Origin of the sequence: Acinetobacter sp. SWAC5, from assembly GCF_003419885.1 — a bacterium.
Taxonomy (GTDB): domain Bacteria; phylum Pseudomonadota; class Gammaproteobacteria; order Pseudomonadales; family Moraxellaceae; genus Acinetobacter; species Acinetobacter cumulans.
Genome location: NZ_QUWR01000006.1, coordinates 1 through 115,343 on the forward strand (window position 1 = coordinate 1; position 115,343 = coordinate 115,343).

The 115,343-nt window shown below is 39.3% G+C and carries 103 protein-coding genes, 5 tRNA genes and 3 pseudogenes (1 of these 111 running past the window's edge); 50 read left to right on the forward strand and 61 right to left on the reverse strand.

Translation table 11 applies throughout. The annotated features are described in order from the left end of the window. Positions 1 to 129 precede the first annotated feature (129 nt). The 3 genes and pseudogenes from DYI81_RS05645 to mnmG all read right to left on the reverse strand — a co-directional run. Positions 130 to 309 (reverse strand): annotated as a pseudogene (locus DYI81_RS05645) (3-(3-hydroxy-phenyl)propionate transporter MhpT); the annotation flags it as partial. A 266-nt stretch (positions 310 to 575) separates the two neighbouring features. Continuing rightward, complete coding sequence (locus tag DYI81_RS05650) at positions 576 to 2,384, reverse strand: tetratricopeptide repeat protein (protein ID WP_117006946.1); 1,809 nt, start codon at positions 2,382 to 2,384, stop codon at positions 576 to 578. 88 nt (positions 2,385 to 2,472) lie between these two features. Beyond that, on the reverse strand, positions 2,473 to 4,353 hold the full coding sequence (gene mnmG / locus DYI81_RS05655) for a tRNA uridine-5-carboxymethylaminomethyl(34) synthesis enzyme MnmG (protein ID WP_117006947.1): 1,881 nt from the start codon (positions 4,351 to 4,353) through the stop codon (positions 2,473 to 2,475). 257 nt (positions 4,354 to 4,610) lie between these two features. Here mnmG and DYI81_RS05660 point away from each other — a divergent pair, with 257 nt between their 5' ends. The 9 genes from DYI81_RS05660 to purD all read left to right on the forward strand — a co-directional run bounded on the left by DYI81_RS05660 (position 4,611) and on the right by purD (position 13,004). After that, positions 4,611 to 4,958, forward strand: a complete 348-nt coding sequence (locus DYI81_RS05660) for a hypothetical protein (protein ID WP_117006948.1) — start codon at positions 4,611 to 4,613, stop codon at positions 4,956 to 4,958. A gap of 143 nt (positions 4,959 to 5,101) precedes the next feature. Beyond that, complete coding sequence (locus tag DYI81_RS05665) at positions 5,102 to 5,983, forward strand: bile acid:sodium symporter family protein (protein ID WP_117006949.1); 882 nt, start codon at positions 5,102 to 5,104, stop codon at positions 5,981 to 5,983. A gap of 202 nt (positions 5,984 to 6,185) precedes the next feature. Further along, entirely contained in the window at positions 6,186 to 7,073 is an 888-nt protein-coding gene (locus tag DYI81_RS05670; RefSeq protein WP_106986706.1) for a bile acid:sodium symporter family protein, read from the forward strand. A gap of 150 nt (positions 7,074 to 7,223) precedes the next feature. Then, positions 7,224 to 8,126 carry a 50S ribosomal protein L11 methyltransferase gene (prmA, locus tag DYI81_RS05675; RefSeq protein WP_106986705.1) on the forward strand — a complete coding sequence of 301 codons (903 nt, stop codon included), beginning with the start codon at positions 7,224 to 7,226 and terminating at the stop codon, positions 8,124 to 8,126. A 21-nt stretch (positions 8,127 to 8,147) separates the two neighbouring features. Continuing rightward, positions 8,148 to 9,038 carry a DUF3426 domain-containing protein gene (locus DYI81_RS05680; RefSeq protein ID WP_117006950.1) on the forward strand — a complete coding sequence of 297 codons (891 nt, stop codon included), beginning with the start codon at positions 8,148 to 8,150 and terminating at the stop codon, positions 9,036 to 9,038. 390 nt (positions 9,039 to 9,428) lie between these two features. Then, a complete protein-coding gene (gene fis / locus DYI81_RS05685; RefSeq protein WP_001086304.1) occupies positions 9,429 to 9,698 on the forward strand; it encodes a DNA-binding transcriptional regulator Fis in 270 nt (89 codons plus the stop codon). A gap of 94 nt (positions 9,699 to 9,792) precedes the next feature. Beyond that, positions 9,793 to 11,367, forward strand: coding sequence for a bifunctional phosphoribosylaminoimidazolecarboxamide formyltransferase/IMP cyclohydrolase (gene purH, locus DYI81_RS05690; protein ID WP_117006951.1), 1,575 nt, complete (start codon positions 9,793 to 9,795; stop codon positions 11,365 to 11,367). 119 nt (positions 11,368 to 11,486) lie between these two features. Beyond that, positions 11,487 to 11,648 carry a hypothetical protein gene (locus DYI81_RS17915; protein WP_165382482.1) on the forward strand — a complete coding sequence of 54 codons (162 nt, stop codon included), beginning with the start codon at positions 11,487 to 11,489 and terminating at the stop codon, positions 11,646 to 11,648. Between the two features lie 72 nt (positions 11,649 to 11,720). Further along, positions 11,721 to 13,004, forward strand: a complete 1,284-nt coding sequence (purD, locus tag DYI81_RS05695; RefSeq protein WP_117006952.1) for a phosphoribosylamine--glycine ligase — start codon at positions 11,721 to 11,723, stop codon at positions 13,002 to 13,004. Positions 13,005 to 13,060: 56 nt separating this feature from the next. On the opposite strand, the gene DYI81_RS05700 is transcribed toward purD, so the two are convergent. Then, positions 13,061 to 14,287 carry a hypothetical protein gene (locus DYI81_RS05700; RefSeq protein ID WP_117006953.1) on the reverse strand — a complete coding sequence of 409 codons (1,227 nt, stop codon included), beginning with the start codon at positions 14,285 to 14,287 and terminating at the stop codon, positions 13,061 to 13,063. A gap of 263 nt (positions 14,288 to 14,550) precedes the next feature. Here DYI81_RS05700 and DYI81_RS05705 point away from each other — a divergent pair, with 263 nt between their 5' ends. From DYI81_RS05705 to DYI81_RS05755, 11 genes are all read left to right on the forward strand, one after another. Further along, positions 14,551 to 15,108, forward strand: a complete 558-nt coding sequence (locus DYI81_RS05705; protein WP_117006954.1) for a GNAT family N-acetyltransferase — start codon at positions 14,551 to 14,553, stop codon at positions 15,106 to 15,108. Positions 15,109 to 15,331: 223 nt separating this feature from the next. Beyond that, a complete protein-coding gene (locus DYI81_RS05710) occupies positions 15,332 to 16,327 on the forward strand; it encodes a linear amide C-N hydrolase (protein WP_117006955.1) in 996 nt (331 codons plus the stop codon). 630 nt (positions 16,328 to 16,957) lie between these two features. Further along, complete coding sequence (locus DYI81_RS05715; protein ID WP_117006956.1) at positions 16,958 to 17,830, forward strand: MetQ/NlpA family ABC transporter substrate-binding protein; 873 nt, start codon at positions 16,958 to 16,960, stop codon at positions 17,828 to 17,830. A gap of 72 nt (positions 17,831 to 17,902) precedes the next feature. After that, entirely contained in the window at positions 17,903 to 18,928 is a 1,026-nt protein-coding gene (locus DYI81_RS05720) for a methionine ABC transporter ATP-binding protein (RefSeq protein WP_106985470.1), read from the forward strand. Further along, on the forward strand, positions 18,925 to 19,620 hold the full coding sequence (locus tag DYI81_RS05725) for a methionine ABC transporter permease (RefSeq protein WP_106985464.1): 696 nt from the start codon (positions 18,925 to 18,927) through the stop codon (positions 19,618 to 19,620). The genes DYI81_RS05720 and DYI81_RS05725 overlap by 4 nt, the downstream gene beginning before the upstream one ends. A 335-nt stretch (positions 19,621 to 19,955) precedes the next feature. Then, positions 19,956 to 20,594, forward strand: a complete 639-nt coding sequence (locus DYI81_RS05730) for a hypothetical protein (protein WP_117006957.1) — start codon at positions 19,956 to 19,958, stop codon at positions 20,592 to 20,594. Between the two features lie 128 nt (positions 20,595 to 20,722). Next, positions 20,723 to 24,295, forward strand: coding sequence for a DNA polymerase III subunit alpha (gene dnaE / locus DYI81_RS05735; protein WP_106985462.1), 3,573 nt, complete (start codon positions 20,723 to 20,725; stop codon positions 24,293 to 24,295). A 57-nt stretch (positions 24,296 to 24,352) separates the two neighbouring features. Continuing rightward, positions 24,353 to 25,189: an RNA methyltransferase gene (locus tag DYI81_RS05740; protein WP_106985461.1), complete on the forward strand. Its 837-nt coding sequence runs from the start codon at positions 24,353 to 24,355 to the stop codon at positions 25,187 to 25,189. Further along, positions 25,189 to 25,998: a serine O-acetyltransferase gene (gene cysE / locus DYI81_RS05745; RefSeq protein ID WP_106985460.1), complete on the forward strand. Its 810-nt coding sequence runs from the start codon at positions 25,189 to 25,191 to the stop codon at positions 25,996 to 25,998. The genes DYI81_RS05740 and cysE overlap by 1 nt, the downstream gene beginning before the upstream one ends. 120 nt (positions 25,999 to 26,118) lie before the next feature. Beyond that, on the forward strand, positions 26,119 to 27,036 hold the full coding sequence (locus DYI81_RS05750; protein ID WP_106985459.1) for a hypothetical protein: 918 nt from the start codon (positions 26,119 to 26,121) through the stop codon (positions 27,034 to 27,036). A gap of 104 nt (positions 27,037 to 27,140) precedes the next feature. After that, entirely contained in the window at positions 27,141 to 29,153 is a 2,013-nt protein-coding gene (locus DYI81_RS05755; protein ID WP_171356316.1) for an alpha/beta hydrolase, read from the forward strand. Between the two features lie 69 nt (positions 29,154 to 29,222). Here DYI81_RS05755 and DYI81_RS05760 read toward each other — a convergent pair whose 3' ends face one another. After that, a complete protein-coding gene (locus DYI81_RS05760) occupies positions 29,223 to 29,984 on the reverse strand; it encodes an iron-containing redox enzyme family protein (RefSeq protein ID WP_106985458.1) in 762 nt (253 codons plus the stop codon). A gap of 327 nt (positions 29,985 to 30,311) precedes the next feature. On the opposite strand from DYI81_RS05760, the gene DYI81_RS05765 reads away from it, so the two are divergent. From DYI81_RS05765 to DYI81_RS05785, 5 genes are all read left to right on the forward strand, one after another. Then, a complete protein-coding gene (locus DYI81_RS05765; protein ID WP_117006959.1) occupies positions 30,312 to 31,529 on the forward strand; it encodes a diguanylate cyclase in 1,218 nt (405 codons plus the stop codon). A gap of 312 nt (positions 31,530 to 31,841) precedes the next feature. Beyond that, positions 31,842 to 34,472 (forward strand): DNA mismatch repair protein MutS, encoded by a 2,631-nt coding sequence (gene mutS, locus DYI81_RS05770; protein WP_117006960.1) that lies wholly within the window; start codon positions 31,842 to 31,844, stop codon positions 34,470 to 34,472. A gap of 215 nt (positions 34,473 to 34,687) precedes the next feature. Further along, a complete protein-coding gene (gene fdxA / locus DYI81_RS05775; RefSeq protein WP_106985455.1) occupies positions 34,688 to 35,011 on the forward strand; it encodes a ferredoxin FdxA in 324 nt (107 codons plus the stop codon). A 143-nt stretch (positions 35,012 to 35,154) separates the two neighbouring features. Further along, positions 35,155 to 35,874 (forward strand): D-Ala-D-Ala carboxypeptidase family metallohydrolase, encoded by a 720-nt coding sequence (locus tag DYI81_RS05780; RefSeq protein WP_106985454.1) that lies wholly within the window; start codon positions 35,155 to 35,157, stop codon positions 35,872 to 35,874. 133 nt (positions 35,875 to 36,007) lie between these two features. Next, the gene (locus DYI81_RS05785) at positions 36,008 to 36,673 is read left to right on the forward strand and encodes an O-methyltransferase (RefSeq protein ID WP_106985453.1); all 666 of its coding nucleotides are present in this window, start codon (positions 36,008 to 36,010) and stop codon (positions 36,671 to 36,673) included. A 154-nt stretch (positions 36,674 to 36,827) separates the two neighbouring features. Here DYI81_RS05785 and DYI81_RS05790 read toward each other — a convergent pair whose 3' ends face one another. From DYI81_RS05790 to cysS, 13 genes are all read right to left on the reverse strand, one after another. Beyond that, on the reverse strand, positions 36,828 to 37,670 hold the full coding sequence (locus DYI81_RS05790; protein WP_117007023.1) for a universal stress protein: 843 nt from the start codon (positions 37,668 to 37,670) through the stop codon (positions 36,828 to 36,830). Positions 37,671 to 37,793: 123 nt separating this feature from the next. Then, a complete protein-coding gene (locus tag DYI81_RS05795) occupies positions 37,794 to 38,411 on the reverse strand; it encodes a DapH/DapD/GlmU-related protein (RefSeq protein ID WP_117006961.1) in 618 nt (205 codons plus the stop codon). Next, positions 38,404 to 39,003: a YigZ family protein gene (locus DYI81_RS05800; protein ID WP_106985450.1), complete on the reverse strand. Its 600-nt coding sequence runs from the start codon at positions 39,001 to 39,003 to the stop codon at positions 38,404 to 38,406. The genes DYI81_RS05795 and DYI81_RS05800 overlap by 8 nt, the downstream gene beginning before the upstream one ends. 115 nt (positions 39,004 to 39,118) lie before the next feature. Beyond that, positions 39,119 to 40,309 (reverse strand): HlyD family type I secretion periplasmic adaptor subunit, encoded by a 1,191-nt coding sequence (locus DYI81_RS05805; protein WP_117006962.1) that lies wholly within the window; start codon positions 40,307 to 40,309, stop codon positions 39,119 to 39,121. Next, a complete protein-coding gene (locus tag DYI81_RS05810) occupies positions 40,306 to 42,444 on the reverse strand; it encodes a type I secretion system permease/ATPase (RefSeq protein ID WP_117006963.1) in 2,139 nt (712 codons plus the stop codon). The genes DYI81_RS05805 and DYI81_RS05810 overlap by 4 nt, the downstream gene beginning before the upstream one ends. Next, positions 42,441 to 43,937: a TolC family outer membrane protein gene (locus DYI81_RS05815; protein ID WP_117006964.1), complete on the reverse strand. Its 1,497-nt coding sequence runs from the start codon at positions 43,935 to 43,937 to the stop codon at positions 42,441 to 42,443. The genes DYI81_RS05810 and DYI81_RS05815 overlap by 4 nt, the downstream gene beginning before the upstream one ends. A 184-nt stretch (positions 43,938 to 44,121) precedes the next feature. Beyond that, entirely contained in the window at positions 44,122 to 44,868 is a 747-nt protein-coding gene (gene lptB / locus DYI81_RS05820) for an LPS export ABC transporter ATP-binding protein (protein ID WP_106985446.1), read from the reverse strand. After that, positions 44,868 to 45,434, reverse strand: a complete 567-nt coding sequence (gene lptA, locus DYI81_RS05825; RefSeq protein ID WP_117006965.1) for a lipopolysaccharide transport periplasmic protein LptA — start codon at positions 45,432 to 45,434, stop codon at positions 44,868 to 44,870. The genes lptB and lptA overlap by 1 nt, the downstream gene beginning before the upstream one ends. After that, positions 45,418 to 45,966, reverse strand: a complete 549-nt coding sequence (gene lptC, locus DYI81_RS05830) for an LPS export ABC transporter periplasmic protein LptC (RefSeq protein WP_106985444.1) — start codon at positions 45,964 to 45,966, stop codon at positions 45,418 to 45,420. The genes lptA and lptC overlap by 17 nt, the downstream gene beginning before the upstream one ends. Before the next feature lie 40 nt (positions 45,967 to 46,006). After that, positions 46,007 to 46,546, reverse strand: coding sequence for an HAD-IIIA family hydrolase (locus DYI81_RS05835; RefSeq protein WP_106985443.1), 540 nt, complete (start codon positions 46,544 to 46,546; stop codon positions 46,007 to 46,009). 3 nt (positions 46,547 to 46,549) lie between these two features. After that, positions 46,550 to 47,527 carry a KpsF/GutQ family sugar-phosphate isomerase gene (locus DYI81_RS05840; protein WP_106985468.1) on the reverse strand — a complete coding sequence of 326 codons (978 nt, stop codon included), beginning with the start codon at positions 47,525 to 47,527 and terminating at the stop codon, positions 46,550 to 46,552. Positions 47,528 to 47,740: 213 nt separating this feature from the next. After that, positions 47,741 to 47,816 (reverse strand) — tRNA-Gly (locus DYI81_RS05845). A gap of 65 nt (positions 47,817 to 47,881) precedes the next feature. Next, a complete protein-coding gene (gene cysS, locus DYI81_RS05850) occupies positions 47,882 to 49,303 on the reverse strand; it encodes a cysteine--tRNA ligase (RefSeq protein WP_106985442.1) in 1,422 nt (473 codons plus the stop codon). Between the two features lie 427 nt (positions 49,304 to 49,730). On the opposite strand from cysS, the gene DYI81_RS05855 reads away from it, so the two are divergent. Then, positions 49,731 to 51,848 carry a TonB-dependent receptor gene (locus DYI81_RS05855; RefSeq protein WP_117006966.1) on the forward strand — a complete coding sequence of 706 codons (2,118 nt, stop codon included), beginning with the start codon at positions 49,731 to 49,733 and terminating at the stop codon, positions 51,846 to 51,848. 103 nt (positions 51,849 to 51,951) lie between these two features. Here DYI81_RS05855 and DYI81_RS05860 read toward each other — a convergent pair whose 3' ends face one another. Continuing rightward, positions 51,952 to 52,239, reverse strand: a complete 288-nt coding sequence (locus tag DYI81_RS05860) for a hypothetical protein (protein WP_117006967.1) — start codon at positions 52,237 to 52,239, stop codon at positions 51,952 to 51,954. Positions 52,240 to 52,606: 367 nt separating this feature from the next. Here DYI81_RS05860 and DYI81_RS05865 point away from each other — a divergent pair, with 367 nt between their 5' ends. Together DYI81_RS05865 and DYI81_RS05870 are read left to right on the forward strand one after the other, a co-directional pair. Next, positions 52,607 to 53,320, forward strand: a complete 714-nt coding sequence (locus DYI81_RS05865) for a glutamine amidotransferase (protein WP_117006968.1) — start codon at positions 52,607 to 52,609, stop codon at positions 53,318 to 53,320. A gap of 199 nt (positions 53,321 to 53,519) precedes the next feature. Further along, positions 53,520 to 54,146, forward strand: coding sequence for a LysE family transporter (locus DYI81_RS05870; RefSeq protein WP_117006969.1), 627 nt, complete (start codon positions 53,520 to 53,522; stop codon positions 54,144 to 54,146). A gap of 96 nt (positions 54,147 to 54,242) precedes the next feature. Here DYI81_RS05870 and DYI81_RS05875 read toward each other — a convergent pair whose 3' ends face one another. Continuing rightward, positions 54,243 to 54,827, reverse strand: a complete 585-nt coding sequence (locus DYI81_RS05875) for a YceI family protein (protein ID WP_106985437.1) — start codon at positions 54,825 to 54,827, stop codon at positions 54,243 to 54,245. A gap of 348 nt (positions 54,828 to 55,175) precedes the next feature. On the opposite strand from DYI81_RS05875, the gene DYI81_RS18085 reads away from it, so the two are divergent. After that, positions 55,176 to 55,706: a nuclear transport factor 2 family protein gene (locus DYI81_RS18085; protein WP_171356317.1), complete on the forward strand. Its 531-nt coding sequence runs from the start codon at positions 55,176 to 55,178 to the stop codon at positions 55,704 to 55,706. A gap of 106 nt (positions 55,707 to 55,812) precedes the next feature. On the opposite strand, the gene DYI81_RS05885 is transcribed toward DYI81_RS18085, so the two are convergent. The 3 genes from DYI81_RS05885 to tkt form a co-directional block, all read right to left on the reverse strand. After that, positions 55,813 to 56,226: a GNAT family N-acetyltransferase gene (locus tag DYI81_RS05885; protein WP_227865944.1), complete on the reverse strand. Its 414-nt coding sequence runs from the start codon at positions 56,224 to 56,226 to the stop codon at positions 55,813 to 55,815. A gap of 146 nt (positions 56,227 to 56,372) precedes the next feature. Then, entirely contained in the window at positions 56,373 to 56,588 is a 216-nt protein-coding gene (locus DYI81_RS05890; RefSeq protein ID WP_106985436.1) for a hypothetical protein, read from the reverse strand. Between the two features lie 135 nt (positions 56,589 to 56,723). Further along, the gene (tkt, locus tag DYI81_RS05895; protein WP_117006970.1) at positions 56,724 to 58,712 is read right to left on the reverse strand and encodes a transketolase; all 1,989 of its coding nucleotides are present in this window, start codon (positions 58,710 to 58,712) and stop codon (positions 56,724 to 56,726) included. Between the two features lie 704 nt (positions 58,713 to 59,416). On the opposite strand from tkt, the gene metK reads away from it, so the two are divergent. From metK to DYI81_RS05920, 5 genes are all read left to right on the forward strand, one after another. Beyond that, entirely contained in the window at positions 59,417 to 60,583 is a 1,167-nt protein-coding gene (gene metK, locus DYI81_RS05900) for a methionine adenosyltransferase (protein ID WP_117006971.1), read from the forward strand. Positions 60,584 to 60,819: 236 nt separating this feature from the next. Then, on the forward strand, positions 60,820 to 61,164 hold the full coding sequence (locus DYI81_RS05905) for an SMI1/KNR4 family protein (RefSeq protein WP_117006972.1): 345 nt from the start codon (positions 60,820 to 60,822) through the stop codon (positions 61,162 to 61,164). Positions 61,165 to 61,321: 157 nt separating this feature from the next. Continuing rightward, entirely contained in the window at positions 61,322 to 61,666 is a 345-nt protein-coding gene (locus DYI81_RS05910) for a hypothetical protein (RefSeq protein WP_106985432.1), read from the forward strand. 194 nt (positions 61,667 to 61,860) lie between these two features. Then, a complete protein-coding gene (locus DYI81_RS05915) occupies positions 61,861 to 62,562 on the forward strand; it encodes a VIT family protein (RefSeq protein ID WP_106985431.1) in 702 nt (233 codons plus the stop codon). Positions 62,563 to 62,693: 131 nt separating this feature from the next. Further along, complete coding sequence (locus tag DYI81_RS05920) at positions 62,694 to 63,905, forward strand: YeeE/YedE family protein (RefSeq protein WP_117006973.1); 1,212 nt, start codon at positions 62,694 to 62,696, stop codon at positions 63,903 to 63,905. Between the two features lie 55 nt (positions 63,906 to 63,960). Here DYI81_RS05920 and DYI81_RS05925 read toward each other — a convergent pair whose 3' ends face one another. The 3 genes from DYI81_RS05925 to DYI81_RS05935 are packed head-to-tail and all read right to left on the reverse strand — an operon-like array spanning position 63,961 to position 66,587. Next, positions 63,961 to 64,488: a hypothetical protein gene (locus DYI81_RS05925; RefSeq protein ID WP_117006974.1), complete on the reverse strand. Its 528-nt coding sequence runs from the start codon at positions 64,486 to 64,488 to the stop codon at positions 63,961 to 63,963. 57 nt (positions 64,489 to 64,545) lie between these two features. Then, positions 64,546 to 65,325, reverse strand: coding sequence for a TIGR03915 family putative DNA repair protein (locus DYI81_RS05930; RefSeq protein WP_117006975.1), 780 nt, complete (start codon positions 65,323 to 65,325; stop codon positions 64,546 to 64,548). 2 nt (positions 65,326 to 65,327) lie between these two features. Further along, positions 65,328 to 66,587, reverse strand: a complete 1,260-nt coding sequence (locus tag DYI81_RS05935) for a putative DNA modification/repair radical SAM protein (protein WP_106985427.1) — start codon at positions 66,585 to 66,587, stop codon at positions 65,328 to 65,330. A 220-nt stretch (positions 66,588 to 66,807) separates the two neighbouring features. Between DYI81_RS05935 and DYI81_RS05940 the strand changes: the two genes are divergently transcribed. Next, entirely contained in the window at positions 66,808 to 67,857 is a 1,050-nt protein-coding gene (locus tag DYI81_RS05940; RefSeq protein ID WP_117006976.1) for a nitronate monooxygenase, read from the forward strand. A 110-nt stretch (positions 67,858 to 67,967) separates the two neighbouring features. Continuing rightward, positions 67,968 to 68,117 (forward strand): hypothetical protein, encoded by a 150-nt coding sequence (locus DYI81_RS17925; RefSeq protein ID WP_171356319.1) that lies wholly within the window; start codon positions 67,968 to 67,970, stop codon positions 68,115 to 68,117. A gap of 103 nt (positions 68,118 to 68,220) precedes the next feature. On the opposite strand, the gene dusB is transcribed toward DYI81_RS17925, so the two are convergent. From dusB to pgaB, 4 genes are all read right to left on the reverse strand, one after another. Further along, positions 68,221 to 69,264: a tRNA dihydrouridine synthase DusB gene (gene dusB / locus DYI81_RS05945; RefSeq protein ID WP_117006977.1), complete on the reverse strand. Its 1,044-nt coding sequence runs from the start codon at positions 69,262 to 69,264 to the stop codon at positions 68,221 to 68,223. A gap of 368 nt (positions 69,265 to 69,632) precedes the next feature. Continuing rightward, a complete protein-coding gene (pgaD, locus tag DYI81_RS05950; RefSeq protein ID WP_106985424.1) occupies positions 69,633 to 70,046 on the reverse strand; it encodes a poly-beta-1,6-N-acetyl-D-glucosamine biosynthesis protein PgaD in 414 nt (137 codons plus the stop codon). Between the two features lie 11 nt (positions 70,047 to 70,057). Beyond that, positions 70,058 to 71,332, reverse strand: coding sequence for a poly-beta-1,6-N-acetyl-D-glucosamine synthase (gene pgaC, locus DYI81_RS05955; RefSeq protein ID WP_117006978.1), 1,275 nt, complete (start codon positions 71,330 to 71,332; stop codon positions 70,058 to 70,060). Positions 71,333 to 71,344: 12 nt separating this feature from the next. Next, positions 71,345 to 73,339, reverse strand: a complete 1,995-nt coding sequence (gene pgaB, locus DYI81_RS05960) for a poly-beta-1,6-N-acetyl-D-glucosamine N-deacetylase PgaB (RefSeq protein WP_117006979.1) — start codon at positions 73,337 to 73,339, stop codon at positions 71,345 to 71,347. Between the two features lie 595 nt (positions 73,340 to 73,934). Between pgaB and DYI81_RS05965 the strand changes: the two genes are divergently transcribed. Both DYI81_RS05965 and DYI81_RS05970 read left to right on the forward strand, forming a co-directional pair. Continuing rightward, on the forward strand, positions 73,935 to 75,143 hold the full coding sequence (locus DYI81_RS05965) for a DUF1615 family protein (RefSeq protein ID WP_117006980.1): 1,209 nt from the start codon (positions 73,935 to 73,937) through the stop codon (positions 75,141 to 75,143). Beyond that, positions 75,110 to 75,754 (forward strand): HAD-IB family hydrolase, encoded by a 645-nt coding sequence (locus DYI81_RS05970; protein ID WP_106985420.1) that lies wholly within the window; start codon positions 75,110 to 75,112, stop codon positions 75,752 to 75,754. Before DYI81_RS05965 ends, DYI81_RS05970 begins: the two co-directional genes overlap by 34 nt. 93 nt (positions 75,755 to 75,847) lie before the next feature. On the opposite strand, the gene DYI81_RS05975 is transcribed toward DYI81_RS05970, so the two are convergent. Then, complete coding sequence (locus tag DYI81_RS05975) at positions 75,848 to 76,942, reverse strand: acyl-CoA desaturase (protein ID WP_106985419.1); 1,095 nt, start codon at positions 76,940 to 76,942, stop codon at positions 75,848 to 75,850. Between the two features lie 15 nt (positions 76,943 to 76,957). Then, positions 76,958 to 78,025, reverse strand: coding sequence for a ferredoxin reductase (locus DYI81_RS05980; RefSeq protein WP_117007024.1), 1,068 nt, complete (start codon positions 78,023 to 78,025; stop codon positions 76,958 to 76,960). Positions 78,026 to 78,204: 179 nt separating this feature from the next. Between DYI81_RS05980 and fabR the strand changes: the two genes are divergently transcribed. Beyond that, entirely contained in the window at positions 78,205 to 78,864 is a 660-nt protein-coding gene (gene fabR / locus DYI81_RS05985; protein WP_106985417.1) for an HTH-type transcriptional repressor FabR, read from the forward strand. Positions 78,865 to 78,881: 17 nt separating this feature from the next. Here fabR and DYI81_RS05990 read toward each other — a convergent pair whose 3' ends face one another. The 3 genes from DYI81_RS05990 to DYI81_RS06000 all read right to left on the reverse strand — a co-directional run bounded on the left by DYI81_RS05990 (position 78,882) and on the right by DYI81_RS06000 (position 81,568). Continuing rightward, positions 78,882 to 79,562, reverse strand: a complete 681-nt coding sequence (locus DYI81_RS05990; protein WP_106985416.1) for a response regulator transcription factor — start codon at positions 79,560 to 79,562, stop codon at positions 78,882 to 78,884. Between the two features lie 251 nt (positions 79,563 to 79,813). Then, positions 79,814 to 80,737, reverse strand: coding sequence for an NPP1 family protein (locus DYI81_RS05995; protein WP_106985415.1), 924 nt, complete (start codon positions 80,735 to 80,737; stop codon positions 79,814 to 79,816). Between the two features lie 564 nt (positions 80,738 to 81,301). Further along, on the reverse strand, positions 81,302 to 81,568 hold the full coding sequence (locus tag DYI81_RS06000) for a PAAR domain-containing protein (protein ID WP_106985414.1): 267 nt from the start codon (positions 81,566 to 81,568) through the stop codon (positions 81,302 to 81,304). A 201-nt stretch (positions 81,569 to 81,769) separates the two neighbouring features. Here DYI81_RS06000 and DYI81_RS06005 point away from each other — a divergent pair, with 201 nt between their 5' ends. From DYI81_RS06005 to DYI81_RS06015, 3 genes are all read left to right on the forward strand, one after another. Next, complete coding sequence (locus tag DYI81_RS06005) at positions 81,770 to 83,302, forward strand: hypothetical protein (RefSeq protein ID WP_117006981.1); 1,533 nt, start codon at positions 81,770 to 81,772, stop codon at positions 83,300 to 83,302. 114 nt (positions 83,303 to 83,416) lie between these two features. Continuing rightward, positions 83,417 to 83,704 (forward strand): hypothetical protein, encoded by a 288-nt coding sequence (locus DYI81_RS06010; RefSeq protein WP_106985412.1) that lies wholly within the window; start codon positions 83,417 to 83,419, stop codon positions 83,702 to 83,704. Between the two features lie 119 nt (positions 83,705 to 83,823). Continuing rightward, positions 83,824 to 84,240 (forward strand): hypothetical protein, encoded by a 417-nt coding sequence (locus tag DYI81_RS06015; protein ID WP_117006982.1) that lies wholly within the window; start codon positions 83,824 to 83,826, stop codon positions 84,238 to 84,240. A 46-nt stretch (positions 84,241 to 84,286) separates the two neighbouring features. Here the strand turns inward: DYI81_RS06015 and rapA are convergent, their stop codons facing one another. The 11 genes from rapA to DYI81_RS06070 all read right to left on the reverse strand — a co-directional run bounded on the left by rapA (position 84,287) and on the right by DYI81_RS06070 (position 94,056). Continuing rightward, positions 84,287 to 87,124 carry an RNA polymerase-associated protein RapA gene (gene rapA / locus DYI81_RS06020; RefSeq protein WP_117006983.1) on the reverse strand — a complete coding sequence of 946 codons (2,838 nt, stop codon included), beginning with the start codon at positions 87,122 to 87,124 and terminating at the stop codon, positions 84,287 to 84,289. Between the two features lie 138 nt (positions 87,125 to 87,262). Continuing rightward, entirely contained in the window at positions 87,263 to 87,907 is a 645-nt protein-coding gene (locus DYI81_RS06025; RefSeq protein ID WP_117006984.1) for an RluA family pseudouridine synthase, read from the reverse strand. 132 nt (positions 87,908 to 88,039) lie between these two features. Then, the gene (locus DYI81_RS06030) at positions 88,040 to 88,744 is read right to left on the reverse strand and encodes a phosphopantetheine-binding protein (RefSeq protein ID WP_117006985.1); all 705 of its coding nucleotides are present in this window, start codon (positions 88,742 to 88,744) and stop codon (positions 88,040 to 88,042) included. Between the two features lie 208 nt (positions 88,745 to 88,952). Further along, positions 88,953 to 89,216 carry a Txe/YoeB family addiction module toxin gene (locus tag DYI81_RS06035; protein ID WP_117006986.1) on the reverse strand — a complete coding sequence of 88 codons (264 nt, stop codon included), beginning with the start codon at positions 89,214 to 89,216 and terminating at the stop codon, positions 88,953 to 88,955. Continuing rightward, positions 89,203 to 89,466 carry a type II toxin-antitoxin system prevent-host-death family antitoxin gene (locus DYI81_RS06040; RefSeq protein ID WP_117006987.1) on the reverse strand — a complete coding sequence of 88 codons (264 nt, stop codon included), beginning with the start codon at positions 89,464 to 89,466 and terminating at the stop codon, positions 89,203 to 89,205. Before DYI81_RS06040 ends, DYI81_RS06035 begins: the two co-directional genes overlap by 14 nt. A gap of 234 nt (positions 89,467 to 89,700) precedes the next feature. After that, the gene (locus DYI81_RS17865) at positions 89,701 to 89,988 is read right to left on the reverse strand and encodes a hypothetical protein (protein WP_120364388.1); all 288 of its coding nucleotides are present in this window, start codon (positions 89,986 to 89,988) and stop codon (positions 89,701 to 89,703) included. Beyond that, positions 89,954 to 90,244, reverse strand: a complete 291-nt coding sequence (locus DYI81_RS06050) for a hypothetical protein (RefSeq protein WP_117006989.1) — start codon at positions 90,242 to 90,244, stop codon at positions 89,954 to 89,956. Before DYI81_RS06050 ends, DYI81_RS17865 begins: the two co-directional genes overlap by 35 nt. Positions 90,245 to 90,576: 332 nt before the next feature. Continuing rightward, positions 90,577 to 90,990: a heme-binding protein gene (locus DYI81_RS06055; RefSeq protein WP_117006990.1), complete on the reverse strand. Its 414-nt coding sequence runs from the start codon at positions 90,988 to 90,990 to the stop codon at positions 90,577 to 90,579. Positions 90,991 to 91,091: 101 nt separating this feature from the next. Next, entirely contained in the window at positions 91,092 to 92,390 is a 1,299-nt protein-coding gene (gene hemL / locus DYI81_RS06060) for a glutamate-1-semialdehyde 2,1-aminomutase (protein WP_117006991.1), read from the reverse strand. A 41-nt stretch (positions 92,391 to 92,431) separates the two neighbouring features. Continuing rightward, positions 92,432 to 93,052: a thiamine phosphate synthase gene (gene thiE, locus DYI81_RS06065; protein WP_106986621.1), complete on the reverse strand. Its 621-nt coding sequence runs from the start codon at positions 93,050 to 93,052 to the stop codon at positions 92,432 to 92,434. Positions 93,053 to 93,678: 626 nt separating this feature from the next. Continuing rightward, positions 93,679 to 94,056, reverse strand: a complete 378-nt coding sequence (locus DYI81_RS06070) for a DUF962 domain-containing protein (protein WP_106986622.1) — start codon at positions 94,054 to 94,056, stop codon at positions 93,679 to 93,681. A gap of 314 nt (positions 94,057 to 94,370) precedes the next feature. Here DYI81_RS06070 and DYI81_RS06075 point away from each other — a divergent pair, with 314 nt between their 5' ends. Then, positions 94,371 to 95,831: a CYTH domain-containing protein gene (locus tag DYI81_RS06075; RefSeq protein ID WP_117006992.1), complete on the forward strand. Its 1,461-nt coding sequence runs from the start codon at positions 94,371 to 94,373 to the stop codon at positions 95,829 to 95,831. Positions 95,832 to 95,956: 125 nt separating this feature from the next. Here DYI81_RS06075 and DYI81_RS06080 read toward each other — a convergent pair whose 3' ends face one another. Then, entirely contained in the window at positions 95,957 to 96,589 is a 633-nt protein-coding gene (locus tag DYI81_RS06080; protein ID WP_117006993.1) for a hypothetical protein, read from the reverse strand. 110 nt (positions 96,590 to 96,699) lie between these two features. On the opposite strand from DYI81_RS06080, the gene DYI81_RS06085 reads away from it, so the two are divergent. Together DYI81_RS06085 and DYI81_RS06090 are read left to right on the forward strand one after the other, a co-directional pair. Next, entirely contained in the window at positions 96,700 to 97,095 is a 396-nt protein-coding gene (locus tag DYI81_RS06085; RefSeq protein WP_106986625.1) for a DUF3144 domain-containing protein, read from the forward strand. A 156-nt stretch (positions 97,096 to 97,251) separates the two neighbouring features. Continuing rightward, positions 97,252 to 98,316 carry an amidohydrolase family protein gene (locus DYI81_RS06090; RefSeq protein WP_117006994.1) on the forward strand — a complete coding sequence of 355 codons (1,065 nt, stop codon included), beginning with the start codon at positions 97,252 to 97,254 and terminating at the stop codon, positions 98,314 to 98,316. A gap of 122 nt (positions 98,317 to 98,438) precedes the next feature. Here DYI81_RS06090 and DYI81_RS06095 read toward each other — a convergent pair whose 3' ends face one another. Further along, positions 98,439 to 101,228, reverse strand: a complete 2,790-nt coding sequence (locus DYI81_RS06095; RefSeq protein ID WP_171356324.1) for a pitrilysin family protein — start codon at positions 101,226 to 101,228, stop codon at positions 98,439 to 98,441. A gap of 217 nt (positions 101,229 to 101,445) precedes the next feature. After that, complete coding sequence (locus DYI81_RS06100) at positions 101,446 to 102,282, reverse strand: PhzF family phenazine biosynthesis protein (protein WP_106986628.1); 837 nt, start codon at positions 102,280 to 102,282, stop codon at positions 101,446 to 101,448. A gap of 117 nt (positions 102,283 to 102,399) precedes the next feature. Between DYI81_RS06100 and DYI81_RS06105 the strand changes: the two genes are divergently transcribed. After that, positions 102,400 to 102,987, forward strand: a complete 588-nt coding sequence (locus tag DYI81_RS06105) for a flavin reductase family protein (RefSeq protein ID WP_117006996.1) — start codon at positions 102,400 to 102,402, stop codon at positions 102,985 to 102,987. Positions 102,988 to 103,107: 120 nt separating this feature from the next. Here DYI81_RS06105 and DYI81_RS06110 read toward each other — a convergent pair whose 3' ends face one another. After that, a complete protein-coding gene (locus tag DYI81_RS06110; RefSeq protein WP_240627352.1) occupies positions 103,108 to 104,952 on the reverse strand; it encodes an acyltransferase family protein in 1,845 nt (614 codons plus the stop codon). 283 nt (positions 104,953 to 105,235) lie between these two features. Here DYI81_RS06110 and gloB point away from each other — a divergent pair, with 283 nt between their 5' ends. Continuing rightward, a complete protein-coding gene (gloB, locus tag DYI81_RS06115) occupies positions 105,236 to 105,967 on the forward strand; it encodes a hydroxyacylglutathione hydrolase (RefSeq protein ID WP_117006997.1) in 732 nt (243 codons plus the stop codon). A gap of 114 nt (positions 105,968 to 106,081) precedes the next feature. Here the strand turns inward: gloB and DYI81_RS06120 are convergent, their stop codons facing one another. Beyond that, complete coding sequence (locus tag DYI81_RS06120; protein WP_106986632.1) at positions 106,082 to 106,354, reverse strand: hypothetical protein; 273 nt, start codon at positions 106,352 to 106,354, stop codon at positions 106,082 to 106,084. A 493-nt stretch (positions 106,355 to 106,847) separates the two neighbouring features. Between DYI81_RS06120 and DYI81_RS06125 the strand changes: the two genes are divergently transcribed. Beyond that, positions 106,848 to 107,051 (forward strand): hypothetical protein, encoded by a 204-nt coding sequence (locus DYI81_RS06125; protein ID WP_106986633.1) that lies wholly within the window; start codon positions 106,848 to 106,850, stop codon positions 107,049 to 107,051. Between the two features lie 94 nt (positions 107,052 to 107,145). On the opposite strand, the gene DYI81_RS18225 is transcribed toward DYI81_RS06125, so the two are convergent. The 3 genes and pseudogenes from DYI81_RS18225 to DYI81_RS06135 all read right to left on the reverse strand — a co-directional run bounded on the left by DYI81_RS18225 (position 107,146) and on the right by DYI81_RS06135 (position 108,905). After that, positions 107,146 to 107,274 carry a hypothetical protein gene (locus DYI81_RS18225; RefSeq protein WP_264766844.1) on the reverse strand — a complete coding sequence of 43 codons (129 nt, stop codon included), beginning with the start codon at positions 107,272 to 107,274 and terminating at the stop codon, positions 107,146 to 107,148. A gap of 185 nt (positions 107,275 to 107,459) precedes the next feature. Continuing rightward, positions 107,460 to 107,921 (reverse strand): annotated as a pseudogene (locus DYI81_RS06130) (NUDIX domain-containing protein). A gap of 111 nt (positions 107,922 to 108,032) precedes the next feature. Continuing rightward, positions 108,033 to 108,905, reverse strand: coding sequence for an aminoglycoside phosphotransferase family protein (locus DYI81_RS06135; RefSeq protein WP_117006998.1), 873 nt, complete (start codon positions 108,903 to 108,905; stop codon positions 108,033 to 108,035). A 44-nt stretch (positions 108,906 to 108,949) separates the two neighbouring features. Between DYI81_RS06135 and DYI81_RS06140 the strand changes: the two are divergent. Beyond that, a pseudogene (locus tag DYI81_RS06140) lies at positions 108,950 to 110,040 on the forward strand (IS3 family transposase). A 637-nt stretch (positions 110,041 to 110,677) separates the two neighbouring features. Here DYI81_RS06140 and DYI81_RS06150 read toward each other — a convergent pair. From DYI81_RS06150 to DYI81_RS06175, 6 genes are all read right to left on the reverse strand, one after another. Continuing rightward, positions 110,678 to 110,762, reverse strand: a tRNA-Leu gene (locus DYI81_RS06150). Positions 110,763 to 110,955: 193 nt separating this feature from the next. Beyond that, positions 110,956 to 111,040 (reverse strand) — tRNA-Leu (locus tag DYI81_RS06155). Positions 111,041 to 111,079: 39 nt separating this feature from the next. Beyond that, positions 111,080 to 111,153, reverse strand: a tRNA-Trp gene (locus tag DYI81_RS06160). Positions 111,154 to 111,189: 36 nt separating this feature from the next. After that, positions 111,190 to 111,274, reverse strand: a tRNA-Leu gene (locus tag DYI81_RS06165). 107 nt (positions 111,275 to 111,381) lie between these two features. Beyond that, positions 111,382 to 112,221, reverse strand: a complete 840-nt coding sequence (locus DYI81_RS06170; RefSeq protein WP_171356320.1) for a protein kinase — start codon at positions 112,219 to 112,221, stop codon at positions 111,382 to 111,384. After that, a complete protein-coding gene (locus DYI81_RS06175) occupies positions 112,184 to 113,704 on the reverse strand; it encodes a DUF3336 domain-containing protein (RefSeq protein ID WP_117007000.1) in 1,521 nt (506 codons plus the stop codon). The genes DYI81_RS06170 and DYI81_RS06175 overlap by 38 nt, the downstream gene beginning before the upstream one ends. Positions 113,705 to 113,884: 180 nt before the next feature. Here DYI81_RS06175 and DYI81_RS06180 point away from each other — a divergent pair, with 180 nt between their 5' ends. After that, on the forward strand, positions 113,885 to 114,757 hold the full coding sequence (locus DYI81_RS06180) for an ATP-binding protein (RefSeq protein ID WP_106986027.1): 873 nt from the start codon (positions 113,885 to 113,887) through the stop codon (positions 114,755 to 114,757). 171 nt (positions 114,758 to 114,928) lie between these two features. Here DYI81_RS06180 and DYI81_RS06185 read toward each other — a convergent pair whose 3' ends face one another. Continuing rightward, a protein-coding gene (locus DYI81_RS06185; protein ID WP_117007001.1) for an esterase-like activity of phytase family protein crosses the window boundary here: on the reverse strand, positions 114,929 to 115,343 show its final stretch. The gene runs 1,109 nt beyond the window's last position; 415 of the gene's 1,524 nt are visible here — the last part of the coding sequence; its start codon lies beyond the right edge, outside the window — the gene reads right to left on this strand; it ends in the stop codon at positions 114,929 to 114,931.

The following is a 115,343-nucleotide window of genomic DNA, read 5'->3' on the forward strand; positions in this document are numbered from 1 at the left end:
CGTTGAATTTCTTTGTCAGACATAGTGATCAGCATCTATATTTATATCCAGTCCATGGTGATAAAAACCATCATAAACTAGACATTTTTATTGGTGAGAATATAGACACTTTAAATGGGTTCTAACAATACCAAATACCCCTAAGCTAAACACATAGCCCATTTGTACCTGATCTAATGAAAATGTCGCTGCAATTCCTTTCGCCGCGATCCCAGGTGCCTGCAGGTCAAAACCTTCAAAAAACGCCACCCAGAAACACAAAAATACCGTTAAAATTTTCTGCATTTTACCCGTTTGTACTTGTGCCATGATCTAACTCCATCCGTAGTACACACAGCCACAGCTGACTGTGTGTGCATTCTCTGCCGATTGAGTCACAATAAATACCACTACAATAGTCGGATTAAAGCTTGATTTATAAGCCAAACTTAATGAAACTTATAGACAAAAGGTTGTATATCAATACACTTTATGTCTAAATAATTAAATTTATAATTAAAAAACAATACTTTAACTAAAACAAAGCTTATAACTATATAATCATAATTAAAAACAATCGTTCACAGACTTTCCGATCATTTGAGCCAAAACTTCCATTTACTTACTTTAGGCCTTTGCGTCTCAATACGAATTAAACCTTCCAAAGCCACCTGCTCGTTTTCATATAAGTCCCTCAACTCAATAGCTCCCGTGGTGTAGGCAAGCCAAATATCTTTCAACGGTCTCCGAAATGCACGCTCATACCATTTTTTTGCGAGATTTAAATCTTTATTAAAATACAATCCCTTCTCATACATATAACCAATTTTAGCTTCTGCATATTCATCTTTTTGATCAGCAGCCTTTTGAATCCAATAGGCGGCCTCTTCATAATTGCGCTCTGTATAAAAACCATTTAAATACCAATACCCAATCAGATACTGCGAACTTCGTTCACCTTTACTGGCTAGTAATTGATACAGTTGAAAATATAAAGTTTTCACTTCGGGCATTTCGTCATTTTTCAAATATTGGCTAATTTTATTTGCCTGTTTATTAATCTGCTCAATTGAATAATGGTTCGGGTTTTTCAAAACCTCCCTTGTTTTTTGCAATGGATTGTCATGATCAAAAGAAGCCAATAAAGTCATCGCCTCTGCCTGCATTTCAGCAATACCATCAATACGTGAATCAATCACAACTGTTAAATGTGCTTTTGCTTTTTCAAAATCTTGTTCTAAGCCTCGACCTTCAACATACATTCGCCCCAAACTCAAATCTGCAGCAATAATTTGACCAGCAACTTCTTGATACAGTGCAATAGCCATATCCAAATCTTGAGGTACACCTAAACCATGTTCATATTTATCAGCTAAATTATTTGTAGCCACTGGATTGCCTAAATCTGCCGATTTTAGATACCAGTAAACTGCTTTTTCGTAATCTTGCGCGATACCTATTCCATCTTGATACATCCAAGCCAAGTGATAATAAGCATTTGCTAATGGCCCAATTTCAGTTTCAGGGGCTTGGCTCGCAATTCGGTGATAAAGATACAAAGCTTTTGCGGGATGAATTACATATTCTTGGATCACACCATAATTTGGATAGGACGGATGTACTAAAAAACATTTTAAAGCACCAAACCGATAATACCCAGCAAGCCCCAAAGTGGCTGCCCAACACCCTTCATTAGAAGACTGTTCCAGCAATTGTAGACTTTCCGCCAAATCCTGCTCAATTCCATGCCCGCGCGCATAACAGCTCGCTAACTGGTATAAAGCAATACTGTCTTTTTTGACTGCCGCTTCTCGATACCACTTAAAGCTACCCTCTAAACTCTTCTGCAGAATACCGCCAATAAACAATTGCTGTGCCAACTGACACATTGCTGGCGTACAACCCGATTGAGAAGATTTACGCAATAAATCAATATATTGCTGAAAGTCGCGTTGCTGATATGCCTGATCGGCCAAATAATAATGATAAATTCCCGAGTATTTTGTAGCTTTGCTTTGAATACATTCATCGATTAAGTCATCATGCCCATAATCACGCTCCATAAACGTTTCAATACGGGCTATAAATCCCAAACATTTAGCTACATTATGCAAAGGAATAAACCAGCGAGTAATAGAGTACAAACCTGGTACATCACTAATTTTTACAAGTTCAGATGTTGTTTCTGGTTCATTTGGTCGCGTCAATGCTCTTAGCATTAACATAGGGGATTCCACAGAAAGTGGCATTAAATTTACCCCTACAATTTCTCCATCGTTAGTTTTAGCAACATTCCAAACCTTCATTATAGGCTGGTCAAACTGATAAAATTCACCACTTTGATTCAACCAAATAACGACATCATTCGCACAAATTTCATCCCCAGTTGTATAACGCAAAGCCATTTTCTTCTCAATATTTATTATATTTCCCCCTCAGCATAGACAAAAAAAATCCCGCTTCAAGCGGGATTTTTCAATAAAACTTTAAATCTTAAGCAGATTTTTTAGCATTGGCATTTTTACGAATCGTAATCATCACCAATTGAACCGCCGCTGGTGTTACACCCGGAATACGACTTGCTTGTGCCAGTGTTTCAGGCAGTACCGCTTTAAGTTTCATGGTAATTTCACGAGAAAGACCTGAAACTGCGTCATAATCAAAATCAGCAGGAATTTTAGTATCTTCCAAACGCTTCATTTGCGCAACGTCTTCTTGCTGACGGTTAATATAACCCGCATATTTCACAGCAATTTCAATTTGCTCACCCACAAATGCAGACACTTCTGAACCTGTAAGCTCTGCAATTTGAGCAAAGTTAATATTTGGACGTTTTAATAAATCAATTGCATTGGTTTCTTTAGACAGATCATCACCTGTCATTTCAACGAATTTTTTACCCAATGAGTTGTTTGGCGCAGCCCAAAGATGCTGTAAGCGACCTTTTTCGGTTTCTACCGCTTCCATTTTTTGGCAGAACGAATCCCAACGCGCATCATCTACCAGACCCATTTCACGGCCAATTGCAGTTAAACGCTGATCCGCATTGTCTTCACGAAGCATTAAGCGGTATTCCGCACGTGAGGTAAACATACGGTACGGTTCTTTGGTACCTAATGTAATTAAGTCATCAACCAATACACCCATGTACGCTTCATCACGTTTTGGTGTCCATTGTTCTTGATCCCATGCACGGCGCGCAGCGTTTAAACCTGCAAGTAAACCTTGTGCACCCGCTTCTTCATAACCTGTTGTACCGTTAATTTGACCCGCAAAGTACAGGTTATTAATCGCTTTGGTTTCAAGAGAGAATTTCAATGCTTGCGGGTTGAAATAATCGTATTCAATTGCATAACCTGGACGAAGAATATGTGCATTCTCCATACCGCGGATAGAGCGAACTAATTCAAACTGCACATCAAAAGGAAGTGATGTTGAAATACCGTTTGGATATAGCTCATGAGTATCCAGACCTTCAGGCTCTAGGAATACTTGGTGCGAGTCTTTATCAGCAAATTTATGAATTTTATCTTCAATTGATGGACAGTAACGTGGACCTACACCTTCAATTACACCCGTATACATCGGTGAACGATCTAAACCGCCACGAATAATGTCGTGTGTGCGTTCATTGGTATGTGTGATATAGCAGTTAATTTGTTCTGGGTGCATAGACGCATCACCCATAAATGACATCGTCGGAGATGGGAAGTCACCCGGCTGCGCTGTCATTACAGAAAAATCGACAGAACGTGCATCAATACGTGGTGGTGTACCTGTTTTTAAACGACCTACAGGTAAGTTCAATTCACGCAAGCGCGCAGCCAACGAAATTGAAGGAGGATCGCCCGCACGACCACCCGATGCATTGTTTAGACCGATGTGAATCACACCGCCCAAGAATGTACCCGTAGTTAATACGACAGTTTTTGCATCAAAGCGAACACCCATTTGTGTGATCACACCTTTAACAGTATCACCTTCTACAATTAGGTCATCAGCAGCTTGCTGGAAAATATCTAAGTTCGCTTGGTTTTCTAATGTTTCACGAATTGCCGCTTTAAAGCGTACACGGTCCGCTTGTGCACGTGTTGCACGTACCGCAGCACCTTTACGTGAGTTTAAAATACGGAATTGAATACCACCTTTATCGGCAGCCAATGCCATCGCACCGCCCAAGGCATCAATTTCACGCACCAAATGCGATTTACCAATACCACCAATGGCTGGGTTACAGCTCATCTGCCCTAAAGTCTCAATGTTATGAGTTAAAAGCAAAGTCTGTCGACCCATGCGAGCCGCAGCGAGAGCTGCTTCGGTACCTGCGTGACCGCCACCGATAACAATGACATCGTAAACTTTAGGATAATGCATAGTGGTATGGAGAGATTTCAAAAAATGGATGACCCAAGATTATAGCAAAATTTCACTTATAAGTTGACTGATTCAGTCGTTTTTTATCTTATTTTCACTACACAAAAACACATTAAATCCATTTAAGCTTGTACGTAATTTGCAAAATTCAGCAATTTAAAACATTTATATCCTCTTCATAACGCAATAGCGGTTGTTTTATTTTGACTATTTATTAATCTAGAGTGTGTTCCAACAAAAACTTAAGGACAACGGCCATGTATAAGAATATTTTTCTTTCAGCCATGCTTTATGGTTTATGTTTAACTTCATTTACAGCCTCTGCAAATGACAAAGTTCAAAGCACTTATGATGCACAAAAGTATCAACAAGTGTGTAAAGGCAAAACCCAGGGCGATCAAGTTAGTTTTGCTTATCGCGGCATTATTTGGAATGGGACCTGCCAGCCTCAGTTTTTCTCTAGCAGCAAAACTAAACTACTAGGCACAGAAGCTGAGCTAAATTCGGTATGTCATAGTGATGCAAACGCCAAATCAATTACAGTAGATGGTAAAGAAGTGAAAGGTAAATGTGCTTTAGGCTTTGCACCACCCAGTCCCCGATAATTTTTAATATATGAATGTAATATAGTTCACACTCCATCCAAACTAAGGGGCAAAATGCTTAATTTTCGCCCTTTTTCTTTGTTGCTTATTTAGAAAACTTGTTTAAACTCAATCCAGAAGGAACATAAAAATAAGGATATTCCATGGATTCGGGTGTATTTGTTTTTTTCCTACCCGTCATCTTGGCTTTTATGATGATGGGGCTAGGCCTAGAGTTAACGGTTAAAGATTTTCTACGTGTAGGGCGTTATCCTAAAGCTATTTTTTTGGCTCTTTTTTGCCAACTGGTCATTTTAACCAGCATTGCTTTCTTCATTTGTGTGGTCTTAGATCTTGAGCCATTGCTGGCTGTTGGGCTTATGCTTTTAGCTGCTTCACCGGGTGGCCCGACTGCTAATTTACTGAGTTTTCTATTTAAAGGTGATGTGGCTTTAAATCTAACCTTAACAGCAATCAACTCAGTCATTACCACCTTTACTCTGCCTTTTATTGTCAATCTATCACTGCATTACTTTATGCAGTCCGATACAACGATTGGCATACAGGCCGATAAATTCGCCTATATTTTTCTGATCATCTTTATCCCAGTGTGTATTGGCTTGCTTATTCGCCATTATTTTCCACACCTTGCTTTAAAATGTAATCGCCCCATGCGGATGCTGTGTATCTTATTTCTCACCGCAATTTTTATTTATGCACTGTTCCGTGAACGCTCAAATGTGATTTTATATTTTGTCGATGTTGGTATTGCAGTCGGAATTTTTTGCTTTAGCAGTATGTTTATTGGCTATCTGGTTCCACATTTAGCAGGCTTAACAGAACGACAAGCCCGTGCATGTACTTTTGAAATTGGTATTCACAACACCGCCATTTCAATCACGATTGCAATTTCCGTACTATCTAGTACCACCATTGCCATCCCTGCTGGTGTATATTCCATATATATGTATTTATTCGCTTTTGGATTTGGCTATATCTTAACGCGCAAAAAGAGCAATTTACTCAGCAACCAAGTTAAGCCTTAATACAGTATTCAATCTTGCACAAACGACACACCATTTAAGAAGTAACAAATCATGCCTCAACCAGATTGAGGCAATCCATAAAAAATTTGAGATCAAATCTCGCAACAACAAGAAATTAAATACAACTTTCAATCCACAACCAAGGAGCTTGCTCACTTAACACTGCTTACTAAGTTCGAAAAAATTAACAAACGAGGCAAGGATGAACTCACAAATTATTACGATATTACTCCCTTTAGCACTTGCCATTATTATGGTTGGACTTGGCCTAGAGCTCACTTTAAAAGATTTTGCTCGCGTCGGAAAACACCCTAAAGCTGTTCTTGTTGCATTGTGTTGCCAGCTCATCGTACTTACGAGTATTGCATTTTTACTATGTAAACTACTGGCATTACCCCCATTACTTGCTGTCGGACTCATGCTTTTAGCTGCCTCACCAGGCGGGAGTACAGCCAACTTATTTAGCTATTTATTTAAAGGTGACTTAGCGCTCAATATCAGCCTCACTGCCATTAACTCAGTGATTGCCGCGTTTACTTTACCTTTAATTGTCAATTTTGCGATTTCCCACTTTCTGCAAGATGGTCAACAAATCACCTTACAGTTCTCTAAAATCTTACAAGTTTTTAGCATTATTATTGTACCCGTTGCCATTGGTATGCTCATTCGCCATTACTCACCACGCCTAAGCGAAAAGCTCAACAAACCTTTACGCATATTTGCCGTGATTTTTCTAGTTTTAATCATTATTGGTGCAATAGTGGCAGAACGGCAGAATATTGGTGAATATATTTCTCAAGTTGGTATTGCAACTGCGCTATTTTGTATTTGTAGCTTATGTATTGGCTATTTTGTACCGCGCCTATTTGGTATTAATAGTGCACAAGCCCGCGCCTGTGCCTTTGAAATTGGTATTCACAATAGCACTTTAGCTATGACTATTGCACTGACTGTACTAATGAATACAGCGATTGCAATGCCTGCAGCGGTTTATTCTATCTTTATGTATATCTTTGCCGCACTCTTTGGTCTGTTGCTCAATAAATTTGCAGCTTTTACCCCAACAGAAGTTGAAACTCAACCCAACTAACTTAGTTTCATTTACTCACTCAAGCCCAAACTCATAAAAGGATACGTTTTTAGTATCCTTTTATTTTTATGTTAGCCCGTCAAGCTATAGTCGGAGTTCATGAAGTTCCGCTACAATAGCTCTTTAAATAATACGATTAGGTTCTTAACTGTGAAGTGGCTACAAATTCATATTACTGTTGATCAAGCACAAGTAGATTTCACAGAAACCCTACTAAGTTCACTAGGTGCTGTCAGCGTAACTTTAGATGATGCTGAAAATCAGGATTTATTAGAACCGCTTCCGGGTGAAACACCGCTTTGGAACAAAGTCATTGTGACAGGTATCTACGCCGAAGAAGAAGGCGAAGAAATTGATGTTGATGCTTTATTAACATTTATTACTGCTCAAATGCCAGAAGCACCATTACGCCATGAGTTTATTGAAGATCAAGCTTGGGAACGCACATGGATGGATGCTTACGAGCCAATTCAAATTGGTGAGAAATACTGGATCGTGCCTGAATGGATGACACCACCTGAAGCCGATGCTGTAAATATTAAGCTCGACCCGGGCCTAGCATTTGGTACAGGTAACCATGCTTCCACATTCTTATGCTTACAATGGTTAGGCCAAACTGACGTAAAAGATAAAATTGTCATCGATTACGGTTGTGGTTCAGGTATTTTAGGCGTAGCTGCATTATTGCTGGGTGCAAAAAAAGTTTATGCAACTGACATCGATCCACAAGCTGTTTTAGCAACAAAACAAAATGCAGAACTAAATGGTGTGCTTGATCGTCTGTATGTCGGCCTACCAGAAGAGTTCAATTCTGAGCTTAAAAATGAAAAAGCTGACGTATTTGTTGCAAACATTCTTGCAGGCCCATTAATGATGCTTGCAGAAGAATTCTCAACTTTAATTAAATCTGAGGGAGAGTTCGCACTTGCAGGTGTAATTGAAGAGCAAGTTGCTGATGTTTCTAACATTTACAGTAAATTCTTTGATATATTAAAGGTCGAAAAACGTGACGAATACTGGTGCAGAATCTCTGGAAAACGTCACTCGTATTAATCATTTTATGTAAAAGCATTTATGAGCAACAAACAGACCTTTTGTCCATCTTGTTCGACCACTTACCGCATATCTGTCGCTCAGTTGACGATCTCGCAGGGTATGGTTTGCTGTGCAAAATGTTCCCATACATTTAATGCATTATCACATCTGGTCGATGTCCAAAGTGACAACGTCCAGATGTTTAACGCTGTTGAAAAAAAACCTGCCCCTATTTCGGCTGAACCTATAGATGTTGCACAAATCAACTTAGAGGCAGATCAAGCTGAAATTGCAACCAACATTTATAGCAATAGCCTATTAGCAATATTTGATCAAAAAGTCGAAAACTCAAATATTGACCTCCGCACTTACCTCAATAACCTTAACTATTTTAGTACAGACCCAATTGGCAACTTCCCTGCTTTAAACTGGTCTGAAAATACGGAAGTAGAAAAAAAACGTTCCGTACTTAGTTATATAGGTTGGACAACAGTTAACGTCCTACTCTTTAGCGTACTGCTCTTTCAGTTCTTTTGGTTTAACCCACAGTATTTAAAAAACAGCCCTATCATGAGCAGTGCTTTTAATGGTATCTGTGAAGTATTTACCTGCTCAAAGCTTGAAGAGCACTACAATTTAGTTAACTTAAAGAAAGTACGTGTAAAAGCTGATGGTGAAGACCAAGTCTTATTTAGAGGTGAAATTGTCAATCATCACACTCGTAGCCTATTACTGCCAATCATTCGTGTAGAACTAAAACACAACGGACAAGAATTTGCAGTTTACAACATTCAACCTAAAGACTATCTCACAGACAGCCTTACAGGTATTCAGCGCATACCAAGCAACACACCATATAACTTCAATTTTAAGCTCTCGCATGCACGTAAAAGCTTCGACAGCTATACTTTAGAAATCATTCGCCCGTAAAATTGAAAAAAACTATTAAAAATTGCAAAAAAATTAAAAAAAAATGCAGTTTTCTTGCTCACTTTTTCTTAGACAATGGTATGATACGCGCCACGAAAGCTTTGTGCTGCAATCTCTTCAGTCTTTTTAATACAAATAGAACATCAGCGAAATGCGCCTTATATATATATCGCGTATAGAGCAGATTTTTTTGTTTTTAAAATGGTCCGTAACATATATTTAACTATTGTTACGCTTATTTTTCGACCAAGTTGACAGATTGTGGCATGCTAAATGTACAGTTTTAGAACCAACCGTTTTAGGATCTAAAACGGAGTTCATTTAAATTTTAGACCACTTTATAACTATCACTTTACCCAAGTGATATTTTGATTTTTCGGATTAATTCGCATGAATAGCAAATCTCCTATTTTTACTGCACAATCTGATGTCGCTCTTCGTATTCACGTAGATCGCGCAGTTCGCCATTACTTCGCACAATTGCAAGGTGAGCAACCTTCTCAAGTGTACGACATGGTGCTAGCAGAAATGGAGAAACCTCTTTTATCTGTAGTTCTAGAGTATACGCGTGGTAATCAAACACGCGCTGCCGAGATTCTCGGTTTGAACCGTGGCACTTTACGTAAAAAGTTAAAAGCTCACGGTTTAATGAGCGAATAAGTGATAAAATGCTTGCGGCTTCCGCAGGCATTTTTTTTATCTTGCATTTGCCTTTTTTGATTTAATTTGTTCCTTGATAACTGTGACGAAGATCATGACTATTAAACGCGCTTTAATCTCTGTTTCCGATAAAACCGGAATTGTTGAATTTGCACAAAACCTAGTTGCTCTAGGGGTAGAAATTTTATCTACTGGTGGCACATACAAATTGTTGAAAGACAATAATGTGGCTGTAGTTGAAGTTTCAGAGCACACTGGTTTCCCAGAGATGATGGACGGCCGTGTTAAAACATTGCATCCGAAAATTCATGGCGGTATTTTAGCTCGTCGCGGTCTAGACGAAGCTGTGATGGCTGAACACAACATCGATGCAATCGATTTAGTTGTTGTTAACCTTTATCCTTTCGCTGCGACTGTGGCTAAACCAAACTGTTCACTTGCAGATGCGATTGAAAATATCGACATTGGCGGTCCAACAATGGTTCGTGCTGCTGCTAAAAACCATGCTTCTGTAGGTATCGTGGTAAATGCTGCTGACTATGCAACTGTGATTGCTGAGCTTAAAGCTGAGGGTGCTTTATCTTACGCAACACGTTTTGACTTAGCAGTTAAAGCATTCGAACATACTGCTCAATACGACGGTATGATCGCATCTTACTTAGGCGCTCGCGTAGGTAAAGAAGAAGGTACTGCTGACAAATTTGCACGTACATTCAACACGCAATTAAACAAAGCTCAAGATCTACGTTACGGTGAAAACCCGCATCAATCTGCTGCGTTCTATGTAGAAGACACAGCAACTGAAGCATCTGTTTCAACTGCAAAACAGTTACAAGGTAAAGAATTATCTTATAACAACATTGCAGACACTGACGCTGCACTTGAATGTGTTAAATCATTCGCTAAACCTGCTTGTGTAATCGTTAAGCACGCAAACCCATGTGGCGTTGCAGTATCACTTGACGGCATTCAAGCTGCTTATGACCTTGCATACGCAACTGACCCTGAATCTGCATTCGGCGGTATCATTGCATTCAACCGTGAATTAGACGTTGCAACTGCTCAAGCCATTGTTGACCGTCAATTCGTTGAAGTGATCATTGCTCCTAGCGTTGCTGAAGGCGTGCTTGAAGTAACTGGCGCGAAGAAAAACGTACGCGTACTTGTATGTGGCGAACTTCCAGCAATTACTGAACGTAAAGCACAGCTTGACTACAAACGTGTGAATGGCGGCTTACTGGTTCAAGACCAAGACTTAGGCATGATCACGAAAGATGACCTTAAAGTTGTGACTAAACGTGCGCCAACTGAAGCAGAAATTGATGACTTGATCTTTGCTTGGAAAGTTGCGAAATACGTTAAATCTAACGCAATCGTTTATGCGAAAGGCCGTCAAACGATTGGTGTGGGCGCAGGTCAAATGAGCCGCGTTAACTCTGCTCGTATTGCTGCGATCAAAGCTGAACATGCTGGTTTAGTAGTTGAAGGCGCTGTAATGGCATCTGACGCATTCTTCCCATTCCGTGACGGTATTGATAACGCTGCCAAAGCAGGTATCAAATGCATTATCCAACCGGGCGGTTCTATGCGTGATGAAGAAACGATTGCTGCTGCTGATGAAGCTGGTATTGCAATGGTCTTCACTGGCATGCGTCACTTCCGCCACTAATACATGATTTTGTGGAACAAGATCTAAGTTGATACGCGTACCCGTCATCCGCAATTGTTTGAGGCAGGATTTATTTCAATACATCCTGTTTCTGCGAAAAATTAGGTCATAGATCAAATATGACGAGTTTTGTGGATGACAATGGTTTTGCCTTAACAAAAGTAGGTCCAACCGAAGGTCTGTTCCCTTATCTGAATGTATACTGGAAAGATTCCGAAGTGCTGCTCAAGCAAAGACGTTTCAAAAAAGCCTTAATCAATTTAGGGCTAAAAGATTTCTAATCTTGCATAAAGTCCTCTCCTATTTTTAGGTTGAGGACTTTATGTCATTTTCGATTCATGGAGTATGAACCGATGAATATTTTAGTTTTGGGTAATGGCGGTCGTGAACATGCGCTTGCATGGAAAATCGCACAAGATGACAAAGTCGCAAAAGTATTTGTAGCACCGGGTAATGCGGGTTCTGCAACTGAAAATAAATGCGAAAATGTTGCGCTTAACATTTTAGACAACGCAGCGATTATCGACTTTGCAAAAAACAATGCCGTTGATTTAATCGTGGTTGGCCCTGAAGCACCGCTTGTAAATGGTGTGGTGGATGCTTGTCGCGCGGCGGGTGTAAAAATTTGGGGTCCTACTCAATTTGCTGCGCAGCTTGAAGGCTCTAAAGCATTTGCAAAGCACTTCTTAAAACGCCACAACATTCCAACTGCTTTCTATGACGTATTCACAGAAGTAGATGCAGCGAAAGCATTTGTAGAAAAAAATGGTGCGCCAATCGTGATCAAGGCTGACGGTCTTGCTGCGGGTAAAGGCGTGATCGTTGCCATGACCAATCAAGAAGCTTTTGATGCGATTGATGACATGCTTGCAGGCAACAAATTTGGCGATGCTGGCTCTCGCGTTGTGATCGAAGAATTCCTTGCTGGTGAAGAAGCATCTTTCATTTGTATGATCGATGGCGACAACATCTTGCCTATGGCAACTTCACAAGATCACAAACGTATCTTTGAAGGCGACCAAGGTCCAAACACGGGCGGCATGGGTGCTTACTCTCCTGCGCCTGTTGTGACGGCTGACGTATTCGAAAAAACCATGAATGAAGTGATGCGTCCTACCGTTGAAGGTATGAAAAAAGACGGTCACGTTTATACAGGTTTCTTATACGCAGGCTTGATGATTGATGAACAAGGTCAACCAAAAGTGATCGAGTTCAACTGTCGTTTTGGTGACCCTGAAACTCAGCCAATTATGATGCGTTTAAAATCATCTTTAGTTGATTTGGTTGAAGCTGGTATTGCAGGTAACCTTCCAGCGGAAGCTGAATGGGATGAGCGCAAAACTGTAGGTATCGTACTTGCGTCACGTGGCTACCCAGAAACATCTAGCAATGGTGATGTGATTTCTGGTTTAGACACCGAAATGGCGGATGCGAAAGTATTCCACGCAGGTACGAAAGCACTTGAGAATGGTGACATTGTAACTGCTGGCGGTCGTGTACTTTGCGTGACTGCGCTGGGTAATACAATTGGTGAAGCACAAGCAAAAGCGCTTGAGCTTTGCCAAAAAGTAACGTTTGATGGCGTTCAATACCGTAAAGATATTGGTTACCGTGCAATTGCGCGTGAAAATGCTTAATCATTTATTTGATTAAATAAAAACCCCGCTAAGTGCGGGGTTTTTTTATATCTCAGCTAAATTTTTTCAAATAATTCTGTAGCAATTTTTCGTGCTAAATGATCTTGCTCATCCGATAACTCATCTAAGTCTATAGCATACTGAATTGCTTCTCGACCTGCTATTTCCAATGGCCCATAATCATCGTATTCTTCTCCTGTATATGCATTATAAGCTCTCAAATCATCTTGGGTAAAATCAGTTCCACACATTTGAGCCAAGTAAATATAGAGCCATGCTTCCCCACTATTTTTAAATATTTTTTGGTAAAGAAAATACTCAATAGCTTCTAAATTACCTTGATTACACAAATAGAGAACTTGGTTATAAACTGTCTCAGAATCTGCATCAAAGTTGATTTCATTAAGACTTAATGGACTGTCTTTGATATAAGATTCAAACTGTTCAGCTTGTTTTATATATTCCTCATACTTTTCTTTATTTTTTTTAGTTTGATCAGAACTAATATATTTTTGTTTATCATTATCCCAATAGCTACCAAAATTTGAACCACTTCTACCATAAGGGCCAATTTGATTTGCTAAATAACGATAATAACCACCTAACAGAGCATAAGCATCAGGATTATTACGATCTTTTGCGTAAGAAATTATTTTATCTAAATGTTTACCTATAATTTCAAAATCCAATTCATCTGAATCGAAATAGCCATCATCTACCTCAGAGAGTACTTCAAGGGATTGAACTAAACCATTATTAAAATCGATATGACTTAAAGAATATCTAATATCCTTAAAATTTATTACTTCTACATTCAACCACTGCAACTCCCTATAAACAGTTTTAGCAATTGCTACGTAAGTTTCTTCTGAAAGCTGCAATTTCAATAAACTTTGCAGTTTACTAATAATGTTCTTAATATACTCTAGAAAATGGCTACCTTCATAATCATCCCAATGCAATTCATCTTCATCATAGTCTGAGTAATTACTTTCAGGTGGGTTTAGCAATATTTCTAAAGTTAAAGCATCAATTAATTCATGCTGATAGCATTTTTCGGAATCATCGTATACAGCATCAATTAAAAGATTCTGAGCAACAAAAGAGTTATAAGTTTTATAACCTATATTCAAAGCAATTAGTTCATAAATATGTGAGCGACTAATTTTTACAGAATGTAGATTCTGAACTTTGTTAGATAATTGAAATACAAATTTTTGAATAGACATAATTTTCTCTACTGCCAACTCTAAACTCTTTATACAAAGAATCTTTGGTGTCATAAGACTTTTAGCAACGCATGTTTAAATGCTAAGAACCAAACGAGTTGATACTTAAGAAAATTAAATTTTGGTATGACTTAAAACTAAGGCATTAAATTTTTGAATCCCTTTTCTACTCATGCGTAAGTACGGTAGGCGACCTTAATCCAATATTATCCAATCTCATATTTCTTTGCAATCATATTTCTAAGGAATCAAAAAATTTGATATCCCCTAAAATAAAACATGCTAAATTTTTCTATAACTAAAATTTAACTCTAATTATGACAAATTTAATCCAAACCCCTCGCCTAATCCTCCGCAAATGGCAAGACTCCGACACCGCCCCATTCATCCAAATGTGTGCAGACGATCAGGTTATGCGTTATTTCTTAAAAAAACTCGACGTTTCAGAAGCTACAGCATTTATGCAACGCCTACGCGATGCAATCGAAACACGCGGTTGGGGTTTATATGCCGTTGAGTTGAAAGCCACAGGCGAATTTATTGGTTTTATCGGCTTACACATACACCCACCCGAGTTTGAAATAGCTGATGCACCTGAAATAGGTTGGCGACTACTGCCACAATATTGGCATCAAGGTTATGCCACCGAAGGTGCAAAAGCCGTACTCAAACATGCTTTTAGAAACCTAAGATTAGATAAAGTTATTTCCTTTACAGCAAGTTTAAACACACCATCAGAACGAGTAATGCAACGCATTGGTATGCAAAAAGTCCGTGAATTTAATCATCCACTTGTACCACTAGAGCATCCTTTAAATAAGCATGTCCTGTATGTAATACAGCGCAGTGACTATTTACACATTCCATTTTGCTAGAAGTCACTCTTCTCGCTTTAACAAATCAATCAAGACAATCATCTTTTGCAGTGCTGTATCAATATATAAAACACTCGTTTTGCGAAATTTATAATGTGGATACAGCCAAATAGATCCAGCCAATCTGCTCAAAAAATAACGATTATAAATCAAGCAAAATAATGCAAAAATCATAAAAAAAGCACTATTATGAAATAGATGCTTACTTACAATAGAGATCACTATGGCGTGTACACGTGTCGTATATTTAGGTGACGAACAACAAAACATGACAGCTCGTTCTATGGATTGGAAAGTCGATGTAGGCACCAATTTATGGATCTTAGCCAATAACATTAAAAGAAATGGATCGGCTGGCGAAAATTCGATTGAATGGACAGCAAAATACGGCTCAGTGGTTGCCACTGGCTATGACATTGCCACCACAGATGGAATGAACGAAAAAGGCTTATGTGCCAACCTGCTCTGGCTGGTCGAATCCGAATACCCGAAACGCATTAAAAATATAAAACCCACGCTGAGCATTTCACTATGGGCGCAATATGTCTTAGATAATTTTGCCACTGTGTCCGAAGCTATTCAGTTTATACAAACAGAGCCTTTTGCCGTCATCTCAGACCAAGTTCCAGGGCAAAACCGCTTGGCCTCACTACACTTATCCATTTCCGATGCCAGTGGCGACAGTGCAATTATTGAATATATTCAAGGTAAACAGGTAATTCACCATAACCGTGAATATCAAGTGATGACCAATTCCCCTACTTTTGACCAACAACTGGCACTCAATCAGTATTGGAAACAAATTGGTGGCACAGTCATGCTTCCAGGTACTAACCGTGCAGCTGACCGTTTTGCACGTGCGTCTTTTTATATCAACGCTATTCCTAAAAAAGCCGAGCCAAACCATGCATTGGCCAGTGTATTCAGTGTCATCCGCAATGCCTCTGTGCCTTTTGGGCTAAATACAGCGGAAGAACCAAATATTTCTTCAACGCGCTGGCGAACCGTGGCCGATCACAAAAGAATGCTATATTTCTTTGAGTCGGCAGTATCGCCAAATGTATTTTGGGTCGATTTAAAAGAGATTGATTTCAGTAATGGTCAATGCAAAGTATTGCAATTAGGACAAGATCAATCCCAAATCTATGCAGGTAAATCAAATGATGCTTTCAAGATTGCACCTGCTTTTAATTTTCTACCCGTCAGTGAGCATGATTAAATTGGTTTAATTTCTTCATGTTATGCATACAAATGATTAAATAAAATAAGTAGCGTTTTAAGTGCAACTCAACTCACACCGAGTTGCACGACCTTCGATTGAAACTCTGTGATACATAAAATTAAGGCCTTCTCATACAAACTCTGCGAATGGCTTAAACAAATAAGTAAAGAAAATAAAAGACTCAAAATAAACATATCGTGATGATATGCATTTTTCTGCATAACAATGCCAAAAATCTTATAAAGCACTAAATAAGCTCATATTTCATCCACTTATCAAATTCAATAAAGACAATATATTGTTTTTCATATTATTTTAATTAAATTTCAAACCTTTTATGCACTATTAGTGCTAAATATAGATTTTTTCATCACTATATTGCATATTAAATTATTGCTATTATATTTCAGCAATTTAGGGCTCAGCCTAATTAAATTCTTTTATTTACAATTACTTTGTATATAAAACTCTCTCTTTTATTTAGACTGAAATCTAATTGCAACAATATTTGAGCCATATACAATTTGCGGTTATAAGTCAGTTTGACTGATTTCACGCTTAATTTAATCTCTCTACATTTATGATATGTAAGTTGAACGCCAAAATTTAATTTACTTGGGTGAAAACATGAAAAAGTTACTTGGTTTAGTGCTCGGTGCATCTGTTGTTCTAACAGGTTGTGGTAAACAAGAAGCCCCTGCTACAGATACCGCACAAAAAAAAGATTCTGCTGAACTTCAAACAGTAACTATGGCATCTACAGGCTCAGACGCAGATGTATGGCGCTATATTGCAACATTGCCAGAAACTAAAGCTGCAGGCATTAAGCTTGAAGTTAAAAACTTTACCGATTATGTGTCTATGAACACAGCAGTTGCGAACCATGAAATGGATGTCAATGCATTCCAATCATACGCATATATGGTTGCATTCAATGACAGCAACAAAGAAAAAATTGCTCCACTCTCTACAACTTACTTAGAGCCAATGGGTATTTACTCAAGCAAAGTAAAAAAATTGGATGAGTTTAAAACAGGTGCAACCATTGCCATTCCAAATGATGGTGCAAACGAATCTCGCGCATTATTACTTTTACAATCTGCTGGCCTAGTTAAACTAAAAGCTAACTTTGACAACGTTAAAGGCACAACAGCAGATGTTGCTGAAAATGCGAAGAAAATTGTAATTAAACCAATTCAAATGGCAACTGCTGTACGTGTTAAAGACGAAGTAGATGCGATTGTATTGGGTAATACATTGGCAATGGAAGGTGGCTTAAACGTATTAAAAGATGCGATTTATTATGAGCCAATTGACCAAAGCACAAAAATGAACGTTAACGTTTTAGCGGTTGCAGCTGATCGTCAAAATGACCCAGTATTGAAAAAAGTTGGTGAGCTTTACCATGTTGCTGCTGTAGGCAAATATGTACAAGATCACTTTGGCGGTACAAAAGTTGATGTAAATAAACCTGTAAGCTATCTTACAGACGCAAAATAGTAATATACTTTGCACATCTAAACAGGCAAATTTACTTTGCCTGTTTTTCTTTTATTTAAAGCTTTTGACGATATGATTCAATTTAAAGACATTTCTAAGCACTTTGAGCTTAAAGGTCAAACTGTTAAGGCGCTGGATCAAATCAATCTTGAGATTCCGGCTGGCTGTATTTTTGGTCTGATTGGCTACAGCGGTGCAGGCAAAAGTACGCTTATTCGCCTAATCAACCTTTTGGAACGCCCAAGCCAAGGGCAAATCTTTATTAACAATAAAGATTTTACTGCCTTAAGTGCTTCTGAATTACGCCAAGAACGTACCAACATTGGTATGATCTTCCAGCATTTCAATTTACTGCAAACCAAAACCGTTGCAGAAAATATTGAACTCCCCCTCAAATTATTGGGTGTTTCTAAAGCTGAACGTCAAAAACGCTTAGAAGAATTACTCGAATTTATTGATCTTACACACAAGAAAAATGCCTACCCAGATGAACTTTCTGGCGGTCAAAAACAACGTGTCGGGATTGCCCGTGCACTTGCTAATCATCCTAAAATTTTATTATGTGATGAAGCAACCTCTGCACTGGATCCGCAAACCACTCAGTCTGTTTTGGCTTTATTAAAAAAGATTAACCAAGAACAAGGCATTACCATTGTCATGGTGACCCATGAAATGGATGTAATTGAAAGTGTGTGTGACTATGTCGCGGTGATGGAACAAGGTAAAGTCATTGAAATGGGCTCTACATTGGACATTTTCAGCCAACCACAGCACCCGACTACCCGCACCTTTATTCAAACGGTCTTGCAGCAACAACTGCCAATTAACATTTTGAATAATCTTGAAAATAAAAATCATAATAGTATTTATTGCTTAAAATTTTTAGGCAGTTCTGCTCAAGAAACTGTTATTCAAGCCGTGATTAAAACCTTTGATGTCAGCCTAAATATTCTATTTGCCAACATGACTGAAATTAATGGTTCTGTAATTGGACAAATGTTTATTCAATTACTTGGCGATGCAAGTCAAATTCAGCAAGCCCTACAGTTCCTTGAAAATAGTGGTGTACAAGTTGAACAATCAGGAGTCCAAGCATGAGAGATATGATTGTTCAATGGCTCACTGAAGTAACGGCTCCTTTTTGGAAAAGTTCACTTTCAATTGACCAGTTTGTAACAGCACTGCAAGAAACCTTCCACATGGTGTTTTTTGCCATGTTGTTTGGCTGTATTTGGGGCTTTATTCAAGCCATTATTTTATTTGTGACTCGCCCTACAGGTATTTTACCTAACCGCGTGGTCTATCATGGCCTTAACCCGATTGTAAATGCGCTACGTTCTTTGCCCTTTATTATCTTGTTAATTGCGGTCATTCCATTAACCAAAGTGATTGTGGGCACTTCGATCGGTACGTGGGCAGCCATTGTTCCGTTGACGATTTATGTTGGCCCTTATATTGGTCGTTTAATTGAGACTTCTTTACTTGAAGTAAATGAAGGGATTATCGAATCTGCTCAAGCGATGGGTGCGACACCATTACAAATTATTTTTAAATTTGTACTGCCTGAATCACGTAGTTCGCTCATTTTAAATCTTACAACAGCCACCATTAGCTTAATTGGTGCAACTGCTATGGCAGGTGCTGTAGGTGCTGGCGGTATTGGTGATTTGGCCATTTCTTATGGTTATCAACGCTTCGATACCAGCGTGGTGATTTTGACCGTTATCGTCCTATTAATCTTGGTGCAGATTGTGCAAAGTTTGGGTGACTGGCTATCTAAAATGCGTTAAGCCGTCAGCCCTTGCATTTTAAAACCCTCTTCGGAGGGTTTAATTTTGTCGATATTATTTTATTCTTTCAGAATTTATGTAAAATTAGAAAAAATATCACTCACCCCTCACCTAAATCACTATAAATACATGAATTATAAAATAATAAATCCAAATTCCACGAAAACTTCAAAAGCAAATATATTTCAAGACCTGAGCAAAAATATATCATTTTCTGCCATTTTCATGTTTATGCCCAAAGTCCAAAATTCCTTCAATGAATGAATCAATAGACCTAAGATAAATAGACTTATGCTTTGAAACACCTACCCAACAAAATTAAAAAAAGGACAGTTATGCGACTCACCTATCAACTCTTTCCAGCACTCATTATTGGTTCAAGCATTTGCACAACAATTTCTGCCTCAATCGCTGACTATAATTATGTCACCAGCATTCAAGTCAATGGCGAAGATTTAGCATCACCTGTAACTGCAGCAAAAGCAAATGTTCTAATCGGCAAAAATCCCGTCAGACTCAAGTATGAATATTCTGATTGTACGGGTAATACTGAATTCCACGCATCAACCCAAGCTAAGTTTTTAAGGTTTGAAATTTATGCTGAGGATAATCCTCAAATTAAAAATGAATCATTTTATAAAAATAAAAACAGTTTTACCCAATTAGGTCAAACCAAAGGAAAGGTTTGGATGGAATGGAGTAATAGCTCTCAAATCTACGATAAAATTCAAATGGGTCAAATTTCTATTACGCCCCGATATACCTTTCAGCAATTTCAAAAAGATTTTCCCAAGAGCGCAAAATTAGCCAATTCAAATGAAATCGCTTATGTCATTTTACTCCCACCCCAAAAGGCTAAAAGGGTTTTAAAAGAACCGCAAAACTATGATTTACCCTATATAAGCAACTTAGCTTTCAATTTTAAAAATGGAAAATTAAGCGCATTTTCAATTAATCAAGGAATTGCTTGCTGAACACCAACTTCGATCTGCGTTTATTGCGTAAACAGTGAACCGATAAAACTGTAGAAAGCCATGCAATAAACGTAAGTTTCACTCTAGAGCATGCTAAAATAATCAGCTGTTTTCGCTGGGACTCATCTATGCACTTTGTACATCTTGGTATTTATACAGAATTTTCAATCACCGAATCTATTGTACGTATACCTGATCTAGTAAAAGCTGCAGCTGCAGATGAAATGCCAGCCTTGGCCCTTACAGACCTGTCCAATTTACATGCATCTGTTAAATTCTATAAAAAATGTTTAGACAAAGGCATTAAGCCAATTTTTGGCTCTACCCTTCGTTTAAATGATGCAGAGCATCGTGTTAGCTTATTGGCCATGAGCAAAAAAGGTTGGCGTAGCCTGACAGAATTAGTCTCTGAAGGCTATATTCGTGGCCAACAACTTGATATTCCTTGCGTACAAAAAGACTGGATTTTAGAGCAACACGACGATTTAATCGTTTTGCTTGGCCAGCACAGTGATGTCGGCAAAATGCTCATGACATCCAATCCGCAAAAAGCCGAGCCTTTACTGGAAGAATGGATTTCAAAATTTGGCAATCGTGTTTATTTAGCCTTAACACGTACCAATCGTTCGGGTGAAGAAGACTTTATTCAAGAAGCTGTAAAACTCGCAAAAAAATACAATATTGGCGTAGTTGCACATAATGATGTGCACTTCATTACAGCCGAAGACTTTGAAGCACATGAAGCGCGTGTATGTATTGCCGATGGTTATGTTTTAGGAGACAGCCGTCGCCCTAAAAACTACAGCCCAGACCAATATTTCAAAACTGCAGCGGAAATGACGGAGTTATTTGCCGACATCCCAACTGCCATTGAAAACACGTTTTATATTGCTCAGCGTTGTAATGTCACACTCCGCTTAGGTTTCCATGACCTTCCAGATTACCCAATTCCAGATGGTCACACCATCGACACTTATTTTGCACACTTGTGTGAAGTCGGCTTAGATGAACGCCTAGAATTCCTCTACCCACTCGCACAACGTGGCGATGATTGGGCAGACATTCGCAAGCCTTACGATGAACGTCTGGCGTTTGAAATTAAAATTATTTTAGACATGGGATTCCCTGGCTACTTCCTGATTGTCATGGACTTCATTCAATGGTCTAAAGGAAATGGCGTACCTGTAGGCCCGGGGCGTGGTTCAGGTGCCGGCTCATTGGTTGCCTATAGTTTAAAAATTACCGACCTTGATCCACTGCGTTATGACCTACTATTCGAACGTTTCTTAAACCCAGAGCGTGTATCGATGCCCGATTTCGACGTCGATTTCTGTATCGCAGGTCGTGACCGTGTCATTGACTATGTAGCACGTACTTATGGACGTGATGCAGTATCGCAAATTGCAACCTTTGGTACGATGGCGGCCAAAGGTGCGATTCGTGACGTGGCACGTGTCTTGGGTAAATCTTACGGTTTGGCCGATCGAATCTCTAAGCTCATTCCAACGAAACCTTTGGGCTTGAGCTTAGAAGAATCAATTGAAGCTGAGCCACAGCTTAAAGATGTGGTGACCAATCCTTCTAACCCAGATTTTGATGATGCATCAGAAATTTGGGAAATGGCGCTTAAACTCGAAGGGATTACACGTAACACGGGTAAACACGCAGGTGGTGTGGTTATTGCACCAACCAAACTAACTGACTATTCAGCGGTTATGTGTGATGCCGATGGTACTGCCCGTGTTGCCCAATTTGATAAAGACGATGTTGAGTCCGCAGGTTTAGTTAAGTTCGACTTTTTGGGTCTACGAAACCTGACCGTAATTGAAGATGCCATTAAGCATATTAATGCACGTCCAGATATTACTGATCCAATCGACATTTCTTATATTCCACTAGACGACCCAGATGCATACGCTGTGTTTGCCGATGCAAACACGACCGCGGTATTCCAGTTTGAATCCGTCGGTATGAAAAAAATGCTGAAGGAAGCGCGTCCAAGCAAATTTGAAGAAATTATTGCCTTCGTGTCGCTGTATCGTCCAGGCCCAATGGATCTGATTCCAGACTTTATTTTCCGTATGCACGGCGGTGAGTTTGAATACTTACATCCATTGCTCGAAAAAGTACTCGAACCGACTTACGGCATTATGGTGTATCAAGAACAGGTAATGCAGGCAGCACAGTTCTGTGCTGGCTATACACTTGGTGGCGCCGATTTACTCCGCCGTGCCATGGGTAAGAAAAAACCCGAAGAAATGGTAAAACAGCGTCAAATCTTTATTGAAGGTGCGGCGCTTAAAGACATCGATACAGATACAGCCAACCATATCTTCGACTATATGGAAAAATTCGCAGGCTATGGTTTTAACAAATCACATGCTGCAGCTTATGCCCTTGTTGCTTATCAAACAGCATGGTTAAAAGCACACTATCCTGCAGAGTTTATGTCTGCAGTAATGACTTCGGAAATGCAAAACACCGACAACGTGGTGTTCTTAATTGATGACTGTCGTAGCAATAAACTGGAAGTATTACCACCTTCAGTCAATATGTCTTTGTATAATTTCCATGCCAGTGACCCACAAACGATTGTCTATGGTTTAGGCGCAATCAAAGGTGTGGGTGAAGCCGCAATGCAATCCGTGATTGACTCACGCAAGCAAGAAGGCCCATATCGCGACTTATTTGATTTCTGTCATCGTATTGATTTAAAGAAAATTAATAAGCGCACCTTAGAAGCACTCATTCGCGCAGGTGCACTCGACTGCTTAGGCATAGAACGCTCAAGCCTCATGGCACAATTGCCAGAAGCCGTGCAAGCAGCCGAACAAGCACGCTCAAACCGAGAAACTGGCATTATGGACTTATTTGGCGAAGTTGAAGAAGTTCAACGTAAGCCTGCTAAGCCTGTAAAACCTTGGTCGGATGAAGTTCGCTTAAAAGGTGAAAAAGACACACTTGGTCTTTACCTGACTGGCCACCCGATCGATGTTTATCGTCCTGAATTGAAATCATTTATTTCACAGCGCATTAATGAACTTACGCCTACACGTCGTGGTGTCACCACAGTATTTGCAGGTCTCGTGGTCGATGTAGCCAACTTCCCAAATCGCATGATGATTACCTTGGATGACGGCACAGCACGAATTGAAGTTTCAGCAAATCACGAACGCTTCCAACGCTTTAAAGATATTGTTCAAAATGAAAAAGTCGTCGTCATTGAAGGCGAAATCTATGAACGCGAAGGTTATGATCGTCCTATGGGCCGTTTAACCAAAGCCTTTAGCTTAAATGAAATTCGCCAAAAGCGTGCCAACAGTATTCAGATTACTTTAGACAAAGAGCACCTGAGTGCTACCCTGAGCAAAGACATGCAAAACATTTTGCATCCTTATTGCAATGTCGATATGTCTACCCACATCCCTGTGCATTTATTGGTCGACTTTGACTATGCCAGCGCAGAACTGCATTTGGGCATAGACTGGAAAGTTGCACCGCTTGATGAGCTTTTATCAAAGCTACGTGATTATTTTGGTAAAGCATCTTTGCATATCGAATACCATGTGAAATCAAAAGCAGCCAAAGCCGTCAGCTATGAGCAAGCTCAGCCAGTACAAATTCCGCCCCCACCGTCAAATATGACGATGGATGATGCGATGGATCAATATCAGGCTGAAACGATGAATCAATTTTCATAAGCTTTACTGCCATTCACAGCAAAATTTAAATGTTTAATTATTTAATTTGGAACAATAATGAGTCAAATTGACAATGCAGCTGTTTCAGCGCATCTCTCCCATGTCCGCATCGTTATGGTAAACACCACTTTACCTGCCAATATTGGTAGTGCCCTTCGTGCTATGAAAACGATGGGCTTAGTAAAGTTGGTTTTAGTCGCACCTAAAACCTACCCACATCCTGACATTGATGCTTTGGCTGCTGGCGCAACCGATTTAATTGAACAAATTGAAATTGTTGAAACCTTAGAAGATGCGATCAAAGACTGTCATATTGTATTTGGTACCAGCGCACGTAGTCGCACCATTCCTTGGCCATTACTGGATGCACGTCCTGCAGCAGAATTATCACTGAAAGCTGTAGCCACCCAACAACAAGAAGTGGCTGTCATCTTTGGTCGTGAAGACCGCGGTCTAACCAATGAAGAATTGGCGATGGCGAACTACCATGTCACCATTCCAGTAAACACCGATTACGGCGTACTGAATGTTGCACAAGCAATTCAAGTGATTTGTTATGAAATGCGGATGGCAGCCATGGAATTTACTGCTAAAATTGCAGATCCAGAAGCCAAAATGCATGTGACAGATGATGTTGATATGCAATGGGATGAGCCACTGGTAACACATGAGCAAATGGAACAGTTTTACCCGCATATTGAAAAAATGCTGGCAGACATTGAATTTATGGACCCAAAAAATCCACGCTTATTGCCTTTGCGTTTGCGTCGTTTATTTGGCCGAATTCAATTAGACCGTATGGAATATCATTTGCTCCGTGGTATTTTTAGCCGTGTACAAGCACTCAATAATGGCACATGGAAAAAATCAAAAAATGATGAGGATCAACACTAATGCTTAAACAGCTCCAAGAGGATATACAAGCTGTATTTGCGCGCGATCCTGCCGCTCGCAATACACTTGAAGTCTTAACCACCTACCCAGGTATTCACGCACTCATTATGCACCGCGTTGCACATGAACTGTGGAAAAAAGACTGTAAAGGCTCAGCACGCTTACTTTCCTCTTTTAGTCGTTTTGCAACTGGTATTGAAATTCATCCTGGCGCTAAAATTGGTAGACGCTTTTTTATCGACCATGGCATGGGTGTCGTGATTGGTGAAACAGCTGAAATTGGCGATGATGTTACCCTTTATCATGGTGTTACCCTAGGCGGTACAACATGGAACAAGGGTAAACGTCACCCAACCTTAGAAGATGGTGTTGTGATTGGTGCAGGGGCAAAAATCCTTGGGCCATTTACTGTGGGTAAAAATGCCAAAGTCGGCTCAAATGCTGTGGTGACCAAAGAAGTTCCACCAGAAACGACAGCTGTGGGCAGTCCTGCACGTTTTATTACCAAAGACAAATCAAAAGACGACAAAGAAGCGCGTCGCAATAACTACGCCGAAAGCATTGGTTTCCAAGCTTATGCCACCACACAGGATCAGTCAGATCCAATCTTAGATGGTATGCGCGTGTTATTGGAGCGGATTCAGCTAAATGAACAGCGCATGAACTCCTTGTGCCATCGCTTATCTTTGCTTGATCCGAGCTTTAAAACACAGGCTTTAGATGAACAGCCCTTCAGTGAAGAAGAGTTAAAAATCATTGAAGAAGCACGACGTGAGTGTGAAGCACAAAGTAAACAATCAAAAGCCTAGCTTTACAGCAAATGATCAGGAAGGATCAAGTTGCTGGCTTGCATGTTCGCCAGACTTTAAATAGACTGGCGAATATGCAATTGATGAACATTTTAAAATAATTTAAATGGAAGATTTCTTATGATGCTTAAGCCCTTGGCAGTTGCTTGTCTTGCTTTAACCCTTGCTGCATGTGGAAGCGCACCAACCAATAAAAATAATAATGTACCTAAAGGTTCAATGGTGTTTGTAGAACCTGAACTTACACCACCATTCTATGCACTTAATCCATTTAATTATGATGCACCACCTCCATTTGAAATCAATCTACAAAAAGCTGCGGCGCAACCCGTAACAAAAATGAATGTTAATCTAGCAAGCGATCCATCAAAAACATTAACGCTAGATACCAATCGTTTAATTATTCCAACCGTCAACAGCAAAGTACGCACAATGAAATATGCAGTCCTTGCTGGTGACAACGAAATTGACATCACAGAAATTGATGATTTCTTACAATTAGTAGAAGGCAAAGCACGCCACTATCCACCACGTTTTGTGCAACGTAATGAACGCAAAGGTTTTGAGTTAAAACTTAAACAAGTGACTCAGCAACTTGATACGCTAGCATCAAAAGATAATGCTTCTTTTGACATTCTAGTTCGCGCATTCAAAGCAAGCGTTATGGCACGTAACCTAGACTTAGGTTCTGTTTACACCACTAAATCATTAAACTATGCACAGCGTATTTTAAAAATTAACAAAGATGATGCCGAAGCAAACTTCTGGTTTGGTTTTGGTTTATCTGAAGGTGGCGGTCAACGCGAAGCAATTCCATACCTAGACAAAGCAATGAAAGCTGGCGTACAAGAAGCTTATCTTTCTGCAGCTAACAACTACATCGCAATGGAACAAAAGAAAAATGCTGTTCAAATCTTGCGTAATTACAAAATTAAATACCCTCAAGAAGCTGACGTAGCTGACCGCTTGATTCAAGAAATTGAAAAGCAAGGTCGCTGGAATGTGTGGCAAGTATTGAACCCACCAAAAGCGGGTTAATCTATATTGTTAAAAATAGGCCATTTTTGGCCTATTTTTATTTATGGCGAATTGAAAAAAATTCAACTTGCAGTATGATTTAAAATAATTCCCCTCAAAATCGCATGAAGATGCAGCATAAAATGAATAAATTACTGCTCGGCGTATTATTAACAACTTCTTTACTGTCTGGCTGTCAGGTCGTCAGCGTGAAGAACCAAGCCTTAAATGTCAGTATTGCTAATGAACGTGACAGTATTTTGTCACGCAGTAAACTCAGTGAAGCAACACTCAACGTTTTGTCTATGAGTGGACGTGAAGCCAAAAGCTGTACCGACACACCAGAACAATGTATTGGTGAAATTAAAAAAATCCCCCAAATACAAGATGAGCAAATTTACTCTGCAGCCAGTGAACTCTATTTAGCAAAAGCTATCGCACTTGGTGATTCTTCTGCCTGTAAGTCTAGTGTGCTGTCTAGTACCCGTTCAGAAGAAAAAAAGGCCATTGAAAAGCAAAATTTACAGAACTGTGTAATAGAACAAATGAATATGCTCGATCGTAGCATTCGTTATAGCTATGCCTATATGTTCAAAACCCAGCGTGCGCCACAAGACCGTATTTTTGACAACAGACAAGTTCAAATCCGCGATTTCTATAATCAAGGAATTGCAAAACTCGTTGGACTGTATACCACCTACCATGCTCAAGCTGAGGCTGTTACACAAATTCAAGTAGGGAAAAGTCGCTATCGTATCGATTACAGCCATTATGCTGGCCTACAAAACAGCAAAGTTGAGCAGTTAATGTCAACTTATAATCTTAACTTCTCTGGCTTACGCTCTATCACCCGCCGAGATGGTTTTGGTGCCGAGTTCTTAATTGTGTTACCTGAAGATAAAAAACCTGAAGGAACTAAAAACAAATACATTATTAATCCAATGGATTATAAATATCCAAATAACATTAACCCCAACATCAATACGGCGCGTTATCTGGCTGCCACCTTGACCGCAGAACCCCTACAAGGCAACTCCATTGATGCTATTTTAAATAGCCCAGATTTCGTGATTAAGGTTTACGATCCTTATAAATATGAAACACTGAATGTTGCATCCAAAAACTACCCATTGGCGGCCAATTTCTCAGCACCCTATGGTTTATGGTTAGCAGAAAATAACCTCGGTAAAGCCGCCTATTTATCGCTAATTGACCGTGATGAAAATATCACGATGCCACAACTCTATATGTTAGAACCCTACAATCCAGATAAAAAAGTGATTGTATTGGTACACGGTCTAGCCAGTAGTCCAGAAGCATGGATCCGCCTGACCAACGATATTATGGGAGATAATGTTTTAAGGGAGCATTATCAAGTCTGGCAAGTGTTCTATTCCACAAATATGCCAATTATTGAAAGTCGCTTCCAAATTTATGCACTTCTAACCCAAGCTTTTGCAAGAGTCGGTCTTAAAAGTACGGCAAAAAAAGATGCAGTTTTAATTGGTCATAGTATGGGAGGTATTATTGCGCGTCTTTTAGTGAGTGACGCAGATATTAGCAATGAAGCACTCAAAAAAATGAGCTCTCGCCAGTTGCATCAATATCAAAAAATACCTGTAGTCAAACAACGCATGGTGATGAACGACATTCCTAACTTCAATCGTGCAATCTTTTTGGCATCACCGCACCGCGGAACAGACTATGCAGACCGCTGGTTTACCAAAGTTGCCCGTAAAGTGATTAAATTACCAGGCGCATTTCTATCTGCTTTTGCAGATGTACTGACGCAGGAAGAAGATTTGAAAGACTTGTTAAAACAAGTCGACCAAGGCTTAATACAAAATGGTCCAAGTGACTTAAGCCATAAATCAAACTTCATGCAACTTACAGACGATATCAATCCACGTCCAGGCTTAAAGTTTCACTCAATTATTGGTAATATTAGCGGTAGTAATGACCCAGCACTGATTACAGATGGCATTGTTCCTTATAAAAGTGCTCATTTAAACGGAGCCGTTTCTGAAGTGGTGTTAAAAGGTGGACATTCTATTCAAGAAACACCCGAAGCAGTACTCGAACTACGCCGTATTTTACGTCTACATTTAACAGAACTTGGCCTATATAAACCCAAATAGCCTATTGGATCGCAAATAAAAAAACCGATCTTTTGATCGGTTTTTTTATGTCGTAGCTTTAAGTATAAATTAATTTAGCTTCAAAGTTCGAGCCTGCACTTTACTGCATTCATCCAAAGCCAATTCATAATACGCCAACCCTTCTTTTACTGCACGTAGGGCTTGTTGTTGCAAGGCCGGCTTATTATCACAAATTCGTTTAATCAGCTCCATTGCTTCATAAGGATGTAAATCATCATAATGTGCATGCGCACGTAACCACGCAATGCTACGTTTATTAATATTAACTTCAGGATGATCTGTGTAGGCATTAATTCCAGCATACACTTTACCGCTCCAGTCGCCTGTCGCCCATTCAATTGCAAGATTGGTTGCAGCTAGGCTTTCAACCAGACTCCCTCGCGTATTGATATTCCACAAAAAGTGATTTACTGCATTCATTGCAGCTGTCGGTTGTACCTGATCTAGCTCTTCAACCGTTATACCAAAACCGCCAGCCCAGTCGCGATACCAGTTCAGATGACGCTCTTCAACTTTAATATTTTGAATTAGCCAATCACGCGCTTCTGTTACACCTGCATCTGAGAAATTGGTGGCTTTAGACAGCCCTAATCCCATGTAAGATGGAAAATGCGCCACCAATGGGTAAAACTGTAATAAAGCAAAACGGAAACTTTCGAGCGTTAACTGCCCATTGGCCATATCGTTAAAGAATGGGTGCTCACTAATTCTATTTTTATGTGGAATCAATTCATCCCAGAATTGCTGTGACCACGTGTTATGCGGTGTAATTTCTAGTTGGTTTTCGTAACCACGCACGACTGAAGTCATATCCCTGCCCTCATTTGATTTCTTATTGCGGATCTGTTTTCGATCATAATCCAAACACTAGATTAAACAAGGACATTTTCAGCTATTTTTGACCATTTATCGCTATATTTTTACTTTTAATCAGCAATAAATTCAATTTCAATCGCTTTCCATTAAGTAATTCACACTAATTTGATATGTTATGTTTTGTTTTGCTATTTTTTGCGCTTGTTAACTCAAGAAGCTTTATGTTAATACTAAGCATAAGTAATACATGAAGATAAAAAGGAGGTACGGAGCTGTACCCCGTACCTACAAATAAAATTAGTGTAAATTTGGCAGTATCCAATGAAACTATATGGGTCAAAACTTTTAAGTCGCGACAAAATTGAAGAAATTATTTCCAAAGGGCTTAATTATGTACATTTTTCACCCAGCCTAGAACAAGCCTACAGGCAACAATATCGAGCAGAGGCTGCTTATGAATTTCGCTTCCGCGCCCCTATTATCTTCTTTTTATATGCTTTCTTAAGTTATGGTATTTATCAAACCATTCAAAATGATCCCATTGTGTTTCGTTGGTTTGCGCTCTATTCATGGGTTGGCGTCATCGTCCTCTTTGCATGGATTCTGTCTTTTTTTAAATGTTTAAACCGTTATTTTGACCTCTATACAGGCTTTGGCTGTATGGGTGCGGTCACTATATCTTTTATGACTGTCACCATTATTGGTCATGGAAATGACAACTCACTATTACATGCAGCCATGATGTATGCCGTTGTGATCATTTATGGCTTTGTAGGGCTACGGTTTTATACAGCTCTCATTGCGGGCTGGGTCGGCGGTCTTATTGGGATTGCGGGTACACATTTTTTACAATATGACATTGATTGGACTTTTTTACACCGTACCTACACGTTTAGTAGCTTTTTAGGTATGTCTTTGGCATACGCGATTGACCGTCAGCACCGTGAAAACTATTTGCAAAACTGTATTATCGAGCTCAACAAATTAGAAATGGATGAGCAAGCTAAGCAACTTGAGCACCTTTCACAAATTGACTCTCTCACAGGATTAGCGAATCGTCGTCATCTATCGCTCATTCTGGATCAGCAATGGCGCTATGCAATACGACATCAAACCCCCATTAGCATACTCATGGTCGACATTGACTGCTTTAAAAATTATAACGATCACTTAGGGCATATTGCAGGTGATGAATGCCTACAGATCATTGCGAAAGAGCTTGATAATTTAAGCTCTCGTAGTAATGATTTGGCAGCCCGCTATGGCGGTGAAGAGTTTTTACTTCTTTTCCCAATGTTTGACGAAAAAAAAGTTGAAGCACTCGCTCGCATTTTAATTCAACGGATTCAAAAATTAGCCTTACCACACCCAGCGAGCTCGATTTCAAGCTTAGTGACCGTCAGTATTGGTATTGCCAGTACTATTCCAACGGTTGATCAAGACATGACTGCCTTTATTCAACAAGCAGACCAAGCGCTTTACTACGCTAAAACACACGGGCGCAACCAATATTTTATTGCGAAAAAAACGGCTGCCTAAGCATTAGCACATCATAACTTTGCATTGTATGAGGCACATCATCATACAATGCAAACGTGCACAACAAATCAATTATCACTCGCAGGAGTGAATGGTTTTTCACCCGCCATTCAAAGCACTCTATATTTCCCATAAAACGAGCATGTTGCTCTGTTTTGAATTTTGCTAAACTTGCACATTCGCTTTTGCGCTACAAATAAATGAAAAAGCCAATACAGTAATTGCACTAGCTGAGCAATGACTCCGCTGTACTGTACGCTACGTCATATTTGAGTTTGTACTCACTTTACAAAGGATGAAGGATTTTTTTCAATGACCAGTTCAGAACTTATGGCTGATCTTTCCAGCTTGACCCCAATGATGCAACAATACATGGGCGTCAAAATGCAGCACCCGCATTCATTAATGTTCTACCGTATGGGTGACTTTTATGAACTGTTCTTTGAAGATGCCCACAAAGCAGCCAAAATCTTAGGCATCACGCTTACACATCGTGGCAAAGCCAATGGTGAACCTATTCCAATGGCAGGCGTACCCTATCATGCTGCTGAAGGTTATTTAGCACGACTGGTTAAAAAAGGAGAAACCGTTGTAATTTGTGAACAGATTGGTGAAGTGACAGGTAAAGGCCCTGTAGAGCGCGGCGTTGTCCGTATTATTACACCAGGCACACTGACAGACGATGCGCTATTAACCGCACATCAAAGCTCAAACTTAGTGTCTTTATGCATCCAACAAAATCAAATTGGCATTGCACTGCTTGACTTGAGTGCTGGTATTTTTAAAGTACAGCAACTCGAATTTAATATCGAACAACTGAGCATTGAACTTTCACGTTTAATGCCAAGTGAAATTATTATTGATGAAAACGTCATTGACCAAAACATCATAGAGCAGACCAAACGCCAACTAGACTGCCCTGTAACTAAGCGCCCAAATGTCGATTTTAATCTGAACAATGCTCAAAAAACTTTATGCGACCAATTGGGTGTATCTACACTTTCAGGCTTTGGTATTGATCATTTACCTTTGGCAAAAGCGGCTGCAGCGGCGCTTATTCATTATGCCAAAGAGACTCAAAAAACCGCTTTGCCACATATTCGCTCAATTCAGTTAGAACAAAGCACAGACTTTATTGCGCTTGATCCAGTTACACGTCGTAATTTAGAACTGATTGAACCCTTATTTGAACATGGCACCTCGTTATTTCAATTGATTAATGACTGCCAAACTGCAATGGGCGGACGTCTACTCAGTCGAACGCTGATGCAACCACTTCGTGATACAGCTCTACTGGATGCCCGCCTCGATGCAACGCAGGCACTTTTACAAGGTTGCCATGAAGTGCCTACGCGTTTAGTACTTAAAGAGATTGGCGATATTGAACGCGTCCTCAGTCGAGTGGCCTTAGGCAGTGCACGCCCACGTGATTTGGTTCAACTACGTCAAGCCTGTGCACAAATCCCTTATTTGCGCCATGCCTTATTGCCACTGATCGAGCAAAAGCAATCTCAGCTTTTGCTTGAATTAAATACTGAGTTAGGTGATTTTCACGGTCTACATGAACGCCTTATGAGCGCTATTGTAGAGAATCCACCTGTACTGCTTCGTGATGGTAATGTGATCGCCGAAGGTTTTGATACCGAGCTAGATGAATTACGTAAAATTCGTGATCATGCTGGCCAGTACTTAATTGATCTCGAAATCCAAGAGCGTGCAAATACAGGAATTTCTACCTTAAAAATCGGCTATAACCGTGTCAGTGGTTATTATATTGAGCTCACACGGGCTCAAGCCGAACAAGCACCAGATCATTATATTCGTCGACAGACTTTAAAAAATGCTGAGCGTTATATCACCCCAGAGCTCAAATCTTTTGAAGACAAGGTTCTTTCTAGTGAATCACGTGCTTTGGCGCGTGAAAAAATGCTCTTTGAAATGCTACTCGAAGAGCTACGCCAAGATATTAGACACTTACAAATGATGAGCAGCGCCATTGCTCAAATTGATTTGTTGACCAACTTTGCTCATCAAGCCCGTTTGCGAAATTGGGCACGACCAGAGTTTAGTCCTGAAATTGGTTTGCAAATTCAAGCAGGCCGTCATCCTGTGGTCGAAGCACTCAGCAAAGCTGCCTTCACCCCCAACGACACCAGTCTTGATTTCAATCACCGTATGGCCATTATTACAGGGCCAAATATGGGTGGTAAATCGACGTTTATGCGTCAAACGGCACTGATTGCTTTACTGGCCTACTGTGGTAGTTATGTTCCTGCAAAATCGGCGCTATTGGGTCCAATCGACCGTATCTTTACACGTATTGGCTCAGCAGATGATTTATCTACAGGCAAATCGACATTTATGGTGGAAATGACTGAAACTTCACAAATTTTGCACCACGCGACAAATCAGTCTTTGGTGCTCATGGATGAAGTAGGCCGTGGTACCAGCACTTATGATGGTCTATCTTTAGCATGGGCATGTGTAAATGATCTGACTAAGCGCATTAAATGCTTATGTTTATTTGCCACGCATTATTTTGAATTGACCGAACTGGGCAAAGAAGCTGCCATTGAAAACTTCCATGTTACAGCCAAGGAATTGAATGGTAATTTAATCTTGCTACATAAAGTACAACACGGCCCTGCAAGTCAGAGTCATGGCTTACAAGTGGCAAAATTAGCAGGTATTCCAAACAGTGTAATTAAAGATGCACAAAATCGTTTACATATTTTGGAAAAACAGCAGAAGCAACAGCTCAATCAAGGCGTACAAAATGACTTGTTTAGCGCGCTTGCAACGCCTGAAATTATAGAGCGTGTGGTCGAAGTTGAAGTAGCATCGCCTGCGCTTGAAATTCTTAAGAACTTAGATGTCGATAATCTCAGTCCCCGTGAGGCATTACAACAACTCTATGCTTTAAAGGACCAACTCAAAGCCTAATTAATATGTAACAAAAACCTACGTATCTTCAAATGATCCGTAGGTTTTGCAGATGATTCTCATTACAGGCACTTTTCGATCAAATTGTTCAGTTTTTATCAAATTTAACAGCCTTGCATATAATAAATATCAATAAAAGGAATTGTTAGTTAGGGGTATTTTTGCCTAAAATACAGCATTAGTTATTAGAACCATATTTTTAGGTAGCTGTCGCCATGACCTTTGTTGTCACAGAAAACTGTATTAAATGTAAATATCAAGACTGCGTAGAAGTTTGCCCAGTAGACTGTTTCTATGAAGGTCCAAACTTCCTTGTAATTAATCCAGATGAATGCATTGACTGTGCACTATGCGAACCAGAGTGCCCTGCAAATGCTATTTTCTCTGAAGATGAGCTTCCAGAAGGCCAAGAAGTGTTCCTTGAGCTGAATACTGAACTTTCACAAAAATGGCCAAACATCACACAAATTGGTGATCAGCCAGCTGACCGTGAAGAGTGGAATGGTAAAACAGACAAATTACAATACTTAGAAAAGTAATCGTCCGTTACCAAGTAATAAAAAAGATCAGCCTCTGCTGATCTTTTTTATACCCAAAGCACACATTTGATTGCAATATTTTCCATTTTTTTCACTTAATTTGGATTAAAATAATAAGAGTTTATAAATAATTGTTTTCTATAATGAAGAATTTGATAAAGGGACTACTTGGTATTGTATTAGTCCCTATCGTTTTTGTTGGCTGTACATCTTCTCCTAAAAAAGGACAGATCATTACAGATCCATCAGGAAAACGTATTTTCATACCACAAGAGCGTGTTAGTTTTCAGCGCCCCATTCCTCCTAAAACTGTGCCCTATGCGTATAACAACTGGATTGCAGTTGCAGATCATTTACGTCGCGTGCGGGAATATGAAGTCTTTTTAGAAAAAAATGGCGTGGGAAATATTATTCCTAGCTTTGAATTAATGCGTACTGCGCGAGATTGGCAAAAATGTGGCCGAGAACAATACATGGTGCCCAGTCGTGAGCTTTGGGCCAATCAAATTCCAACGCTTCGTGTATTTAAATACTTAATCGCAGCCAACGTACTGACCGACTTTAGCGTGACCTCTGTATATCGTGACTTGCCTTTAAACCAATGTGCTGGTGGTGCAAGTTCTTCACGTCACCTTTATAACTCAGCCATCGATTTCCGTATTGGCCCAGAATATCCGCAGCCAGAAGATTATGCATATATTGAAAACTCCAAATTCAAATTATGCCAATTCTGGTCACAACATGGACAAAGCCTAAATATGGGATTAGGTTTATATGCATCGGGGCAAATTCATATTGATACCCAAGGTTATCGTACCTGGGGGCCTGATTTAAGTAGTCGTAGCTCTATGTGTAATTACTAATGCATGACAATGTGATGATATAGCCTCTTCGGAGGCTATTTTTTTGTGTATATACGCAGAGATCCGCTTCAAAAAATTGCGCTTCAGCGGGAAAGGTTTAAAATGTCTGCATCAAAAATGAGGTGCTCAAGTTATGCAACAAATGTGGACAGACATTGATACGTATATCGATTCACATTTAATTCCAGAAGATCCTATTCTGACTCAAACTCTAAAACACACAGAAGAACGTGGCTTCCCAGACCACCTTGCTGTTGCACCCAATCAAGGGATGTTATTGCAAATGCTCATTCAAATGAACAAATGTAAACGTGTTTTAGAGCTTGGAACATTTGCGGCTTATAGCACAATGTGGCTGGCGCGTGCCCTACCTGAAGATGGTTATATTCTGACGATTGAAGGTCGTGATACACATGCAGCCTTAGGCCAAGAAAATATTGATCGTGCCAATTTAGCTCAAACCATTGAGCTTAAATGTGGTCGTGCTGCAGATATTTTACGTTCTCTACCTGATGACACTGAAGCCTTTGATTTTATTTTTATCGATGCTGACAAACAAAGCTATCCTGAATATTTAGAACTGAGTTTGAAGCTTTCACACTCAGGAACAATTATTGTATTAGACAATGTGATTCGTGCCGGTGAAATCTTAAATCCAGAAAATCATAAGCCTAGTATAGAAGGTATTCGCGACATGTTCCGCGCAATGCAAAACCATCCACGTTTATTATCAAGCACTGCTTTGCAAACAATTGGTAGCAAAGGCCATGACGGTTTTGCAATTGCAATTGTAAAATAACACAATTGTACAAAAAACAAACTTTTGTTTTTATTTATTTAAAAACATTAGCTTACAAATATTAGTCACAAAGTTATCCACAGTAAGTGAGGATAACTTTGGCTATTATTTATACCAAAAATTCAATAAATCACTCAATTCAATTAAATCAAGTTTACTTTACTACTAGCAAAGGAACTGTTGAGTTACGGAAAATTGTCGTCGTAATACTTCCCAAAAAGAATTGATGAATTTTACTGTGACTAAATGCACCTAATACAATCAGTTGAATCGCATGTTCTTGCTGATAAGACAAAATATTTTCAGCTACATCACCATAGCGATACTCCGTAACAACATCTAGTCCAGAATTTTTCAGATACTGCAAAGGTTCATTTAAAATTTCAGGGTGATCTCCAACGTAGAGTAAATGGCATTGCAATAAACGCAGTAAATCACTTTGTGCAATACGCTTCATGAGGTCTACACAAGTAGGTGAATATTCGTAGGCAAAAATAAACCGTGTTGGTGGTTTAAAGCTTGCACCTACCGTCATGACTGTGCATTTTGCACCACGGATGAAGTTTTCGACATTGCTCCCCATTGGCTTATTGCGTTCAGCAGAGCGCTCACCTACTCGACCAATGACGACAATATCGTCACTTCGGAGTTCCTGAAAGCTTTGTTCTAAAAAATCACCCTTGAGCTGAATATGTGCAGGTTGTAGGTCATGCTTTTCATGAATGAGTTCTGAAATGTGCTTAAGCAAGTTATTGCTATAATCTTGTGCCAATTCGCTTTGTTTTTGTTCTAGCTCTGCCAGCTCTTTAAGGAGCATTGCATTACTTTCAAAACCTATCACGCCACTGATTTCACCCAAGTGATAACTGGCTGGATAGTAGTCCAGCACTTGCAGTAACACCAGTTCACGCTGGGTTTGTTTGGCAATCCAAACGGCAGCTTCAGCCAATGCATTTATACACGGCGAAGAATCTATACAAGCAATAACACGCTTCATCATTAGCCTCTCTTGCTTCTTTTGGGCTATCTGTTGTTGTTATTTTTAAAGTATCACAAGTTTTTAAGACTGTGCAGGCTTTTGTGTATGATTTTCCTAGCTTGCACCCGCCTTTTTTCATGCTTAATCCCGAAAACGTATAAATTTCGCAGGATTTCCTCCCACGATCGTACGAGCTTCTATATCTTTGGTCACCATGCTATTCATACCAATCACGGCTTGTTCATGTATGGTCACACCATCTTTTATGCCCACATGCGCCCCAAGCCATACATCACGCCCTATTTCAATACCCTGCGAACGAACAGCTTGCTGATAAATAGGTTGCTCTAAATCCATACCATGGTCAAACGCATATAGATGGCTATAAGCAGCTATACGAACTTGGTCATGCAATTTAATCCCTGCTCGACCGCCATCTAAAATGCAATGGTGGTTAATGGCAACTTCGTTACCAATGTCCAATGGGCCATGCAAGGTACAGTCCGCTGCAATAAAGGTATTATCACCAATAATAATTTTACGGCCAGGTTCAGCAAAAATATGTGCCAACGGTGAAATAAAACAGTTTTTGCCAATTTCTACTGTTTCCATCTCCATCAGATAAGCTTGGTATTCTTGCTGCCATTGCTCTGCCCATACGCGGTTTTTCGGTTTTAAGCTCCAGTACAACCATGGCATATAATTTAAACGATGCTTATGCTGTTCACGATATTTCAGTAAAGGATCTTGCTCAGTCATTTTGTATGTCTTCAATCACTTTTAATTGCTCACGGCCTCGACTTACATCTTGAATTTTTAAAGTCAGTGGCTCAATTTGATGGACTTGCAACAGCGCAATGACGCTTACACCAGTTGCAGTATATTCTTCAGTATATTCAATTTGTTGCTGATTCAATTCGTATTGAAAAATTGCCCACTCATTAAACTGACAGCTGAAACTTACTTTTTTCTTTTCAATTAATTCAATTTTTTCTGCCAGTAGTAAGCACTGCCCAGCACAACCGCCATAAGCACGCACCAAGCCACCTGTGCCTAATTTGATGCCTCCATACCAACGATTGACTAAAACCAAAATATTGGTCAGCTCATTGCCTTCAATCGTGGCTAAAATTGGACGTCCTGCTGTACCCGAGGGTTCACCATCATCATTAAATCGTACATGATGACCAATTTTCCATGCCCAGCATTGATGTGTTGTACTCACATCTTTGTTTAATTCTAAAAAATCTTTAACGTCCTGTTCATTTTCAACAGGCACAGCAATCGCTTGAAAGCGACTTTTTTTAATGTCTTCTTCAAAGCTGACCTGACTGGCAATGGTAAATGGCATAACGTCTACAAAGTAAAATCCAAACGCCTAATTATAACGTGTTTTTATTTTTGGCAGAGATGAAAAAGCCCCCGCATGCGGAGGCTGTATAAAAACAAAGCTAACTTAGTTTGGATTAACGTTCACGCAATGCTTCACGTGCCTTGTTAAACGGTTTAACCAAATAATCCAATACTGTTTTTTGGCCTGTACGAATATCTACAGTCGCCACCATACCTGGTGTAATTGCAAAGCTTTTGCCAGCTTTATTCACTAATTTATCACTGTCTGTACGAATATAAACACGGTAATAGAACTGATCTTGTTTCACTTCATCACGCAGTGTATCTGGTGAAATAACAGTTACCTTACCTTTTAGTCCACCAAAAATTGAATAATCATAAGCGGTGATTTTTACCAAGGCTTCTTGACCCGGATGAATAAATGCAATGTCTCGTGGTGAAATACGTGCTTCAACCAAGAGTTGCTCATCCAACGGTACAATAGTCATCAGCTTGCCATTTTGTGGTACAACACCACCCAAGGTCATCACATCAATTTCTTTCACTACACCTCGTACAGGCGACTTAAAGGTGGTGCGACTTAAAGTATCAGACTTACCACGTACCACTTGTTGTTGTGTTTCCACATCAGTATTGGCTTTAGACAACTCTTCACGCGATTTCACATAATATTGATTTCGCACGTCATTCATTTGGTTGCGTAATTCATTGGCACGACTTTTTAAACGAATCACTTCCACTTCACTGGCTGCACCTTTGGCAACAAGTGGTGCTGTCATTGCTAATTCTTCTTCAATTAATTGTAAAGACTGCTTTAAACCCGCCAGTGATTGTTCAAGGTTGTCACGACGGCTTTGGTAAAGCGCTGTTTCTTCACGTACTAATTTTGGATCACGCTGTACTTCAGGTGGAAAGCTTAAAGGCGTACCATTTACTTCCGCACGTAAACGCGCCGAGGTTGCACGTGAAGCTATCAATAAAGACTCTGACTCGCCTACATTGGACTCTAAACGGGTTGGGTCTAACTGTGCAAGAACCTGACCTTGCTCCACAATTTGGCCTTCGCGCACATTCATTTTGGTAATAATACCGCCTTCTAAAGACTGAATAACTTGTTCTTTTGAAGATGGAATAATTTTCCCTGTGCCCGTTGACACTTCTTCCAACTTAAACAACCACGCCCAAACCAATATCACCAATAAACCAATACAGATAATCCAAATAATCAGACTGGCTTTAGGTAATGGTGGCTCTTGATACGAAACTTTGTTTGAGCGCTGTATTTCTTGATTATTTTCACTCATGTGCTTGCTCCCGTACCGCGGTTTTGCGCACCACCAGATTGGTTAAGGATTTGGTCACGTGGACCATCCATCACAATTTTTCCGTCATTGACCACAATAATTCGATCAACCAACTCCAACACAGCACGACGATGCGTTGCCACAATCATCGTTCTATTGCGTAGGTACAGCTTCAAATGATTGATCAACTGCTTTTCAGAGACATCATCAATTGCTGCTGTTGGTTCATCTAATAACAAAATATTGGGTTGACGAATTAATAACCGCGCAAGGAGTAAAGCTTGACGCTGACCGCCAGAGAAACCAACGCCACCTTCCAAAATAACGTGGTCGAGACCTTCTTTTTTCTCTTGAACGAATGCCAATGCACCTGTGAGTTGTAATGCTTGCATCACTTGCTCATCGGTTGCCAACGGCGCGCCTAAAGTTAAATTTTCACGTATAGAACCATAAAATAATTGTGAGTTTTGATTCAATAAACCCATATCACGACGCACGTCAGATGGATCAATTAAGCCCAAATCAATACCATCAAGTTTGACCTTGCCTTGAATTGGCGTTTGCATACCAGATAGTAATTGCAATAGGGTTGATTTACCCGCGCCGTTACGGCCTAAGATTGCAATTTTTTCACCTGGTTTAATTTCAAGTTTTGGAATGACCAAACTAGGACGTGGGTCATCTTCACCATATTTGAAAACTACACCATTCAGCTCATAGTTCCCCTGAATCACTGGACGATGTACCAAATGTGAATAGTCAGGTTGATCGACTGAACGTTTCATCAGTTCATCTAAGCCCGTTTTTGCAACTTTGGCTTGTTGTAGGCGACCCAATACACCTGTGAGCTGTGAAATAGGTGCCAACATACGTGAAGATAAAATTGAACAAGCAACCAATGCACCTGTGGTCATCTCGCCTTTCATTACCGCAAAACATCCCACCAAAACCACAATTGCAAAGGCCAAACCTTGTACTTTTTGTGTCCATGCACTCATCAGACCAACGATTTTACGTTGTTCCATACTGACACTGGCAGACACTTCATTCATGTGATTCCATTGGTTTTGGAAACGTGATTCTGCACGCAAAAGCTTAATATCTTCAATACCTTGTACAGCTTCTACCAGCATCGCATTACGAATAGCGGATTCACGCATACCCATTTGTGCCAAACGCGCCAATGGTTTTTGTGCAAAAATGCCTGGCAAAATCATTAAAGGTACAATGGCTACCATCACCCAAAATAGGTTACCACCTATGAGCCAGAAAATCCCCAAGAACAGGAAGAAGAATGGCAAGTCTGCAATGGCTGTAACTGTAGTTGAAGTCACCAGTTCACGTACACCTTCAAGCTCACGAATTTGTGAAATGAAAGTACCTGTAGATTTTGAGCGTTCATTATTCTTAATACGTAATGCATGACCAAATACACGGTCGGAAATACGTAAGTCGGAACGCTTACCAATAATGTCTGATAAGTGAATACGTGCAACACGTAAGGCAAACTCAAAGATAGCTGCAATGAGTACACCACCTGCCAAGACCCATAGCGTTGGAATAGATTGCGATGGCACTACACGGTCATACACATTCATGGAGAACACGACCGTAGCAAGCGCTAAAATATTTGCCATTAAAGAAGCAAACATAATATCGATATAGCGCTTCCAGTCGGTTAGTACAATTGACCAAAACCAGTTCTTTTCAAATGGCTTAATGTACTCATCGACACGCATGTCTGGCACTGAGGATTCAGGGCGCAAAATATAAATATTTCGCACACCATGACTTAAACGCTCAATTCGAAAAACTTGAGATAAGCCTTCATCTCCACTGAGTTGTACGCTGGCATTACCGTCCACATCTATGCGTTCGATAATCCCCACTTCACCACTGTTAAACTCAATCAGCAACGGCAAGCGCCACGGATTTAAAAAACTACTATCAAATTTATTTTTACGTACATTGAGGCCGATTTGCTTCGCCATAACACCAAGCATTTCATCTACATTAGCGTGCTGGTTCCAATCCAATTGTAAACGGATACGCTCTTCTGATGGTTCTATGCGGTAGTGCTTAGCGATGTTTAACACCGCTTGAAGCCACGGCTGATAATTTATTGTATTACTCATGGCTGGACTTCAAACCCCTGAATAGTCGTATTATTTAAATCGTAAGTCGCACGTGTACGCCCTGTCACTTGTATGTATTGCACAAGTGCTGCATAAACATCGTACTGAGAAGAAACGATTTCTTGAGCTGCGCTATGAATGGCCTGTTCTGCGTTTAATAGATCAACGACAGTTCGAGTGCCTAGCTTATATTGTTCTTGATAAAGTTCTTTGGTACGCACTGTAGTCTCACGACGCTGTACCAAAATAGACATTTGACGCTTTTTGTTTTCAATTTGTTCACGTATTAAACGAACTTGATCCAATACGTCCAAATAAGATGTGTTGACCTGTGCACGTGCTGCTTCCTCAGCATAACTCGCTGCACGAGTTTGTGCTGCAATCGCTCCACCTTGATAAAAATTACTGCTTGCTTCAAGCATGATGGAATTATAGAAACCATCATCCTTGTTATTATTTGGGTTACGGCCATTTACAGCTTGGCTTAAACTGCCACGCACATTAATGGTTGGATAAGCACTCAATTTGGCTTGTTGCTTTTGAAGTTTAGCGACCTCTACCCCAGATTGCGCCAACATCATATTTGGAATTTGAGTGAAATCTGGATCTTGGTACAATTCTGCTTTGCGCACCAATTCATCTGGAATATCCCACTCAACATTGGATACATCAAAACCTAGTAAGGTTCTAAGGCGTTGCTGGTACTGTTTTAACTGGGTTTCTTGTACCACTAAATTAGATTCAGCAGCTTCTAAATTTGACTGTGCTTGAATTGGATCGGCTTGACTGCTAATCCCAGCTTTTGCACGTAGATTTGCAATTTCTGCAATACGCCCAATGCCTTTAATCTGTTGTCGAGCAATGTTGGTGATTTCTTGATAGCGTTTTGCATTAACAATTGCACTTGCAACATCATAAGAAATTTCATCTAAACTGACCAATACTCGTGCTTGCTGCTGCAACATCTTGGCTTCTTCAATATTTACGCCACTTTTAACCTTACCAAAATCGTAAAGCATTTGTGACGCACTCAATGAAACGACCTGACCACCACGCTCACCTTTGGTGAGATCGGCTGTTTGCAAGCCACCCGAAAGTTGTGGATAGTATTTAGATTTTGCTAAATCGATATTTGACGCCTGCTCTGCTACAGACGAAATAGATTGAGTGATTTCTGGGCGTCGCTGTACAGCTATGTGTACCGCTTCTTTAAAACTTAATCGACGTGGCGCAATATTTCCATATTGTGTTAATGGTGCATTGTCTGCACGCCCAATCACTGGAAGTTCAGCTACACGAGATGTATCAAGTGGAAACTTACTGAGCTCAGTAATGTCTATTTTATCGGCTGAACGAGTCGGCTTTGGTGAAAAAATCTGACTAATTCCGTCTTTAAAAGAGTGTAAATAATCTTTGCTTGTCGACTCTGCATGCACCATAGATATAGAGAATGGTAAAAGCAAAATAACAAAGCTCCCTCTTTTAGTTATCATATTTTATGATGCCCCCAATCCTTTCTACTTTTATTAACGCTCTTTTGAACAATTCTATTTTTTAATCAAGTGTATACTGTATCAGCAAATATTTTTATCTTTTTACTGATTATTCTTATTATTCTAATAATTTAAAAACCCCAAAACAATGACATAAGTCACATTTTTGAGGTTTTTTATGTATCTAAACGGTAAAGTCATCTCCAAGATAAACTTTACGAACAATTTCATTCTCTAGAATTTCAGTTGGCGAGCCTTCAGCAATCACTGCACCTTCACTCACAATGTAAGCATGCTCGCAAATTGCTAAGGTTTCACGCACATTATGATCCGTGATTAGTACACCAATTCCACGGTCTTTTAAGGTCCGAATAATGTCTTTAATATCACCTACCGAAATAGGATCGACACCAGCAAATGGTTCATCTAATAGCATGAACTTTGGATCAGCTGCTAAAGCACGTGCAATTTCAGCACGACGACGCTCACCACCCGACACACTCATACCTAAAGAATCTTTAATATGCGTGATTTTGAAATCCGCCAAAAGCTCTTGTAAACGTTGCTGACGTTGTTGTTTATTCAGGTCTTTACGCGTTTCCAAAATCGCCATAATATTTTCAGAAATTGTCAATTTTCTAAAAATAGAAGCTTCTTGCGGTAAGTAACCAATTCCTTTACGAGCACGCTCATGCATGGCTAGATCAGACAGGTCTAAATCATCTAAATGAATTTCACCTTTGTCCATTCTTACTAGCCCGACCACCATGTAAAAGCTCGTGGTTTTACCTGCACCATTTGGCCCAAGCAGGCCAACAATTTGACCACTTTGCATATTGAAAGAAACGTCTTTTACCACCCAACGTTTGCTATAGTTTTTTGCTAAATGCTTAATGCATAAAGTCTGTACCTTATGAGCAGATTGATCCATTAATCACTTGCTCCTGGGAATGATTTAGCGCTTGATGGTGGAATCACAATTTTCACACGACCACCTTCAGAACCCGTTTTATTTGGGGTACCTTCGGCAACAATATCACCTTTGTTCATGCTGTATTTGAGGTTAGCACCACGAATAGATGCACCTTCTTGCTCTAATAAAGCATTACCAGACAAGGTAATAATACCTGTTTCGGCATTATAAATAATTTTTTGCGCTTGCCCTTTTGCTGGACCTTTTGCTGGATCAGTCTTTTGCTGGAAATGTGCTGGGCTACCTGTAGCCGTAATAGAGCTAATTTTGCGACCGCTATTGAGGTTAGCTACAATCGAGTTAGCCTGTAACTTCATTGTACCTTGCTCAATAATCACATTTCCTGAATAGGTGGTTACACCTGTTTTTTCATTAAAAGTTGCACGGTCAGCAACCAATGAAATTGGCTGATTACGGTCTGAAGGTAAAGCAAATGCGCCCACAGAAACGACAGCCAATGAACCTAATAACGCAACTCGCTTTAAGAATGCTGTTGATAATTTTGATTTAAGATTTAGGTTCATACTTTCCTCGAATATTAAAAAATTCGTACTGCCCATCATTTAGATTTGCTTTAAGTCCATTACTAACGAACTCAGCCTGTGGTGATTGCACCAAAACTTGTTTATTGGTTTCAATTTCACGGGTTTTAGGAAATGCCGTCAACTCATCAGTTGTAAATTGCATTTGCCCTTCAGCCATCAATTTTGTTGCCTTTACTTGATCTTTTAGCACAACTTTTTCATTGTCATTATAGCCATTGGCTGTTTTTGCAAAAAAAGTCGCGTCAACTTGACCATTGGTATAAGTAGAAGCATTTAAATTCGACAATTGCGCGGTTTTCTGTTGTACGTTTTGTTCAAGTCGATCGACTTGAGCACGGACATATAGCTTGCCGTTCTCATCGGTTTGTGTCAGATGAATATTGTCCGCAGAATAATTCATACTGCGTGAAGATTCAGCCTGAAGTTTATTGCCTTTACCACTGTAGTAGTAATAACCACCGCTTACAGCTGCAATTGCAATAGCAGTCACATATAAAAATTTTGTATCCATAAGCGGGGCATTTATCCACATTTAATGAATGTTTAGTTTATTAATTCGGGGCACTGGCATATTTTTCAAGTAGTTCTTGATAAACCCCTTTGGCTACCAACAACATATCGCAAATTTCACGTACTGCGCCACGACCGCCTGTTGCTTGTGTAACTAAATCAGCACGGCGACGAACTTCAACATGGCCATTCGGCACAGTGACTTTCATTCCAGCGATTGCAAAAGCAGACAAATCCGGCCAATCATCACCCATATACAAGCATTCTTGTGGGTCAAGATTCAGCTGTGCACATGCTTCACGTAGTGCCACGCCTTTATCTTCACGGCCTTGGTACACCAAGTCCACACCCAAATCAGACATGCGCTTTTCAACGATATTGCTTTTACGGCCTGTAATAATGATGACTTTGATTCCAGCTTGCTGAACCAATTTCATGCCCAATCCGTCACGAATATCAAATGATTTCAGCTCATCACCTGTATTGGTGAGTGTTACAAAACCATCACTTAGAATTCCGTCTACATCTAGCACCAACGCACTTACATGACGCGCTTGCTCTAATAACACATAAGATGCCATTAATTAATTTACCCCAGCTTGAATCAAATCATGCATACCAATGACACCAATGACTTTATTTTCGTCATCTACAACAACAAATTGGTTAATTTTCTTCACATTCATTTGCTCAAGTGCTTCTACAGCACGCGCTTCTTTTGAAATCGTTGAAGGATGCTGAATCATAACCTCGGATACAGGTAAATTCACATCAAAACCTTGTTGTTTATCAATTAAACGACGCAAGTCACCATCTGTAAAAATACCCAACAACTTATCATTGGCATCAACAATTGTGGTTAAGCCTAAACGCTTATTTGAAATTTCATACAACACCTTATTCATTGGTGTTTCTGGTAATACTTTTGGTAACTCATCACCTGTATGCATTAAATGCTTTACATGTAACAACAAGCGCTTACCCAAAGCACCTGCAGGATGAGATCGTGCAAAATCATCTGAAGTGAAGCCACGTGCTTCAAGTAAGGCAACTGCTAAAGCATCACCCAATGCCAAAGTGGCAGTCGTGCTAGATGTCGGTGCTAAACCAAGTGGACATGCTTCTTGAATATCACCCAAAGTTAAAGCGACATCAGCATTTTGTGGCATTGGGCCACGGTCATGGCCTGAAATAGTAATAAGTGGTACGCCCACATGCTTAATCAATGGCATCAGCATCATAATTTCATCACTCTTGCCTGAGTATGAAATTGCAATGAGCACATCGCCTTTCACCAACATGCCTAAATCGCCATGACCCGCTTCACCAGGATGCATAAAAAATGAAGGTGTGCCTGTAGAGGCAAAAGTCGCAGCCATTTTACGGCCAATATGGCCTGACTTACCCATACCACTAATGACTAATCGGCCTTTACACTGCAAAATGATTTCACAGGCTTTGCTAAAGCGATCATCTATTTCATTCGCCAATACTTCTAGTGCATGGCGCTCGATGCTCAGTGTTTCTAGAGCTGTTTTCTGGAAATCAATTTGATTTGGCATATTTTGTGGATTCAAAGTCGGTTTACCTTTTTCACCCATTCCCAATAATCAGGTCTGAGTTGTTGTCATAAACTAAGAATAATTTTGGCTATTTTAGCATATCTCATGAAATTGAACGTTTCTAAATGTTCAACTTTTAAGACTTCACACCTTGTTTTAACAATTTGACGCAAAAAAAAACCTTAGTCCGTAAGACTAAGGTTTTTTAAATTTTGGAGCGGGAAACGAGACTCGAACTCGCGACCCCAACCTTGGCAAGGTTGTGCTCTACCAACTGAGCTATTCCCGCAATATGGGAACGAATTATAGAGATTTTTTCATTACTGTCAACACTCTTTTCATTCGTTTGCTGAATTAATCAGCACGACGCCATACTGTACCTTGGCGTGTATCTTCCAATACAACCCCTTGATCTAGCAAAGATTGACGAATTTCATCTGCACGCGCAAATTCTTTTGCCTTTTTCGCATCAACACGTTGTTGAATTAAATCTGCAATTTGCTCTTCAGACAAACCTAATGCTTCTTGGCCAATATCAGACTTTAAAAACTCATCTACATTGTACTGTACTAGCCCCAACACATTGGTCAAATGACGTAAAGTTGCATAGTAGATTTCTGCTTGAGATGCATTTTCTTCTTTTACAGCAGTATTCAAGGCTTTGTTAATTTCAAACAATACCGCAATCGCTTCTGCTGTATTAAAGTCATCACGCATGGCAGCATTAAAACGCTCCACCAGTGCTTCATCTAAAGTTTCAACCAGTTTATCGCCATACAGCGCTTGATATGCTTTAAATGAATGGTAGAAACGTGTCAGCGTAGTTTTGGCTTCTTTAAGTGCAAAGTCTGAGAAATTCACAGGACTACGGTAGTGTGAAGACACAATAAAGTAGCGAATAACTTCAGGATGGAACTTATCCATCACATCACGAATAGTGAAGAAGTTACCCAATGACTTCGACATTTTCTCGCCATCGACATTAATAAAACCTACATGCATCCAGTAGTTTACATACTGTTCACCTGTAGATGCTTCTGATTGTGCAATTTCATTTTCATGATGTGGGAAAGTTAGGTCAGAACCGCCACCATGAATGTCAAAATGGTTACCTAAGCAGCAAGTCGACATTGCCGAACATTCAATATGCCAACCCGGACGACCATTGCCCCAAGGTGATGCCCAAGAAGGTTCATTTTCTTTGGCATGTTTCCAAAGTACAAAGTCAAACGGATGCTTTTTCTCAACTTCTACATCAACACGCTCAGATGCACCCGCTTGCATATCTTCAAGCTTACGACCAGATAAACGACCATATTTGGCAAATTTTTCAACTTCAAAATATACATCGCCATTTGCAGATGGATACGCTGTACCTTTATCAACCAAATTACCAATCATATTTTGCATTTGGTCAATGTAATCTGTCGCACGTGGTGCTTCATCTGGGTGTAAACAGCCTAGGTTTTCTGCATCTTCATTCATTGCTTGAATAAAGCGATCAGTTAGCGCCGTAATACTTTCGCCATTTTCATTGGCGCGCTTAATAATTTTGTCGTCAATATCGGTAATGTTACGTACGTATTTTACATTCCATCCCTGACTGCGCAAAAAGCGAATAATATAGTCAAATGCAACCATCACCCGAGCGTGACCGATATGACAATAGTCGTATACAGTCATGCCGCATACATACATATCGATGTGACCTTCTTTACGAGGTACAAATTCAACTTTTTTACGTTGCTCTGAGTTATATAGAACAAAAGGTTGCATAGCTTTTCAAAATGCTTCTACGAAATGATGGCTCATCTTAACCTAAGCACTATTTTTCATAAAGTTTTCACAGAAAAAATAGTGACTAATTCTGCGAACTTTTTTTGGTTCGTTGTATATAGCTTATAAATCAGCAACGGTTTAGCAAGATGTAAAATTGAATACTTATATCTCCACCCTAAATTTCAGCTTCAATTCAGCCATGCTGTGGATCCATTACTAAACCCTTTACGGCGCCAATGCATTCGAGCTAAAGACCATAAATCAAAATACGTGTTCAGTATTTTTAGACTTCATATCCTTAAGATTTGTATGGATTTTATGAGTGAATTTTTTATGCATTCTGTCGCTTAAAATCCGATTTCCTCCATTTTTCTCCACAGTTTTCAGCTAATCTTACGCAAAATTACATTTGGTATATCCAATAATGAAATGCATGCCAACATCATTTAAATATAGCGCACTCAGCTGTGCACTTTTTGCAGTTTCACCAGCACTTTGGGCTGTAGATGCAGAAGCAACTGCAACTCAGGCTACACCTGCACCTGTCCAGACTTTATCGACCATGACCTTTCAAGTGGCAAAAGCACCAGCCGTAGTGAAAGACCCTGATATTAGTGCTGTAGCCAAAACAGTGATTAGCCGTGAAGAAATGGAAAAATTTGGCGACCAAAGTGTGAATGATGCCTTGCGTCGTGCTGCAGGTTTTCAACTACCAAGTCCAGGTCAAGGCCCACGTGGCGGTAATGGCAGTATGCGTTTCCGTGGTGGCGGTGCACCTGTATTTTTAATTAATGGTGAGCCTGTACAAGGTGGCCCACGTGGCGGTATGTCTGTGGTCGACAGCATCACACCCGACATGATTGACCGCATTGAAATTGTGAAACAGCCAAGCGTAGCTCAAGCCTCTGTTGCTAGCTCTGCAGTGATTAATATTATTTTAAAACAGCCATTAAATGACACCCGTATCAGTGGCTCTGTTCGTGCGGGATATGGTTTAGCCAAGGCAAAAGGCAAAGAAGAAGAACGTAAAAATATTGGCATTCAAATGGATGGCCGTACAGATCCTTGGATGTATAGCTTATCTGCAAATAGTTCATGGAATGACACAACCTCTGTAAGCAAAACAACCAATGCAACAGGTACAACCACAACGCAAACACGCACGACCAACCGTAGCTCACAAATGCTTGCACCGCGTGGCGAATACCAAATTGATGATCAACAGAAACTGGTTGCTGAATTGTTCTATCGTAACAATGAAAGCGAAGGTAATGCTCAAGACCAAATTCAAAATGATAAAAACGACAGTATTCGTTTAAACACCCGCTATGAACGCAAAGATAAAGGTGATTCAGACAAAATCCGCCTATCTATAGAACAGCAAAATGAGACTGAGTCGACGCGCTCAAGCAAACGCCAAAGCTACATAGATGAGCAAATCAATGAATATGGTTTGGCTTATGATGGTGTACGTAAATTTAATGAAACCAAGCAAATTAAATTTGGTACGGACCTTCGAAGCAGTGAGCTTGACAGCAATATTGCACAAACCCTAGACGAACAGCGCTACGCACTTTATGCAGAAGGTAGTTGGAAGTTTACGGATCGCCAAACCCTTACTTTAGGCGCACGCCAAGAATGGATTAATCGTTCTGGCTTAGTAAGTTACAGCGACCAAAACCTTAGCCCCGTACTTGCACATCGCTTTGACTTCACGGAGCAATGGTCTTTACAAACCAATTTAAGCCAAGCTTTCCGTAGCCCAAGAGCTGAGCAATTAATGCCGACTGTTTCTGTCTCTACTGATGCTGATGCTGGCTCATTAAATAATCCTGACCAAGGTGGTAACCCACTCTTACGTCCAGAAAAAATCAGTGCTTACGAAACCACCCTGGGTTACAACACGCCCGCAGGTGGTGTGAATTTAACGGCCTACTATCGTCAAATTAGTGACTATATTGAAAATAGTATTCGTAGTGAAAATGCGCAAGGCGGTGTATGTACAACAGCAAATGATCCTAGTTGCCGTTTTGTACAACGCCCAACCAACCAAAACAATGCAACCACATACGGCGTTGAACTTGCAGGTCGTTACGCGCTTAAACAAACTGATAATGGGCATTCATTCATGTTAAATGCACAATTATCAACTGTTCGTGCCGAAATTGAAGAGGAAAATGGTGCCAAACGCTTAGCCAGTGATGTTGCGCCCTATACGGCAAGTACAGGTGTTTCGTATAACTATCAACCTTGGCGAGTTTCTAGTAGCTTAAACCTCAACTACACACCTGAGTACACACGCCTACTGAATAACAGCAGTAATGCAGAAAACTACAACCGTACCCGTAATGAACGGGTCAAGGTAGACTTAAGCTTTACTAAGCGTTTTGATAACAACTGGTCAGCTTCATTAAATGCACGTAATATCTTTAGCACAGATTATAAAGAACGCTTAGTGAAAGTAAGTGACGGTAGCTTATATCAAGCACGTTTAAATGAATCTATTCCAAGCTATATGCTAACTGTAGAGAAAAAATTCTAATCCTTATCATATTTAAACCTATAAAAAAACCGGCATTTGATATGCCGGTTTTTTTATAGGATAGGACAATAGTTGAAAATATATAGTGATAAATAAAAATCAGTTAAGGATCAATTTTAATATGCTTGAGTAAAGATGCAATGCGTGCTGTATGTGCTTTATTACCACGCTTTTCCATAACAACTGTTTCTAAACGCCACAAATATTCAAAAATTTCTGATTCACTCACCTCAGACTTTATGAGCATAAAAATTTTAGGTAAGAATTCGTCGTATTCATCACGCATAGCAGGTCGTGATCCAATACCAAGCGGATCCCAATCCTTTAATAAAATTTTATGAATCGCATGCAACAAGCTCGCATCGCGATTCTGCTCAACCTCTCTTCGCATACTATTTTCTCTAGGTTTTATTATACTATTCATATATTTATATTTATTAATTCACCTTAAGTCAATCTTAAGATATGAAATTATGCGTTCATATTAACAGTTGCAATTTTAATTCCAATTCGCTTGTTTGACATCAAAAGTATACTTTTTCGCCACTTCATGTATTTAAAATACATATACACTTGTGCTTAAATTTTAATATTCACAAAACCCTATAAAAATTGTGCCATTTTTCAAGCTCGTGCATATCCTACACTACATAATCCCTTCATAGCATTTAAAATAATGGATACATACATGCTTACACTTTTTATTTTTAGCTGAGCACGTTACATTATTCACCTCTCCTATTCATGTAGATAAAACCATGAGTAACGTATTTTCAGACACTATTTATGCCATCCAACACCTTGCCTTTGAAGACCTCGGTAGTTTTGAAGACGTCTGCTATCAATTAGGTTATCGCGTACGTTATTTTGAAGCAGGTGTTGATGACCTACGTAAAGCACTAGAACATGAAGGCCTAACCATTATTTTAGGTGGTCCTATTGGTGTATACGAAACTGAGAATTATCCTTTCTTACAACAAGAAATAGACTTACTCAAAGTTCGTTTGGAAAAAAATCTACCTACTTTAGGGATTTGTTTAGGTGCTCAGTTAATTGCACATGCTTTGGGTGCAAAAGTATATGCGGGAAATAGCAAAGAAATCGGCTGGTCTACACTCTCCATCCATCCTACTGAAAATCATCTCTTAGCACCCTTAGCTCATCAGCCCGTATTACATTGGCATGGAGATACGTTTGACTTACCCCCACAGGCAACTTTGCTTGCAAGTTCTGAACTTTACCCAAACCAAGCCTTTGCAGTTGGCTCACAAATTTTAGCATTACAGTTTCATTTGGAAGTACTCAGTAACAGCTTAGAAAAATGGCTGATTGGTCATACTGCCGAATTAACTCAGGCCAAAATCAATATTCCTGCACTACGCCAAGAGAATATTGCTCACGCGCCACAGTTAGAAGTTATTGCAAGTCGTATATTTAGCCAATGGCTTCAAGCACTCAATCCGAATACTTAATCGCTCTAATTCAGATATCACGCTTCAACTTAGTCTTGTTTTAAATTTAGTCTTGTCTTCACCTTTTATAGGTGGAGCAAGAATATGATGCTCGACTTCTAAAATTGCAACTTCAGCATAACGCAATTCAACAAATACTTTATTTTTCTTCTTAAAGCGCCTATAACTTCAACAACCTTAAATCATAAGACGAACAACCATGACTGCGCTCATTAGTATTGCCCTTATTCATCTATTTGCATTAATGAGTCCTGGACCTGATTTTTTCTTTGTCACGCAAAGTGCTATTCGTCAATCACGATCACATGCTCTTTGTGCTGCGCTCGGTATTGCTTTAAGTATTCTGGTTTGGTCCATTTGCGCGGTGAGTGGTTTACATTATTTATTTCAAAAAATAGGCTGGCTTCAACAAGTGCTCATGGTCTGCGGGGGCATTTATCTCTGTTACTTAGGCTATCAATTATTAAAGTCAGCATTTAAACCAGCAATAAGCACACCTGCACAACACACCGCAACAAATGCCCTAAAATCAAGTAAAAAATTACTTCTACAAGGCTTTTTAACCAACATGGCCAATCCCAAAGCTTTGGTGTACTTTAGCAGTGTATTTGCCCTTGCAATTAATACTGACGCCACACTACTTCAACAAAGCTCCGTACTGGCATTAATCTTTTTTGAAAGCTTATTGTGGTTTGCATTAGTTGCAGTCTTGTTTTCTACATCTAAAATTAATCATTACTATCAAAAAATAAGTCAGAAAATTGATGGCATTACTGGCGGAATATTTATTAGCTTTGGTTGCATGCTCATTTTAAATCGTGATTAAGCTAAACAACGCCCCCGTATTCCAATAAAAAAAGCACCTCTATAATGAGGTGCTTTTTAATGCTCAGACACTGTAATGAGACATTTACATCAAGCTTTATTTTGTGGCAGGTACAGAAGCTTCAGTTGTAATGTTTACAGTAATTTTGTCACCCACATTTGGTACGTATGCACCCACACCAAAGGCAGAGCGATTAAATGAAGTTGTTGCGTTAAATCCAATAGATTCAGCTTTTGTCATAGGATGTACGCCTTGTTTATTCAATACAGCGTCCAGCACTACAGGCTTAGTTACATCTTTAATGGTTAAGTTACCTGTAATTTTGTATTTGTTTTTACCTAAAGCCTGTACTTTCGTACTTTTAAAAGTGATGTTTGGATATTTTTCAGCATTAAAGAAATCCGCTGTTTTTAAATGTTCATCCAAAGCTTTCACGTTAGTATTTAAGCTAGACAATGGAATAGTTACATCGACAGATGAATTTGCAGGTTTTGCATTATCTACGTTAATCGTACCTTGAATATCACTAAAGTTTGCAGATGGTGTAGAAAAACCAAAGTGATTCCAATTAAATACAGTTGCCGTATGTGTTGGATCAATTTGATATGCTACAGGCTTTGCCATAGAAAAAGTTGCAACAGATGCAAGTGCTAAACCTACTGTTAATGCTTTGATGTTCATGTTTTTATCTCACTTAAGAATACAAATCAGTTTATACAGTTCTGCTAAAAATACACTGTTAAAGATAAAACGTTTTGTTGCATGTTTAGAACGATACATTTGTAAAAATTGACTATTTTCAGCATTCCGCTGGCGCTATTGTTTGACTATAGCCACATTGAACTAAAACACAGATTTACCATTTTCAAACACTTCAAATTAAAAAAAATGCAACAATCTTTATAAGTAATAAATATTTAGCATTTATTTTCCTAATTTTAGGATACTGTTGCTTGCAATCGCCCCTTTTTTGCTTATCTATAATGACTAAAATAATTTCACTACCTGAATAAATAAAGTTGATTTCCTATGTCAGAAAATTTACAAGCAATTAAAAAAGCCTTAAGCACAAAACAACCCAAAGATGTCGTTTTAGCCTTTTTACTTAACACATCAAAAGAACTGGTAGCCGATGCAACAGCACAGCTGGTCGCTGAAGATGCCGATTATGTTTCTTTAAATTTTAGTAACCCTGAACTAAAACAAATTGAACCTTGGGCTGGCTCTTACCAAGGCCGTGATGTTTATATTTATACTTTTGCAAATTTAGGGACTTATTGGCAAATTGATGATTTTCAAATTACCGACATGCTCGCTGAAGGTGAAACAGTGGCAGTATTTGGGCAGTTTACCTGCACATCCGTATATGCAAAACGCACCTTCACCTCACCATTTTCAATTAAAGCAATTGTCAAAGATGGCCTGATTACTTATTTCCAATTCATGGAAGACACTTATTCTTCTGCATCTTCCTTCCGTGTTGCTGGTGAATGGACCATCCAACAAGATGCCGATCCTGCAAAAAACTTTAAAGTTTCAGAAAAATCTAAAAGCGAATAAAATCCACATCGACATCTAAGCCACATTAAATGAATGTTTGGTGCGATTTAAAGATATTCACCCTGTAGATAAATGGTCAGACTAAAAATCATTTTTAGCTGGCCACTCAATTTAATCGATATTGAATAAACCCTGTTTTGCGTGCAATCTGATCATAAAGCTTTTGTGCAACGTCATTGTCTTGATGGGTTAACCAATACACACGATCACATTGTCTTTGCTTTGTATAAGCATGTACCTGCTCAATCAAAGCTTTAGCAATTCCCTGACCGCGTTGCTCATTCAACACAAATAGATCTTGTAAATACGCATAGGGTTGTATGGTCCAACAGCTGTCATGTTCAATCACATGCACCAAGCCCACTGCTTCATGGTCTAAATAAGCCACAAAGCCATAGATGTGTTCTTGCTTCGGATCAGTTAACTTCTGCCAAGTATTTAGGCTGAGCTCCTCAGTCAACTGTACTTGATAAAATTGTTGATAGCCTTGCCAAAGTTGCAACCAATCTGAATATTGAATGCCCGCCGACGATAATGCCTGAATATTGAATGTACTCACGATCTACTCTTTTGAATGCTCTATGTTTTTTATAAACAAAATATGCACATAAAAAAAGCTTTATTCTCCTTAAAAGAACAAAGCTTTTTTAGCACCGCATTCAAAACTTAAAGCTTTTCAATCAAGATGCGATCAATCTGTTTTAAACCTGTGGTTTTTTCATGATTTTTACGACGTACCTTAATAATTTTTTCTTCAGCCATATCCTGTAACAACAGCTCAACTGCAACCATGGCTTCTAATGGAAGGTCTTGACCAATCCATTTCTGCTCACCTGCATCCATTAAAGTGATCTCATCACTGATTTGCTCATATAAACTCATCTCTATCTCACTTCTTCGTTTTGCCTATGTATGGGTAAACTTTTGACAGCAATGTAATCAGCCCTGCTGTAAAGTTCAAAAATAAAAGACGCTCTCAATTGAGAGCGTCTTTTAAAGACTGTTTAATAACAGGTATTAAGCAGTGATTTCTTTAACTGCCGCAACAACAGCATCAGTAGTGATACCGAAGTGTTTGTACAAGTCTTTTGCAGGTGCAGATTCACCGTAAGTTGTCATACCAATTACGCGACCATCTAGACCAACAAATTTCCACCAGTAGTCAACATGTGCTGCTTCTACAGCAACACGCGCGCGAATCGCTGCTGGAAGAACTGCTTCACGGTAAGCTACATCTTGCTTCACAAATTCTTCAGCACATGGCATAGATACTACACGTACACCTTCGAGCTGTGCGTATGCTTCCATTGCCAATGATACTTCTGAACCAGTTGCAATAATAATTGCTTTAAGTTCGCCTTTTTCTTTCGCAAGGATATAACCACCTTTAGCCACGTCAGCAATTTGATCCGCTGTACGTGTTTGGAATGGTAAATTTTGACGAGAGAAAATTAACGCTGTTGGGCCTTCACTACGTAACAATGCAGATTTCCAAGAAATAGAAGCTTCTACAGTGTCACATGGGCGCCATGTGTTGAGGTTAGGCGTACCACGTAAAGATGCAATTTGCTCTACAGGTTGATGTGTAGGGCCATCTTCACCAAGACCAATTGAGTCATGTGTGTATACATGGATCACACGTTGCTTCATTAATGCAGACATACGTACTGCATTACGCGCATATTCCATAAACATTAAGAATGTAGCTACGTAAGGAACAAAGCCACCATGAAGCGCAACACCGTTCGCAATCGCAGTCATACCAAATTCACGTACGCCGTAGTGTACGTAGTTACCTGCTGGATTGTCTTGAACGCCTTGAGCGCCTTTCCAAAGTGTAAGGTTAGAGCCTGCTAAATCTGCAGAACCACCTAAAATTTCAGGAAGTAATGGTGCAAATGCTTGAATCGCATTTTGGCTTGCTTTACGTGTAGCAATCGTTTCTGCTTTAGCATTTACTTCTGCAATGTAAGCATCCGCTTGTGCAACAAAGTCAGCAGGAAGATCACCAGATAGACGGCGTTTAAGTTCTGAAGCTTCTGTTGGGTATTTCGTAGCATAAGCAGCAAATGTTTCATTCCAAGCAGACTCAGAAGCAGAACCTTTTGCTTTAGCATCCCAAGCTGCATATACGTCAGCAGGAATTTCGAATGGACCTTCTGTCCAACCTAAAGCTTCACGTGTTAACGCGATTTCGTCATTACCAAGCGGCGCACCGTGGCAATCTTCTTTACCTTGTTTGTTTGGAGAACCTAAACCAATCACTGTTTTACAAATAATGATGGTTGGTTTTTTAGTTTCAGCTTTCGCTTCCAAAGTTGCTGCACGAAGCGCATCTGCATCATGACCATCAACTTTAAGCACTTGCCAGCCGTAAGCCAAGAAGCGTTGCTCTGTATCGTCAGAGAACCAGCCTTCTACTTCGCCATCAATTGAGATGCCGTTGTCATCATAATAAGCAACAAGTTTACCTAGACCTAAAGTACCTGCCAATGAACATGCTTCGTGAGAAACACCTTCCATTAAGCAACCATCACCCAAGAAACAGTAAGTGAAGTGATCTACAACAGCGATGTCATCTTTGTTAAATTGCGCAGCTAAAGTTTTTTCAGCTAAAGCAAAACCTACAGCATTGGCAATACCTTGGCCAAGTGGACCAGTCGTTGTTTCAATACCAGGTGCATAACCAAGCTCTGGGTGACCCGGAGTTTTAGAGTGCAATTGACGGAATGCTTTTAAGTCATCAATTGAAAGATCATAGCCAGTCAAATGCAATAAAGCATACTGAAGCATAGAACCATGGCCATTAGACAATACAAAACGGTCACGGTTAGCCCATTGTGGGTTGCTAGGATTGTGATTTAAAAACTCACGCCATACAACGTCAGCAATATCTGCCATCCCCATTGGCGCGCCTGGATGGCCTGAATTCGCTTTTTGCACAGCATCCATTGCCAATACACGAATTGCGTTTGCAACTCGACGTTCATTAAGTGGGGTCGTCATAGGTCAGCGTCCAAATAAATCTAAAAGAAACTAGAAAAGTGAATAGAAATTCAAAACTGTGTATATTGTCTTAAAAAATAGCTAAGGGGTAAAGCCTCAAGCCCGAGTTTTCGCTATTAATTCGTAATGAAATCATTTTTTGCACAATTATCCAGCACATACCGCCTTAAAATTTTCTATATTTTTATAATCTTGCGATATATGTTTTGCATCTAAAACTGCAAAAATATATTTAAGATGACATGAATCTTCAGTTGCACCCTGGTAAACGCCACAAAAAAATCAAAACAAATACTTAAAATACAATATCTTAATCAAAAGATGAATTTTATTCATGTTTATAATTCAAAAATGAATTTTCATAGAAAAACTTAACAACATTACACTCATCCAATTACAAAATATGATTATATCCTCTTGTTTTGAAACAACTTAAACACATTAGCACAGCAACAAATCAGCCTCTGAAAGTCTTAAAGGCCAAAAAAACCTTGAATTATAGTCAGCACTTTACATGACTGAACGTATAAAATTTCAGCCACTTACATCTAATAAAGATAGCGTTATCACTTTTTTTAATGACCATATCAAATAAAACACCAATAAATTGAAATAAATTCATTCATTTTGGTCGACATGCGCTAGTCCTAAGACTGAAGTCGATGTAACATATTGCGTCTTTTAAATTAACTGTGATAGGACTTATGCGCGAGTACGCTGTATTTACCTCGGAATCTGTAAGCGAAGGCCATCCAGATAAAATGGCTGACCAAATCAGTGATGCTATTTTGGATGCGATCTTAAAAGAAGACCCTTATGCGCGGGTCGCTTGTGAAACGCTTGTAAAAACTGGTGCGGTCGTACTTGCTGGTGAAATCACAACGACTGCAAACGTCGACTTTGAAGCGATTGTCCGCAACACTGTAAATGGTATCGGCTACCATCATTCAGATCTTGGCTTCGATGGCTCAACTTGTGCTGTCATCAATATGATTGGTAAACAATCACCTGAAATTGCACAAGGTGTAGACCGCCAAAAACCTGAAGATCAAGGTGCTGGTGACCAAGGTTTAATGTTTGGCTATGCTAGCCGTGAAACAGATGTATTAATGCCTGCGCCAATTTCATACGCGCATCGCTTAATGGAAAAACAAGCAGAGTTACGTAAGCAAGGTACACTTTCTTGGTTACGCCCAGATGCGAAAAGCCAAGTAACTTTTGCCTATGAAAATGGCAAGCCGGTACGCTTAGATGCTGTTGTGCTTTCTACTCAGCATGACCCTTCAATTACTCAAGCACAGCTAAAAGAAGCTGTAATTGAAGAAATTGTGAAAAAAGTAATCCCAGCGGACATGTTCCATGCGGATACTAAATTCCACATCAACCCAACAGGCATGTTCGTGATTGGCGGCCCTGTAGGTGACTGTGGTTTAACTGGCCGTAAAATTATTGTAGATACTTACGGCGGTATGGCTCGTCACGGTGGTGGTGCTTTCTCTGGTAAAGATCCATCTAAAGTTGACCGCTCTGCTGCATACGCTGGTCGTTATGTTGCTAAAAACATTGTGGCTGCAGGTCTTGCAGACAAATGTGAAATCCAAGTGTCTTATGCAATTGGTGTTGCTGAGCCAACTTCTATTTCTATCAACACATTCAACACTGCAAAAGTATCTGAAGATTTGATTATTGCATTGGTACGTGAACACTTCGACTTGCGCCCATACGGTATTACACGTATGTTGAACTTGATTCAACCAATGTATCAACAAACTGCATCTTATGGCCACTTTGGTCGTGAAGGTTCTGATACTGCATTTACTTGGGAAAAAACAGATAAAGCTGAAGCGCTTAAAGCAGCTGCTGGTCTTTAATTGTAAATTTCTCGTTAAAAAAGCCTGCGCCATGCAGGCTTTTTTATTGTTCAATTTTTAATATGTCAATTTAACCCTCTCAACTATTGACTTAAATTTACGCAACTTTTATTAATAAGTATCTAAAATATATAAAGAATAATTTCAAGCCATTTCCAGTAGAATACAAATTTATAAGCACTGCCGAGGAACTATTAGGATTTAAATTTCCTGAAAAATATAAAGCAAAAATGTAAATTGAAAATGGTGGCGAATTCGCGATCAGCTTATCTGATGAAGACGAATATGAAGATGGTGACGATATTGAAGCATGGTGGCTTTTCCCCTTTCACGACACCAGTGATGTAAAACGAATTAAGCGTACTATGGAACATCTTGTCGCAGAGCATACATCCACTCTAGAAATTGAAGACTTCCCAGAAAACAGTGTTGCAATTGCGCATAATGGCGATGGTGATTACTTGTTAATGCGAGCTAATGAAGACTCACAATTGGGAGAAGAAATTTACTTATGGCGCCATGAAGACGCTGAATTTATCTACCTTCTAGCACCTTCAATTGAAGAGCTGATACCAAGTTAAGAAAATTATTTGTGCCAGCAATAATATTTCAAATATTAAAAGGCATATTGGTAAAAATTACACTTAATCAACAATTTTTGATCGATTTATAAACAGCCTTTCAGCTAATATATGTTCAGCCCATGCTACGGGTATAACAAAAAAAGGAAACTGTACAATGAATAAATTATTAGTTGCTCTAGGTTTAGCTGCCACTGTTGCACTTGTTGGCTGTAACAAAGACAAAGCTCCTGAAACTGGTGCTACAACGGGTGAACACCTTGAAAACGCCGCTGACCAAGCTGGCCATGATATCGCCAATGCAACATCAGAAGCAGCAACTGCGACTGCAACTGCTGTAGACAACGCAGCAACTGCGACAGCTGATGCTGCAAACAATGCCGCAAATCACGCTGAAGCCGCTGCACATGATGCAAAAGAAGCAGCGAAAGATGCGACTGCTGCAACAGCTGGTGCCGTTGAACAAGGTGCTGCAGACGTTAAAGAAAAAGCACAGCAATAATTTTATTGCATCCAACAAAGCCCTCTACATGAGGGCTTTGTTTTGTCTTCAAAAATATCACTACACGGCTCTTACAGCATCATTATCCCTAAGGAATCAAAGGCCTGTTGCTATTGACCATTTTACTTTGTCGATCTGCTCACACAGGCTATACTCCTTAACAGAACAATATTTAACTTAAGCGAGCATGTGTTATGCCTTCGTCTCATCATATAGAACAACATTATATGCAACGTACAGGCTGGTTACGTGCGTCTGTATTGGGCGCAAATGACGGCATTATTTCTGTGACAAGCTTAATTATGGGCATGGCAGCCAGTGGCGCTTCCACACAAACTTTGCTCATTACCTGTATTGCGGGTCTAATTTCGGGTGCGACCTCTATGGCTGCAGGCGAATATATTTCAGTGAAATCTCAAGAAGACATTGAAAAAGCTGACCTTGCTATGGAGCATCGTGAATTACAACGTAATCCAGAGCTAGAGCTCAAAGAACTTACTCACATTTATATTGCTCGTGGCTTAACACCAGAGCTGGCGCATGATGTTGCCGTGCAACTTACTGCTCAGAATGCTTTAGAAGCGCATGCGCGTGACGAAATTGGTATTAACGATAATACGGCAGCTAAACCTTTATTGGCTGCAGGCTCATCAGCTTTGGCATTTTCAATTGGGGCTTTATTTCCCATGTTGTCTATTTTGCTAAGCTCGGAGCAATATGTCGCTCAAACAGTCATGGTTGTAGGTGTAGTTTCATTGGCTTTACTGGGTGCACTTTCAAGCTATGCTGCGGGTACATCGCTACTTAAAGGCAGTATGCGCGTATGTATTTGGGGCATTATTGCCATGCTTTTCTCCAGCTGGATTGGTTCTCTCTTTAATGTCACACCGCTATAGCATTTCTTACATATAATTTTTACTAATATAATAATTCAAATATACACATAGTATATTTATATATATTGTCCCTTGAGGGCTGTTAACTTTTATACAATAGCCCTGATTTTTTATTTTTAATTTAATCTCCTATGTCTGTTATTGCTGCACCTGCAAATCGATCAAATGTATCGGTTTGGGTGTCTTTTATTCTTTTAATTTTAGGTACGATCGGTGCCTATCAAGTGGTTGGCGTTAAACAAGCCCTCCTTTTCCTTATTGGTGGCGCGCTTGGTATGACGCTTTACCATGCTTCATTTGGCTTTACTTCGAGCTGGCGTGTATTTATTAAAGAACGTCGTGGCCGTGGTTTACGTGCACAAATGATCATGTTGTCTTTAGCCGTGTTGCTCTTTTTCCCTGCTTTAGGTGCGGGTGAGTTATTTGGCACGCCAGTCAAAGGTAATGTAAACCCTGTTTCTATGTCTGTCATGATTGGTGCTTTTATCTTTGGTATTGGCATGCAATTGGGTGGTGGCTGTGCATCAGGTACGCTTTATACTGTCGGCTCAGGCAGTATGCGCATGATTGTGACGCTGATCTTCTTCTGCACAGGCTCACTGATTGCAACCTCGCATATTGATTGGTGGTTTAACCTGCCGCATTTAGCTCCAATTTCTATTGTGACCAGCTTAGGTGTTGCCCCTGCTCTCTTCATCAACTTTGTATTATTTGCACTCATTGCTGTTGCAACAGTGTATTTTGAAAAGAAACGTCACGGTAGTTTAGAGCTTGAACCTGTAAGCCAAAACCATGGCTGGAAGCGTTTTATTCGTGGCCCATGGCCATTAATTTGGGGCGGTATTATTTTAACCCTCCTCAACTTTGCAACCTTGGCGCTTGCAGGTCGTCCTTGGGGTGTGACCTCTGCACTTGCAGTGTGGGCTGCCAAATCTGTAAGTGTTATGGGCATTGATGTTGCGTCATGGAACTACTGGCAACAACCTGGCAATGCAAAAGCCTTAGCCGAATCATTGTGGTTTGATATTACCTCTATGATGAACTTTGGCATTATGATTGGTGCATTATTGGCAGCTAGCCTTGCGGGTAAATTCGCCCCTAACTTTAATATTCCAAAGCGCTCACTTGCTGCTGCAGTAATTGGTGGTTTAATGTTGGGCTATGGTGCACGCTTAGCATACGGCTGTAACATTGGTGCGTACTTCAGTGGTATTGCATCGGGCAGTTTACATGGTTGGTTATGGCTCATCTTTGCTTTTATTGGTAATGGTATTGGTGTAAAACTACGTCCAATCTTTTTCCCTGGTGAACGTCCGCAACCTGAAAAACTCACAGGCTGTTAATACGCTTCATAAAAAAAGACCATCAATATGGTCTTTTTTTTATTGCGCTTTGTCATTATGCCTTTGGACTTAAAGCAGCTCTTAAATTGCAACCAAAGCCCATAATTTGCTGTGCTTGCTTATAGCTACTGTAGTCAGTTAAAGCAAATGCATAAAAAGCATCTGCATTGGCAAAGTGTGGTGCTAATGCTGTCTGAGATTGATGCTTTAATTGTATTTGATCTAACCACTGTAAATTAAAATGCCCAACGCGATAAAGCTCATTAAAATAAGTATTCATGAGCTGACAGTATTCTTCTTTCACAGGTTTAAGCGAGGTTGCACTCACCGCATGCAAATGCAAGGTACTCAAATTCGTGACATCTAAAGGTGATTGATCTGAAAATGCGATATTTTGCTGTTGCTTCAATTGCTGATAATCAGATGCCAATTGAGTATTTAAGGCATCAATCTTTTGTTGCAAACTTGCCTCATCAGTCACAGCATAATCAGTGGCTTTGACTTCTACAGATGACTTTTGATCGGCAGTGCAAGCACTGAGCATTAAGCTGGACATAATGCTCAAAGCAAGGACAAACTTCATAAATGCACTCTTTGGTCTAAAACTTTAAAACAGCCCATATTATGCATAAAATCCGAATTAAAGCGATTTCTCATTCATGTATCGCCAATAGCGTTTTGGTACATACTGCACATGCAGTCGCATATTTTTACGCGCTTCAATATTTACACTTCTAAAATAATCTTTCCAGAGCTGGTCGTATAACAGCTCATCATCGTCGAGTTGCACACTAAAAGCCTGACTATGGCCCAGCTGTAGATTTGTGTCTACCTCATACACATTCATCTGTATCTGATGCACATCTTTTAAATCATAATAAATGCCGTACTTACGCTTTTCATCATAAATGAGCCATTGCTGATCTTGGTAACGACGGCAAAAATGTCGTTCAATTAAAGGTAAAACATTAAAATCTGGCGAAATCAGACTCAAATACAAGCCATCTTGACATTTTTTAAAGCGTACAAATGCCTCCATGCGATGCTTTTCACGACCAACTTGCTTGGCCCATTGTGAAATACCCAACACATCGGCATGGCCATAATCCTGATCTACTGGACGCTGTGACTGAAAGACATAAACTGCAAAATTAAAACAATGCTGAAATGCTTCATCTTGCTCTGAGAGAAAGCTGTAATAAAAATTCCGCAGTGCTTGTGCTGAAAGCTTTTGTTTTAAACCCTGCCAGACCCGTTGCCCATGTTCCTCATTGGATGGAACCTCAACAAACTCATCAAATAAGCATGACTGAGGCAGCTGTCCAGCGGTCAGTTGTACACTAAATTCCTTAAACTCAAACGCGCGAAATATGCAGCTCAATAGCCCAGTCATCGTTCCATCAAATTGATAGACCGCCATGTTTAGAACCCAAAACCAAGCTGAGGTGACAATTGCTGCGTATATTTAGAATTGCCCATCTGCAAAATCTGATTGCGAATTTGGCTGGGTGTTTGGTCACGTTGAAACTTTGGCGTATCTACACAGCGGATAAAATGTTGCGCACGATTGTAAGACACACCCATACGCTTTAACTGGTCAATATGAATTTGCCCAAAGCGTCTTGCCTGTACTATTTTTTTAGCTGAACGTACGCCAATTCCCGGTACACGCATTATCATGCGGTAATCCGCACGGTTAATATCAATAGGAAATTGCTCTGGATGACGAAGCGCCCAGCTCAATTTCGGATCTACATCTAAATCCAAATTTGGATGAGCATCATCTACTATTTCAGATGCATCAAAGCCGTAAAATCGCATGAGCCAATCACTTTGATACAAGCGGTTTTCACGGAGCAATGGCGGTGCAGAACCTACCATTGGTAGCGCCTTTTCTTGTTCATTAATTGGAATATAGCCCGAAAAATACACGCGTTTTAGCTTAAATTCTTTATAGTGCCGATCCGCCATCATAATAATATCTTGATCCGTTTCTTGCGCAGCACCTACCACCATTTGCGTGGTCTGACCTGCAGGAACAAACTGTGGCACAGTCCGAATAATTTTCCGTTCATCTTTCAGTTCGATTAAACGGTCACGCACAATTCCTAAATCTTTTTGTACTTCTGCATGGCTTTTTTCGGGTGCAAATTGCTGTAAGCCTGCTTCGGTCGGCATTTCCAAATTAATACTCATGCGGTCCACATATAAACCAGCCTCTGTAATAATTTCTTTAGACGCACCCGGAATCGTTTTCAGATGAATATAGCCGTTGAAGTTTTCTTCTAAGCGCAATTTCTTGACCACTTGTAGCATACGCTCCATAGTATGGTCGGCTGACTTAAAAATACCCGAACTTAAAAATAGCCCTTCAATATAATTACGACGATAAAAGTTGATGGTTAAATCCACAACTTCTTGCACGGTAAAGGCTGCCCGTTGCACATCATTGGAACGACGCGACACACAGTAGGCACAGTCAAAAATACACACATTGGTAAATAAGATTTTGAGTAATGACACACAGCGACCATCTTCGGTATAACTATGGCAAATACCATTACCTGTATTACCAAGACCGCGGTCTTTATTTTGGCGTTTGCTTCCACTGGATGAACACGACACATCATATTTAGCCGCATCTGCCAATATTTGCAATTTTTCACGAATACGTTCAGACATAGGAGAAATTCAGCGTAAATTATCAAGTACAACTAAATTATAAGCTGCCCATCATTAGGAAAAGTATGATTGAGATGCCTACACGTCACAGCATGTCGTTTAAAATCCTCTGCACATTTTTTCTTTTTATCTACTGCTATTTATAAACAAAATGCCGAATATGATTTGCATAAAACCTAGGCCTTCGGCAAAGTAAAAATATAATGAGGAGAAAACTTAAATGAATGTATTAGAAAATTTAGCCATTAAACACCCCATTTTTTTATCTCCAATGGCAGGTGTTTCCACACCCACTTTGGTTGCTGAGGTATCTAATCAAGGGGGCTTAGGTGCACTTGGTCTAGGGGCAAGCAGTGTTGATGTAGCCAAGCAACAAATCTTAGCGACTCAAGCCTTAACTGATCATTCTTTTCAGGTCAATTTCTTTTGCCATCAATCGCAAGCATTTAATCTGCAACGCTCCCAAGCGTGGATTGACTATATACGCCCACAATTCGAACAATACGGCGCAGTCGCACCCACACAGCTCGATTGTATTTATCCCAGTTTTTTAGATCACGATGATTTTTTACAGCTTGTACTCGAAACACGTCCCAAAGCCGTCAGTTTTCACTTTGGCATTCCGCATCCCCATCAGATTCAAGCCTTAAAAGAAGCAGGCATTATCACGATGGTAACTGCAACCAACTTAATTGAAGCACGCGCAATTGAAGCGGCAGGCATTGATATCATTATTGCTCAGGGTATTGAAGCGGGTGGGCATCGTGGCATATTCAACCCAAGTTTTGACAGTAGCATTCAAACCAGTGACTTAGTACAATTACTGAAAAAACACTGCAATCTTCCAATTGTTGCAACAGGTGGCATTATGACAGGCCAAGATGCTAAATATATGCTGAAATTAGGTGCAGATGCCGTGCAACTCGGGACCGCATTTGTACAATGCAAAAGCTCGAATGCCAATGAAGCCTATCGTAAAGCATTATTTGATCAGCCTATTACGCAAATAACAACAAGCATATCGGGTCGACCTGCACGTGGATTAATTAATCATTGGCATAGTCAAATTGATACGCCTGAGCGCCCAATAGTTGCCGACTACCCTTATGCTTATGATTTAGCGAAACAGCTCCATCAACTTGCGTCACAACATGGTGATCATGGTTTTGGAGCATTTTGGGCGGGAAGCCAAGTTGCGAAAATTCGTGCCCTAGAAGTACCAGACTTAATAAATCAATTGGTTTTAGAAATGAATTTTAACGCAGACTAAATGCTCGTTTTTTTGAATAAGCCACTCCTCTTTGTTATCCAAAAGTAATATTATGTTGCTATATGTAAATCATATAAATAAACAACAACAGGATAACAATTAGGATATATATGGCAGCTGTTCTCCTTATTTTAGTGCTCATAGGGGTGTCCGTAGACACAACCCATCACTTTAAATCAGAAAAATCAACTCAAGTTACCCCAGCACAAGCGGATACTAAAGCTGATGTAACGCCTGCTTCTGAAGCACACGCCTCTTAAGCTCTACAGCAACCAAAAGATAAAAAACCAGCCACTTTGGCTGGTTTTTTCTTTAATGAGCAAAACGTATGTGTCACGTTACGCGCGTTAATACTATACAGATTTAGGTTTCTAGCAAGTTTACTTGTTCAACCTGCACATCACTCATAATGTCGCCATGATCAAGTAAATGATCAAAATACGCTTCTACCACTTTAAATTGTGCGGCGGTTGAATCTTCTTTATACATGTTTTGACGGAATTCATTACTTGAGCGTAAACCCTTGGTATACCAAGCAATGTGTTTACGTGAAATACGGCAGCCTGAGTATTCACCATAAAATTCATAGAGTTCTGCCAAATGCCCTAACAGCACTTTTTTAACTTCTTCAATATTAGGCGCGGCCAAGTGTTCACCAGTTTCCAAATAGTGCGCAATTTCCCTAAAGATCCAAGGGCGACCTTGTGCTGCACGGCCAATCATCACCGCATCCGCACCTGTATAATCCAATACATATTTGGCTTTTTCTGGTGTATCGATGTCGCCATTGGCAATCACTGGAATACTCAGTAAAGCTTTAACTTCTTTAATGAGAGCATAACGAGCAGTGTTTAAGTACATATCTTCACGGGTACGACCATGTAGAGCCAAAGCGGCAATCCCCGCTTCTTCAGCACGTTTCGCCACACGTAAAATATTTTCATGCCCATTTAAAAAGCCTAAACGGGTTTTAAGAGTCACTGGAACATCGACTGCCGCCACAACACTGTCTAAGATACGTGCAACAAGGTCTTCATCTTTCAGCAATGCTGAGCCTGCTAATTTATTACAAACTTTTTTGGCTGGACAACCCATATTGATGTCAACAATTTGCGCCCCATTCGCCACTTGAAAGCGTGCAGCTTCTGCAAGTTCTTGTGGATCTGAACCCGCAATTTGCGCTGAAATAGGCGCAATTTCACCATCAAAATTAGCACGATATAAACTCTTTTTACTCATGCGCAAGGTTTTGTCTGCCGTCATCATTTCACTGACCGCATGCCCTGCACCAAAGTATTTACATAACGTACGAAATGGCCGATCAGTAACCCCTGCCATCGGGGCAACCCACAATTTTTTGCTGATGGGCTTATCAAATAACTCTTGAATTACTGCATGCTGCGCCATTAATTTTTTCCACTTCGTACAGGTTAAACCTAGAAAATATTTTGCTACCACAAATCCTAACTATAGGATGAATAAGTTATCCATCACGGCAATATTTATTGAATCTATTGCAGATACTAAGATGAGACATACAAAATTCTGCATCTTCTGCCAGACAAATGCGAGATGCTGACGCTCAAAAGCGATTTTCTATGGGAGAGGCATAGTCTAAATCTTTCTCACAAAAATCTCTAGCTTCGCCAATATGCTTAAATCCCACCTAAGTCTACTTTGCTCAACCTCTAGTACAGCTTTAAAGGGCTAAGTACTTATGAAAAAAAACACCCAAGTGAAATTGAGTGTTTTCAGATTCAATCGTATACGGCACTTTATTCAATATGAATAATTTTGCCATGTTCGTCGTGATAGACCGTGCTAATTTTTTGCTGACGGCTATTTTCAATTTCCTGTACTGGCAAATCAAAATGGTGCACATAGTCTGTTAATGTTTTTGGCGTTTGCTTTTTCACTGTTTTTGCAGGGACATAATTCGACCATAGCAACAGTGAAATGGCACATGCCACCAATGCTGTAAATCCATGTTCTAAACCCGTACCAAAAGAGCCAAACAAATGCTCAAGTACATGGTGTTTTTGCAAGCTTAGGAATCCCATCACCAGCAAGGCTGGGCGCCATAACAACAACCAAATACCCCACATTACAGCGGTAGATGTATTTGATGCGTATCGTTTATGCCATGGTAACTGGCGGCGTAAATCGATAATTAAGCTATTATTTTTCATCTTATATTTACTCAGCTTTCTGATTTTATACGAATACCACGGTCAGGACTCACCCAACGTGCACGCTGGCCCGTGCCGCGTCGTAATACTTTAGGGAAGGCAACAATACTGGCGGTGATGGTAATCAACCAAAATACGAATGGATACCAAATCATCCAGAAATAGTTTTTACCCAATGATGGCTCATAACGACTGTCCATCCATTTACTTAGGGCAAATTGCAATAAGCAGGTCGCACCCAATAACATGCCCGTACCGTAAGGTAAGAATGGCGAACTGACTAAATCACCAATTCCACCCATAGGAATCACAAAATGTAGCACCCAAATAACCGCCATAATGAGCATCATATATGACCAAACTAGAGTCAAAATCAGCTCCATCATTAATGGCCATAAAAAGTTTAGTTTGGGTTTAAACAACACATCGATATTTTTAAGTAAGACTTGTGCCCCACCCATTGCCCAACGTAGACGTTGCTTCCATAAGCCGCTAAATGTTTCTGGCATTAAGATCCAAACCAAAGCATTTGGCTCAAAGCGAATGTCCCAGCCTTCACGTTGTAGCTTCCAAGTAATATCAATGTCTTCGGTTAACATGTCTGGTGACCAATAACCAACTGAATGCACCGCACTTTTACGAAAACCTGTAATCACCCCAGAGACCGTAAATAATCGACCAAAGCTACGTTGTGCGCGTTTAATCATACCGACAATCGAAGAAAACTCACCGACTTGAATACGACCAATTAAAGTTGAACGGGTCCGAATACGTGGATTACCCGTAACCGCAGCCACACCATCATTTTCTAAAAAGTGGCGAACCATCCATGTTGCAGCATGCGGGTCTAAAAGCGCATCACCATCAATCCCAATCAGGTACTCCGCATCTGTCAGCAAACTGCCCGCTTGCAGTGCCATAGCCTTACCTTGGTTTTGGGCTAAATGTACTACACGTAACTTTTCATATTTTCCAGCAAGGCGATCCAACACTTCAGCTGTATTGTCTTTACTACCATCATTAATGGCGATCACTTCAAAGTTTGGATATTGCAGACCTAAAGCATGGCTAATGGTTTCATCTGCATTATCGCCTTCGTTAAAGCATGGTACCAGTACTGCCACTTTAGGATATTCCGCTAAAGCGAGTGGCTCTGAAAATGGCGGATCTTTGCGTTCTTTCCAATAAAAAATCAGTGCACCGACCATCCATAAGTACGACATAAACAATGGATAGTAAAATACAAAGTGCAATGCTGAATGCCAAAATTGCTGAAGCGTTGACATAATTCAATTCCCCTAAGGAATAAGTTTGCTTGATTTCAAATCAAAGGCTTTACGCATTACATGTACATCGGGATGATCTTTAATTGGGTCATCAGGATAATAAGCCACGTGCATCACACCTTGCTCATATAAAGACTGGATGGTTGAAGCCATTTCGTCTGACGGTACTTTTTGATTGGTACGCCAATCCACAGCTTGTAGTTCAAATACGGTTTTCTTTATTCCATTTGGGAATTGTTTGACGCGTTTGACAATGTCTTGATAGAACTTGGCACTGTTCGGTGCTTGCTCCATATAAGGCATGGCCATAATCGCGGTAAAGTCATAACGATTTAGCGATTGTTCAAGTGATTGTGAGTACCAATTTTCTGCATAAGGTTTTAATGCCACTTGAGCATATAAATTCCGTGCAGTTAATAAAAACGGTTGATACTGACGAACCTCTGAAGCCAATTGCATCGCAAAGTTATCAATATATTCGGTTTTAAATGCTGTCCATTTTTGGAGCTGCGCATCATTATTACGAATTGCATTTAAATCTTGTGGCAAACCAATAGACGCATAGGCTTTCATGGCATCTGGGCTAGCATCTTCATAATCCGACAAAGTGGTATCATCATGGAATAACACCCCATTAAATGACGCTGATTTTGCAAGGTCGGTATAGATGCCTGCAATGGTTGCACGGGCATCGGCTGAAAATGGGCTCAAACGGTGATAGCCCATATTTAAATGCTCACCCTCTTTGCTTTGCTGTGTTTCCACCAAATCCTCAGAAACAGGATTCTTTTTTGGTAAATCCCATGCAAGCAGTGGCATCCACGCATAGATACGGCTGACATTGGTACGCGTTTGAATTTGCCACGCAACACGGTTAAATAAATCAGCACGCATTGGTAGATAATGGTTTGGGAAATACACCATATCTGCAGAGCCATTGGCATCTGGGTCAGAGAAGGCTTGTAAATAGACGGTATTGACTTTCATCGCCGAAATTCGATCAAGCAAATTCCCTAAATTACGCTCTTGCTGTGCGGGATCTGGATCATAAATATAATCCAAATCAATATGCATAATTTTTTGTGGACGGTTGTTATCGCCTAAGTTCTTCTGACGGTTTTCAATCTCTTGTGCCAATTCAGTCGTCGACATATTACCTTCGACCAAAATACGATTGAGTTGCCCTAAAGACGTTTTCGCAGAATCCGCACCATCATCTAAACTAATCGCAACGGGCATTCCCAATTGTTTTGCAATACTGACCGTCTCCATGTTGTAGCGACCATAAGGCCATACCATCACACGCGGTGACTTGAGTCCATGTGCAACCAAAAGCTGATTATTGTGTTTTAAATCTTGGGTAATACGCTGCGTATATTGTGCATCAGCTTCATAACTTGATGTTTTAGGATCATATAAACGTGTTACTGCAGCAGGTTCTGAGTTGCCTTGTGGATTGCCTAAAATCCCGCGATGCAGGTTATAACTGTGACTGGCAATTTCAACCAAACCGCTATTTTGCATTTCTTTAAGCTGATCCCACGACAACATATCACTGCGTGGAATTTTTTCATCTGAAAAATCGACTTGAGCGCCCGCTTTTGGCTCCAACCAAGAACCAACCACAGCTAAAACCACTGGAATTTTATGGGCTTTAATTACAGGATAAGCATTTTGATAGAAGGATTCATAGCCATCATCGACAGTCAATAATACAGACTTAGCTGGCAAAGTTGATTTGCCTTTGTTGGCACTGATCAACTGATCAACGGTAATAAAGTGAAAGCCTTGTTTTTCCAACCACTCAATATGTTGTTGGAACTGTGCTGTGCTAACTGCATATTCTGGAATTAATGCATTTTTGTTGTTGGTGATTTCGTGATAACCAATAACAGTAAGTGTTTTTGTTGTCGCACTATGATTTGGTGTTGCAGCCATTGTGGCTTGATTTGCCAAGCTTGCCACAAGAGAGACAGCGATTAGCGTTTTAAGAAAACGAATTTTCATGGATTATGGCTCAAATATGATTGCGAGAATTGCAGCACACCTTCCAATCATCCATTATTGTAGTTGCTCTACCTAAGCACGGGTGTACTGAATTCCCATGCTTACTTTTTAACAAGACAAGCTGAAAAGAAACTTAAAAAATAAAGGTTTTTAATTATTTTCTTCTGCGTAAATACAGCTCCTGTTCACAAGTTATGCCACACATTTAAGCTCAATCGTGTAAGCCCTTATTTACTCAATATTGACGACAATCTATAAATGTCTGACTAGCCCGTAGTAGATGGCAAAATTATTTTTATACCCCACTGATTTTGGAGGGCTAGGCAATATAAATGCATTATGATATTTTTTAAGCGTAGCTCATTGAAAAATATCTATTCTGCACTCACTTAGCTTTAAGTTTAAGGCTCATTTAATTTGTGTCGTTTTTACTACTTTAGGTATGCCGTTTAAGCGCTTCAGTTGAGCACTTATAGCGTTATATATGTGACGTTTAAAGATATGACGTGAAGATAATTGTCATGTTTTTTTATGCCGACATAGTATACTGCTAGCGTCAGATAGACCTCCCTTTTCGGAATGTGTTTTCTTCAATATGAAAAAATCTTTTGCTCCAACCTATGGTGTTAAAACGCTTTCTGTTTTAGCACTTTCAATTGGCTTGACCGCATGTGGCAATGGCTCTTGGTGGTCAAACGACAAAGAACCAACGCTTAATGCCGAACAAATTCGTAAAGCCATTCCAGGTCGTGTGCAAGAACGTACATCATGGGCAAAAGACATCTACGACATTACAGAGCAATTGGGCATTCCACAAACCAAAGAGAATGTTTGCACCATTGTAGCTGTGGTAGACCAAGAATCGAATTTTCATGCTGACCCGGAAGTCCCTGGGCTTGGTCAAAAAGCGGTGAAAGAAGTACAAGACCGTTTAGATGAAAAATTTAAAGACAAGTTAGGCGATAAAATTGGTGGCACGATCGCGGGCTATTTCCAAGAAGTACTCAAAACCCAGCCTAGCCCTGAAGATAATTATTTAAGTCAAATGAGCCGTGTTCGTACTGAGCGCCAATTAGATGAGCTATATCGTGAAATATTCGCTTATATGGCAAAACACTATCACGTGAGTGCCCTCACTGGTACAGCAAAACTTTTAGGGCAAGACATCAGTGAAAAAATGAATCCCATCACCACATTAGGTTCAATGCAGGTGTTGGTGACTTATGCCAAAGACAATAAACGTCAAAGTGGCAATATGGCTGACTTACGTACCGACATGTATTCACAATACGGCGGTTTGTACTACGGTATTCACCGTCTCATGATGTACGAAGCAGATTATGACAAACCCATCTATCGCTTCGCAGATTACAACTCGGGCCGATACTCTAGCCGTAATGCCGCTTTCCAAAGTATATTAAATAAAGTGAGTGGCTCAGATTTAGCATTAGATGGTGATTTACTCCTCTACACTAAAGATGGATCACCTTTGGCAACCAAAAGTTCATCTGAACGTGAATTATTAAAAGCTTTTTCTACAAATGATGTGATCTTAACGCCAAATCAAATTCGTGCTGATTTGAAAAAGGAAAAAGATATTGATTTTGAAAGAACAGCCACTTACCGTGCAGTGACAAAACTTTATCAAGAAAAAACGGGCAAAGAACCGTTTTATGCCATAATGCCTGAAGTTGTTATTTCTGGTCCAAAATTAAGTAGAGACTACAATACTAACTGGTTCGCTTCTCGCGTAAACGGACGCTATCAAACATGTATGAGCCGAATAAAACATTTAAAAATTTAGCCCTTTTTGATTTTGATGGAACCCTGTGTAACAAAGACAGTTTTACAGGGTTTATTTTCTATACGCTATCGAAGCGGCATATTGTACGGCAAGGTTTAAAAATACTGCCTTGGATTCAGGGCTACTATCTTAATATTTACCCTGCACATGCCATGCGTCCAAAGCTCTATCATGCCATGTTTCGTAATACCCATGCAGAGTCGCTCTACCAGCTGGCCAATGACTATGCAAAAGAATTGATTCAACATTTAGATCCTGCTCTTCTACATCAATTAAAATGTCATCAGCAATTGGGTCATCAGGTGGTTTTGGTTTCAGCATCTATCGACATTTACTTAAAGCCAATTTGTGAATTACTGGGCATTGAGCTGATTTGTAGCGAAGTTGAAATCCACAATCAGAAGATGACTGGGCGATACCAAACTCAAGATTGTAGCAATGAACAGAAAAAAATCCGCATTTTAGAAAAATACAACCTGCATGACTATGACAGCATCTATGCTTACGGCAATAGCGATGAAGACCTTGCAATGCTCAGCCTTGCAGACTTTCCATTTATGGTTGGTCAAGCACAAAGCTTGCCTGAATTAAATCTGGCACGATCTGCTTAACTCTCTTACCTGAATAAAATAGTTTCTACTCAGCACAAAATCCGACCATAAAAAAACCTGCATCAGCAGGTTTTTTTATCACTCATCAAGCAATTACTTTTTAAATGGGAACGCATATTTCACAATACGTTTGAGCACGCTTCCATACTGTTTTACTAAGCTTGCATTGTTATAGTTCAAACCATATTTTTCACATACAGCCTGTACTTTAGGTGCCATTTTACGGTAACGACGCGCAGGTACATCTGGGTACAAATGATGCTCAATTTGATGGCTGAGGTGCCCTGTCAAAATGTGAAATGCTTCTGAACCTGTCAGGTTTGAAGAACCACGAATTTGACGCATGTACCAATGGCCACGGCTTTCATTTTCCAGTACTTTTTTCGGGAAAACTTCAACATCTTTGGTAAAGTGACCACAGAAAATAATACTAAAGGTCCAAATATTACGAATACCATTGGCCACCAAGTTACCTGTAAATACAGGTAAAGCTGCAGGGCCTGCAATCAATGGGAAAAACACGTAATCTTTAAACAATTGCTTGCCAATTTTGGCTTGCATTGGCTTCCATTCTTCTTGGGTCTGTTCTTTGCTCTTACGCCCCTTGAAGTATTTGCCCAATTCAAGGTTTTGAATGGCTACGCCCCATTGGAATAACAAGCAAAATGGAATGCTATAAATCGGTTGCAATAGATAACCAGGCTTCCAACGTTGCTCTGGGAACAAACGAACTAGGCCATAACCAATGTCATCATCCATACCCTTAATATTGGTATAGGTATGATGTTTAAAGTTATGTGTTTGACGCCAGTTATCTGCTGTACCTACGATGTCCCATTCATAAGTTTGGCCATTAAACTTCGGATCGTTCATCCAGTCATATTGACCATGCATGACATTGTGGCCCAATTCCATGTTTTCCATGATTTTGGCAAAACCCAATAAACCTGTACCAAGTACCCATGCTGGCGGAAACCATCCCGCAAACAATAACGCACGGCCCGCAAATGATGCGTAGCGGATTGTTGCATACACACGGCGGATATATTGGGCATCTTTTTCGCCAAGATCATCCAAAACTTCTTGCTTAATCGCATCAAGCTCACGTGCAAGTTCATCTAACTGACTTTGCGTCAATTCGCTATTTTTTGGGTTTTTAAAATATTCAAATTTTACAGGCATATTCATCGCAATGGTCCTACCTTATAAATCAATGACAAGATCAGACTGAGCTGAGTTCACACAAATTTTGAGCAAGTTGCCAGGTTCAGTGTTTTGCGCACCATTCACCATATTTTTGGTTGAACCTTCGGCTTTGTTACAGGCACATTTATTACAAATACCCATACGGCAACCATGTTTTGGTTTGATGTTTTGTTGCTCTAAAGCCACTAAAATAGATTGGCCTTTTGGAATGCTCAGCACTTTATTTGATTGTGTAAGTGTTACATTCACAAAGCCAATATCATCATTCGCCATTAAGCTCATGCTAAATGCTTCACTTTTGAAGGACTGCGCATGTGAAAAAAGCTGTTCTGCGATAAAGACAAAACCTGATGGTCCACAAGCATATACGGTGCTCTTTTCTACATCAGTCAACTGCTCTACATGGCTTGCATTTAAACGCGAATCAGCAACATCTTCTTGGGTATAAAAAATTTGATAACTAAAGGCCGGATGCTTAGACGCTAACTTTTCAAAGCGTTCAACAAAAGCAGCATCACTTTGTTTTTTCACCCAATACATTAAGTGAACTGGTTGATCTTTCAGTTGATTGTGCTTGGCCATATCTTTAAGCAGACTCAGCATAGGTGTTATACCACTTCCTGCTGCCAGCAATACTAAAGGTTGGTTCATCGCATGAATAACCATGTCACCAAAAGGTGCTCCAAACTCAACCAAGTCACCTGCCTGAGCGCGCTCAGCCAACCATGTGCTGACTTTACCACCTTGTAGGGTTTTTACCGTGAGCAATACATGTTGCGCATCGAGCTTGGTTAAACTATATGTACGTTCATAGCGAATACCATCAACCACAGCAAACACTGGATGATGATGTCCAGCCTGCCCAAACTTAAAATGACGATTCACCTGAATAGTTAGACTAACCATTCCTTCAGCGGCAGTATCCTTCTGTACAACTTTACCTAAAGCTTTGTTGCTCGACCAAAGTGGGTTCACTTTTTGAAGCCAAAAATTAATGGCATTTAGATCTAACACACTATCTGTAATGAAGCTTAAAGGAGATTTTGCTTTAGCAAGAACATGCATAGTCATCTACATCTCATGGATTTTGTAATTATTATACACATGTATATATATCTGTATATATATTTGTGCATAAATTATTCACATCCAAAATACTATTAAGCTCAAGTCAATCTATGTTAATGTTTCTTATCCTTTGAAAGACATGGCATCTGTCTGCCTTGAATACGAATATAGACACTATGCTCCAAGAACAAACGCAACCTGAAATTACCCATACCGTTCGCAATGTAGGACGCAAAGCGACCATTACAAAAGACGAACTCTTTCAAGCGGCACTTAATTTAATTGGGCCTCAGAAAAGTATCGCCTCTTTAAGTTTGCGTGAAGTCGCACGTGAGGCAGGTATTGCCCCAAATAGTTTTTATCGTCATTTTAAAGATATTGATGAACTGGCAATTGAATTGATTGATCGCGCGGGTGTGGTACTTCGTCAAATTTTGCATGAAGCACGCCTAAAAGCCTCTAAGCAAAACAGTATTATTCGCAGTTCTGTTGAAGTGTTTATACAGCAGCTTGATGCAGACACAGGCAATTTAAGTTTGCTCCTGCGTGAAGGTTATACAGGTTCATTTTCATATAAAAAAGCAGTTGAACGTCAATTGAACTTTTTTCAACAAGAGTTGAGAGAAGATTTAATCGTGCTGGAAAAACTAAATAACAGCAAGCTGTCCCACCCAGATATTGCAGCCAAAGCCATTACACAGCTGGTGTTTAATATGGGGGCTAAAGTTATTGATATGCCTACAAATGAACGAACTGAAGTGGCCGAGCAAACAATGATTATGATTCGAATGATCTTAGAAGGTGCTCGTCAATTAGATGAGGCAAAAATACGTTAAAAGATCGATCATGTAGCCTAATGGATTAACCCAATCTGTTTGGCTGCATGAATTGCTTTTGTTCGAGAATTTACCGCTAATTTTTGATAAATATTTCTCACATGTACATCCACCGTATATTTTGAAATATTTAGTTCCACGCCAATTTCACGATTGCTTAGTCCTGTAGCAACACAGTCTAGTATTTCTTTTTCTCTTGCTGATAAATTTATATCATTGTGCTCATCGTGTTCTAATTCAGGCACTAAACTTTGAGTTAAATGGTTTAAAATTTTCTTTGCAATCACAGGATCAATAATTGCGCCACCTTTGAGCATGGTTCTTATAGAAAACATGAGTTCAAAGTCATCTTTTTCTTTTAATACATAGCCTGAGGCTCCTACGCGTAAAGCTTTATAAATCACCTCAAACGTATTCCATGAAGAGAGCACCATAATTGGAACACTACTGGCTATTTTCCCTCGTATACTTTTTATAAAATCTATGCCATTGCCATCGGGCAGTTTTAAATCTACCAACATAAATTTTATCGCATTTGCACGACAAATTTGTTTTGCAAAATCAATGGTCTGAGCATAAAAAACATCATCATCTCTATAACCAAAAGTTTTTAATATTTTAGAAACTCTCAATTGATGGACTGGGTCATCCTCTAAAACCAGCAACGGTTTTAATAAGCTAAAATTCAAATCAATCATTGTTAACATTCAATCATTTTTTTTAATTTTTTATTATTTTTAGATCAAACACCATCCCTATAAATAGTTATTTTTAAACAATATATTCTACAAATCACTCATCATATCAGCTGTATATTGTGATAAAATTCATGTTTTTTAATAATAAGATACATTTAAACTGAATAAGATGAAGCAAGACCCCGTATAACTGGCATGATTTAAGCCAGTTATACTTGATGATAAATTGATTATAAAATCTCAATTTAAAATTATTCTTCTATATTTTTTATGCTACATTTTTTAGAACTTCCAATAAAATCTACGCCACTATTCACAATAGCTTTAGGTCGCGCACACTGAATCCACTGTAAATCATTGACACGAGGTACAGCTGTTTCAAATTTTTGATGTGCAAAAAAATCATCAAAACTTGAATACTTTGGATCTAAATTTTGAGCACTTGGCGTATATTTTTTATTTAACTCTCGAATATCGACCAGTTGAGAAGCTTTGAGACCAAACCATTCATTATTAGGTGTTGGATGGGCATTATTCACCACATGATTTTTATCTGCACCAGCAAAGCCCATACTATGTGTACCAAGATTAGAGATATATTTCACAGCAAAAACATTGGATTGATCTTTTAAGTGTGGTGCTTTCTCAATCTTTTTATAGCGTGTCTCATCATGACGGCTAATACTTAAATAAATAGGCTTATCATTTTCCATCCATAAAACAGCATGTTCCCAATCATGAATATGACCAAATGCACCCACATCATGTACAGTATATAAACCAAATACACGTGCTTTATATTTGGGATTATTCGTAGATTGCACTTCATTATAAAGAATATATGAATAATCTAATTGATTATTAAATTGGCATACATCCTTATAACCTTTAAAAAAATTTGTTGTACCACTAATACCCGAATTTTTTTGAATATATTGATCCGTTTTATTTTGATAAAATGGCGATGACGCTAAACAACCAGAATCACTAAATGAAAATGCAACGCGCCCCTGATCAATATTTTCAGGCGCTTTTAATACTTCAGGAAGACTATAACAAGCGCGATCATCATTTTTACATTTTTTTGTTGACCAATCTGGCTTTGCATAGATGTGTGCAGATAATGAAAATAAGGTACAACCCAATAGAATTGAAATACTGTTGATATTTTTCATAACATGAAACTCTCTTAAATAATCTCATGTTTAAAAATATGACTTAGCCTAAAAGAGCACAATACTTAAAAATTGGTATTATATTTATATTAATAAAAAATTAAGATTCATAAAATGATAAATAATACAAAAAATTAACCATAAACCAAAAAATCATCACAAATTAAAATAAACAACTTCATTATAATTAATTTGATCACAGCAGATGAAATAAAACATTTAGCTACTATACAAAATTACCATCTATAACGTTCTTTCTAAAAATCAAAAAAATGGTCATTAATTGACACCTAAAATATCAATAAAATTTCAAAGATGTTCTAATATAGATTAAAAATTCCCAAGCCTGAATTTAAAAGTCAAAAAGAGCGATCAATCCACTCTATTTGAACTAATAAACGCATGCTTGTATTCATTCAATCTCAGTATAAAAATGCCGTGGTATCTCACTTAGATAAACTTGTCACATTAACTAAAATACCATCACAATGAATATTTTTCAGACTAAATCCTAATGACTAACAATCACCTAAAAATGATGAACTGTAATCTATTTTGAGCGATTTACTTAGCCGAAACCACCATTGCTTGTTGGGGTAAAAAACTTGCTCCACATGTGGTTTTATCTCCTGCAACAACAACTGCTCGACCTTTCACCGTGGTAGATTGATCTGCTGCGGTCGCTGCCACTACAGATTTACATTTCGGACAAAAATGCTTCATCCCTGCAAGATGTACAGCAATGCCATTAATGGTAAAAGAGCTTTCAACTTCAGTGACTACACCACCATGTGAAGTTTTGGCGCCAAGAGTAATGAGTGCTTTAGACATTGTTATTATTTTTCATGTTATTTTCGGTAGGCTAATTTTAGCGCAAGACTATAAAAATCGCCACTGCTTCCTTTCGACATGAACATTGTCCAAAAACTGGGTACATCTGCAAAATTTCATGTCTTGCACAGAGATAAGTTTACCTTATAGCCTCAAATCGATTACATTAAATGCAGTATCTCAAAATATGAGTATTGACTGATGAATGAATGTAACACACAAGAAATACAAGAGTTTTTTCAATTATTTCAAAACACTTTAAAAGACATTCAAATTCATCATAACGAAACAATAGCTAGCCTACATTTCGGTCCTATTTTTGCCTTGCAATCTCAAGGCAATGAACAGCACTCTTGGCAGATATGCGCTTTTTATCAATCCATATCCGCAACCAACCCGCTTACTGAAATTGAATATTTTTTAAATCGTCTACTCTCAGCTAGACATATTATGCAACAGAACATTCATGACTTATTTGCACTGATTGCACACTATTGCCAAGCACAATATAAAGATCAGCCACAAAAGAAACTGTTTGCGCTCTACCGTCAAGTGTATTCATATTTTTTTGATGCCACCGCCATAAGCCCATCCCCAAAACAGCCAGTAGTTGCAATTGAACAAACACAGATTGAGCGTTGTAAACAGCAACTACAGACGCTGGCAGCACAATTAAAAGTGATGATCCTAGATAAACTCTTAGATCCAACCACTGCTACATGGTTTCAACACGTTGAGAGCCATTTTAATTTGCAGGCCTATGGTCATTTTAATCATAAGCTCAGCCCTCATTTAGATCACTTAAAACGCTGGGAACAAGAGAATCCGAACCGACTCTATTGGTTTCTTTTACGGCAAGACTTTAACCATGTCGACGACCCGAGTTATTTTAGTTATGCACATTTAATTCAGCTCTGTTATTTAAATGCCCCTTTATTTCGCCATAAAGGTCAAATTAAACAGCTATTTGCCCAGCCTTCTGAACAATTCATAGCCATCTTAAAACTGGTCTTTTCTCCACACACAAAAAAAGCGTATGCCTCGCAGATTATTTTTTACTTGATTCCACACTTAGATACTCCAGAGCAACTGTTGAATCTGAGCGTAATATTACTCAATAGTGATGAACCGCTGTACGAGCAATATATCGCACAATATAGTCATGCACTGGCTTTGAACTTATACATTCTAAACAATAGCCATCTCTTTTTTCATGAAGTTGATTTATCCCTGAATGATTTTATTTATGGCAAGCAGATTCAAGGAACGGAATATACACAATTGCCAAATATTGCTTTGATTCACCCTGCAACAACTGCACAAAGCTTGATTCGTCATAGTGCAATTTGGCACAAAAAAAGCCAACACATACACGTATCCAACACACCTTTTGACTTTAAAGCCAGTACATTTGTACTGCATGAATGTACCTTTGAGTTAATTTGTAATAGCAAAGAATTAATGGCTGAAGCTGCTGAAATGGAGCATTGCATACTCAGCTTTGTACAAGCCATACATGATGAAAAATATTATTGCTTTCGAGTGCGCTGGCATGAATTCAGAGGCACTTTAGGTTTACGTTATAACAAGGAATATTTTAAATATGAATTCCATCAACTTACAGGAAAATCCAATGCTTTAGCACCCGAATATGTCATTCGAGTTGCACAGGCTTTTAGTCAGTATCTTACGGTAGAAGATATCTATTTTGACAATTCATTGATTGCAGCATAAATTCTTTATGATGTGATTCAGGCGTCAATATACGACGCTAAATAGTCGCTAAATTGTGAACACACTTTATAATACAGTGATAAATAAAAACATAACACCGCAAGGGAATAAACCATGACACAACCAGATCCAGCAGAGCAATTTATTCTCAATATTCGCCAAACTCTCAATTACGATTGGAACCCTATTGGTGTTGGAGATTCACCTGAATTACAAGATGAATATGACAGCTATATCGATGGACTTCTTGATATTTTAGATGATGAACATGCATCTGTAGATGCCTTAAAAGATTACCTTATACTGATAGAAAATGAACAAATGGGATTAAAACCTGATTCAAATAAGGCACAAAAAGTAGCTGAAAAACTCTGGCAACATTTTGAAAGTTTTATTGCATAACACCTAAACACCCGCCTCTTAACTCATTTAAGGGGCGTTTAATACAGCAATATGTAACACGCGTAGTGACTAGGTTATGCTTCATTTCTCTTAATATTTTACAATTTTAGGGTTTAGCCATGCGCTTTTTAGATGATTTCAACACTGAACAAAAAGATCACCAAATTCACTTAGACCTAAGTTTGTCTGACACAGATCTACACAAAACCTTATTCAATGATTGTGTTGAGCGACAACCTGAAGTCCTTGTTGCTCATGGTATAGAAGCCGATCATGTTCTTCGTTTATTAGCCCCCCTCAGCATTCATTGTGGCGCTATTGCACTGCAACATCCAACTTTTAAGCACGTGAATATAGAGCAGCTTAACTCACAGTATGGCGTGATCATTCAATTAGATCCTGAGCATCCACATTATGAGTCGTTAAATCAGCGCTTTACCATTATTCCTCCGGCTGAGGACTTTGAGCAAGCAGTTCAGTTTCTTAAAAATACCTACATGCTCTCTCCTATTGATCCTAAAGACTTTATTGATTAAAAAAAAGCACCCGAAGGTGCTTTTAATTTTTTTGCATTATTGCTTCTTATGGTTTAACCACGACCATCACTTGAATCGCTTCTGGCGTTACAGATAAACCATCTAATAACGTTAAACCTTCTTTCTGCAATTTTTGCAAACGTGCAATTTCATCTTCACGGATGCTTGGGTTAAATTGCTTTAAGTAAGTCAAACGATCAATTTCATACTGCCATTTATTACCATACACTTCTTTGGCTTGTTGCTTGAAGTTTGGTAATGCTGCTTTGGCAATATCCAAAGCTTGGTTATAACGCGCTTCAATCACATCGCGACGTGCTTTAACAACTTGGCGACAGCTGTTGCCATCCAAATGATGTAAATATGGCTTCAAGATTTCAGGCGCAATTTTCTGCGATAGGTCTTGACCTTTTTCACTCAGCAATACACGCACTAGCTGTTGTGGCAAGCTTGATGGTAAATTCAATGCTTTAGGTGCAATCACATCAACCTTAAACCAAACTTCAATCAATACTGAACCTTGCGGTAAAGCAGCTGACTTTAATACCGCGACATTGGTGCTACCAAAGCCTTGAGTATTAATCATCTCCATTACGCTTTCAGTAAATGGATGCTCTAGGGTTAAATACTGTGCATCTTCACGCAATTGTGCTTGATCACGATAGAACGTTGCAGTCATGCCTTCTTCATCTAAAGTCAGACCTTGAACTTGCATTTGATCAGTCGGCTTAATAATGACTGTGCCATTGCTTTGCTCATCAAAATCGATGTTTGTAGACGCCATAAAACGCTTCATAAACATTGGCAAAGTAGTGTTGTCATCATAGTCTTCAAGCGCAGTCACAATTTCTTGTGCCACAATCGGACGGCAAGAGTTGTACTCTAGCAAACGGTCACGACCTGCCTGAAGCTCTGCTTCTAATGCTTCACGCTGTACAGATACTTCTTCAAGTAAATCTTCAAATTGCTGACCTAAATCTGCCAATAGGCAATCTTTAAGTTGCACAATAAAGTTTTCTTGTAAAGTTTGTGCGGTTGGCGAGATATTGCTGAAAATATTCAAGCCTTCGTTATACCAACGGAACATACGTTCTTGCGCTGTGCCAATCAAGTATGGCACATGAATCTGAATACGGTTTTCTTGACCGATACGATCTAAACGACCGATACGCTGTTCTAATACGTCTGGGTTAGCTGGTAAATCGAATAACACTAAATCAGAGGCAAACTGGAAGTTACGACCTTCTGAACCAATTTCTGAACACAGTAAAATTTGTGCACCGTATGACTCTTCTGCAAAGTAAGCCGCCGCTTGGTCACGCTCAAGCAAGCTCATGCCTTCATGGAACATGGCTGTACGTACACCCGCGTGTAGACGAAGTACATTCTCTAGCGCTTCAACCACTGGACCACTACGTGCGATTAATAACACTTTATTGTGTTTTAAATCTGTGCGCAGTTTTTCCATTAACCACATCACACGTGGGTCATGTTCCATCCAAGCACCATCAAGCTGTGCTTCTTCAGGCCACATTTGCTCACGCAATTTACCATCTTTAGACCAGTTTTCTGGTGCTGTTAATGGCGCTGGCTGACAATCACGGCCTGGGAAACCTTGAATCGCTTCACGTGTATTACGGAATAAAATACGACCTGTACCGTGGCGATCTAAAATTTCGTGAATCGCACGGAAACGTTGCTCTGGTGTATCGTCAATACGTTGGCCAAGTAAAACTTCAACCGCGTCTAAATGTACCGCTTCTAATGGAAAATCAGACATCAACACTTCTGCAATTTTTGCAGTTTGTTGATATTGCTCTTCTTCATCTAAGAAACGATCAAGCGAATTAAAACGTGATGGATCAAGCAAACGCAGACGTGCAAAATGGCTTTCTACACCTAATTGCTCTGGTGTTGCTGTTAATAGCAATACACCCGCCGTTTGCTGTGCCAATTCTTCAATTAAGTCGTAACGGTCGTTACCACCCTCTTCCTCATTCCACATCAAATGATGTGCTTCATCGACCACCAACAAATCAAAACCAGCTTCAAGTGCTTGTTCACGTAAGTCATCGTGGTCAATCATCAAGTCAACAGAAGCGATAATACGTTGCTCTGTTAAGAATGGATTTAAATCTGGATCATGTTCTTTAATTGACGCTGTACGGGTCAAGTCAAATAACGAAAACTCAAGATTGAAACGACGACGCATTTCAATCATCCACTGGTACTGAAGTGAATCTGGCACCAACACCAAAATACGCTCAGAACGACCCGTTTTAAGTTGCTGATGAATAATCAGACCCGCTTCAATCGTTTTACCTAAACCAACTTCATCGGCAAGTAAAACACGCGGCGCAAAACGCTTACCTACCTCGTGCGCAATGTACAACTGATGCGGAATCAAACCGACACGTGAACCCACCAAACCGCGTAATGGGCTCGCTTTCATATTGGCTTGCATCAGCAATGCTTCAATACGTAAGTCATACCATTCTTTATAATCGACTTGGCTGGCCAATAAACGATCAAGCGGTTTAGACAACTGAATATTCGCACCAATACGCGTTTCATTCAGTGCTTTACGTTCTTCTGTACCATCCTGAAGCTGGCGAATTACGTTATAACGGAGCACCCCATGACGGTCTTCTACAGATTCAACGGTCCAAGTCGAGCCTTCTTGATCTTGTAATTCATCGCCTGAGTTAAAAACAATACGAGATAAAGGCGCATTGTGGCGTGCATAGACGCGAGTCTCGTCGCTTTTGGGGAATAAAATGCTGATAGATCGCTCATCTACATCAATGAGAACTCCTAAACCAAGTTCTGTTTCTGTGTCCGATAACCAACGCTGACCAATAGCAAACTGCTGCAATTTTTCCACCTTTATCTTGAATTGAGGCTATATATTTTAAAACTCAAACACTGTTTGATATTTGAGCAAAAAATAGCACCTTTTAGCAATATATTTTGACATAAAGCTCACCAAAATGTGAGCCTAATAACCGAAGTTGTTTAAACCTTAAAACGGCACAGGACAAATAAATTCTACGTCTTGTTCAGTTTTAGGATGCTTAAAGCTTAATTGCGCCGCATGCAGACATAAACGTGATGACAGCGCCTGTTGTTCTGGGCTTGCATATAAGGTATCCCCAATAATTGGATGACCCAAATACTGCATGTGTACACGTAATTGATGCGAACGCCCTGTAATTGGCGTCAAAATTACCCGCGTCACAGGAGAGCCGTTAATTTCAAACTGTTCAGCAACTTTCCAATACGTTAAAGCTGGCTTATTGTGTTCTGGCGCAGCAATATGTAAAGGTGGATGTTCTGGATCATAAATCACAGGGACATCTACAGTACCTTCACCATGCAAATGGCCTGCCACAATCGCTTGATAGGTTTTGGAGGTTTGACGTTCTTGAAACTGACGGGAGATGCGGTTTTGACCCAACTTAGAGAGCGCAAAAACCAAAATACCTGAGGTATCGCGGTCTAAGCGATGAATCAGTAATGTTTTGGGTTCTGCTTGAACTAAGCGATTGATTAAGCAGTCCTGTAGATCTGCGGTTTTTCCTGGTACGGTGAGCAAGCCTGCTGGCTTATGAATCACCATAAAATCTTCATCACGATGAATTAAATGTTCTGTTAGAAAATTATTCAATGTTCAATCCAGGCCAATCGTGAAAACAAGGGCGCAATAATAAAAAGCTTAGCCAAGAAATACAATGCGAAAAGTCTTATTTCCCGATGATTTTTCCGATTTTATAAAAAATAAATTTCAATTCATCAAAAATTAAATTTTAGTTTGCAAAATTTTGAGTAATTCAACCACAGTTGCATGTTGCCAAAAACTTTCATAGCTAATATTTGCACCATTAGCACGCCATAAGCCCACTAGGCTAACCATCGCAACAGAGTCTAGGCCATAGCTACGTAAATCGGTTAATGGATCTATCTCCAACGCATCCATATCCAGCTGTTCTGCAATTGCCAGTAATATGCCTTTTGCCGATAAAACCCATTCTGCTGGTGCAGATAAATTCCAAAGTCGCATTAAGCTGTAGCTATTCATGTGGTGAATACCTTGCTCTGACATAGAATCTACCCATTGAATATGCTGTTCTTGACTATTGAGCATCAGCGCATCATCCACTACACAGATTTGCTCTGTTACGCTATATAGATGCGGTAAAATCTGTTTCAGCATAGGCGTTATTTCGCCAGCAAAAATCAGTTGCGGATGTGTTGTTGCATATTCACCAAGCTGTTGCATGCCTTGAAGTAAATCATCCCCATATAAATCAACAATTGGAATTTCTAAGGCTTTGGCTTTATTAGTCAACTGGATAAGATTTTCCATCAACGGTGTGTCTTGTATGCCCTGCTGCATACGTAAGTTTTGCAGTCCTACTAATACCAATACAGACTGTGTTGATGACAGTTGCCATTTTGCTTGAGATGGTGCAAATTGGATTTTTTTAGGCATTGGGTAAAGCATACAGGCTCGGTAAAAACTCATGTTGGAACAACTATATGCTAACGCAGAATGCCAAGGTGTAGATATTTTGCTGATGTGATTGCTTGATTTTTCGGCTTGGCTTCTCTAAACCGAGAGCATATAATTTAGTAGTGTTTTATTATTTAGCACTTCGTATAAGAGATTTGATGTTAAATAAAAAATAATCCCCTAAAAATAGGGGATATTATTAGTAATGGAATCGACACTGAATAATAGATATTCTTTCGTCCGTAACTTCATAAACTAATCTATGTTTTTCATCAATTCTACGGCTCCAAAACCCTGAAAGATTTGCTTTTAATGGTTCTGGTTTTCCTGTGCCCTCAAATGGAGTTCTTTGGCACTCTTTGATTAAAGCATTGATACGTTTGAGTATCTTTTTGTCCTGTGTTTGCCAGTAAATATAATCATCCCAAGCATTATCAGTCCATTCGATGTTACGATTCGTCATCCTCGATCAACTCTCTTTGTTTAGCTTGACCAGCACGTAATTGAGCAATTGATTCATTTAAACGGCTAGCATTATTAGGAGATGACAGGAGATAAAGTGTTTCCATTAAGCTATCGTAATGATCTTGTCCCATTACAACAGCATGACCACCTTCTTTTCTCGTAATAAAAGCTACATCAACATCGTCAATTACTTTATCTAAAACAGATTTTAAATTGTTACGTGCATCGGTATATGTAAATACATGCATATATCTATCCCTCATAGGATAAGCTGCGTCAAAACGCTGCTAGCTAGACTACCTAAGCGGTAGTGATTGAAACTCTATAATGAAAATGTACAGGATTCTGTACATGTTGTCAATTTCGTATAACAGCCATTATGTTAAATGGAATTATATTTACCTAAAAGTGTCTACAGAATTGGGAGTTATTCAGCTATTTTTTTACAGAGACCTTAATGTGATAGACCTAAATTTCTTATTTTATTCTCCTAATAATTCTTGTGGATATTCTTCAAAACGCCCTGAAACAAAATGTACGTAGCCTTCTTCTATATTTTTTAATGTTGTTTTATGTTTAATATTTTTCACAATTTTTTCAATTAATTTTTTGACTATTTCTAAATCACCAGGTTCCAAGCCTTCAACTAACTCTATTTTAAAAATCATCCAATGTGCTTTTTTAGGATCTGAGAATTTTGCGATTTGTGGTGTTTTAAAAATATTAGAATAAAATCTAAAAACTCGCCCCTCCCAATTTACTTGAGCCACAAAAACGGGAACATAGAATCCAAATTCTGCCCCCCCCCAACAACATCCAACCATTAAAATATAATGTTATTTTGTTAGCATTATCTTTCCACCATTTCGCAGGATCATAAGCATGTTGCCACTTATTAAGATCATATGTTCCATCATAGCAACCATCAATATTCACTCGATAGAAATCTTTCCATTGCTCACCAACTCGCTCCTCCTTTAAATTTAAAGGATGCATATTTTTAAAAGATTCACTTGCCTTTTTCATTGGATATTCTCAAATTTTATTAATAAAAATTAAATTCCGTAGGACTAATTTGTTAATTGATTGACTATATAGATCTTAGCTAAGCTTCTTAATTTGGAGTCTTTAAGGCAACAGAATCAATTATTTAAGATTAAGCTTTGCTACAATTAACATAATACACGCTATACACAATTCTCTTCTTTATTATTTTTTAAATCAATGATTTATACTAATCAGCTCCAGTGTATAGCACACTAGAACGGCTTTTTTGTGAATATTCACGTTCCACGTATCATTGGCTATAAAACTGACGTATATTTCTAAAGTTATGCTTACAAAACTCTGATGAATTTTTATACCTGAAATAAAAACTTCTCAATCGCCTGCTGTGCAATTTCTGCATCCTGAAAAGACTTCACGCCAGACACGCCCATTGCACCCACTAACTGACTTTCGTACATAATCGGCTCACCGCCTTCCAGCATGCCTGAAAAAGTATCCATGGTCAGAAAACCCATCTGCCCGCCTTTTATCAAGTCTTCAAACAATTTAGATGGGCGCTTACTGATTGCTGAACATTTGGCTTTTTCTAAACATAAATTTGCTGTCATTGGCGATGCGCCATCCATGCGTTTCATCGCCAATAAATTACCTGTTTCATCAACCACTGCAATACTGACATTGAAACCTTGTTCGGCAGCATAAGCATGCGCTGTATTTAGTAAAAATTCTGCGTCTGCCAAAGTTAAATAGTGCTTGGTTTTCATTTAAAATCCTTTTCTAAAAAGGCTGAACTTATAACAACAAAAAAGCCCACAGCAGGCTGCGGGCTTTATTCTAAAGCAGAATTTACCTATTTAAATGAAAATTACTTCATTTCAGCAAAAACTTCTTTTGCCATTTCAATGGTAAATGCAATATCTTCATCACTATGCGCGCTTGAGAAGAAGCCTGCTTCAAAAGCTGAAGGCGCTAAGTTTACACCGCGCTGTAACATGCCGTGGAAGAATGTACGGAAAGCATCTACATCACATTTCAAAATTGAATCAAAACCAGTGATTTCAGTTTGATCTGTAAAGTAAATACCAAACATGCCACCCACTTGCTGAGTAAAGAACGGAATGCCCGCTTCATCGGCAGCAGCTTGTAAACCAGCAAGCAAACCAGCCAATTTTTCAGTTAAGGTTTCATAGAAACCTTCTGCACGAAGATGCTTAAACATCTCAATACCTGCACGCATTGCAAGTGGATTGCCTGATAATGTGCCTGCTTGATACACCTTGCCTAGTGGCGCGATGCATTCCATCACTTCACGTTTACCGCCAAATGCACCAACTGGCAGGCCAGCGCCAATAATCTTGCCTAAAGTGGTTAGGTCAGGCGTTACGCCATAATGCGCTTGCGCACCGCCAAGACCGACACGGAAACCTGTCATCACTTCATCAATGATAAACACAGAACCATGTTCATCACAGACTTCGCGAATGGCTTGTAAGAAACCGTCAATTGGTTTCACCAAATTCATGTTGCCTGCAACTGGCTCGACAATTACACCTGCAATTTCTGAACCGAATTTTGCAAAGCATTCTTTCAGCATGGCAATGTCATTGTATGGCAGTGTTAAGGTGTGTTTGGCAAAATCAGCCGGAACACCTGCAGAAGTCGCTTCGCCTTCACCCTTGGTCAATAAGCCAGAACCTGCTTTTACTAAAAGTGAGTCTGAGTGACCATGGTAGCAGCCTTCGAATTTTACAATCTTGTCACGGCCGGTGTAGCCACGAGCAAGACGAATGGCAGTCATGGTTGCTTCAGTTCCTGAGTTGGTCATACGAACCAGCTCAATTGACGGCATAATTTCACAGATGATGTCAGCTAAAGTCGTTTCATGCACTGTTGGCGCACCAAAACTCAAACCATCAACTGCAGCTTCTTGCACTGCTTTAATAATGTCTGGCTGTGCATGACCTAAAATCATTGGCCCCCAGGAGCCGACATAGTCTACATAGCGCTTACCGTCGACGTCATACAAATATGCGCCTTGTGCTTTTTCGATAAATACCGGTGTACCGCCTACACCATTGAATGCGCGTACAGGAGAATTTACGCCACCAGGAATATGCTTGCTGGCTTGTTTAAATAATTGTTCTTGCTTAGCAGATAAAGTCATGAAAATACTCAACTCAAAAAATTTAAAATGCGATTCAATACTTAAGCTTTTTCAGCAAAAAGTTCAGACCAGTCATATACACGCTGTCCAACCACCGACATTGAACGGCCTAACACATCACTGATCACAGCACAAAGATCTGCACCCGCTTCAATTACTTCAGCGGAATTCTCTACAGTTAAACCGCCAATTGCGCAAATTGGCACGTTCAATTTAGCTTTGGCTTGTTTTAAAGTTTCTAAACCAATGTTACCTGCTTCAGGCTTGGTTTCAGTCGCAAAAATAGCGCCAAAAGCAACATAGTTTGCGCCGTCAGCAATCGCTTGTTCAGCCAGTTCTAAAGAGTTATTGCAACTGCGTCCAATCAACACACCTTTAGGCAAACGTTCTACTGCTTCTTGAATAGAACCATCATCTTGTCCCAAATGCACACCTACACCGTACTGTACAGCTGCGTCTAAGTCATCATTAATGACAAAAGGCACTTTATACTGTTCGCATAAATGCTTCATATAACCAATTTCATAGTCCTGATTCTCTTTTGCAACATGCTTACGGCGATATTGCAAAACAGCCACTTCATACGTTGCCATTGCGCCTTCAAGCTTAGCTAAAAGTAGCTCAATCGGGTCATCATTGGTAATTAAATATAAACCGCGCATAATACAATCACTTATCAAAACTTAGCAGTATTATAGGCTGAACTATGGCTCTAAGCGCATAGATATTTGCTTGTGCACAGCAAGATTGACTGAGAAATTAAAAAAAAGATCTGTTTTTTACAAATAAGTGCTTTTAGGCACAAAAAATACCCAATTATAGGGATAGCGCCATGCCAATATTCACGCTTTAATAGCTTACACAACAACAGCAATAATATAAAAAAATCAGTACACTTTAAAAGAGAAAAATACAGCGCAAATTGGATCTATAAGTGTTTCACCAAAAAACGTTTTGGGGAGCGTTGAAACACTTATAGATCCAACCTATTTTCATCTCATACCGCAGTTTTATAGTCCAAATCTAGTTAATCAATTCGGTTATATTTTATCTTTTGTTAAAATATTTTTATGCATAAAAAAAGCCTAGAGAAGGTCACTCTAGGCTTGGAAAACTTGTCATAGATTTAATGACTGACAATTATTAGAAGAATAACAGTAAAAATGCAATATGTGTATAACCCATTTTCGTATTACTGTTTTTTATTAGAGTTTTTTATCTAATTGATCTTTATTCCTCACCAAATTTGACAACACAAGCTCAAATAACTTTCTTCACTTGTGTCATTTTAGCTTTCAATACGGTCATGGCGACGATCAATCAAGCTTAAATTACCTCGAATAATATCGCTTAGCATGCGCCAATCCGAAATAAAGCTGTACATAGGTTGCTTGAAACTGGCAGGCTTGTTGCGCTCAAATACAAAATGCCCTACCCATGCACATGCATAACCAGAAACCAGCCCATAAAGTACATACTTTGGACGTCTTTTAAGAATCGCTTTGGAGAAAAAATACAGTCCTATTGTACTGCCAGTGGCATGTAAACGACGACTGGTAATATTACGATGCTCAGTCAAATAAAAACGATAAAAATCTGAATATTTTCGAATGGGTAATTGAAATTCGGGCTCTTGCTCAAACTTGGGTTGTACCTGCGCATTCATTGCAACGTCCTAATTGTTTTCCTCCACCTGAGCTTAAATTTCAATCAATGAAAAGCCATTTCATGCTCGGCCTTCACTCTGAAATATTGCCTTTAGTTTTGATACAGGACATGAGGTTTTGTCCATACAAATTCAAAACAAATACGAAGTGATTTCGTGATCAAACAAAAAGGTCAAGTCTTACTTTGCACTGATTTTTAGTTACAATCGAGCCTGAAAAATTGAAAACACATTCAATTTCAGGTGCTTTTTCAGGCAATCTGACATTGTAAACAGCCCTTTCCAAATCGGTTGTTTTTATTTAGGACATAATCATGGTTGAAGTTGAATTAAAATTTCAGATTCCAGAAGCACGACGCGCAGCATTACTTAAAGCAATCGACCCAAAAAAATCAGAACAGATTCAACTTAAAGCCAAATATTTTGATACTGCCGATAAATTAATGGCACAACAACACGCAGCGATTCGCCAACGCTTAGAAGGAGATCGTTGGATACAAACGCTTAAAGCAGCTGGCAAAACCCATATTGAGCGCTTTGAACATAATCTTGATTTAGGTATACACGAAAATGCACCTGAGCTTGACTTGTCTGTTTATCAGCAACATACCGATGCCTTACAGGTACTAAAAAATGCGCTAGGCGATCAAGTTGATCAACTACAACTACAGTTTGAAACTGATATTCTGCGTACATGCCGTGTGATTCAATACGAAGATGCTGAAATAGAAGTTAGTCTAGATGTGGGCTGTATTCGTACTCAACATGCAGAAGAAATTGTGCATGAAGTCGAGTTTGAGTTAAAACAGGGTTCAATTCAGTCTTTACTGGCATTTTGCTTTGAATGGGTTAAAAAATATCAACTTTGGCTGGATGTTCGCAGTAAAGCTGAAATTGGAAATTTATTGGTTGCCTCGCAAGTGGTTAGCCCTGCGGTCGTTGCCAAAGACTTTGTACTAAGTAAAAAAGAACCTGCAAGCCAAAACTTAAAGACTTTGGTTGCACAGCAAATGCAACATTTACTGCCGAATATTGCGGCCATTTCTGCATCTGTTGCCACCCCTGAGCACATGCAAGAAGCTCGCACTGCCCTCAAACATTTACAATTAACCATTAGCTTATTTAAAGATTGGAACCCAGATGTTTCTGACAAATGGGGCTATCAATTAGAGGCTTTTAAGCAACAGTTTGACCAATTACAACACTTCGAACACATGCGCGATACGCTGGGTGCTTTTTTACAAAATCCAACGACTGCAGAGAATTTGGCCAAAGACATATTATATGCCAAAGAAAAACTCGGAAATTTGGTTAAATCGACCCTCAATGTGCATCATTATTTAGAACTGATGATGTTCAGCCTCAATGAAACCCAGCATGTACAAAGCCATGACTTAAAATGGTTTGCACACAACACATTGCAACAGCAATACAAGTTACTACAAGACAGTTTAAACCTTGCCGACATCACTGATTTTGAAAGCTTAGATGTGCTGGCTCGACATATTCAAGAGCTCAAATTTAGCTTCCCAATTTTAACCTCTATTTACGATGTAAAAAATCTACAGAAGTATGGTAAAGCACTGAATGATGCACAATTAGCAGCCCATGAATATCAGGTTTTATCTACATCTGCTCAATACATTCAACAAACTGAGCTAGAAGCCAGTGACTGGTTTGTACTCGGCTGGTTAACGGCGAAACAAGAAGTGTATGCACAGCGCCTACTGGAAGCGACTGAACAATTTTTAGTGAGTCGAAAATTAATTAAGTAAGTATTAAAGCAAAACATCTTTTGACCTTTCATAAAATAAGCAGGCGAATACCTGCCTATTTTATGAGCTAGATCGATAGTTATATCGCCCACTTGTATGGCGATTTTTTTAGGTCACTTAAGTGCTTAGCGATTCTTTCCAAATACCTTCCATGTGTTGTTATCTGCCAATGCATCTGAATAACTATCACTACGCTGCTTACGGGGTTTATCGCGTGCATCCACCAACTTAAAATCAGGCTCTACACTCAGCACAATACCATTCACATAGAAACGTGTTCGTGTGTAATCACTTTGCCCATGCTGAAAAACATAAGTTCTTAAATCAATAAATTCGCGATGCGCAACTAGTACTGCCGTATCATCACTGTCTAACCAACGACGCATCGCCAAGACCTGCTCTGCCTCATATTGGCCACATTTTTCAATCAAACTCGCAATACCACGAAAGCTTTTAGATTCTTTGGCTCTGGTTTTATTAATTCGTATACGGTCTACATGAAAATAAAACAGCGGTAGATTTAAATGACTGGGTAAATGAATGGCATCAATCAACTCATCCTCCATAAAAGGTTGAAACAGGTCTTGTGCTCTTTCAATGAGACCTGTCCATTGTTGATAGTATTCATCCACCTCTGCCTGAGTTCCATAATAAATCGGTAAGCCTTCTACATTGGCTAAATTTGCAGGTGGCCAAATGTTTTGACGTAATAAGGCAATATCACTTTTTAGACTTTGTACCGCTATGGCATCTTGCATAAAGCATCCATTTTATTGCTTAGGCTATTTTTAGATTAAGTCAAAGGTTTAGTTTCTGCAAGGCTTTGCCTATAATTAAGCTTTAAGATTTTAGATGTCAGGAAAAATTCATGGTTCAAAAGATTGATGCAACCGATGTAACCGAAGAAGAAGCGTTAAATGCGGCATTCTTTGAACGTGCAGATGAATTTATTAAACTCGCAAATGAATTTAGCCGTGTAGAAAAAGGCAGTGAAGAAAAACCTGCTGAAAAACGTGGCCAAATTAGTGCTGCTATGCTGTTTGGTACAGCGCGTTTTAATACGTGGGTGGCTGCCAACAACTTCAAAGATGGCAATGAAATGCGTGATGCCAAAGAGCAAGTGATGTCTTATGTGTTACAGCAATTCCAAATGATGCTTGAAGACAACTACGACGAATATTGCGACCAGTTTGAAAACTACCTACGCTTCCGTCATAACGAAGAATTCCATGCTAATAAGCATAACCACGATCATAATCACTAAGTGATCGAATAAAGCTCCCTCTTGGGAGCTTTATTGTTTTTGTCAGCGCCTCAAAGCTTTAAAAACACCCATTTGTCACTTTTTTATGATGTTTTGCTGTTTTATCGGCCCAGACCTTTTATATTAAAAATAGATTGCTGCAAACAAAGGACAGTCATGCATCAGCTCGGTTTTTCAATAATTGATGCCCACATTCATCAATGGGACCCGTATCACACGCCCCATGCAGCCAAAATGGCTGTTAAGCTTTTGGGTAAGCATCCCTATTTACTCGACAAAATGATCCGTCTTGTACAACCCGATGACCTGATTGAAACTGTTGGCTTAACCCAACACGTGACAGCACCTTATTTACCCAAAAACTTAAAAGCTGATCTTGGCCACTATGATGTAGATAAAGTTGTGCATGTTGAAGCCAATTGGCATCATCAAAAAGGCAAAGCGGTTGTGGCTGAAACGGAATTTGTTTCAGCATTGGACTTTCAAGCCCAGCATTTGACCTTGGCTGGCATTGTAGGTACTGCAGATCCACGTGATGCTAACTTTAAAAAAATTTTAAAACTGCACCAAGCAGCATCACCGCTATTTCGTGGTATTCGTAAAATGGCGGCCTACCATGAAGACCCTAAAATTCATGCATGGACAGATGATCCGCATTTATATACCAATAAAAAATTTATGAAGGGTTTTGAAGCCTTAGCTTCAATGAATTTAAGCTTTGATGCATGGGCATATTCCAGCCAACTACCTGACATTGTTCAATTGGCCAAAAACTTTCCAGAAACCTCTATTGTACTCGATCACTTTGGCACACCAGCAGGCCTGTTTGGCCCTGTGGGTTCACATACGGGATTAACCAAAACAGCGCGTGAAAATATTCTGTTCCATTGGCAAGAAGATATGGCTGAATTAGCAAGTTTGCCCAATGTTTACACCAAAATGTCTGGGCTATTTATGCCAATTTTGGGTCATCAATTTCATAAAGAAAAACGGCTGGCCAGCAAAACTGAAGTATTTGATTTGGCTTATCCTTTAATTAGTCATGTTTTACAATGCTTTGGCCCTTATCGGATCATGTTTGCCTCAAACTTCCCAATGGATAGCGTCAGTACCAGTTTGGTCAATATTATTGATGCTTTTAGCGATGCTATAGCCGTATCACACCCAGAGGCTTTAAGCCTCATATTTCGTGATAATGCCAAACAGTTCTATCGCCTGTAAAACCATAATTGAAGTTTAGTTTGTGCTGTAGTCGTTGAGACTCACAATCACATATAAAACACATTAAAAGTAACAATAAAAAAGCGCCCTAAGGCGCTTTTTTATTGTTTCATTTTAGAAAATTAATTTTTCTTCAACGCTGAAGGTGGTTGATTAATGGTTTTACCATATTGGTCTGCCATTACCTCGACCAAGCCATCTAAATGAATATATTTTTGAATCACTGCATCAATATCTGCTTTGGTTAATTTTGCAATCGCCTGATCACGCTCTTCACGTTCAGCCAAAGTACGACCATGTTCCATTTGCGGAATAAGCATTGAATGGATACGGCGCTCATCTTCTAAAGCAGTGACACGCTTTTTCAGCATACTGGCTTTGGCCGCTTCAACTTCTTGTTCGGTCACACCTTTTGACAGCATTTCATTCAATACTTTATGTACTGCTTGAGACACTTGTGCCGACTTGCCCGCAGTATAGTTTGCCCCAATGCCCAAAGCACCTGAGTCTTTCCAACTACTGAAGTTTAAAGAGCTGTTAAAGCCATATACCAATGCATTCTTTTCACGTAGCTCTTGCGCTAAACGAGACGACAACTGCGAATCGCCTAAAATATGCCGGAAGACTTGTAATGCTGGCATATCTACATGATATGAACCTGCTGGAAAGGTCAATACTGCCTGATAACTACCAAATTCACGTTGCTCCGAAAGCACATGAACTTTTGTTGCGTTTAATGCAGTATAGTCCGACTCCAAACGCTCAAAAGGTTCTTTGGTTGACCATTGCGAGAATTCTTTTTTCAGCAATTTTTGCATATTTTTAGCATCAAAATCACCAGTGACTGCAATATTAACGCGCTGTGTTTTAAAGAACTGTTGATACAGTTGCATTACCTGCTCGCGAGTGGCGGACTCATACTGCTTTTTAACCAAATCAGGTTCAAAGTGATAGCGTAAATCACCCGGTTGATACTTTTCTAACATCCGTGACAAAGTCATACCTGCCACAGTATCTGGCTCTGTATATGGACGATCTAAACTTGAAATACTTTGTGATTTAATTAAATCAAACTGGCTTTGTTCAAAGGTTGGCGCTTTCACTACCGCCATAAAGTATTTAAAAAATTCGTCAAATTTTTCTTTTTTGGCCGAAATTTGCAAGCTTAGTCCATTCGAACTTGCACTCACTGAAGCACCACCACCACTTTCAATAATTTTATCCGTGATGTCTTGCAAGCTTTGCTCAGCCGATGCTCTAAATAGCAAGTATGCAGTCAGGTCTAATACCTCACCTTTATTCATCAGAGATTGCGCTGTACCAAAGTCCAAGGCAATCGTGGCATAGGTCTTATCATCACGTGTCTGTGTTGGGAACAGTGCGTATTGAATGCCATTTTTGAGTTTGCCACGCTGGATTTGTTGTTCTTTCGAAGTCAAATAACCTTTCGATTGTTCAACATATTGTTTTACCTCAGCCTGATAGGAAGCAACATCTTTTAAAGGCTCTTCCTTCGCTGTAGTTGCATCTAAGGTTTGAGCATACTCTGCCACCTTTTGTGTTTGGGCTTTTTTCTGATCTTCAGGCGTTGGTAAAATATTACCTACAATACGATTTTCAGGCACTAAAAATGCCTTATAGGTACGATTGACTTCGTCGACGGTCATTTTTTGCAAATCGTCTAAATCTTTAAAATATTTAGCCCAATTACCATCATAAGCCACATAATAATCACTAATACGTGTACCTATTGCCGATGCATTATTTTTAATGGAATCGGCCTGATTACGCGTCATCGCTTTTACCCGATTTAGCTCAGCATCATTAAATGCTTGAGTCTGTTCAACCCCTTTATTTAAAGTGGTTTGAACCTGTTGTGCATTTTGGTTTGGCGCATACACTGCACCCATGAACACCAAGTTAAAATCTCGGTCTAACCATGTACTTGACTGTACGGCGTTCGCAATTCCAGTTTCTACAACATCTTTATACAAATGGCCACTAGGTTGTAATGAATAAAGCACAGGAGATACAGATAAAGCTGTTGTAATCGCATCATCCGCGCCATTCAAATAAATATTGAATTTGGCTAAATCACTACCCTTTTGTACGCTAAATTCACGTTGTTTAATATCTTTACCACGAATGGTTGGCACTTTAGGTTGTGCAGGTACAGCTCGAGATGCAATTGGGCTAAATTGTGCATCAATTTGCTTCAATACTGCTTGTGCATCAAATTTACCAGACAGCACCATCACCGCGTTATTAGGCGCATACCAAGTACGATAAAATGAATTTAACTCTTGCATCTTGATCGATTGCAGTTCGTTTAAATCACCAATCGGCAAGCGTCCTAAATATTGATTGCCATAAGCTGATTTAAAAATTTGATCCATCAGCACAGAAAAAGGCTGATCTAGACGAATTTCACGTTCACGCTTCACAATGGCAATTTCTGAAGGGACATATTTTTCTTGTAAGACCAGCTTATCCATGCGCTCAGCTTCTAAATGAATAACTTCATTGAGTACGCTCTGCTCAGGACGAATTATATTGGTATATTTTGTTGAATAGTAATCTGTACTGGCATTGGTACCTAGAGTGTACTGATCTAAACGGCGATGAAACTCTTCACCTTTAATATTTTGCGTACCCTTAAATGCCAAATGTTCTAATAGATGCGCCAAACCACCTTTACCTTGCGGATCATTCAATGAGCCCGTACGGTAAATGGTATTCATAAATACTTTATTTTCTTTATCATTCGGGGCAAGAATAATTCGAAAACCGTTGTCTAATGTATATTCTTGAATGTTATTGTCTGTTTTGATTAAAACAGGTTGTGCGAGCACTGCGCTAGTTGAAGCCAACAAAAAAAGCGACAGCGTGAGTTGTTTTAAACGCATATTTATTTATAAACCTTCATGTAACATTCAATTATTCTATGTTGCAATTATAAGAGAATGATTCTCATTTTATAGTGAATTTTATGTTATTTATTAAATTATTTTGTCTTTTAAGCACTTATCTTCCTGTTTGTATGCAGTAGCATCATTAGTTTGGACACATATCAACCATTCAGAAATAAATACAGCACTTAAAAGACCCACACTAAAATGTATATAACAATTAAACTTGATCTACATTAATCTCAGCTTGCATATATAACTTTGCATAACCCGCAATTTCAATCCGATCATTGTCCAACAAGGTGCAATATAATGCCCCACCACGTGCAGAAGCTTGATATGCAAGTAACGAATTTTTCAACAGTTTCTCTGCCCACAGAGGCGCAATTGCAGTATGAATTGAACCCGTCACAGGGTCTTCATTAATGCCATTGGCTGGAGCAAAATAACGTGATACGCAGTCATATTGTTCACCCAATGAGGTAATCGCAACATCAGTTGGCGATTGTAATTCAGATGCCGTAATCGCCGTGCGTATCTTCCCTAAGGTTTTAAGCAATTCTAAGTTGGGCTGTTCATCGAGCACATCTTGTACACTTTCATACTCCACAATATAAGCTTGGGCATTTAAATACACATTTTTAAAAGGCTTAGTGAGCGCTTGGCGTAATTCATCTGGGTATTCAGTCACCAGACTGGCTTTGCGCTGTGGAAAATTCATTTTAATTTTGCCATCTGCTTCTTGTTCCACAATAAAAATACCCAAATTTTTAACGTGAAAATAAATCTTTTTGGCTGATGTATAGTCTTTAAACAAGACAAAACTACTGGCTAAAGTTGCATGGCCACAAAAATCAACTTCTGTTGTGGGTGTAAACCACCGAATTTCAAAGTTTTCTGCATCTATCGACTTAACAAATGCCGTTTCAGATAAGTTATTTTCCAATGCAATATTTTGCATAAGCTCATCGCCGAGCCATTCATCCAATACCAATACCGCAGCTGGATTTCCTTTAAATAACGCATCTGTAAACGCGTCCACTTGATACATTTTCATGGTTTAAATTCCAAATAAACTGTCTGTATTTTATGAGCTTTTATGCATTCATATTGCCTAATATGCTATATGTTATGTAACAACCCGCTAAATTTTCGTCATCTATTTCTATAAATTATGAATGAGCTTAATTTACACCCACATTTACTCCCTGTCCCTTTAGAAAAGGCCTATCGCTTACTCAATCACGGCCCAACAGTTTTGGTTTCTGCGCAAGATCAAACGCATACAGGAGTCATGACAGCGGCCTGGGCCTGTCCAGTCGAGTTTAAGCCTGCCAAAGTTAGTGTAGTGCTCGATAAAAGCACCATGACCCGAAGCATCATTGAAAATTCTGGCCACTTTGTGTTGCAAGTTCCCAATTTAAAACAGCTTAAAATGGTTTATGCGCTGGGTATGATGAGCCAACACGATGCGCCTGAAAAACTACGCCAATGTGGCGTCAATTTATTTCATTTTCCACATTCAACCCTGCCCGCTGTTGACGGTTGCTCGGCATGGTTATTATGCAAACTCATCCATGAACCGCACCATCAGCAACAACATGATTTGTTTATAGGTGAAGTGATTCATGCCTATGCAGATGAACGCATTTTTAGGGATGGCCATTGGTTATTTGATCAAGCTTCAGATGATTGGAAAAGCTTACATCATGTCGCTGGCGGTCATTTTTACACCATTGGTCAAGCCGTGTCAGTTGAATAACATAGTTTCGCAACACTTCTACAAATACAGCGCATATCTATGCTAGTGATTTGTTCATATGCAATGCTTTCACGTTGGAATCAACGCGAAAGCTCAACCATAATCTTTTAAGTTTAAAATTTAGCGCCCCAAAGGATTCGGGTGTTGTTGTAAATACGCCCGACCCAATGCTTCTGAGCCACGGTAGTTTAAATGGTTGTTGTCTTGATCACGGTATAACGCAACGCCCTGAATCGAAGCCGAACAATGACCGCTTTTACATAGTGCCACTTTTGGATCAATCACTTTGAGCTGTGGGTAGCGCTGTTGTAACTGTTGCAATATCTGAGCAAATTGCTGCATTGCAGGATCCTGTTGCAAAGCAAAATCACAGCTTACATGACGACCCAAAGCTTCTGCACGCACAGGGCAATTTGCATGCATTCGCCCTGTAAGCGTCGGTGTATCCAAAATAATCATCACCTCATTGGCCGATTTGAATAAAATAGGCATAGCTTCATTCAAACTATTAAACATCAGTTGCGCTGAGCTGGCTTGTGGCAAATTATTCAGTCGATAGGTACGTAAGTAATTTTCAAAATAGCCGGCTAAAACAATTTGATTAAAGTGATGTGTCTGCAAATAATCAATGAGTGCATCATTACGTGCTCTAAATTTCGTGTCTAGAGTGAATCCAGCTTTAGTTGGAATATATAAATCCACGTGAGGCAAAAAGATTGTGGTGTCCTGTGTTGCATCATAACCTCGTAAGCCCGCATCTTTAGCCCATACATCTAACATGCCTGTAAAATGATTGGCATGTGAGTCACCAATCAACATAAAATCAATCTGTGGCTTATCTACACCCAATATACACTTTTGTGTAGGCGCTAATTGGTTTGGTGCTAGGCCATTGTGGCAGATACCACGGATCTCATGCGCATAGCTAATCAAGCCATCCGAATGTTGTTGAACACTGGCTTCAAATCGGTTTGGAAAGCCATTTTCTATCTCAACTAAATGAGCACTTGCGGTAATGGTTAGCGCTGGAATTAAAAAGCCAATCAGGATAACTTTTGTACTTGATGTCCGACTAAAACGACGACAAGGCAGCTCAATCCAACGATAGCTCGCATAGGCCAACAGCACGGTACTCAATACAATCAGCACTTGATTGAGTACATTTAAACTTAATAAATAAATATTTAAAAATACGATGAGTGGCCAATGCCATAAATACATCGGATAAGAAATTTTGCCGATCCATGTACTCCATTTATGTACTAGCAAAGGATTTGCATGCGCTGTCTGTCCGCCTGCATAAACAATCAGTGCTGTTGCCATGCATGGAATAAGGGCCATTAAACCAGGAAAATGGGTGCTATGCCCCATGCAAACTGCCGACACTAAAATGGTGATCAAACCTAACCAAACTAAATAGCTTGCCCATTTGTCTTGCAATACATGTTTGGGTGAAAAACAAACCAATGCGCCAACCAACAGCTCAAACGCTCGAACTGGCATCGCAAAATAGGCTTTGGCGATATTCTGTTGCATTGCCATTTCAGCATTTATAATCAGTAATACAATCAGACTCAGGACAAGCACTGACATCCATTTTATAGGAACATGTTTGAGTAAAAACAATAAACACAAAGGCCAAAAAATATAAAACTGCTCTTCTACGCCTAAGGACCATAAGTGTAAAAGCGGAATTTGATCGGTGTTCTGACTAAAATAATCCCCCACTTCTTCACGCATAAACACATTGGCCATAAAGAAAATGGCGTAATTCAGACTTTTAAAATATTTTTCCAGTTCATGCGGTAACATCAGCATACAACTGATCAACGTCACTACCAGCAACATACTGAGCAACGCAGGTGCTAACCGTATAATACGTTTTTTATAAAAACTGCTGATACTAAACTGATGCTGTAGACTATCTTTGAGCAAAATAGCCGTAATTAAATACCCAGAAATCACAAAAAAGACATCAACCCCAATATACCCCCCGAAAATAAAGACAGACCAATATGATTAAAAATCACTAAACTCACGGCTAATGCGCGTAGTCCGTCAATGTCTTCACGGTAGGAAATACTCATGTAATTTTACTGGTTATAAATGACTCGCTATTTTAGAACTATCGCCTCTACATTCAATGTGTATTGCAAAAAAATTATGTATTTTTAGCGCAAATCCGCACACAAGTCGTTGCTAAAAACATGCTATGTTAAAGCATCTCTTTTATTCTTCGACCCGATAAATGACTTATAAAATTCACTGTATCGACGTTAAAAATCAATTACAAAACTATATATGGTTGCTTGAGCATCAAGACAGCGCAGAAGTTGTGGCTATAGACCCAACAGAAGCTCATTTGGTTGAAGAATACTGTCAATTACATCAACTTAAGTTGGCACAAATTTGGTTAACACATTGGCATAAAGACCATATTGGCGGTGTGCCTGAACTGGTTGCAACGCGTTCGATTCCAGTATTTGGCCCACGCGAAGAGTTGTCCAAAATTCCATTTATTTCTAATGCGCTCATGCATGAACAAGTTATTGAATTTCATGATTTGAAGATCGAAATTTTTGCAGTACCTGGGCATACCTTAGGTCATATTGTCTATTTTATCGATGCGCTTGATGCGGTATTTTGTGGTGACACGCTATTTGCCATGGGGTGTGGTCGCGTTTTTGAAGGCACGCATCAGCAAATGTTTCACTCATTATCTCGCTTGGCTGCCCTGCCACCACGAACAGAAGTCTATTGCACACATGAATATACCCTTTCAAATGCGCAATTTGCTTTGCATGTCGAGCCAAACAATATGGCCATTCAGCAGCGTGCCGAAGATGTAAAACGTAAACGGATGCTTGGTGAATGCACACTGCCTAGCCGTATTGACATAGAGTTAGAAACTAATCCATTTTTAAGAGCAGAGAGTATTGAAGAATTTCAGCGTTTAAGGGAATTAAAAGATAACTTTTAAATAATGATTGTGAGCAATCATCTTCACCAGCTTTAACTTTACTTCAGTTGGGTCAAGCCCATCGACACAGCGTAATTTGAAAAAAATTCAGAGCACGCTGTGCTTGGTAAGTACTTATAAAATCTGATTGTTTTGTGTGTACAAGTCTAAGTCTGCTTGTGTCACTACGCGCATGGCATGCATTTCATCTACACGTACTAACAATAAACCGCTTAATGCAGGCTGGTAACGACGTGCACTGCCAAATGGCGTATAAGCAACAGTTGATTCAGTTGAAAATACCAGCCAATCTTCATGTCCTAACATAACCGCTACAGCTTGAAGGCCTTGCTGTTGCATCGCTTCAATCTGTGCTTTTACCTGACTTTCAATTGTGGCTGTACTCATTTCTGCTCTCATATACACATGGATCTAAATAGTAGTGAAGTATAATGGCTTCCCACTCAATCCATACAGTTTTGTATGGCTCAATGCTGAATAAAGTATCATTGCCTATACAACTATACTGGCCTACTTGGTTCCACCTAAATTGACATATCCGTTCCAAGCAATTAGTAAGGCGCATTTATCCTGCTAAGTTAGACTCTTCTACGCTACAAAGGATTCATAATTACATTTATGTTTGCAGACCCAAGACAGCACACTAGACCATAGAAATTCTGCGCACTTAAACTTTTTAGTTAAACTTAATATATTTAGTTACATGATTAAAATATCTAAAAATATGAAGGATTTGTTTAATTCCTCTAATGCCAAAAACACATTATTCGATGAAAAAATATTCAAAATAAAATATTTTATATAAAACTAAGTCAACAGACCTTTAAAAATGATTTGGATGTCCCTATTAATATTTTTAAGATGAATATGGAGTTCGCTTGTGAAAAAAGTGGTTAAAGCAAAAAATCTAATCGCCTTCCGTCTATGGTTAGAAAAACTCGGCTACAACGTACGTAACTTGGCCGATGGTCGTGGTTTTACTTTCAGTTTCAAAAAAGAATATGGTTTAGTGACTTATGAACTTGCAGGAAATGCTTTAGCAATGCAATTAGGTGAAGAATTTGAGGATCATCTTAAGGCCTAAATCGCACTTAAAGCTCGCTCAACCATTTTTAAGTTGCATCAACAGCTCAATCAAATAAGGAAAGTTTGATCAGCCCAATTTTTTTTATTCTTTATTAAGCTTGGATTATTCCAAGCTTTTTTCTATTTAGCAGGCGTACATGGTATATGCTACCCTTTTCATTAGATGCTAAATCAAACAAGCTTAAATCTAAACCTAAGCTTAAAAATAAATACTTAGACATTTTTCTGCCTTAGGCTGAAATAAAACTATGGAACGTAGATCAAAAAACAGGTGCCATCCATGAATCATCATAAAAAATCCTTTCCCGTAAGCTGTTTACAGAAACAAATTTAACTAAGATACTGATACCTATTAATAAAATTCAAGAATTGCGTATAACGTGTATTATGTTAATTTTAGAAAATCTTAATTTTTGAATATTTGTGGAAAACTTCTAAAAAGAATATTTGGAATATCATTTGGAAAAACAGTTTCACTGGTTTCTCTTAAGTCTTCTAATTTCCACCAATTACTTTTACTAATAACTTTTTTTTCGTGATCACTCCAGTTATTAGTCTTAATCTCATCATCTTTAACGAAAATCACAAAAAATCTTTCATTAGAAATTACTATTTCAGAACTAGGTAATAGCATTTCAAAATTTCGTGTATCAACACATATTCCTACATCATCTCGAACTATACCTGTTTCTTCATATAATTCTCTACAAGCAGCTTGCTCAAAAGTTTCTCAATTTTCAACTCCCCCACCAACAGTAGCCCAGTATTTCTGCCCAGCTAAAGCATCATTTTCATGAAAAAATTGAAAAAGTAAAACTTCTAAATTTTCATTTATTATTAATAATCTTGAAGATTTTCTAACGCGTATTAAATTAAATTCTTTATAAATATTAATTCATAAATTATATACAGTTCTTAAATTAAATTTTATTCCCATTTAAAGTAATGGCGATTATACGAAATGACCGTGTAAATTCAGTCAAAGTGCTGCTAGCTCCTTTAACACAACGCTCAGCGTCCGAATTGCGGAAGCGCGAAAAATAGTATTAGTCCCATCAGAGGACGGATTTCTATCTGTCCAAGCAATCGCCGCAAGGCATTGTATGCCCACATAGAATAGAAAATTCACTTTAGGCACTCTCTGCTTATACGTACATCCCCAGCCATCTAAAAAAGCATTCCGTAATTCAAGATCAGAGAAATCTATTTCTACCCATACAATCTTCGCTAAATCATAGACAGCATCCCCAATACGAGCAGCATCAAAGTCTATAACACCCGAGATCTGATTTTTACTGTCTACTAGGATATTTCGGCCAATATAGTCACAGTGTAATAAAGTAAGCTGTGAAGGTTCGGATAAGGCTTTACTGTATTTGAGTAACTCATTTAATTGATAGCTAAACTCATGATAATCTAATGATAATGGATTCACGCGTGACATCCATTTAGAGATCATTAATTCTAACTGTTGACTCCATAATATCCGCTGTGTTGATAAGCCATCTCTATCTTGCCAGAATCTCATATTAAATAAGAAAGTCTCTGGAATTTCCCGATGAAGTTCCCCTAAAGATCTGCCCGCGGCTTTAAAAAAATATATTTTCTGGTCCCGCGTACAATTCTTAAATATTTGATCGAATTGAGTTCCCTCTATAGCACTCATGACAAGGACAGAAGAACCATCCCATTCAAATTTATTTAATACCTTTGGCGTTAATGCGAAATTTTTGAGAGCTTCTAAAATTTCACAGTAACGATCGTTGGCCTCTCGGTTTTTTGCTATTTTGATAAAAACTTTTTCTTGAAAAAATTGCCCTTGATAGGTAATCCCCCCTAAAAATAATAGGATCTAAAAGTAGAATTTTCTCTTAAGATACGAGCAGGAGATTCTGCATGAAAACATCTAAATTTACTGATAGTCAGATCATGTCCATCTTGAAACAGGCAGAATCTGGCACACCTGTAGCGACCCTTTGCCGTGAACACGGCATGAGTAATGCTACCTTTTATAAATGGCGTGCCAAATATGGTGGTATGGATACATCATTAATGGCTCGACTGAAAGAGCTAGAAGCCGAAAATACCAGACTTAAAAAGATGTATGCGGAAGAGCGATTAAAGGCCGAAATCATCCAGGAAGCGATGGCAATGAGCAGCACTGCTGCGCAAGGGTAAAGCCATCTTGCCGGCGTAAGATGGCACAACAGGCAGTTGCCCAGCATGCCATTAGTATTCGTTTGGCTTGTAAAGCATTTGGCATTAGTGAAACCTGCTACCGCTATCAAGCCAAACTCAGCGATGACAATGCACTCATTGCTGAACAGCTCATTGAACTCACTGAGGAAAATTCCGATTGGGGCTTTGGTTTGTGCTTCTCGTATTTACGGCATGTTGAGAGTTGCTGCTGGAATCACAAGCGGGTTTACCGCATTTACTGTGAGTTGGCACTGAATCTGCGTATTAAACCGAGAAGAAGACTAAAACGGCATGCGCCTGAACCATTGAAAGAACCAATCCGAGAAAATCAGGTTTGGTCATTAGATTTTATGCATGATCAGCTTTCCGATGGTCGCAAGTTTCGATTATTGAATGTGATTGATGATTACCGCCGCGAAGGCCTAGCCATTGAAGCAGGGTTCTCATTGCCCACAATCAGGGTTATTCGTACGTTGAATCAATTGCTGGAGTGGAGAGAAAAACCGTTAGTGATCCGATGCGATAATGGTCCCGAATTTATCAGTCACGAATTTGTGCGCTGGGCTACTGAGCACGGTATTCGTATTGAATATATTCAACCGGGTAAGCCACAGCAGAATGCGTATATTGAACGCTATAATCGGACCATACGTTATAGTTGGCTGAGCAAGCATTTATTTGATACTTTGGATGAAGTACAAGATTATGCAACAAACTGGTTGTGGCATTACAACCATGAAAGACCACATCAAGCTAACAAAGGAAAGCCACCTCTAATGGCTGCTTAACCTCTACTTTTAACTTCGGTTATTTATGGGAGGATTACCGATACACGGAAGATCCATTTCTCTGCGTAACCAAATTTAATGTCTTTTCTTGAATTTTATTCTTTAATTCATATAAATTTTTCATGCTACTCAATTTCTATTATTAATAAAATGATCATGACATAGTAGAAGTTATACCTATTTTACTTCTTTATTAAACATAATAGCTGTTATGCGAAATTAAAAAGCTTAGACTCATACCTAGGTTGTAAACTTTAATTCGTTAAAAAACGAAATATTGATAATAATTCTCAATTAAACGATTTAAATAAAATAATCAACGGATATAAATGTAGTTAAAAGCTGTTTTTTACTTAAAAAATATAAGCGGTATTCTATTTATTATTCTTTCTTATTCATGTTTAGCCTTTTCACCTGCAATCGTATTCGTTGCTATTTGGCTAATCATAGATATTTTTCTATTGCCGAAGTTTGTTAAGTCCGTAAACACTTTCAAATATAGCCTGATTTAACATCAAAGCTTTTTTATAAATATTTATACTCAACTCAATACATATCTCAGCTTTTAAAATGCACAACTACAAAAAATCGGCATTAAAAAAGGCAAGATGATTATCTCATCTTGCCTTCTGTATCTTGGTGGGGACGGAGAGACTCGAACTCTCACACCTTGCGGCGCTGGAACCTAAATCCAGTGCGTCTACCAATTTCGCCACGTCCCCAATGGCTGGGTATATTATAGAGATAGACCGTTGATGACAAGCCATTTTCTAATCAATCAATCGCTTTTTTGTCATAAAAACAGCAATTAACTCATTTTATTTTTTCTACCCTACCCAACCGAAAATCTTTTATCTCAAACCCCAAATTTCAGGCAATAAAAAAGCAAGGTCTATGCCTTGCTCTTAAATTTGATGGTGGGGACGGAGAGACTCGAACTCTCACACCTTGCGGCGCTGGAACCTAAATCCAGTGCGTCTACCAATTTCGCCACGTCCCCATCAAGGGTGCTAACTCGCAGTTAGACTTTTTTAAAACTTGGCAGAGGATCAAGGATTCGAACCTTGACGAACGGTTTTGGAGACCGTCATGCTACCATTACACCAATCCTCTGTAACCTAATGACTAATCTATCATTAATCAATTAAGTGGTGGGGACGGAGAGACTCGAACTCTCACACCTTGCGGCGCTGGAACCTAAATCCAGTGCGTCTACCAATTTCGCCACGTCCCCAATGGGTTTGTATACTATAGCGATCATCTGTGCATGACAAGCGCTTTTTATAAAAAACTCGCTCATTTGCTTAAATAAAAAACAAAAAATAGTAAGATGTGTTTTTATTATGCAATCTCAGTCATTAAGCACCTTTTTAATTGTGAAAAATCATGCATTCTTTGCGACTTATGCTTCGCCAACATAGCTTCAAGCAGTGGTAAATATCTTAAAAAATTCACAGGTAAATCAATTTTTAATCGTTGGCAGTGCAAATAAGCCCAATCTTCATAGTCTGTTGCCACTAACCGTTGGCCTGTTAGCCATTCATAAAAAATAATGCCCAATGCATATAGATCAGTTTGAATACTTTTCGCTTCTGCATGAAATAATTCGGGTGCCATATAGCGTGGCGTGGCATTGAGTGTATGGCTTTGTTGCTGTAAAGGCTGTGCCTGCTCAAGATCAATTAAACACACACGCTGTTGATACTGCATAAAATGCGTAGATTTTAAATCACCATGAATCCAACCACATTGATTCAACTGTTCCATTACACTAATAGCCTGCCACAAATGATGTTTCACTTGCTCTGGATGCAATAAATGAGGCTCTACCTCAAAAAATGCACTGGCTTCTGGCAAAATCAGTGCAGTATCAAAATATAAATCTGTCTTCGGAATGGTAATATTCGATAAAATCTGTACAGGCAAAATAAAATCAGCTTGCTGTTCTTGCAAAGAGCGATAACAGTTTAATTCTTGTTCAAAGCCTTGTAAGGCAAATGTAGCTCCTGTTTTTTGCTGTGCCTTTAACCAAAAGACATCATCATGAGCAATATCTTGTGTATTTAAGCGATACACATGCCGTCCATAAGACTGGCTACGTGGCTTCGCTTTAGATTCAAAATGATATTGCTCCAGCGCAAGGCTATTGAATCTTTTCAAGATCTGTAGATTTGGTCGCATCTGTGACGGCATGTTGATAATTTAAAAGCTCCAAGCAATGCTGAATGGTTTTACCTACCCTTGCATGTGTTTCAATTAAGGAAATTTTAGGCCATGTCGCCCGTTCACCTTCTTGTTGTAAGGTTTTAAATAAATATGGACGTGGGTTTTGTAGCATGTAGCTATAGTGACGCAAGCTGTATTTCCCCACAATATTAACATCGCCATAATAGCGCTGATCGACTACCCCATAACCATGATCAAGCAAACGTCGTACAGGCGGTACTTTATCTACACGTTCACGGGCAAAGTCCATTACCCCTTTTGCAATCACCTTCCCTTGACGGCGTACAATCCGTTCTGGCCAGCTAATAATATCTTTACGAAAGCGTGCAATATCATCCTGCATAAACGGCACAATATGTGGATTAACCTGACTGGCAATACTGTAGTTAATATTATATAGGCGCGCCATTTTCTCTTGTGGAAAATCACTGCGCACACTGCCATCCACCCACCGTGTAGAGGCCATATACGGCGTATATTCACCATCGTAACGCTTACTGGTTAAACGTACGGGTGGAAACAGCACAGGCACAGCACAAGAAGCCAACACTGCACTCCACACCAAAAGATCAGGTGAGGTATAGGCATTCATAATCCGTGCATCTTGCGAAGCATCATAGGGCGCCACAGCAATATTAATGTCTAAGCCTGAACGTTCTTTGGCTTCAGCAAAGGTTAAATTTCCCAAGTTTTCAATTAAGAAATTCTTGAGATATTTCACATCAGCCAAGCCTCCATTGCCCTTCAGCAAGTCTGAAATTTTGCGAAAGTGAAAAGCTTCGCTATAAAAATTTTGCCCTTTCAGAATTTCAGTAAATTCAGCTGGTTTTGACACACCCAACATGGCTGTCATAATTGCGCCAGCACTCGAACCAGACAACACTTTTGGCATCAAATCTTGCGCAATGAGTGCCTTACATACACCTGTATGAAATAAACCTAATGTTGCCCCACCTGAAAACATCATGGCAGGTTGACCATAAGCAACTTGGCAATGCTTAAAGAAAGCTAATTTTTCCGCATTGCTTAAACAGCTACATGACTCAGAGGCAATAAACGCTAAACCTTGGCTCACTTCTTCAATATAGTCTTCAATAATTTTTTTGGTGCCAACATAAGCCACAGTAAATAATAAAGGATGCGCAATATTGGCAATGTCATAACTTAAGCCTTCACGCAAAATATACATCAAATCTTGCGTACGTTTTTGCTGACGATAACGTCTTAACATCGCCAAACGATGTGTAATAATTTCTGCATCAAAGTACGGTGAGCAATTGTCTAACTTCCATTCTTGGGCGCCCGATTCTTCATCTATTTTGAGCGCTATACTTTTCCATGCTTCATAGCTTTCAGCTGTTTCTAGCTGACGTTTTAACTTCTTAATACGGTATGCCTGATGCGGATTAATCTCACTGGTAAAGTCTTTAAACAGCATATCGCACCCTCATTACTTGAATTATTCTAACTATAGGTTGACCTATAGCTCACTGTTACAAACTTTTCACATGATTTCAATGGTCAAAGCTTTGCTTTGTTTGGCATTTATTGTCGAATTCCTATACATTGTTAAACTATACCGACTTCTATTCATCACTTATTAACTAGTTGAATATTCATGGCAACTCTTGATTTACCTGACAATATCCTCGCTTCCCTCTCTACAGTTCTTTTGCAACTACAACAAAGCTTACCAGAACTTAAACAAGCCCCTGACTTTTCTACGGCAGCCTACAAATGGCAAAACCACCAGCTCAAGCCTATTCAACAAGCGAAAAAAATCTATTTAGACGATTTAAAAGGCATTGAACGTCAAAAAGAAAAAGTCATTCAAAATACCTTACAGTTTTTAAATGGTCTCCCTGCCAATGATGTTTTGCTCACGGGCTCACGTGGTACAGGAAAATCCTCTATTGTTCGTGCACTTTTAACCGCCTATGAAGCGGACGGGTTACGTTTAATTGAAATTGAACGTGATGATTTATCTGAACTACCCGAAATTCAAAAAATTATCGCAGGCCGTCCTGAAAAATTTATTGTGTATTGTGATGATTTGGCGTTTAACGCTGAAGATGAAAATTACCGCAGCTTAAAAAGTGTGTTAGATGGTTCGCTTCAATCTGGCTCAAACAATTTTATTATTTATGCTACCAGTAATCGCCGTCATTTATTGCCTGAATTTATGCATGAAAATACACCTGTTATGAAAGCAGATGTCCCTCAGCATCATGAATTACATCCACAAGAAGCTGTAGAAGAGAAAATCTCGTTGTCTGACCGTTTTGGCATGTGGTTGTCATTTTACCCAATGGATCAAAATCTCTATTTAGAAATTGTGGAACATTACTTAGCAAAAGCCAATATGCCAATGACCGAGCTGGCACGTGCTGAATCTTTACGTTGGTGCCAAAGCCGTGGGCAACGCTCTGGACGTTCAGCTTATCAATTTTCGAAACATTGGATTGGTTCTCAGCAACTCAAAGCACTTTAATTACACCGCCAAAGCAAATCTAAAGCATAAAGCCATCAATCTTTGATGGCTTTATTCTATTCTTCAGTGATAACGACAGTAAAATAGCTGTTAAAACATATTTAAAGGTACATGCACTGGAGCAATATATAAAATACTATTAAAAAAAGCCTGTGACCTTACTCAAACTACTTATGGGACTGGCTTTAGGTCTAAACCGTCAATGATGTACAAGGTATTGCCATCAATCACACTTTTATTTTTATCTAAATATTTTTGCTCCAACACACCATTTGTCACCCACAGCGAAAAATCATCATCATTGATTAACCCCAAACGTTGCTGATCAATCAACCATAAGCCTTCCATTTTATCATGTGGAAATTTCACTTTCTCAATCATATCGAGCACCAGTGTTTTACTGGCTGGCAATATTCCCAAACCTTTTAATCCATCCCAACCTTTGGCCAATACATATTGCTCGAGGGTCAAACCATCAATACTCAACCCAAGTTTTGCATCCTGTTTGAATTGAGCTGTTTCAGTAACACTTTCTAATTCAGTTGCACTGCGTAAATCGATTTTATATACCCGTTTAAAAGCCTGA

Excerpts from the sequence above, each read along its gene's own strand:
- DYI81_RS05785 (WP_106985453.1), top strand. The coding sequence starts at position 36,008 with ATGCAACAAATGTGGACAGACATTGATACGTATATCGATTCACATTTA.
- DYI81_RS06180 (WP_106986027.1), top strand. The coding sequence starts at position 113,885 with ATGGCAACTCTTGATTTACCTGACAATATCCTCGCTTCCCTCTCTACA.
- DYI81_RS18225 (WP_264766844.1), bottom strand. The coding sequence starts at position 107,274 with ATGTCTAAGTATTTATTTTTAAGCTTAGGTTTAGATTTAAGCTTGTTT.
- DYI81_RS06015 (WP_117006982.1), top strand. The coding sequence starts at position 83,824 with ATGCGCTTTTTAGATGATTTCAACACTGAACAAAAAGATCACCAAATT.
- DYI81_RS05800 (WP_106985450.1), bottom strand. The coding sequence starts at position 39,003 with ATGCCATTTACCATTGCCAGTCAGGTCAGCTTTGAAGAAGACATTAAA.
- DYI81_RS06090 (WP_117006994.1), top strand. The coding sequence starts at position 97,252 with ATGCATCAGCTCGGTTTTTCAATAATTGATGCCCACATTCATCAATGG.
- DYI81_RS05990 (WP_106985416.1), bottom strand. The coding sequence starts at position 79,562 with ATGATTGATTTGAATTTTAGCTTATTAAAACCGTTGCTGGTTTTAGAG.
- DYI81_RS05980 (WP_117007024.1), bottom strand. The coding sequence starts at position 78,025 with ATGCATGTTCTTGCTAAAGCAAAATCTCCTTTAAGCTTCATTACAGAT.
- DYI81_RS06105 (WP_117006996.1), top strand. The coding sequence starts at position 102,400 with ATGAATGAGCTTAATTTACACCCACATTTACTCCCTGTCCCTTTAGAA.
- DYI81_RS05890 (WP_106985436.1), bottom strand. The coding sequence starts at position 56,588 with ATGAGTTTATATGAGCAAATCAGTGATGAGATCACTTTAATGGATGCA.
- DYI81_RS05965 (WP_117006980.1), top strand. The coding sequence starts at position 73,935 with ATGAAAAAATCTTTTGCTCCAACCTATGGTGTTAAAACGCTTTCTGTT.
- DYI81_RS05755 (WP_171356316.1), top strand. The coding sequence starts at position 27,141 with ATGAAGATGCAGCATAAAATGAATAAATTACTGCTCGGCGTATTATTA.
- DYI81_RS05805 (WP_117006962.1), bottom strand. The coding sequence starts at position 40,309 with ATGAGTGAAAATAATCAAGAAATACAGCGCTCAAACAAAGTTTCGTAT.
- DYI81_RS05740 (WP_106985461.1), top strand. The coding sequence starts at position 24,353 with ATGAGTCAAATTGACAATGCAGCTGTTTCAGCGCATCTCTCCCATGTC.
- DYI81_RS05730 (WP_117006957.1), top strand. The coding sequence starts at position 19,956 with ATGCGACTCACCTATCAACTCTTTCCAGCACTCATTATTGGTTCAAGC.
- DYI81_RS05670 (WP_106986706.1), top strand. The coding sequence starts at position 6,186 with ATGAACTCACAAATTATTACGATATTACTCCCTTTAGCACTTGCCATT.
- hemL (WP_117006991.1), bottom strand. The coding sequence starts at position 92,390 with ATGACTTTATCTGCTAAGCAAGAACAATTATTTAAACAAGCCAGCAAG.
- DYI81_RS06050 (WP_117006989.1), bottom strand. The coding sequence starts at position 90,244 with ATGAAAAAGGCAAGTGAATCTTTTAAAAATATGCATCCTTTAAATTTA.
- lptC (WP_106985444.1), bottom strand. The coding sequence starts at position 45,966 with ATGGATACAAAATTTTTATATGTGACTGCTATTGCAATTGCAGCTGTA.
- DYI81_RS05865 (WP_117006968.1), top strand. The coding sequence starts at position 52,607 with ATGAGTAACGTATTTTCAGACACTATTTATGCCATCCAACACCTTGCC.
- pgaB (WP_117006979.1), bottom strand. The coding sequence starts at position 73,339 with ATGAAAATTCGTTTTCTTAAAACGCTAATCGCTGTCTCTCTTGTGGCA.
- DYI81_RS05925 (WP_117006974.1), bottom strand. The coding sequence starts at position 64,488 with ATGAAGTTTGTCCTTGCTTTGAGCATTATGTCCAGCTTAATGCTCAGT.
- lptB (WP_106985446.1), bottom strand. The coding sequence starts at position 44,868 with ATGGATCAATCTGCTCATAAGGTACAGACTTTATGCATTAAGCATTTA.
- DYI81_RS05920 (WP_117006973.1), top strand. The coding sequence starts at position 62,694 with ATGTCTGTTATTGCTGCACCTGCAAATCGATCAAATGTATCGGTTTGG.
- DYI81_RS05860 (WP_117006967.1), bottom strand. The coding sequence starts at position 52,239 with ATGCGAAGAGAGGTTGAGCAGAATCGCGATGCGAGCTTGTTGCATGCG.
- DYI81_RS06040 (WP_117006987.1), bottom strand. The coding sequence starts at position 89,466 with ATGCATGTATTTACATATACCGATGCACGTAACAATTTAAAATCTGTT.
- DYI81_RS06100 (WP_106986628.1), bottom strand. The coding sequence starts at position 102,282 with ATGAAAATGTATCAAGTGGACGCGTTTACAGATGCGTTATTTAAAGGA.
- DYI81_RS05970 (WP_106985420.1), top strand. The coding sequence starts at position 75,110 with ATGTATGAGCCGAATAAAACATTTAAAAATTTAGCCCTTTTTGATTTT.
- DYI81_RS17915 (WP_165382482.1), top strand. The coding sequence starts at position 11,487 with ATGACGAGTTTTGTGGATGACAATGGTTTTGCCTTAACAAAAGTAGGT.
- purD (WP_117006952.1), top strand. The coding sequence starts at position 11,721 with ATGAATATTTTAGTTTTGGGTAATGGCGGTCGTGAACATGCGCTTGCA.
- dusB (WP_117006977.1), bottom strand. The coding sequence starts at position 69,264 with ATGGCGCAGCATGCAGTAATTCAAGAGTTATTTGATAAGCCCATCAGC.
- DYI81_RS06070 (WP_106986622.1), bottom strand. The coding sequence starts at position 94,056 with ATGAATGCGCAGGTACAACCCAAGTTTGAGCAAGAGCCCGAATTTCAA.
- DYI81_RS05725 (WP_106985464.1), top strand. The coding sequence starts at position 18,925 with ATGAGAGATATGATTGTTCAATGGCTCACTGAAGTAACGGCTCCTTTT.
- DYI81_RS05975 (WP_106985419.1), bottom strand. The coding sequence starts at position 76,942 with ATGAATATGCCTGTAAAATTTGAATATTTTAAAAACCCAAAAAATAGC.
- DYI81_RS05705 (WP_117006954.1), top strand. The coding sequence starts at position 14,551 with ATGACAAATTTAATCCAAACCCCTCGCCTAATCCTCCGCAAATGGCAA.
- fis (WP_001086304.1), top strand. The coding sequence starts at position 9,429 with ATGAATAGCAAATCTCCTATTTTTACTGCACAATCTGATGTCGCTCTT.
- tkt (WP_117006970.1), bottom strand. The coding sequence starts at position 58,712 with ATGACGACCCCACTTAATGAACGTCGAGTTGCAAACGCAATTCGTGTA.
- cysE (WP_106985460.1), top strand. The coding sequence starts at position 25,189 with ATGCTTAAACAGCTCCAAGAGGATATACAAGCTGTATTTGCGCGCGAT.
- DYI81_RS05840 (WP_106985468.1), bottom strand. The coding sequence starts at position 47,527 with ATGCCAAATCAAATTGATTTCCAGAAAACAGCTCTAGAAACACTGAGC.
- fabR (WP_106985417.1), top strand. The coding sequence starts at position 78,205 with ATGCTCCAAGAACAAACGCAACCTGAAATTACCCATACCGTTCGCAAT.
- thiE (WP_106986621.1), bottom strand. The coding sequence starts at position 93,052 with ATGCGCGGTTTATATTTAATTACCAATGATGACCCGATTGAGCTACTT.
- DYI81_RS18085 (WP_171356317.1), top strand. The coding sequence starts at position 55,176 with ATGTCAGAAAATTTACAAGCAATTAAAAAAGCCTTAAGCACAAAACAA.
- DYI81_RS06000 (WP_106985414.1), bottom strand. The coding sequence starts at position 81,568 with ATGTCTAAAGCACTCATTACTCTTGGCGCCAAAACTTCACATGGTGGT.
- DYI81_RS05780 (WP_106985454.1), top strand. The coding sequence starts at position 35,155 with ATGAAGAATTTGATAAAGGGACTACTTGGTATTGTATTAGTCCCTATC.
- DYI81_RS06005 (WP_117006981.1), top strand. The coding sequence starts at position 81,770 with ATGAATGAATGTAACACACAAGAAATACAAGAGTTTTTTCAATTATTT.
- DYI81_RS06175 (WP_117007000.1), bottom strand. The coding sequence starts at position 113,704 with ATGCTGTTTAAAGACTTTACCAGTGAGATTAATCCGCATCAGGCATAC.
- DYI81_RS06035 (WP_117006986.1), bottom strand. The coding sequence starts at position 89,216 with ATGACGAATCGTAACATCGAATGGACTGATAATGCTTGGGATGATTAT.
- DYI81_RS05795 (WP_117006961.1), bottom strand. The coding sequence starts at position 38,411 with ATGACTGAGCAAGATCCTTTACTGAAATATCGTGAACAGCATAAGCAT.
- mutS (WP_117006960.1), top strand. The coding sequence starts at position 31,842 with ATGACCAGTTCAGAACTTATGGCTGATCTTTCCAGCTTGACCCCAATG.
- DYI81_RS05915 (WP_106985431.1), top strand. The coding sequence starts at position 61,861 with ATGCCTTCGTCTCATCATATAGAACAACATTATATGCAACGTACAGGC.
- purH (WP_117006951.1), top strand. The coding sequence starts at position 9,793 with ATGACTATTAAACGCGCTTTAATCTCTGTTTCCGATAAAACCGGAATT.
- DYI81_RS05790 (WP_117007023.1), bottom strand. The coding sequence starts at position 37,670 with ATGAAGCGTGTTATTGCTTGTATAGATTCTTCGCCGTGTATAAATGCA.
- DYI81_RS06010 (WP_106985412.1), top strand. The coding sequence starts at position 83,417 with ATGACACAACCAGATCCAGCAGAGCAATTTATTCTCAATATTCGCCAA.
- DYI81_RS05720 (WP_106985470.1), top strand. The coding sequence starts at position 17,903 with ATGATTCAATTTAAAGACATTTCTAAGCACTTTGAGCTTAAAGGTCAA.
- mnmG (WP_117006947.1), bottom strand. The coding sequence starts at position 4,353 with ATGCATTATCCTAAAGTTTACGATGTCATTGTTATCGGTGGCGGTCAC.
- DYI81_RS06080 (WP_117006993.1), bottom strand. The coding sequence starts at position 96,589 with ATGCAAGATGCCATAGCGGTACAAAGTCTAAAAAGTGATATTGCCTTA.
- DYI81_RS05930 (WP_117006975.1), bottom strand. The coding sequence starts at position 65,325 with ATGGCGGTCTATCAATTTGATGGAACGATGACTGGGCTATTGAGCTGC.
- DYI81_RS05660 (WP_117006948.1), top strand. The coding sequence starts at position 4,611 with ATGTATAAGAATATTTTTCTTTCAGCCATGCTTTATGGTTTATGTTTA.
- dnaE (WP_106985462.1), top strand. The coding sequence starts at position 20,723 with ATGCACTTTGTACATCTTGGTATTTATACAGAATTTTCAATCACCGAA.
- DYI81_RS05765 (WP_117006959.1), top strand. The coding sequence starts at position 30,312 with ATGAAACTATATGGGTCAAAACTTTTAAGTCGCGACAAAATTGAAGAA.
- DYI81_RS06085 (WP_106986625.1), top strand. The coding sequence starts at position 96,700 with ATGGTTCAAAAGATTGATGCAACCGATGTAACCGAAGAAGAAGCGTTA.
- DYI81_RS05680 (WP_117006950.1), top strand. The coding sequence starts at position 8,148 with ATGAGCAACAAACAGACCTTTTGTCCATCTTGTTCGACCACTTACCGC.
- pgaC (WP_117006978.1), bottom strand. The coding sequence starts at position 71,332 with ATGTCAACGCTTCAGCAATTTTGGCATTCAGCATTGCACTTTGTATTT.
- DYI81_RS05710 (WP_117006955.1), top strand. The coding sequence starts at position 15,332 with ATGGCGTGTACACGTGTCGTATATTTAGGTGACGAACAACAAAACATG.
- DYI81_RS05910 (WP_106985432.1), top strand. The coding sequence starts at position 61,322 with ATGAATAAATTATTAGTTGCTCTAGGTTTAGCTGCCACTGTTGCACTT.
- DYI81_RS17925 (WP_171356319.1), top strand. The coding sequence starts at position 67,968 with ATGGCAGCTGTTCTCCTTATTTTAGTGCTCATAGGGGTGTCCGTAGAC.
- DYI81_RS05875 (WP_106985437.1), bottom strand. The coding sequence starts at position 54,827 with ATGAACATCAAAGCATTAACAGTAGGTTTAGCACTTGCATCTGTTGCA.
- DYI81_RS05995 (WP_106985415.1), bottom strand. The coding sequence starts at position 80,737 with ATGAAAAATATCAACAGTATTTCAATTCTATTGGGTTGTACCTTATTT.
- DYI81_RS06075 (WP_117006992.1), top strand. The coding sequence starts at position 94,371 with ATGGTTGAAGTTGAATTAAAATTTCAGATTCCAGAAGCACGACGCGCA.
- DYI81_RS05810 (WP_117006963.1), bottom strand. The coding sequence starts at position 42,444 with ATGAGTAATACAATAAATTATCAGCCGTGGCTTCAAGCGGTGTTAAAC.
- lptA (WP_117006965.1), bottom strand. The coding sequence starts at position 45,434 with ATGAACCTAAATCTTAAATCAAAATTATCAACAGCATTCTTAAAGCGA.
- DYI81_RS05940 (WP_117006976.1), top strand. The coding sequence starts at position 66,808 with ATGAATGTATTAGAAAATTTAGCCATTAAACACCCCATTTTTTTATCT.
- DYI81_RS05760 (WP_106985458.1), bottom strand. The coding sequence starts at position 29,984 with ATGACTTCAGTCGTGCGTGGTTACGAAAACCAACTAGAAATTACACCG.
- gloB (WP_117006997.1), top strand. The coding sequence starts at position 105,236 with ATGACTTATAAAATTCACTGTATCGACGTTAAAAATCAATTACAAAAC.
- fdxA (WP_106985455.1), top strand. The coding sequence starts at position 34,688 with ATGACCTTTGTTGTCACAGAAAACTGTATTAAATGTAAATATCAAGAC.
- DYI81_RS06030 (WP_117006985.1), bottom strand. The coding sequence starts at position 88,744 with ATGCTTTACCCAATGCCTAAAAAAATCCAATTTGCACCATCTCAAGCA.
- DYI81_RS05815 (WP_117006964.1), bottom strand. The coding sequence starts at position 43,937 with ATGATAACTAAAAGAGGGAGCTTTGTTATTTTGCTTTTACCATTCTCT.
- DYI81_RS05715 (WP_117006956.1), top strand. The coding sequence starts at position 16,958 with ATGAAAAAGTTACTTGGTTTAGTGCTCGGTGCATCTGTTGTTCTAACA.
- DYI81_RS05870 (WP_117006969.1), top strand. The coding sequence starts at position 53,520 with ATGACTGCGCTCATTAGTATTGCCCTTATTCATCTATTTGCATTAATG.
- DYI81_RS05935 (WP_106985427.1), bottom strand. The coding sequence starts at position 66,587 with ATGTCTGAACGTATTCGTGAAAAATTGCAAATATTGGCAGATGCGGCT.
- DYI81_RS06055 (WP_117006990.1), bottom strand. The coding sequence starts at position 90,990 with ATGAAAACCAAGCACTATTTAACTTTGGCAGACGCAGAATTTTTACTA.
- DYI81_RS05665 (WP_117006949.1), top strand. The coding sequence starts at position 5,102 with ATGGATTCGGGTGTATTTGTTTTTTTCCTACCCGTCATCTTGGCTTTT.
- DYI81_RS05650 (WP_117006946.1), bottom strand. The coding sequence starts at position 2,384 with ATGGCTTTGCGTTATACAACTGGGGATGAAATTTGTGCGAATGATGTC.
- metK (WP_117006971.1), top strand. The coding sequence starts at position 59,417 with ATGCGCGAGTACGCTGTATTTACCTCGGAATCTGTAAGCGAAGGCCAT.
- DYI81_RS06120 (WP_106986632.1), bottom strand. The coding sequence starts at position 106,354 with ATGAGTACAGCCACAATTGAAAGTCAGGTAAAAGCACAGATTGAAGCG.
- cysS (WP_106985442.1), bottom strand. The coding sequence starts at position 49,303 with ATGCAACCTTTTGTTCTATATAACTCAGAGCAACGTAAAAAAGTTGAA.
- DYI81_RS05855 (WP_117006966.1), top strand. The coding sequence starts at position 49,731 with ATGAAATGCATGCCAACATCATTTAAATATAGCGCACTCAGCTGTGCA.
- DYI81_RS05835 (WP_106985443.1), bottom strand. The coding sequence starts at position 46,546 with ATGGCATCTTATGTGTTATTAGAGCAAGCGCGTCATGTAAGTGCGTTG.
- DYI81_RS05700 (WP_117006953.1), bottom strand. The coding sequence starts at position 14,287 with ATGACACCAAAGATTCTTTGTATAAAGAGTTTAGAGTTGGCAGTAGAG.
- DYI81_RS05750 (WP_106985459.1), top strand. The coding sequence starts at position 26,119 with ATGATGCTTAAGCCCTTGGCAGTTGCTTGTCTTGCTTTAACCCTTGCT.
- pgaD (WP_106985424.1), bottom strand. The coding sequence starts at position 70,046 with ATGAAAAATAATAGCTTAATTATCGATTTACGCCGCCAGTTACCATGG.
- DYI81_RS06170 (WP_171356320.1), bottom strand. The coding sequence starts at position 112,221 with ATGCGACCAAATCTACAGATCTTGAAAAGATTCAATAGCCTTGCGCTG.